This is a genomic window from Tsukamurella pseudospumae, assembly GCF_001575195.1.
Classification (GTDB): domain Bacteria; phylum Actinomycetota; class Actinomycetes; order Mycobacteriales; family Mycobacteriaceae; genus Tsukamurella; species Tsukamurella pseudospumae.
In genome coordinates this window covers 1-110819 of sequence record NZ_LSRF01000057.1, presented here as the reverse complement: position 1 = coordinate 110819, position 110819 = coordinate 1, and the positions used below count along the sequence as shown (strand labels likewise).

The 110819-nt window shown below is 70.6% G+C and carries 112 protein-coding genes (1 of these 112 running past the window's edge); 54 read left to right on the top strand and 58 right to left on the bottom strand.

Annotated elements, in window-relative coordinates:
• On the bottom strand, nt 1-848 hold the 5' portion of the coding sequence (locus AXK60_RS17520; RefSeq protein WP_068573112.1) for a carbohydrate ABC transporter permease. The gene continues 85 nt to the left of window position 1, outside the view; only the first 848 of its 933 coding nucleotides appear in the window; its start codon is at nt 846-848; the stop codon falls past the left edge of the window.
• Nucleotides 849-1040: 192 nt separating this feature from the next.
• On the opposite strand from AXK60_RS17520, the gene AXK60_RS17515 reads away from it, so the two are divergent.
• The 9 genes from AXK60_RS17515 (at nt 1041) to phoU (ending at nt 9209) form a co-directional block, all read left to right on the top strand.
• Nucleotides 1041-1319: a hypothetical protein gene (locus AXK60_RS17515; RefSeq protein ID WP_068573110.1), complete on the top strand. Its 279-nt coding sequence runs from the start codon at nt 1041-1043 to the stop codon at nt 1317-1319.
• A 47-nt stretch (nt 1320-1366) separates the two neighbouring features.
• A complete protein-coding gene (locus AXK60_RS17510) occupies nt 1367-2290 on the top strand; it encodes an ABC transporter ATP-binding protein (protein ID WP_068573432.1) in 924 nt (307 codons plus the stop codon).
• A complete protein-coding gene (locus tag AXK60_RS17505; protein WP_068573108.1) occupies nt 2287-3111 on the top strand; it encodes an ABC transporter permease in 825 nt (274 codons plus the stop codon). Before AXK60_RS17510 ends, AXK60_RS17505 begins: the two co-directional genes overlap by 4 nt.
• The gene (locus tag AXK60_RS17500; RefSeq protein ID WP_068573106.1) at nt 3108-4331 is read left to right on the top strand and encodes a sensor histidine kinase; all 1224 of its coding nucleotides are present in this window, start codon (nt 3108-3110) and stop codon (nt 4329-4331) included. Before AXK60_RS17505 ends, AXK60_RS17500 begins: the two co-directional genes overlap by 4 nt.
• Nucleotides 4328-4954 (top strand): response regulator transcription factor, encoded by a 627-nt coding sequence (locus AXK60_RS17495; RefSeq protein ID WP_068573104.1) that lies wholly within the window; start codon nt 4328-4330, stop codon nt 4952-4954. The genes AXK60_RS17500 and AXK60_RS17495 overlap by 4 nt, the downstream gene beginning before the upstream one ends.
• 116 nt (nt 4955-5070) lie before the next feature.
• Nucleotides 5071-6048 carry an acyl-ACP desaturase gene (locus AXK60_RS17490; RefSeq protein WP_068573102.1) on the top strand — a complete coding sequence of 326 codons (978 nt, stop codon included), beginning with the start codon at nt 5071-5073 and terminating at the stop codon, nt 6046-6048.
• Between the two features lie 123 nt (nt 6049-6171).
• Nucleotides 6172-7158, top strand: coding sequence for an acyl-ACP desaturase (locus AXK60_RS17485; RefSeq protein WP_082778091.1), 987 nt, complete (start codon nt 6172-6174; stop codon nt 7156-7158).
• 129 nt (nt 7159-7287) lie between these two features.
• Nucleotides 7288-8481 carry a tRNA dihydrouridine synthase DusB gene (gene dusB / locus AXK60_RS17480; protein ID WP_068573100.1) on the top strand — a complete coding sequence of 398 codons (1194 nt, stop codon included), beginning with the start codon at nt 7288-7290 and terminating at the stop codon, nt 8479-8481.
• Nucleotides 8482-8546: 65 nt separating this feature from the next.
• Nucleotides 8547-9209 carry a phosphate signaling complex protein PhoU gene (gene phoU / locus AXK60_RS17475; protein WP_068573098.1) on the top strand — a complete coding sequence of 221 codons (663 nt, stop codon included), beginning with the start codon at nt 8547-8549 and terminating at the stop codon, nt 9207-9209.
• A 3-nt stretch (nt 9210-9212) separates the two neighbouring features.
• On the opposite strand, the gene AXK60_RS17470 is transcribed toward phoU, so the two are convergent.
• The 7 genes from AXK60_RS17470 to AXK60_RS17440 form a co-directional block, all read right to left on the bottom strand.
• Nucleotides 9213-10364: an FHA domain-containing protein gene (locus AXK60_RS17470; RefSeq protein WP_068573096.1), complete on the bottom strand. Its 1152-nt coding sequence runs from the start codon at nt 10362-10364 to the stop codon at nt 9213-9215.
• Nucleotides 10365-10413: 49 nt separating this feature from the next.
• Nucleotides 10414-11190 carry a phosphate ABC transporter ATP-binding protein PstB gene (pstB, locus tag AXK60_RS17465; RefSeq protein ID WP_068573094.1) on the bottom strand — a complete coding sequence of 259 codons (777 nt, stop codon included), beginning with the start codon at nt 11188-11190 and terminating at the stop codon, nt 10414-10416.
• 13 nt (nt 11191-11203) lie between these two features.
• The gene (pstA, locus tag AXK60_RS17460; protein WP_068573092.1) at nt 11204-12130 is read right to left on the bottom strand and encodes a phosphate ABC transporter permease PstA; all 927 of its coding nucleotides are present in this window, start codon (nt 12128-12130) and stop codon (nt 11204-11206) included.
• Nucleotides 12127-13146 carry a phosphate ABC transporter permease subunit PstC gene (pstC, locus tag AXK60_RS17455; protein WP_068573090.1) on the bottom strand — a complete coding sequence of 340 codons (1020 nt, stop codon included), beginning with the start codon at nt 13144-13146 and terminating at the stop codon, nt 12127-12129. Before pstC ends, pstA begins: the two co-directional genes overlap by 4 nt.
• Nucleotides 13147-13254: 108 nt before the next feature.
• Nucleotides 13255-14373, bottom strand: coding sequence for a phosphate ABC transporter substrate-binding protein PstS (gene pstS / locus AXK60_RS17450; RefSeq protein ID WP_425315225.1), 1119 nt, complete (start codon nt 14371-14373; stop codon nt 13255-13257).
• A gap of 130 nt (nt 14374-14503) precedes the next feature.
• Nucleotides 14504-15460 (bottom strand): mycothiol synthase, encoded by a 957-nt coding sequence (gene mshD / locus AXK60_RS17445; RefSeq protein ID WP_068573088.1) that lies wholly within the window; start codon nt 15458-15460, stop codon nt 14504-14506.
• Entirely contained in the window at nt 15460-16206 is a 747-nt protein-coding gene (locus tag AXK60_RS17440; protein ID WP_068573087.1) for a winged helix-turn-helix domain-containing protein, read from the bottom strand. The genes mshD and AXK60_RS17440 overlap by 1 nt, the downstream gene beginning before the upstream one ends.
• A 107-nt stretch (nt 16207-16313) precedes the next feature.
• Between AXK60_RS17440 and AXK60_RS17435 the strand changes: the two genes are divergently transcribed.
• The 8 genes from AXK60_RS17435 (at nt 16314) to AXK60_RS17400 (ending at nt 22090) form a co-directional block, all read left to right on the top strand.
• Nucleotides 16314-17129 (top strand): LmeA family phospholipid-binding protein, encoded by an 816-nt coding sequence (locus AXK60_RS17435; RefSeq protein WP_068573085.1) that lies wholly within the window; start codon nt 16314-16316, stop codon nt 17127-17129.
• A 269-nt stretch (nt 17130-17398) separates the two neighbouring features.
• Nucleotides 17399-18226 (top strand): sulfurtransferase, encoded by an 828-nt coding sequence (locus AXK60_RS17430; protein ID WP_068573083.1) that lies wholly within the window; start codon nt 17399-17401, stop codon nt 18224-18226.
• 11 nt (nt 18227-18237) lie between these two features.
• Nucleotides 18238-18543: a DUF1416 domain-containing protein gene (locus AXK60_RS17425; protein WP_068573081.1), complete on the top strand. Its 306-nt coding sequence runs from the start codon at nt 18238-18240 to the stop codon at nt 18541-18543.
• Between the two features lie 151 nt (nt 18544-18694).
• Nucleotides 18695-19213 carry a methylated-DNA--[protein]-cysteine S-methyltransferase gene (locus AXK60_RS17420; protein WP_068573080.1) on the top strand — a complete coding sequence of 173 codons (519 nt, stop codon included), beginning with the start codon at nt 18695-18697 and terminating at the stop codon, nt 19211-19213.
• A complete protein-coding gene (locus tag AXK60_RS17415) occupies nt 19210-19680 on the top strand; it encodes an RNA polymerase sigma factor (protein ID WP_068573078.1) in 471 nt (156 codons plus the stop codon). The genes AXK60_RS17420 and AXK60_RS17415 overlap by 4 nt, the downstream gene beginning before the upstream one ends.
• On the top strand, nt 19677-20276 hold the full coding sequence (locus AXK60_RS17410; protein WP_068573076.1) for a methylated-DNA--[protein]-cysteine S-methyltransferase: 600 nt from the start codon (nt 19677-19679) through the stop codon (nt 20274-20276). The genes AXK60_RS17415 and AXK60_RS17410 overlap by 4 nt, the downstream gene beginning before the upstream one ends.
• Nucleotides 20273-20986, top strand: coding sequence for a 2OG-Fe(II) oxygenase (locus tag AXK60_RS17405; protein WP_068573074.1), 714 nt, complete (start codon nt 20273-20275; stop codon nt 20984-20986). Before AXK60_RS17410 ends, AXK60_RS17405 begins: the two co-directional genes overlap by 4 nt.
• Before the next feature lie 57 nt (nt 20987-21043).
• The gene (locus AXK60_RS17400; RefSeq protein ID WP_068573072.1) at nt 21044-22090 is read left to right on the top strand and encodes an alpha/beta fold hydrolase; all 1047 of its coding nucleotides are present in this window, start codon (nt 21044-21046) and stop codon (nt 22088-22090) included.
• Between the two features lie 7 nt (nt 22091-22097).
• On the opposite strand, the gene AXK60_RS17395 is transcribed toward AXK60_RS17400, so the two are convergent.
• Genes AXK60_RS17395 through AXK60_RS17375 form a run of 5 tightly spaced genes read right to left on the bottom strand, consistent with a single transcriptional unit; the run spans nt 22098 to nt 26269 of the window.
• Nucleotides 22098-22721, bottom strand: a complete 624-nt coding sequence (locus tag AXK60_RS17395) for a nucleoside/nucleotide kinase family protein (RefSeq protein WP_068573070.1) — start codon at nt 22719-22721, stop codon at nt 22098-22100.
• Nucleotides 22703-23533, bottom strand: coding sequence for a PfkB family carbohydrate kinase (locus AXK60_RS17390; RefSeq protein ID WP_068573068.1), 831 nt, complete (start codon nt 23531-23533; stop codon nt 22703-22705). Before AXK60_RS17390 ends, AXK60_RS17395 begins: the two co-directional genes overlap by 19 nt.
• Nucleotides 23523-24317 carry an ATP-binding cassette domain-containing protein gene (locus AXK60_RS17385; RefSeq protein WP_068573066.1) on the bottom strand — a complete coding sequence of 265 codons (795 nt, stop codon included), beginning with the start codon at nt 24315-24317 and terminating at the stop codon, nt 23523-23525. Before AXK60_RS17385 ends, AXK60_RS17390 begins: the two co-directional genes overlap by 11 nt.
• Nucleotides 24314-25267: an ABC transporter permease gene (locus tag AXK60_RS17380; protein ID WP_068573063.1), complete on the bottom strand. Its 954-nt coding sequence runs from the start codon at nt 25265-25267 to the stop codon at nt 24314-24316. Before AXK60_RS17380 ends, AXK60_RS17385 begins: the two co-directional genes overlap by 4 nt.
• Nucleotides 25268-25270: 3 nt before the next feature.
• Entirely contained in the window at nt 25271-26269 is a 999-nt protein-coding gene (locus AXK60_RS17375; RefSeq protein ID WP_068573061.1) for a substrate-binding domain-containing protein, read from the bottom strand.
• Nucleotides 26270-26402: 133 nt separating this feature from the next.
• Between AXK60_RS17375 and AXK60_RS17370 the strand changes: the two genes are divergently transcribed.
• The 5 genes from AXK60_RS17370 to AXK60_RS17350 all read left to right on the top strand — a co-directional run bounded on the left by AXK60_RS17370 (nt 26403) and on the right by AXK60_RS17350 (nt 30928).
• Entirely contained in the window at nt 26403-27422 is a 1020-nt protein-coding gene (locus AXK60_RS17370; RefSeq protein ID WP_068573059.1) for a LacI family DNA-binding transcriptional regulator, read from the top strand.
• Nucleotides 27423-27537: 115 nt separating this feature from the next.
• A complete protein-coding gene (locus AXK60_RS17365; protein WP_068573057.1) occupies nt 27538-28185 on the top strand; it encodes a heme-binding beta-barrel domain-containing protein in 648 nt (215 codons plus the stop codon).
• Between the two features lie 245 nt (nt 28186-28430).
• Nucleotides 28431-28709 (top strand): type II toxin-antitoxin system RelE/ParE family toxin, encoded by a 279-nt coding sequence (locus tag AXK60_RS17360; RefSeq protein WP_068573424.1) that lies wholly within the window; start codon nt 28431-28433, stop codon nt 28707-28709.
• Nucleotides 28710-28720: 11 nt separating this feature from the next.
• Nucleotides 28721-29011 (top strand): HigA family addiction module antitoxin, encoded by a 291-nt coding sequence (locus AXK60_RS17355; RefSeq protein ID WP_082778090.1) that lies wholly within the window; start codon nt 28721-28723, stop codon nt 29009-29011.
• Between the two features lie 237 nt (nt 29012-29248).
• Nucleotides 29249-30928 (top strand): hypothetical protein, encoded by a 1680-nt coding sequence (locus AXK60_RS17350; protein ID WP_139058021.1) that lies wholly within the window; start codon nt 29249-29251, stop codon nt 30926-30928.
• A gap of 214 nt (nt 30929-31142) precedes the next feature.
• Here the strand turns inward: AXK60_RS17350 and AXK60_RS17345 are convergent, their stop codons facing one another.
• Entirely contained in the window at nt 31143-31829 is a 687-nt protein-coding gene (locus AXK60_RS17345) for a DUF899 family protein (protein WP_068573054.1), read from the bottom strand.
• Between the two features lie 36 nt (nt 31830-31865).
• On the bottom strand, nt 31866-32399 hold the full coding sequence (locus tag AXK60_RS17340; RefSeq protein ID WP_068573052.1) for a pyridoxamine 5'-phosphate oxidase family protein: 534 nt from the start codon (nt 32397-32399) through the stop codon (nt 31866-31868).
• A gap of 54 nt (nt 32400-32453) precedes the next feature.
• On the opposite strand from AXK60_RS17340, the gene AXK60_RS17335 reads away from it, so the two are divergent.
• Nucleotides 32454-33053: a TetR/AcrR family transcriptional regulator gene (locus tag AXK60_RS17335; protein ID WP_231855503.1), complete on the top strand. Its 600-nt coding sequence runs from the start codon at nt 32454-32456 to the stop codon at nt 33051-33053.
• A 24-nt stretch (nt 33054-33077) separates the two neighbouring features.
• Nucleotides 33078-33905 carry an SDR family NAD(P)-dependent oxidoreductase gene (locus tag AXK60_RS17330; protein WP_068573048.1) on the top strand — a complete coding sequence of 276 codons (828 nt, stop codon included), beginning with the start codon at nt 33078-33080 and terminating at the stop codon, nt 33903-33905.
• Here AXK60_RS17330 and AXK60_RS17325 read toward each other — a convergent pair.
• The 6 genes from AXK60_RS17325 to AXK60_RS17300 all read right to left on the bottom strand — a co-directional run bounded on the left by AXK60_RS17325 (nt 33872) and on the right by AXK60_RS17300 (nt 42082).
• On the bottom strand, nt 33872-35449 hold the full coding sequence (locus AXK60_RS17325; RefSeq protein ID WP_068573046.1) for an amino acid ABC transporter ATP-binding/permease protein: 1578 nt from the start codon (nt 35447-35449) through the stop codon (nt 33872-33874). The two genes, AXK60_RS17330 and AXK60_RS17325, sit on opposite strands and share 34 nt — an antisense overlap.
• A complete protein-coding gene (gene cydD, locus AXK60_RS17320; protein ID WP_068573045.1) occupies nt 35442-37115 on the bottom strand; it encodes a thiol reductant ABC exporter subunit CydD in 1674 nt (557 codons plus the stop codon). Before cydD ends, AXK60_RS17325 begins: the two co-directional genes overlap by 8 nt.
• Nucleotides 37108-38142, bottom strand: a complete 1035-nt coding sequence (cydB, locus tag AXK60_RS17315) for a cytochrome d ubiquinol oxidase subunit II (RefSeq protein WP_068573044.1) — start codon at nt 38140-38142, stop codon at nt 37108-37110. Before cydB ends, cydD begins: the two co-directional genes overlap by 8 nt.
• Before the next feature lie 9 nt (nt 38143-38151).
• The gene (locus AXK60_RS17310; protein WP_068573042.1) at nt 38152-39666 is read right to left on the bottom strand and encodes a cytochrome ubiquinol oxidase subunit I; all 1515 of its coding nucleotides are present in this window, start codon (nt 39664-39666) and stop codon (nt 38152-38154) included.
• A 96-nt stretch (nt 39667-39762) separates the two neighbouring features.
• Nucleotides 39763-41160, bottom strand: a complete 1398-nt coding sequence (locus AXK60_RS17305; protein ID WP_068573040.1) for an amino acid permease — start codon at nt 41158-41160, stop codon at nt 39763-39765.
• Between the two features lie 58 nt (nt 41161-41218).
• Nucleotides 41219-42082 carry an aminodeoxychorismate lyase gene (locus tag AXK60_RS17300; protein WP_068573038.1) on the bottom strand — a complete coding sequence of 288 codons (864 nt, stop codon included), beginning with the start codon at nt 42080-42082 and terminating at the stop codon, nt 41219-41221.
• 93 nt (nt 42083-42175) lie between these two features.
• Here AXK60_RS17300 and ygfZ point away from each other — a divergent pair, with 93 nt between their 5' ends.
• The 3 genes from ygfZ (at nt 42176) to AXK60_RS17285 (ending at nt 44163) form a co-directional block, all read left to right on the top strand.
• The gene (gene ygfZ, locus AXK60_RS17295; protein ID WP_068573420.1) at nt 42176-43192 is read left to right on the top strand and encodes a CAF17-like 4Fe-4S cluster assembly/insertion protein YgfZ; all 1017 of its coding nucleotides are present in this window, start codon (nt 42176-42178) and stop codon (nt 43190-43192) included.
• Nucleotides 43189-43827: an MOSC domain-containing protein gene (locus AXK60_RS17290; RefSeq protein ID WP_068573036.1), complete on the top strand. Its 639-nt coding sequence runs from the start codon at nt 43189-43191 to the stop codon at nt 43825-43827. The genes ygfZ and AXK60_RS17290 overlap by 4 nt, the downstream gene beginning before the upstream one ends.
• A 135-nt stretch (nt 43828-43962) precedes the next feature.
• On the top strand, nt 43963-44163 hold the full coding sequence (locus AXK60_RS17285) for a DUF3073 domain-containing protein (RefSeq protein ID WP_068573033.1): 201 nt from the start codon (nt 43963-43965) through the stop codon (nt 44161-44163).
• A 77-nt stretch (nt 44164-44240) separates the two neighbouring features.
• Here AXK60_RS17285 and purM read toward each other — a convergent pair whose 3' ends face one another.
• Nucleotides 44241-45317, bottom strand: a complete 1077-nt coding sequence (gene purM, locus AXK60_RS17280) for a phosphoribosylformylglycinamidine cyclo-ligase (RefSeq protein ID WP_068573031.1) — start codon at nt 45315-45317, stop codon at nt 44241-44243.
• A 61-nt stretch (nt 45318-45378) separates the two neighbouring features.
• Nucleotides 45379-46944: an amidophosphoribosyltransferase gene (gene purF, locus AXK60_RS17275; protein ID WP_068573028.1), complete on the bottom strand. Its 1566-nt coding sequence runs from the start codon at nt 46942-46944 to the stop codon at nt 45379-45381.
• A 103-nt stretch (nt 46945-47047) separates the two neighbouring features.
• Between purF and AXK60_RS17270 the strand changes: the two genes are divergently transcribed.
• A complete protein-coding gene (locus AXK60_RS17270; RefSeq protein ID WP_068573026.1) occupies nt 47048-47428 on the top strand; it encodes a sterol carrier family protein in 381 nt (126 codons plus the stop codon).
• Nucleotides 47429-47437: 9 nt separating this feature from the next.
• Here the strand turns inward: AXK60_RS17270 and AXK60_RS17265 are convergent, their stop codons facing one another.
• On the bottom strand, nt 47438-48475 hold the full coding sequence (locus AXK60_RS17265) for a LacI family DNA-binding transcriptional regulator (protein ID WP_068573024.1): 1038 nt from the start codon (nt 48473-48475) through the stop codon (nt 47438-47440).
• A 126-nt stretch (nt 48476-48601) separates the two neighbouring features.
• On the opposite strand from AXK60_RS17265, the gene AXK60_RS17260 reads away from it, so the two are divergent.
• Both AXK60_RS17260 and AXK60_RS17255 read left to right on the top strand, forming a co-directional pair.
• The gene (locus tag AXK60_RS17260; protein WP_068573022.1) at nt 48602-50086 is read left to right on the top strand and encodes a purine-cytosine permease family protein; all 1485 of its coding nucleotides are present in this window, start codon (nt 48602-48604) and stop codon (nt 50084-50086) included.
• Complete coding sequence (locus AXK60_RS17255) at nt 50083-51690, top strand: amidohydrolase (RefSeq protein WP_068573020.1); 1608 nt, start codon at nt 50083-50085, stop codon at nt 51688-51690. The genes AXK60_RS17260 and AXK60_RS17255 overlap by 4 nt, the downstream gene beginning before the upstream one ends.
• 11 nt (nt 51691-51701) lie before the next feature.
• Here AXK60_RS17255 and AXK60_RS17250 read toward each other — a convergent pair whose 3' ends face one another.
• Both AXK60_RS17250 and AXK60_RS17245 read right to left on the bottom strand, forming a co-directional pair.
• Nucleotides 51702-52397, bottom strand: a complete 696-nt coding sequence (locus AXK60_RS17250) for a hypothetical protein (RefSeq protein ID WP_068573017.1) — start codon at nt 52395-52397, stop codon at nt 51702-51704.
• 77 nt (nt 52398-52474) lie between these two features.
• Complete coding sequence (locus AXK60_RS17245; protein ID WP_068573015.1) at nt 52475-53188, bottom strand: hypothetical protein; 714 nt, start codon at nt 53186-53188, stop codon at nt 52475-52477.
• A 141-nt stretch (nt 53189-53329) separates the two neighbouring features.
• On the opposite strand from AXK60_RS17245, the gene AXK60_RS17240 reads away from it, so the two are divergent.
• Complete coding sequence (locus AXK60_RS17240; RefSeq protein ID WP_068573013.1) at nt 53330-54838, top strand: glutamate-cysteine ligase family protein; 1509 nt, start codon at nt 53330-53332, stop codon at nt 54836-54838.
• 8 nt (nt 54839-54846) lie between these two features.
• Here AXK60_RS17240 and AXK60_RS17235 read toward each other — a convergent pair whose 3' ends face one another.
• Together AXK60_RS17235 and AXK60_RS17230 are read right to left on the bottom strand one after the other, a co-directional pair.
• Nucleotides 54847-56190, bottom strand: a complete 1344-nt coding sequence (locus tag AXK60_RS17235) for a TIGR01777 family oxidoreductase (RefSeq protein WP_068573011.1) — start codon at nt 56188-56190, stop codon at nt 54847-54849.
• A gap of 41 nt (nt 56191-56231) precedes the next feature.
• Nucleotides 56232-57068 carry an SAM-dependent methyltransferase gene (locus AXK60_RS17230; RefSeq protein ID WP_217491791.1) on the bottom strand — a complete coding sequence of 279 codons (837 nt, stop codon included), beginning with the start codon at nt 57066-57068 and terminating at the stop codon, nt 56232-56234.
• 63 nt (nt 57069-57131) lie between these two features.
• On the opposite strand from AXK60_RS17230, the gene AXK60_RS17225 reads away from it, so the two are divergent.
• Nucleotides 57132-58433: a sensor domain-containing diguanylate cyclase gene (locus tag AXK60_RS17225; RefSeq protein ID WP_068573007.1), complete on the top strand. Its 1302-nt coding sequence runs from the start codon at nt 57132-57134 to the stop codon at nt 58431-58433.
• Between the two features lie 118 nt (nt 58434-58551).
• Here AXK60_RS17225 and AXK60_RS17220 read toward each other — a convergent pair whose 3' ends face one another.
• Nucleotides 58552-60003, bottom strand: coding sequence for a carotenoid oxygenase family protein (locus tag AXK60_RS17220; protein WP_068573005.1), 1452 nt, complete (start codon nt 60001-60003; stop codon nt 58552-58554).
• Between the two features lie 54 nt (nt 60004-60057).
• Here AXK60_RS17220 and AXK60_RS17215 point away from each other — a divergent pair, with 54 nt between their 5' ends.
• Complete coding sequence (locus AXK60_RS17215) at nt 60058-60780, top strand: TetR/AcrR family transcriptional regulator (protein WP_068573003.1); 723 nt, start codon at nt 60058-60060, stop codon at nt 60778-60780.
• Here the strand turns inward: AXK60_RS17215 and AXK60_RS17210 are convergent.
• From AXK60_RS17210 to AXK60_RS17190, 5 genes are all read right to left on the bottom strand, one after another.
• Entirely contained in the window at nt 60777-62189 is a 1413-nt protein-coding gene (locus tag AXK60_RS17210) for an amino acid permease (protein WP_068573002.1), read from the bottom strand. The genes AXK60_RS17215 and AXK60_RS17210 overlap by 4 nt on opposite strands.
• Nucleotides 62189-64456, bottom strand: coding sequence for a phosphoribosylformylglycinamidine synthase subunit PurL (gene purL / locus AXK60_RS17205; RefSeq protein ID WP_175400058.1), 2268 nt, complete (start codon nt 64454-64456; stop codon nt 62189-62191). Before purL ends, AXK60_RS17210 begins: the two co-directional genes overlap by 1 nt.
• 22 nt (nt 64457-64478) lie before the next feature.
• Nucleotides 64479-66311 (bottom strand): adenylyl-sulfate kinase, encoded by a 1833-nt coding sequence (cysC, locus tag AXK60_RS17200; protein WP_068572998.1) that lies wholly within the window; start codon nt 66309-66311, stop codon nt 64479-64481.
• 61 nt (nt 66312-66372) lie between these two features.
• Nucleotides 66373-67329 carry a sulfate adenylyltransferase subunit CysD gene (gene cysD, locus AXK60_RS17195; RefSeq protein ID WP_082778088.1) on the bottom strand — a complete coding sequence of 319 codons (957 nt, stop codon included), beginning with the start codon at nt 67327-67329 and terminating at the stop codon, nt 66373-66375.
• A 384-nt stretch (nt 67330-67713) separates the two neighbouring features.
• A complete protein-coding gene (locus tag AXK60_RS17190) occupies nt 67714-68637 on the bottom strand; it encodes an IclR family transcriptional regulator (RefSeq protein WP_068572996.1) in 924 nt (307 codons plus the stop codon).
• Nucleotides 68638-68729: 92 nt separating this feature from the next.
• On the opposite strand from AXK60_RS17190, the gene AXK60_RS17185 reads away from it, so the two are divergent.
• From AXK60_RS17185 to AXK60_RS17170, 4 genes are read left to right on the top strand one after another with little or no spacing between them, the layout of a single operon-like run.
• On the top strand, nt 68730-69893 hold the full coding sequence (locus AXK60_RS17185; protein ID WP_068572995.1) for a DUF1214 domain-containing protein: 1164 nt from the start codon (nt 68730-68732) through the stop codon (nt 69891-69893).
• Entirely contained in the window at nt 69893-70678 is a 786-nt protein-coding gene (locus AXK60_RS17180) for an SDR family oxidoreductase (RefSeq protein WP_068572993.1), read from the top strand. The genes AXK60_RS17185 and AXK60_RS17180 overlap by 1 nt, the downstream gene beginning before the upstream one ends.
• A complete protein-coding gene (locus AXK60_RS17175; RefSeq protein ID WP_068572991.1) occupies nt 70671-71834 on the top strand; it encodes a sulfotransferase family protein in 1164 nt (387 codons plus the stop codon). The genes AXK60_RS17180 and AXK60_RS17175 overlap by 8 nt, the downstream gene beginning before the upstream one ends.
• A gap of 22 nt (nt 71835-71856) precedes the next feature.
• On the top strand, nt 71857-72372 hold the full coding sequence (locus AXK60_RS17170; protein WP_139058020.1) for a SecDF P1 head subdomain-containing protein: 516 nt from the start codon (nt 71857-71859) through the stop codon (nt 72370-72372).
• 83 nt (nt 72373-72455) lie between these two features.
• Here the strand turns inward: AXK60_RS17170 and AXK60_RS17165 are convergent, their stop codons facing one another.
• Nucleotides 72456-73817, bottom strand: coding sequence for a cation:dicarboxylate symporter family transporter (locus AXK60_RS17165; RefSeq protein ID WP_068572987.1), 1362 nt, complete (start codon nt 73815-73817; stop codon nt 72456-72458).
• A gap of 95 nt (nt 73818-73912) precedes the next feature.
• Here AXK60_RS17165 and AXK60_RS17160 point away from each other — a divergent pair, with 95 nt between their 5' ends.
• From AXK60_RS17160 to AXK60_RS17150, 3 genes are read left to right on the top strand one after another with little or no spacing between them, the layout of a single operon-like run.
• A complete protein-coding gene (locus tag AXK60_RS17160; protein ID WP_068572985.1) occupies nt 73913-75469 on the top strand; it encodes a sensor histidine kinase in 1557 nt (518 codons plus the stop codon).
• Nucleotides 75466-76152, top strand: coding sequence for a response regulator (locus tag AXK60_RS17155; protein ID WP_068572984.1), 687 nt, complete (start codon nt 75466-75468; stop codon nt 76150-76152). Before AXK60_RS17160 ends, AXK60_RS17155 begins: the two co-directional genes overlap by 4 nt.
• A gap of 50 nt (nt 76153-76202) precedes the next feature.
• Nucleotides 76203-76874: a GNAT family N-acetyltransferase gene (locus tag AXK60_RS17150; protein ID WP_068572981.1), complete on the top strand. Its 672-nt coding sequence runs from the start codon at nt 76203-76205 to the stop codon at nt 76872-76874.
• Here AXK60_RS17150 and AXK60_RS17145 read toward each other — a convergent pair.
• Together AXK60_RS17145 and AXK60_RS17140 are read right to left on the bottom strand one after the other, a co-directional pair.
• Nucleotides 76832-77671: an SDR family oxidoreductase gene (locus AXK60_RS17145; protein WP_068572980.1), complete on the bottom strand. Its 840-nt coding sequence runs from the start codon at nt 77669-77671 to the stop codon at nt 76832-76834. The genes AXK60_RS17150 and AXK60_RS17145 overlap by 43 nt on opposite strands.
• Nucleotides 77672-77741: 70 nt before the next feature.
• Nucleotides 77742-79619: an SDR family oxidoreductase gene (locus tag AXK60_RS17140; RefSeq protein ID WP_068572978.1), complete on the bottom strand. Its 1878-nt coding sequence runs from the start codon at nt 79617-79619 to the stop codon at nt 77742-77744.
• A gap of 106 nt (nt 79620-79725) precedes the next feature.
• On the opposite strand from AXK60_RS17140, the gene dinB reads away from it, so the two are divergent.
• Nucleotides 79726-80943: a DNA polymerase IV gene (gene dinB / locus AXK60_RS17135; protein ID WP_068572976.1), complete on the top strand. Its 1218-nt coding sequence runs from the start codon at nt 79726-79728 to the stop codon at nt 80941-80943.
• On the opposite strand, the gene AXK60_RS17130 is transcribed toward dinB, so the two are convergent.
• Together AXK60_RS17130 and AXK60_RS17125 are read right to left on the bottom strand one after the other, a co-directional pair.
• Entirely contained in the window at nt 80944-82416 is a 1473-nt protein-coding gene (locus tag AXK60_RS17130; protein ID WP_068572974.1) for an amino acid permease, read from the bottom strand.
• Between the two features lie 36 nt (nt 82417-82452).
• A complete protein-coding gene (locus AXK60_RS17125; RefSeq protein ID WP_068572972.1) occupies nt 82453-83355 on the bottom strand; it encodes an NAD(P)-dependent oxidoreductase in 903 nt (300 codons plus the stop codon).
• Nucleotides 83356-83411: 56 nt separating this feature from the next.
• On the opposite strand from AXK60_RS17125, the gene AXK60_RS17120 reads away from it, so the two are divergent.
• From AXK60_RS17120 to AXK60_RS17100, 5 genes are all read left to right on the top strand, one after another.
• Nucleotides 83412-84470 (top strand): D-2-hydroxyacid dehydrogenase, encoded by a 1059-nt coding sequence (locus AXK60_RS17120; RefSeq protein ID WP_068572970.1) that lies wholly within the window; start codon nt 83412-83414, stop codon nt 84468-84470.
• Nucleotides 84470-85261 carry an IclR family transcriptional regulator gene (locus AXK60_RS17115; RefSeq protein WP_068572968.1) on the top strand — a complete coding sequence of 264 codons (792 nt, stop codon included), beginning with the start codon at nt 84470-84472 and terminating at the stop codon, nt 85259-85261. The genes AXK60_RS17120 and AXK60_RS17115 overlap by 1 nt, the downstream gene beginning before the upstream one ends.
• A 106-nt stretch (nt 85262-85367) precedes the next feature.
• On the top strand, nt 85368-86816 hold the full coding sequence (locus AXK60_RS17110) for an MFS transporter (protein ID WP_244881126.1): 1449 nt from the start codon (nt 85368-85370) through the stop codon (nt 86814-86816).
• A 9-nt stretch (nt 86817-86825) separates the two neighbouring features.
• Complete coding sequence (locus AXK60_RS17105; protein ID WP_068572964.1) at nt 86826-87602, top strand: SDR family oxidoreductase; 777 nt, start codon at nt 86826-86828, stop codon at nt 87600-87602.
• Nucleotides 87603-87613: 11 nt separating this feature from the next.
• Nucleotides 87614-88651: a zinc-binding dehydrogenase gene (locus AXK60_RS17100; protein WP_068573416.1), complete on the top strand. Its 1038-nt coding sequence runs from the start codon at nt 87614-87616 to the stop codon at nt 88649-88651.
• Between the two features lie 137 nt (nt 88652-88788).
• Here AXK60_RS17100 and AXK60_RS17095 read toward each other — a convergent pair whose 3' ends face one another.
• Genes AXK60_RS17095 through purS form a run of 3 tightly spaced genes read right to left on the bottom strand, consistent with a single transcriptional unit; the run spans nt 88789 to nt 90979 of the window.
• Entirely contained in the window at nt 88789-90069 is a 1281-nt protein-coding gene (locus AXK60_RS17095) for a M18 family aminopeptidase (protein ID WP_068572962.1), read from the bottom strand.
• Entirely contained in the window at nt 90069-90743 is a 675-nt protein-coding gene (gene purQ / locus AXK60_RS17090; protein ID WP_068572960.1) for a phosphoribosylformylglycinamidine synthase subunit PurQ, read from the bottom strand. Before purQ ends, AXK60_RS17095 begins: the two co-directional genes overlap by 1 nt.
• Nucleotides 90740-90979, bottom strand: coding sequence for a phosphoribosylformylglycinamidine synthase subunit PurS (gene purS, locus AXK60_RS17085; RefSeq protein WP_068572958.1), 240 nt, complete (start codon nt 90977-90979; stop codon nt 90740-90742). Before purS ends, purQ begins: the two co-directional genes overlap by 4 nt.
• A 141-nt stretch (nt 90980-91120) precedes the next feature.
• Between purS and AXK60_RS17080 the strand changes: the two genes are divergently transcribed.
• Complete coding sequence (locus tag AXK60_RS17080; RefSeq protein WP_068572956.1) at nt 91121-91765, top strand: MBL fold metallo-hydrolase; 645 nt, start codon at nt 91121-91123, stop codon at nt 91763-91765.
• Here the strand turns inward: AXK60_RS17080 and AXK60_RS17075 are convergent.
• From AXK60_RS17075 to AXK60_RS17065, 3 genes are all read right to left on the bottom strand, one after another.
• Entirely contained in the window at nt 91762-92565 is an 804-nt protein-coding gene (locus AXK60_RS17075) for a class I SAM-dependent methyltransferase (protein WP_068572954.1), read from the bottom strand. The genes AXK60_RS17080 and AXK60_RS17075 overlap by 4 nt on opposite strands.
• Before the next feature lie 28 nt (nt 92566-92593).
• On the bottom strand, nt 92594-93292 hold the full coding sequence (locus tag AXK60_RS17070; protein ID WP_068572952.1) for a DUF2334 domain-containing protein: 699 nt from the start codon (nt 93290-93292) through the stop codon (nt 92594-92596).
• Nucleotides 93293-93384: 92 nt separating this feature from the next.
• Nucleotides 93385-93873 (bottom strand): glutathione peroxidase, encoded by a 489-nt coding sequence (locus AXK60_RS17065; protein WP_068572950.1) that lies wholly within the window; start codon nt 93871-93873, stop codon nt 93385-93387.
• An 81-nt stretch (nt 93874-93954) separates the two neighbouring features.
• Between AXK60_RS17065 and AXK60_RS17060 the strand changes: the two genes are divergently transcribed.
• A complete protein-coding gene (locus AXK60_RS17060) occupies nt 93955-94449 on the top strand; it encodes a MarR family winged helix-turn-helix transcriptional regulator (RefSeq protein ID WP_139058019.1) in 495 nt (164 codons plus the stop codon).
• Complete coding sequence (locus AXK60_RS17055) at nt 94446-96056, top strand: DHA2 family efflux MFS transporter permease subunit (protein ID WP_068572946.1); 1611 nt, start codon at nt 94446-94448, stop codon at nt 96054-96056. The genes AXK60_RS17060 and AXK60_RS17055 overlap by 4 nt, the downstream gene beginning before the upstream one ends.
• A gap of 88 nt (nt 96057-96144) precedes the next feature.
• Here the strand turns inward: AXK60_RS17055 and AXK60_RS17050 are convergent, their stop codons facing one another.
• The 5 genes from AXK60_RS17050 to purD all read right to left on the bottom strand — a co-directional run bounded on the left by AXK60_RS17050 (nt 96145) and on the right by purD (nt 102624).
• Nucleotides 96145-98244, bottom strand: coding sequence for a S9 family peptidase (locus tag AXK60_RS17050; RefSeq protein WP_068572945.1), 2100 nt, complete (start codon nt 98242-98244; stop codon nt 96145-96147).
• Complete coding sequence (locus AXK60_RS17045; protein WP_068572943.1) at nt 98241-99131, bottom strand: phosphoribosylaminoimidazolesuccinocarboxamide synthase; 891 nt, start codon at nt 99129-99131, stop codon at nt 98241-98243. Before AXK60_RS17045 ends, AXK60_RS17050 begins: the two co-directional genes overlap by 4 nt.
• 86 nt (nt 99132-99217) lie before the next feature.
• Nucleotides 99218-100645 carry an adenylosuccinate lyase gene (purB, locus tag AXK60_RS17040; protein ID WP_068572941.1) on the bottom strand — a complete coding sequence of 476 codons (1428 nt, stop codon included), beginning with the start codon at nt 100643-100645 and terminating at the stop codon, nt 99218-99220.
• A gap of 50 nt (nt 100646-100695) precedes the next feature.
• Entirely contained in the window at nt 100696-101298 is a 603-nt protein-coding gene (locus tag AXK60_RS17035) for a TetR/AcrR family transcriptional regulator (RefSeq protein ID WP_068573414.1), read from the bottom strand.
• Between the two features lie 87 nt (nt 101299-101385).
• Nucleotides 101386-102624, bottom strand: a complete 1239-nt coding sequence (gene purD, locus AXK60_RS17030) for a phosphoribosylamine--glycine ligase (RefSeq protein WP_175400066.1) — start codon at nt 102622-102624, stop codon at nt 101386-101388.
• A gap of 100 nt (nt 102625-102724) precedes the next feature.
• On the opposite strand from purD, the gene AXK60_RS17025 reads away from it, so the two are divergent.
• Together AXK60_RS17025 and AXK60_RS17020 are read left to right on the top strand one after the other, a co-directional pair.
• Nucleotides 102725-103204 (top strand): ArsR/SmtB family transcription factor, encoded by a 480-nt coding sequence (locus AXK60_RS17025; RefSeq protein ID WP_068572937.1) that lies wholly within the window; start codon nt 102725-102727, stop codon nt 103202-103204.
• Nucleotides 103205-103213: 9 nt separating this feature from the next.
• Nucleotides 103214-103615, top strand: coding sequence for an HIT family protein (locus tag AXK60_RS17020; protein WP_068572935.1), 402 nt, complete (start codon nt 103214-103216; stop codon nt 103613-103615).
• Nucleotides 103616-103618: 3 nt separating this feature from the next.
• Here the strand turns inward: AXK60_RS17020 and AXK60_RS17015 are convergent, their stop codons facing one another.
• The 4 genes from AXK60_RS17015 to AXK60_RS17000 all read right to left on the bottom strand — a co-directional run bounded on the left by AXK60_RS17015 (nt 103619) and on the right by AXK60_RS17000 (nt 107190).
• The gene (locus tag AXK60_RS17015) at nt 103619-105064 is read right to left on the bottom strand and encodes a sensor histidine kinase (protein ID WP_231855501.1); all 1446 of its coding nucleotides are present in this window, start codon (nt 105062-105064) and stop codon (nt 103619-103621) included.
• Nucleotides 105065-105071: 7 nt separating this feature from the next.
• Nucleotides 105072-105755 carry a response regulator transcription factor gene (locus tag AXK60_RS17010; RefSeq protein WP_068572933.1) on the bottom strand — a complete coding sequence of 228 codons (684 nt, stop codon included), beginning with the start codon at nt 105753-105755 and terminating at the stop codon, nt 105072-105074.
• A 107-nt stretch (nt 105756-105862) separates the two neighbouring features.
• A complete protein-coding gene (locus AXK60_RS17005) occupies nt 105863-106201 on the bottom strand; it encodes a GNAT family N-acetyltransferase (RefSeq protein ID WP_068572931.1) in 339 nt (112 codons plus the stop codon).
• Nucleotides 106198-107190: a pirin family protein gene (locus AXK60_RS17000; RefSeq protein ID WP_068572929.1), complete on the bottom strand. Its 993-nt coding sequence runs from the start codon at nt 107188-107190 to the stop codon at nt 106198-106200. Before AXK60_RS17000 ends, AXK60_RS17005 begins: the two co-directional genes overlap by 4 nt.
• A gap of 18 nt (nt 107191-107208) precedes the next feature.
• Between AXK60_RS17000 and AXK60_RS16995 the strand changes: the two genes are divergently transcribed.
• Nucleotides 107209-107673: a carboxymuconolactone decarboxylase family protein gene (locus AXK60_RS16995; protein ID WP_068572927.1), complete on the top strand. Its 465-nt coding sequence runs from the start codon at nt 107209-107211 to the stop codon at nt 107671-107673.
• A 144-nt stretch (nt 107674-107817) separates the two neighbouring features.
• Here the strand turns inward: AXK60_RS16995 and AXK60_RS16990 are convergent, their stop codons facing one another.
• From AXK60_RS16990 to AXK60_RS16985, 3 genes are all read right to left on the bottom strand, one after another.
• Complete coding sequence (locus AXK60_RS16990; RefSeq protein WP_068572925.1) at nt 107818-108177, bottom strand: hypothetical protein; 360 nt, start codon at nt 108175-108177, stop codon at nt 107818-107820.
• A 156-nt stretch (nt 108178-108333) separates the two neighbouring features.
• Nucleotides 108334-108507: a hypothetical protein gene (locus tag AXK60_RS27120; RefSeq protein WP_156485629.1), complete on the bottom strand. Its 174-nt coding sequence runs from the start codon at nt 108505-108507 to the stop codon at nt 108334-108336.
• Complete coding sequence (locus AXK60_RS16985) at nt 108504-108839, bottom strand: hypothetical protein (RefSeq protein ID WP_068572923.1); 336 nt, start codon at nt 108837-108839, stop codon at nt 108504-108506. Before AXK60_RS16985 ends, AXK60_RS27120 begins: the two co-directional genes overlap by 4 nt.
• Before the next feature lie 120 nt (nt 108840-108959).
• Between AXK60_RS16985 and AXK60_RS16980 the strand changes: the two genes are divergently transcribed.
• Complete coding sequence (locus AXK60_RS16980; protein ID WP_068572921.1) at nt 108960-109793, top strand: alpha/beta fold hydrolase; 834 nt, start codon at nt 108960-108962, stop codon at nt 109791-109793.
• A gap of 27 nt (nt 109794-109820) precedes the next feature.
• Here AXK60_RS16980 and AXK60_RS26565 read toward each other — a convergent pair whose 3' ends face one another.
• The gene (locus AXK60_RS26565) at nt 109821-110336 is read right to left on the bottom strand and encodes a hypothetical protein (RefSeq protein WP_139058018.1); all 516 of its coding nucleotides are present in this window, start codon (nt 110334-110336) and stop codon (nt 109821-109823) included.
• 133 nt (nt 110337-110469) lie between these two features.
• Between AXK60_RS26565 and AXK60_RS27425 the strand changes: the two genes are divergently transcribed.
• Nucleotides 110470-110778, top strand: a complete 309-nt coding sequence (locus tag AXK60_RS27425; protein WP_068570701.1) for a transposase — start codon at nt 110470-110472, stop codon at nt 110776-110778.
• The last annotated feature ends 41 nt before the right edge of the window (nt 110779-110819 follow it).

Genomic DNA, 110819 nt, shown 5'->3' with positions numbered 1-110819 from the left:
GCGCCGTAGCCGGCGCGCTGGTTGCGGAAGGTCTGCCAGTAGATGTCGAAGACCATGGTCGTGGTGCCGTTCTGCGGGCCACCCGCCGGGAACATGATGTTGATGATGTCGAACACCTGAAGGCTGTTGAGCAGCACCGTGATCGACAGGAAATAGGTGGCCGGCCGCAGCTGCGGCAGGGTGACCCGCCAGAACTTGCGCCAGGCCGGCGTCCCGTCGATCGCCGCGGCCTCGTCGAGGTCCTTGTTGAGCCCCTGCAGCGCGGCGAGGTAGATGACGAAGGTGTAGCCCAGGTTCTTCCAGATGTAGGTGAAGGTCACCAGGAACAGCGCCCAGCCGGGACTCTGGTAGAAGTCCGGGCTCTCGATGCCGAACCAGCCGAGGATCGACGCCACCGCGCCGAACTGCGGATTGAACACGAAGTAGAACGCCGCGCCGATCGCGGCGCCAGAGATCACGAAGGGCGCGAACACTGCGGAGCGGACGAGGTTGCGCCCCTTGAGATTCTGGTCGAGCAGCATCGCCAGAGCCAGGCCCAGCACCATGGAGAACACCACCGCGCTCACCGTGAAGATCAGCGTGACGGTGACGACCTGCCAGCTCTCCGCCTTGGTGAAGAACTCGCGGTAGTTGTCCAGCCCGATCCACTTCGCGGGGTCCGTACCGGCGAGCGACCACTCATGGAAGCTCAGCCGCACGTTGTCGATCAGCGGGCGATAGGTGAAGACGGCCAGCAGCACCAGGTTGGGCACCACGAACAACAGGAACAGCAGGTTGTCCTTGGGCACCAGGTCGGCGGCCAGCCCCTTCTTGGGTGATGGCTCCACCCGTTCGGTCGTGGCGGTCACTGCCGTAGCGTGCTGCACTTCCCCGTCCGGCGGACGAAAACCGAGAAAAGATTCGGTAACGAATTCATGATCGCACGGGGCCGGATGACATCGGCGGCATGACAGATGTCATCGGGAACCGGTGACAACCAGCGGAAATCCTCTGACTGCGCGCACTACTGCCGCGGCCCGAACCCCGCGAGGGTTGACCACATGAACGCCAACGACCTCCACACCGCCCACCGTCCGAACCACCGACCGGCACCGGAGAGCAACGCCCTGCACGACCTCTTCGTCGACTCGTGCCGGCTCGGCCCCGCTCCTACCCGCGCCCGGGAGGGGGCGGTGATCATCGCCACCGTCGTGCTCATCGCGCTCGTCGTGGTCCTGCTGCAGCCCCCGCTGCTGCTCGCCGCGATCGTCACCGGCGTCGTCGCCGTGCACCTCGCCGTGCGCTGGGTCCTCGGCACCCGGAAGTGGGGCCGCTCGTGACCGCGGGCGAGGCGAGCACCGCCACCGTCGACCCCGTCATCGCGGCCATGGGCCTGCGCCGGACCTACGGCTCCGGCGCGGACGCCTTCGAGGCCGTCCGCGGCATCGACCTCGACATCCGCACCGGCGAGGTCTTCGCCCTGCTCGGGACCAACGGCGCCGGCAAGACCTCCACCCTGGACCTGCTCGAGGGCCTCGCGGAGCCGAGCGGCGGCGAGCTCGCCGTCTTCGGACTCGACCCCCGCCGGGACCGGCGCCGCGTGCGGCCGCTCACCGGCATCATGCTGCAGTCCGGCGGCCTGCCCGGCGAGCTCACGGTCCGCGAAACGCTCGAGATGTGGCGCGGCACCTGCAGCAACCCGACCACCGCCGACGCCGTCCTCGAGCGCGTCCGCCTCACCGACCGCGCGGACGTGCGGGTGCGCGCGCTGTCGGGCGGCGAGCAGCGGCGCGTCGACCTCGCGTGCGCCCTCATCGGACAGCCGCGCCTGCTGTTCCTCGACGAGCCGACCACCGGACTCGATCCCGAGAGCCGCCGCGCCACCTGGCAGCTCCTCGCCGAGCTCAAGCGCGACGGCGTCACGATGGTCCTGACCACGCATTACCTCGACGAGGCCGAGGCGCTCGCCGACCGGATCGCGATCATGCACCGCGGCACCGTCGCGCGGCTCGGCACGCTCCGCGAGATCGTCGAGGGCCACCCCGCGGAGATCGTCCTCGACGATCCCGCCGTGCCCCTGCCCGCCCTCAGTGCCGCCTGGAACCAGGCGCCCGACGGTGCCGGCCGCGTCGCCCTACGCACCCACCGTCTCCAGGACGACCTGCACACCCTTCTCGACTGGGCCGCCGACCGCGGCCTCACGCTGTCCGGACTGCAGGCCCGTCACCCCTCCCTCGAGTCCGTCTTCCTCGCCATCGCGACCGAGGACGACGCGACCCACTCCCCCGAGCCGATCGGAGCACGAGCATGACCACGGCCACCGCCCAGACCCGCCCCGGAGTCGGCTACGGCAGGCACCCGCTGCGCGCCCTCGCGCACGCCGAGTACCTGCAGTTCCGCCGCAACAAGACCCTGCTGTTCATGGGGACCGTCTTCCCCGTCGGGACCCCCTTGTTGCTGTTCTTCGTCGCCCGCGGCGACCAGGCGCCCAAGCCGGTGGGCGTGGCGACCACGATCGAGATGTTCGCGGTGTTCGCGCTGCTGTTCGTGCAGTACTACTCGGTGCTGTCGATGGTCACCACGCGCCGCTCGGAGGGCGTGCTCAAGCGGCTGCGCACGGGCGAGTCCTCGGACCTGCAGATCCTCACCGCCCCCGGTATCCCGGGCATCGGCCTCACCCTGGTCGGCGCGGCGATCGTGTGCGCCGCCGTCTACGGCGCCGGCGGGCCACTCCCGGTGAACGCACTGCTCATGGTGTTCGCGCTCGCCGTCGGCCTGGTGATCTTCACCCTGCTGGCGCTGGCGACCAGCGCGGTCACCAAGAACGCCGAGGCCGCCCAGATCACCTCGATGCCGGTGATGATCGTGGCGATGGCGGGCATGGCGAACATCCGGCAGATCCTCCCGGAACGCCTGGCCCTGGTCGCCGACTGGACGCCCTTCGCCGCCGTCTCCGACCTCATCCGGCTCGGGCAGGCCGGCATCGCGCCCGGCATGTCCGACGATGCCGCGCCGCTCGGCTTCGCCGCCACCTTCGGCGAGACCGGCCGCCCACTTGCGACACTGGCGGTATGGACCGTGATCGCGCTCGTGATGGCCAAGCGCTGGTTCCGCTGGGACGATCGCGGGTGATCCCCGCCCGCTTCGGGAAGAGCCTCGACTGGTGGCACGCGAAGTCCAGCGCCGACAAGTTCCGGCTGTACACCCGCGCGGTGCTGCAGATCGTGATGATCACCTTCGTGGTCATGATGGCCACGTCGGGCACCACGCTCTGGCCGGTGATCGGCATCGTCGTCGCAGGTCTCGCGTCCATCGCGGGGATCGAGGCACAACCCGACCTGTCCATCCGCGCCACCGACCGCCAGCGTCGTATCGCGTGGCGGTTCGCGCTCGCCGGCCTCGGCGCGGTGTGGTCGGCCGGCGTCGTCGGCGCGCAGATCGCACCGCACATCGGCGCCGATCCCGCCGGCTCGCGGGTCATGTGCTCGGTCGCGTACGCGATGGCGACCTGCGCGGTGCTGCCCTTCGTCCGGCACCGATGGGCCCTCCTGCTGGTCGCCGCGGCGGCCACGGCCCTGCTCCTGCGCCCCACGAACGCTCCGGCCTTCTTCGCGCTGTTGCTCGCCATCGGCGTGCTGTTGATGTGGACCTCGCGCACCACGGTCTGGAGCCTGCAGATCCTCACCGAATTGGAGGAGGGCAAACGGGCGGCCGCGGAACTCGAGGTCGCCCAGGAGCGACTGCGCTTCTCCCGCGACCTGCACGACGTCGTCGGGCGGGCCTTCTCGGCGGTCGCGGTCAAGAGCGAGCTGGCCGCGACCCTCGCCCGCGCGGGGGCCGTCGACCGCGCGGTCGCCGAGATGGACGAGGTGAAGGCGCTGGCCGTCTCGTCGATGGAGGACACCCGCTCCCTGGTTCGCGGCTACCGCGGGATCGACCTCGGCACCGAGGTCGCGGGCGCGCGCTCGCTGCTGTCCGCCGCCGGCTGCGAGCTCCGGGTCATCGGCACCCCCGACGACGTCCCCACCGACCTCCACGAGGCCGCCGCGTGGGTCGTCCGCGAGGGCGTCACCAACATCGTCAAGCACTCCGCTGCGGGCCAGGCCGTGCTCACGCTGAGCCCGTCGGGCCTCGTCCTGCGCAACGACGGGGTGCTGCGTCCCGAACGGGACGAGGGCGCACGAGCCGCCTCGCGAACGGAGCCACTGGACGGGGCCCGCGCGGCACCAGGATCGGTGGAGGGCTCGGGCCTGGACGGCCTGCGGGGCAGGCTCCGGGCCGTGGGCGCGGGCCTCGACGGTGCCCGCGAGGGCGAGGAGTTCGTCCTGACCGCGACCTGGGAGGAAGCATGACGATCGAGGTGATGCTCGCCGACGACGAGCACCTGATCCGGACCGCGGTGGCCGCGCTGCTCGACCTGGAGCCCGACATCACCGTCGCGGCCGAGGCGGCGTCGGGCACCGAGCTGATCGCGCTGTGGGAGCGGCGCGCCGCGGAGGGCCTGCCGCCCGCCGTCGCGGTGATCGACCTGCAGATGCCCGGCCCCGACGGCATCGACACCGCCGCCGAACTGCTGCGCCGCACCCCGGGCGCCGCGACCCTCATCGTGACGAGCCACGGCCGGCCCGGCTACCTCAAGCGCGCGCTCGCGACGGGCGTGCGCGGCTTCCTCCCCAAGACCGCACCGGCCGCGACGCTGGCGCAGGTCATCCGCACCGTCCATGCCGGCGGACGGTACGTCGACCCCGAGTTGGCCGCCGACGCGATCAGCGCGGGCGACTCGCCGCTCACGCCCCGGGAGGCCGACGTGCTCGAGTTCGCCATCGACGGTGCCTCGGTCGACGAGATCGCGCGGCGCGCGCACCTGAGTCCGGGCACGACCCGCAACTACCTCTCCTCGGCGATGGCGAAGCTGGGCGTCGCGAACCGGTACGAGGCGGCCGTGCGGGCCCGGGAACTGGGCTGGATACTGTGACCGTCGTCGCAGTACCGACCCGTTCAGGCGTTATGTGCGCCACAGATCGGTGAATGCCGGACCCGACCTGGCGGTTCTGCGTAACGTCCTCGTGGTTCTCGGCGATGAAAGGGACCATGCAGCGCGAATTGACCCAGATCGAGCTCCTCCAGGAGCTCTCCGGGGTGGCTGAGCAGAACGTGAACCGCCACCTGTCCATGACCAGGGACTGGAACCCGCACGACTACGTGCCGTGGGACGAGGGCCGCAACTTCTCCGCCCTCGGCGGCGCGGACTGGGATCCGGCGCAGTCGCAGCTCTCGGACGTGGCACGCGCGGCGATGATCACCAACCTGCTCACCGAGGACAACCTCCCCAGCTACCACCGGGAGATCGCGGACAACTTCTCCATGGACCACGCCTGGGGCCACTGGGTGGGCCGCTGGACCGCCGAGGAGAACCGCCACGGCATCGCGATGCGCGACTACCTGCTGGTCACCCGCGCCGTCGATCCGGTCAAGCTCGAGGAGTTCCGGATGACCCACATGGGCAACGGCGCCACCTCCGAGGGGCACACCGGCGCGGAGCTCGGCGACCGCAGCATCCTGCACCTCGTCTCGTACGTGACCTTCCAGGAGCTGGCCACCCGCGTCAGCCACCGCAACACCGGCAAGGCCTGCAACGATCCGACCGCGGACAAGCTGCTCCAGCGCATCGCGGCGGACGAGAACCTGCACATGATCTTCTACCGCAACATCTGCGGCGCTGCCCTCGACCTGGCCCCCGACCAGGCCCTGCGCGCCATCGCCGACATCGTCACCGGCTTCCAGATGCCCGGCCTCGGCATGCCCGACTTCCGCCGCAACGGCGTGCTCATGGCCAAGCACGGCATCTACGACCTGCGCCAGCACCGCGACGAGGTCGTCATGCCCGTGCTGCGCAAGTGGAAGATCTTCGAGCGCGAGGACTTCGGCGCCGTGGGCGAGCAGGCCCGCGACGAGCTGGCGGTGTTCCTGGCCGACCTGGAGGTCCAGGCCGCGAAGTTCGAGGAGATGCGCGACCGCTCGCTGGCCCGCGAGGCCGCGCGTCGCGAGCGCACCGGGCTGGCCGTCTGAGCGCGGTCCGCCCCAAAACCGCTGGACGAAACCGTCACTTTCACACTGAGGACATTGAGTCCGCGGTCCGAAGTGCGTAGACTCCCGGGGTAATCTGGAATTGATCCAAACGTCGAAAGAGGAATGATGTCGACCCGCCAACTCACCCAGCTCGAGCTTCTGCAGGAGCTCTCTGGCGTCGCCGAGGACAACGTCAACCGCCATCTCTCGATGACGAAGGACTGGAGCCCCCACGAGTACATCCCGTGGTCGGACGGCAAGAACTACGCCGCGCTCGGTGGTCACGACTACGACCCCGAGGAGAGCCAGCTCGACGAGGTCGCCAAGGCCGCGATGATCACCAACCTCCTCACGGAGGACAACCTCCCCACGTACCACCGGGAGATCGCCGCGAACTTCTCCATGGACGACGCCTGGGGCCACTGGGTGGGCCGCTGGACCTCGGAGGAGAACCGGCACGGCATCGCGATGCGCGACTACCTCGTGGTGACCCGCGGTGTCGACCCGGTCAAGCTCGAGCAGGCCCGCATGATCCACATGACCAACGGGTGGGACCCGCAGGGCAAGGTGGCTCAGCACACCGAGCAGAAGATGACGATGCTGCACTCCGTGGCGTACGTGACCTTCCAGGAGCTCGCCACTCGCGTCAGCCACCGCAACACCGGCAAGGTCTGCAAGGACCCGATCGCCGACAAGATGCTCCAGCGCATCGCGGCCGACGAGAACCTGCACATGATCTTCTACCGCAACATCTCCGCGGCGGGCCTGAACCTGGTCCCGGACCAGGCGATCCGCTCGATCACCGACACCATCAAGCACTTCGAGATGCCCGGTGCCGGTATGCCCGACTTCCGCCGCAACGGCGTGCTCATGGCCAAGCACGGCATCTACGACCTGCGCCAGCACAAGGACGAGGTCGTCATGCCCGTCCTGCGCAAGTGGAAGATCTTCGAGCGCGAGGACTTCGGCCCCGAGGGTGAGCGCACCCGCGAGGAGCTCGCGGCGTTCCTCGACGAACTCGAGGCCGCGGCCGTGAAGTTCGAGGAGATGCGCGACCGCTCGCTGGCCCGCGAGGCCGCGCGTCGCGAGAAGCAGGGTCTGGCCGTCTAGCACCGACGCTTCGGAACCCGTCGCGCCTCCCCGAGGCACGGCGGGTTCTTCTCGTTCCACGGGCCCACGGTTTGCCGTACCCCTGCGGCGCCAGCGATCATGGAACGAGATGACCCGGGAGATTTTCTGATGACCACAGCCACCACCGCTCCGAAGCTGCGCATCGGCCGGTTCGAGCTCGACTCACCCGTCGTGCTCGCGCCGATGGCCGGTGTCACCAACGTGGCCTTCCGCAGCCTGTGCCGCGAGCTGGAGCGCGCGCGCACCGGCACCGTCGCCGGACTGTACGTGTGCGAGATGGTCACGGCCCGAGCGCTCGTCGAGCGGCATCCGGTCACGATGCACATGACCACCTTCGCGCCCGACGAGGACCCGCGCAGCCTGCAGCTCTACACCGTCGACGCGAAGTGGACCTACGAGGCGGCGCGGATGATCGCCGAGGAGGGCCTCGCCGACCACCTCGACATGAACTTCGGCTGCCCCGTCCCCAAGGTCACCCGCCGCGGCGGCGGCTCGGCCCTGCCGTACAAGCGGAACCTGTTCGCGAGCATCGTCGACGCGGCGGTCCGCGGGATCGCCGACGGCGGCCAGGGCGGCCACATCCCCGTCACGGTCAAGTTCCGCGTGGGTATCGACGACGAGCACCACACCCACCTCGACGCCGGCCGGATCGCCGCGGAGCAGGGCGCGGTCGCCGTCGCGCTGCACGCCCGCACCGCCGCGCAGCGCTATTCGGGCCAGGCCCGCTGGGACGAGATCACCCGGCTCAAGGAGCACGTGCACCACCACTTCGGCGACACCATCCCCGTGCTGGGCAACGGTGACATCTTCGCCGCCGAGGACGCGGTGACGATGATGGAGCGCACCGGCTGCGACGGCGTGGTCGTGGGCCGCGGCTGCCTCGGCCGGCCGTGGCTGTTCTCCGAGCTGTCCTCCGCGATCAACGGCACGCCGATGCCCGTGCCGCCGAACCTCGGCGAGGTCACCGCGATCATGTACCGGCACGGCGAGCTGCTCGCCGCGCACCACGGCGAGGACAAGGGCATGCGGGAGATCCGCAAGCACGTCGCCTGGTACCTGCGCGGCTTCCCCGCCGGGGGCGAGCTGCGCACGCGCCTGGCCACCGTCAAGACCCTGGCCGACCTGCGCGCGCTGCTCGACACCCTGGACCGGGACGTGCCCTTCCCCAAGGACGCCGAGGGCCCGCGCGGCCGGCAGGGCACGCCCGGCAAGGTGGTTCTCCCGGAGGGCTGGCTCGACGATCCGTGGGAGGCCGACGCGGCGGCGATGCCCGGCGCGGAGGCCGAGACCAGCGGCGGTTAATCGTCGTTCACCCGGCGTTCATCCAACGCTGAGGTCGCGTACGAACACGCCGATATACTGCACACATGCGTAACGCGTACATCCAGCAGATGGCTGCCTTCAACGACATCCTCGGCGACATCTGCGACAAGTCGGGCATCGCCATGGAGAAGGCCACCAACTCGCTCCTCCAGGCCGACCTGGCGCTCGCCGAAGAGGTCATCACCGAGCACGACGAGATCGTCCGGCTCAGCCGCCGCGCCGAGGAGGAGGCCTTCTCCCTCCTCGCGTTGCAGGCCCCCGTCGCCGGTGACCTGCGGATCGTCGTCTCCGGGTTCCAGATCGTCGCCGATGTCGACCGCATGGGCGCGCTCGCCCTGCACGTCGCGAAGGTCACCCGCCGCCGTTTCCCGAACAAGACCCTCCCCGAGGAGGTCAACGGCTACTTCGCAGAGATGGGCCGCCTCGCGGTCGAGCTGGCGAACTCCGCCCGCGAGGTGCTGCTCACGCAGGACCCGAAGCAGGCCGCGGAGATCGAGGAGCAGGACGATGCGATGGACGACCTGCACCGCCACCTCTTCACCGTGCTCATGGACCGCGAGTGGAAGCACGGCGTGGCCGCCGCCGTCGACGTGACGCTGCTCGGCCGCTACTACGAGCGCTTCGCCGACCACGCCGTCGAGATCGGCCGTCGCGTGATCTTCCAGGCCACCGGCAGCCCCGAGCCCACCGCCGACGTCGCGAAGTAGCCCTTACGCGCCGACGCCGTCCTGCAGCTGCAGAATCCGGCCGCCCAGGTGGATGTCCGACCCGACGGTGAGCGGCACGGGCTGCCCGGGCGGCAGCCGCAGCGGCTGCGGCGACGCGGGCGGGCGCACCCAGGTGCCGTTCGCCGAGCCCACGTCCACGGCGAGCAGCTGCCAGCCGTCGATCCGGATCTCGAGGTGCGCGCGGGAGAGTGCCCCCGTGCGGTCCTGGAGGACGATCGGCAGGAGCCGTCCGGCACCGTCGAACGACCGGCCCGCGCGCTGCGCGACATAGGCGGCCGGGTCGCGCCCGAGCACCATGTCGTCGTCCACGACGAAGGCGGTGCCGTCGTCCGCGACGAGTAGGCCGAGCGGCGGGCGCGGGCCCGTCTCGAGCGGCGCCCGGCGGTCGACGAGGGCCCCGCACCGCGTGCAGTACGCGGCGACCGGGGCGTTCAGATGCCCGAACGCGCAGCGCCGGCCCTCGATGATCGGCCCGGTGATCACGGGCTCGGCGGGGCCCTGGACCTCCACGTCGTACTCGGTGGCCGCGAACAGCGGGCTCACGCCGGTCGGCTCCTCGTTGGTGGGGGCGTCGGCGGGGAAGACATCGGTGGAGATGTCGCCCTCGCTGGTGGTCTCCAGCGACTCGTCGGACCACAGCACCGCGCCCGCGCCGGGAACCGCGCCGCGCAGCAGGTGCAGGGCCGTGGGGCCGCACACCGGTGCCGGCGGAGGCGGGGGCCCGACGGTGACCGTCACCACCGCGCCCGGAGCCACGGGCGCCACGCGCTCGACGAACTCGGCGCCGGCGTGCAGCACGTGCTCGGGGGTCGCCGCCGCGGCCGAGGCGAAGATCGCGACGGTCAGCGTCCGCTCCTCGGGCGCCCCGGCCGTACCGCGCAGCAGCGCGCGGACCGATCCCGCCGTGCTCTCCACGACGACGAACGAGGGGCCTCCGCGGTCCCGGAGGATCGCGGCGAGGTCACCGTCGACATCGAGGGCCGAAGCGAGGTCCGCGGCCTCGGGCGTCGCACCGAGCGCGGGCGCGTCGACCACGAGCACGGCACCGCGCACCCTGGCGACGACGCGATCGCCGGGGAGCACCGTGCTGTACTGCACGCCCGCGGCGGGCGCGTCCTGGGTCTGCGCTGTCACAAGGATAGGATACCGTCGATATCCCAGGCCGCGGCGGGTGTGTGACCCGTCAGCCGAAGCGTCCGGAGATGTAGTCCTCGGTGGCCGGCTGATCCGGGTTGGAGAACATCTTCTCGGTGGGGTTGATCTCGATGAGCTTGCCGGGCTTACCGGTGGCCTCGAGGTTGAAGAACGCGGTCTGATCGGACACGCGCGCGGCCTGCTGCATGTTGTGGGTGACGATCACGATCGTGTACTGCTGCTTGAGCTCGCCGATGAGGTCCTCGATCGCCAGCGTCGAGATCGGGTCGAGCGCCGAGCAGGGCTCGTCCATGAGCAGCACGTCGGGGCTCACGGCGATGGCGCGGGCGATGCACAGGCGCTGCTGCTGACCGCCGGACAGGCCGCCGCCGGGCTTGTTCAGCCGGTCCTTGACCTCGTCCCAGAGATTGGCGCCGCGCAGCGAGGACTCGGCGATCTCGTCGAGCTTGCCCTTGCTGCGCATGCCCTGCAGCTTGAGCCCGGCCACGACGTTGTCGCGGATCGACATGGTGGGGAACGGGTTCGGGCGCTGGAAGACCATGCCGATGGTCTTGCGGACGCCCACCGGGTCCACCCCCGTGCCGTAGATGTCGGCTCCGTCGAGAGTGATGTGCCCGTCGACGCGCGCGCCGGGGGTCACCTCGTGCATGCGGTTGATCGACCGCAGCACGGTCGACTTGCCGCAGCCGGACGGTCCGATGAAGGCGGTCACGGAGTTCGGCGGGACGGTGAGGGAGACGTCCTGCACCGCGTGGAACGCGCCGTAGTAGATGTTCAGGTCCTTGATGTCGAGACGCTTGGCCATGAGTCGACTCCCTTTACTTCGTCTTCGGCGCGAGCACGCGGGACATGAGTGCGGCGAGGCCGCTCGCGATGCCCACGAGGAGCACCAGCGTGAGTGCGGCGCCCCACGCGCGGTACTCACCCACCTCGCCGGGGTTGTTGCGGATCTGGTCGTAGATGAACAGCGGCAGCGAGGACATGTTGCCGTTGAAGACGTCGTAGTTGCGGCGGTCGCTGATGCCCACCAGGAGCAGCACCGGCGCGGTCTCGCCGACCACGCGGGCGATCGCCAGGAAGACGCCGGAGACCATGCCGGAAACAGCGGTCGGCACGACGATCCGCACGATCGTCTTCCACTTCGGTACGCCGAGCGCGTAGGACGCCTCGCGCAGCTCGTTCGGGACCAGCTTGAGCATCTCCTCCGTGGAACGCACCACGACGGGGACCATGAGCAGGATGAGCGCGAGGCTCACCGCGAACGCGGACTGCGGCATCCCGATCGTGGTGATCCAGACACCGAAGATGAACAGCGTGGCCACGATCGACGGGATGCCGGCGAGCACGTCCACCATGAAGGTGGTGACCTTGCCCAGGCGGGTCCCCTCGGCGTACTCGACGAGGTAGATACCCACCATGACGCCGATCGGGACGGAGAACACCGTCGCGATCCCGGCCTGGACGAGCGTGCCGTAGATGGCGTGGCTGATGCCGCCGGCGTACGAGTCCGGCGCCACGCGCACCATCGACTTGGTCCACCACTCGGGGTGGATGATCGCCGGGAAGCCGTTGACGATCACCATGTACAGCAGCGAGATCAGCGGCACGAGGGCGAGCAGGAAGCAGCCCCCGAAGATGATCGCCGCGGCGTTGTTCTTGAGCCTCCGGACCGTGGAGGTGCGGTGGAAGACGGTGCCGCTCTTGGCGATGCTGTCGAGCGCAGGGCTGCGGTCTTCGGTGGTCATCCGTTCACCCGTCCCCCGCCGATCCAGCGCGCGATCGCGTTCACCACGAAGGTGAGCACGAACAGCACGAGGCCGGCGGCGATGTAGGCGCCGCGCTGGTCGACGTTGTCGAACTCAGCGGCGGCGGAGGCGATCTTCGACGCGAAGGTGTAGCCGCTGTCGAAGAGCGACCAGATGGAGTTCTTGGTGGCGGCGAACAGGATGATGAGCACCGCGATGGTCTCGCCGAGCGCGCGGCCCAGAGCCAGCATGGAGCCGGCGACGATGCCGGACCGGCCGTACGGGAGCACCGTCAGCCGGATGACCTCCCACTTGGTGGCGCCCAGGGCCAGCGCGGCCTCCTGCTGCGCGACCGGGGTCTGCCGCAGCGACTCCCGCGTGATCGAGGTGATGATCGGCAGGATCATGATCGCCAGCACGATGCCGGCGGTGAACACCGTCGAGCCGAGCGAGAGCTCGACGTTGCCCGTCTTGAACAGGAAGAACCAGCCGAGGTTCTCGTTGAGCCACTCCTGCAGCGGCACCAGGAAGGGCGCGAGCACGAAGATGCCCCACAGGCCGTAGATGATCGACGGGACCGCGGCCAGCAGGTCGATGACCGCGCTGAGCGGCCGGGAGAGGCGCTGCGGCACGTACTGGACCAGGAAGGTCGCGATGCCCACCGCGACGGGCACGGCGATGATCAGCGCCATCACCGAGGAGAGCACCGTGATCTTCAGCAGCTCGAGGATGCCGAACCGCATGTTCGACGGGCTCGTCTGCCACTCGGAGCTGGTGAGGAAGTTGACGTGGTTCTTCGACAGTGCCGGGATCGCCTGCACCACGAGCTGCAGGAAGATCAGCGCGATGACCACGACGAGGAGCAGCCCGGACGCGTACGCGGCCCATTTGAAGGCGTTCTCCATCCGGCCACCGCTACCGGCGAAGGCCGTGGTCTCCGGCGCCTCGGCGCGCGCGGTGTCGGGCGTCGACGGTGCGCCGTCGTCACCCTTTCGCGATTCGTCCTCAGTCGCCATGTTTCCCCGATGTTCCGCCACGCGAGAGCTGTCCTTCCGGCTGGGCCGGGGGCCGTGCGCGGCTCCCGGTCGGGGAACCGCGCACGACCTCCGGTGTAGCAGGTGTCGTTACTGGATGGAGTCGATCGACTCGTTCAGTGTGGTGCGGAACGAGTCGGGGATCGGCGCGTATCCCTTGTCGGCGAGCTGATCCTGCGTGGACTTGCTCGCCGCGACCTTGAGGAAGGTCTTGAGGCCCTTGGCCAGCTCGGGATCCGAGTTCTTCGAGCACACGATCTCGTAGGTCGCCAGGACGATCGGGTAGGCGCCCGCGGTGGTCGGCTTGTAGAAGCCGGCGGTATCGAGGACGAGGTCCTTGCTGCCCGGGGTCTTGAACTTCGCGGCCGCGATGGTCTTACCCACCGACTCGGCACTGAGCGTGACGGCCTCGGGGCCGGCCGAGGTGATGATGTTGGCGATCTGCAGCTTCTGCGCCTTGGCGAAGCTCCACTCGGTGTAGGTGACGGTGCCGTCGGCCTTGTTGACTGTGGCAGCGACCTGCGAGTTGCCGCTGGCGCCCTGGCCCACGCCGCCCTTGAAGGCCTTGCCCGACTTGTCCGCTGCCCAGTCCTCGGGGGCCGCCGCGGCGAGGTACTTCTGGAAGTTCTCGGTGGTGCCCGACTCGTCGGACCGGAAGACGACGGTGATGTCCTTGTCCGGCAGGGCGGCGCCCTTGTTCTCGGCCGCGATCTCAGGGGCGTTCCACTTGGTGATCTTGCCGGTGAAGATCTTCGCCAGCGTCGGGGCCGACAGGTTCAGCGTGACACCGTCCAGCTTGTAGGCGACCGCGATCGGCCCGAAGACCAGCGGCAGGTTCAGCGCGGGCGAGCCGCACTTGTCCTCGGCCTTCTTCGCCTGGTCTGCGTTGAGGGGCGAGTCCGAGCCGGCGAAGTTGGTCAGGCCCGAGGTGAACTCGGTGATGCCCTGGCCCGAGCCGTTGCCGCTGTAGTCCACGTTGGAGCTGCTGCAGTCCTGGCCGAAGGCGTTCTTGAAGACGGTCATGGCGTTGGCCTGCGCCGTCGAGCCACTGCCCTTGAGCTGCAGCTTGCCGTCGCACTGGACACCCGCGCCGCCGGCGGAGGAGCTACCCCCGGCGCTGCTGGCCTCCTCGCTGCCGCACGCGCTCAGGGTCAGGGACAGGGCGGCCACGGCGGCAACGGCCGTAACGGATCCACGCTTGAAATTCACCGAGATTCCTCCGGGTCGGGTCAGGACTGAGCACACCGGGATGCGGGTGTCATCCAGCAACCTAGAGAGGCCAGGTGTCCGATCCGGGTGTCCCGGGTGAACGACGGGCAAACTCGCCTGGTCGAGTGGATTACCGTAGCGCGTACGCGGCGTGTCGTTCGTGTTCCGCGAAGCCCAGTGCGGCGTAGGTCCGCAGGGCCGCGGTGTTGTCGCCCTCCACGTACAGCTCGACCTCGGACAGCCCGCGGCCCGCCAGATACTGCAGCCCCACGGCCGTCAGCAGCCGCCCGAGGCCGCGCCCCTGCCCCTCCGGGGCCACCGCCACGATGTACACCTCCCCACGGGGGCTCCGCCCCCGTGAACCCCCGCTCTCCTCTCCCTCGCCCAGTCCGGCGGCCGGGTCCGCGACCTTGGTCCAGTGGAAACCGAGCAGCCGGTCCTGGTCGTCGACGGCGAGGAACAGCCCGGCAGGGTCGAACCACGCCGCCCCGGTCCGCTCGTCGATCTGCTGCTGCGTCCATCCACCTTGCTCGGGGTGCCAGGCGAAGGCCGCGTTGTTCACCGCGAGGATCGCGGCGTCGTCCTCGGAGCCGGCGTAGGTGCGCACGGTCACGCCCGGCGGGTTCGACGGTGCGGTGTCCGGTCCGGCATCATTCGGCCCGCTCGCTCCGCTCCCGGCGCCGTGCAGCCCCCTGCGGAGGTTGAGCAGGGTCCGCACGGCCGTCAGGCCGAGGTCGGCGGCCAGCGCGCGGGCGGCCGGCAGGTCGCCGTGGGCCCAGACGGTGCCGCCGTCGCCCACCAGCTCGAGCGTCCCGGTCACCAGGGCGCGGCCCAGGCCCCGTCGGCGCTGCGACGGTGCCACGACCACCTCCGCCGAGCCCGGCCCACCGGCGGGCGGGACGACGACGCCCGCGTAGCCGGCCACGGCCCCGTCGGGCCCTGCGGCCAGCAGGTGCGGGCCCGCGTCGGTGACGCCGAGCCGGAACTGCTCCGACAGGGCGCCGATCCCGTCGGATCGCTCCGCCTCCGCGGCGATCGCCAGTACTGCCGCCGCGTCGGCGACCGGTCCGCGCACCGTCTCGACCATCAGGCCCCCTCGAGATCCTCGTCCGTCGGTTCCATGTCCTCTGAATCGTCGAGGGCGGGGCGCTCCGTCTTACCTCGGACGGGCCGCACCGCCTTGTAGCCCACGTTACGGACGGTGCCGATCATGCCCTCGTGCTCGGCGCCGAGTTTGGCGCGCAGGCGCCGGACGTGCACGTCGACGGTGCGGGTGCCGCCGAAGAAGTCGTAGCCCCACACCTCCTGCAGCAGCTGGGCGCGCGTGAACACGCGACCGACGTTCTGCGCCAAGAACTTCAGGAGTTCGAACTCCTTGTAGGTGAGGTCGAGCGGCTTGCCGCGGAGCCGGGCGGTGTAGGTGCCCTCGTCGATGAGCAGCTCGCCCAGCGTGATCTTGTCGGCGACCTCGTCCTCGGCGTCCGCGCCGCGCCGCGCCACCACCAGCCGGAGCCGGGCGTCGATCTCGGCCGGGCCGATGCCGGGCAGCAGGAAGTCGTCGAGGCCCCAATCGGCACTGGCCGCCACGAGCCCGCCCTCGGTGAGCACCGCGACCACCGCGACCGCGCCGCCTCCGGTCGTGCCGAGCAGGCGGCAGAGCCCGCGTGCGGTGACCAGATCGGTCCGGGCGTCGACGAGTGCCACATCGGCGGAGCCGACCTCGAGGAGCGAGGAGACGTCCGCGGGCAGCGCCCGGACGGTGTGCGGCAGCAGAGACAGGGAGGGCAGCACCGTGTCCGGTTCCCGGTCGGACGTGAACAGGATGAGATCCACATGCCCTCCCCGGTGCGCGGCGGTCTGATTGGAATGAACGAATGTCACAATAGCGGTGGTCAGAGCGTCGTGCGTAGCGGCGCCGGTGCGAATGAGAGGGAGCGGGCGTGGCGCAGGGGCAGGGACGGGCGTGGATCCGGCGCATTCTGGTCGTCGGTGCGATGCTCCTCACACTCGCGTTCCTCGCCGAGGTCGGCACCGCCGCGACCGCCGAGTACCGGCTCTCCCGGGAGTTACGGGCCGCAGCCGGCCTGGCGGATGATCCGGAGGTCACCGTCGGCGGATTCCCGTATCTGACGTCGGGCGGGAGGCATTCCAAGCTCACCATCGCGGTCCCGGCGGAGATCGACGGACGCAATGCGCGCCTCGAGGCCGAGTTCGCGGACGTGACGATCCCCGGCGGCCTCCTGCCGACGTTCACGCCGGACACGCCGATCCGGGCCGGGCACGTGGAATCGCGGGTGCGACTCGACCAGAAGACGGTGGGCCGGTACATGGACATCGTCGACCTGCAGGTGCACACCCCCGCCCCGAAGCGGCCCGGAGCGGGCAGCCCCGCCGACGGCTACGTCAAGGCCTCGAAGGGAATCGTGCTCACCGGCACCGTGCCCCTGCCCACCTCTGCGGATCCGAAGCGGACGGTGCTGATCTCGGTGGCGGCGGACTTCTCCGCCATCGGCGACGCGATCGCGGTGCGGGCCACGGGGATCTACACGGGCCCCGAGGACCACGAGAAGGCCTCGCTGCTGCCCGGTGAGGAGCCGACGGTGCTCGCCCGTTTCACCCGCACCCTGCCCGCGATGGCCCTGCCCTTCGGCGTCCGGCCCACGGGCGCGCGGGGCGAGAACGCCGACGTGGTGCTGCTCGGCGAGGCCGACGGTGTCACCGTGACGCCCGGCGCCTTCCACCGATCCCTCCCGTAGACCCTCCCGTGACGCGCGGCCGCGGCTTCGGTATTCTGGGCCCCATGCGCAACCGCTGTGAGCTGCTGCTCACCCGCCGTCTGGCGGTCGACCTGTGCCGTATGGCCGGTTGTCGCTGTCTGGGCTAGGCCCGCTCTCTCCCCGGGCAGGGTGCTTTTCTCCGCGTATCGCGATGCATCCGTTCCGCCCTCCCAGCGCTTCCCGCGCACCCCTCGAAGTAGCGTTCGCGCCTTCATTCGCACGTCATGGACTCAACGAAAGGGATCCTCATGGCTCGCTCCGACGTCCTGGTCTCCGCAGACTGGGCTGAGCAGAATCTCGACACCCCGGGTGTCGTCTTCGTCGAGGTCGACGAGGACACGTCGATCTACGACGACAACCACATCAAGGGCGCCGTGCGCCTCGACTGGCGCAAGGACCTGCAGGATCCGATCCGCCGCGACTTCCTCGACCAGGAGGGCTTCTCCAAGCTCCTGTCCGAGCGCGGCGTCGGCAACGACGACACCGTCGTGCTGTACGGCGGTAACAACAACTGGTTCGCGGCCTACGCCTACTGGTACTTCAAGCTGTACGGCCACCAGGACGTCAAGCTGCTCGACGGCGGCCGCAAGAAGTGGGAGCTCGACGCCCGCCCGCTGTCGACCGACGCGGTGACCCGCCCGGCCACCACCTACGTCGCCAAGCCCGTCGACCTGTCGCTGCGCGCCTTCCGCGACGAGGTGATCGACTCGATCGGCAAGAAGAACCTCATCGACGTCCGCTCGCCCGACGAGTTCTCCGGCAAGATCTCCGCGCCGGCGCACCTGCCGCAGGAGCAGGCGCAGCAGCGCGGCCACGTCCCCGGCGCGATCAACATCCCGTGGTCGACCACCGCCAACGAGGACGGCACCTTCAAGTCCGACGACGATCTCGCCGCGCTGTACGCGGAGAAGGGCTTCGACGACGCCAAGGAGACCATCGCGTACTGCCGCATCGGCGAGCGCAGCTCGCACACGTGGTTCGTGCTGCAGGAGATCCTGGGCAAGAAGAACGTCAAGAACTACGACGGCTCGTGGGTCGAGTACGGCTCCCTCGTCGGCGCCCCGATCGAGAAGTAAGGAATCGCATCATGTGTGGAGCTCCCAAGCAGGGTCAGGTCCTTCCCGCCGGTGTCGACGTCGAGAAGGAGACCGTCCTGACCGGACAGGTCCTCGACGCGGCCGGTAACCCCGTCGCCGGCGCGTTCGTACGCCTGCTCGACGGCACGGGTGAGTTCACCGCCGAGGTCGTGGCCTCCGGTACCGGCGACTACCGCTTCTTCGCGGCGCCGGGCACCTGGACGCTGCGCGCGCTGTCCTCCGTGGGCAACGGCGACACCCAGGTCTCCCCCGAGGCCAACGGCGTCTACAACCAGGACATCACCGTCTCGAAGTAGCCGCCCCACCCCCTCAATTGAACACCGTTATGGAGAGCGAATCCGCAGGTCGGATTCTCCGTAACGGTGTTCAATTGCGTTCTGGGGAGTGCATCTCACGTTTCCGTCCGCCCCGGCGTCTACTGGGCAGGATCGAGACAGGAGAGATGACATGAACAGCAGGCACATCGTGGCGGACACCGCCCTCGGCGTACTGACCGTCGTGTCCGACGGTGCCGCGGTGACGGGCGTGTACTTCCCGCACCACATCCGCCGGCCCGAGGCGGCGACCTTCGGCGAGCGGGTCGCCGCGGATCCGCTGCTCGACGAGGCGGTGCGCCAGATCCGTGCGTACCTCGCGGGCGAGCGCCGCGACTTCGACCTGCCGCTCGCCTCGGGCGGCACCGAGGTCCAGGAGGCGGTGTGGGCGATGGTCCGGGAGATCCCGTTCGGGGAGACCACGAGCTACGGCGCGATCGCTGAGCGGCTCGGCGGGATCGTCTCGGCGTGGGGTGTCGGGCAGGCGGTGGGCGCGAACCCCCTGTGCGTCCTGGTGCCGTGCCACCGCGTCCTCGCCTCGACGGGAGCGCTCACCGGCTATGCGGGCGGGCTGGGACGCAAGCGCACGCTTCTCGACCTCGAGGCCGCCGCGGACGGCGAGCCCTGGCTGCCCGGCTTGGGGGCCGCATGAAGCCGCCCTTCGAGCGGCTCGTCGATGAGCACGGGGCGACGGTGCTCCGGGTCTGCCGCGCCGTCCTCGGCCCGCACGACGCCGAGGACGCCTGGTCGGAGACCTTCCTCTCCGCGCTGCGCGCCTACCCGGACCTGCCGGAGTCCGCGAACGTCGAGGCCTGGCTGGTGACGATCGCGCACCGCAAGGCCATCGACCAGATCCGCGCGACGCAGCGCCGCGCCGTCCCCGTGGACGCGCTCCCGGAGCGCCCCGTCACGTCCGCCGTTGCCGACGGTGACCTCTGGGTCGCCGTGGCGGCCCTGCCGGACAAGCAGCGGCAGGCGGTGGCCTACCGCTACGCCGCCGATCTGCCCTACGCCGAGATCGCCGGGATCCTCGGCGGCACCGTCGAAGCCGCGCGCCGCGCCGCCGCCGACGGCCTGAAGAAGCTGCGCACCACGCACTCGAGGGAGGACCTCGCATGAACGACATCACCGAATCCCTATCCGCTCCCGCCGATTCCGCCACCCTGGACCGGCTCCGCGCCCGACTCACGGCCCACGCCGCCGCCGACGGTCTGCTGGACATCGCCTACACCACCGTCGACTCCCCCGTCGGTGTCCTGCTGCTCGCGGCCACTGAGAAGGGCCTCGTACGGGTCGCGTACGCCCGCGAGGACCACGACGCGGTCCTGGAATCCCTGGCGCACAAGGTCAGCCCGCGGATCCTGCGCGCCCCGCGGCGGCTCGACCTCGCGGCCCGCGAGCTGGACGAGTACTTCGCCGGTCGGCGAACCGCGTTCGACCTTCAGCTCGATCATGCACTCTCGCACGGCTTCCGGCAGCTGGTCCAGAGCCGCCTGCCCGAGATCGGGTACGGCTCCACGCTGAGCTACAAGCAGGTGGCGGAGCTGGTCGGCAACCCCGCGGCGGTCCGCGCGGTGGGCACCGCGTGCGCCACGAACCCGCTGCCGGTCGTGGTGCCTTGCCACCGCGTGATCAAGACGGACGGCGGTATCGGGCAGTACGTGGGCGGGGTCGAGGCGAAAGCCGCTCTGCTGGAACTCGAGTCGGCGGCATGACCGCGATCGACGGCCCCGCGATCGACGACGCCGACTGGGACGTCGTGGCCGCGGAGTTGGACGCGGTCGGCGGTGCGCTGCTCCCCCGCCTGCTCACCGACGCACAGACCGTCGCGCTGCGCACGTCGTACGACCGGGACGAGCTGTTCCGCAGCACCGTCGACATGGAGCGGTACCGGTTCGGGGCGGGCGAGTACCGCTACTTCGACCGGCCGTACCCCGAACCGATCGACGAACTCAAGCACGCGCTGTACCCGCACCTGCTGCCGATCACGCGACGGTGGTGGGAACGCCTGGGCCGCACACCTCCCTGGCCGGACGACCTCGACGAGTGGCTCGCCATGTGCCACGACGCCGGCCAGCGCCGGTCGACGGCGATCCTGCTCGCATACGGCGCCGGCGACTGGAACGCACTGCACCGCGACCTCTACGGCGAGCTGGTCTTCCCGCTGCAGGTGGTGATCGCCTTGAACGAGCCTGGCGTCGATCACACGGGTGGCGAGTTCCTGCTCGTCGAGCAGCGGCCGCGGGCGCAGTCCCGCGGCACCTCGTTCACGCTGCCGCGCGGCCACGGCTTCGTCTTCACCACCCGCGACCGCCCGGTCCGCTCGGCGCGGGGCTGGTCGGCAGCGCCGGTGCGGCACGGGGTTTCGACGGTGCGCTCCGGCTCCCGGCACACGCTCGCTCTGGTCTTCCACGACGCGGAGTGAGCGGGTAGCGTCGACATCAGTACCGAATCGGTACTAATGCCGACCCGAGGAGTCCCCATGCCCGCTCCCACCGACGCCGAGTACTTCGACCTCGGAGACCTCACGCTCCAGTCCGGTCACACCCTGCGCGACGCGCGCCTGGCGTACAAGACCTTCGGCGCGCTCAACGCCGACAAGTCGAACGTGATCGTCTACCCCACCTGGTACTCGGGCTGGCACACCGACAACGAGTGGCTGGTCGGCACGGACAAGACGCTCAACCCCGACGAGTACTTCATCGTCATCCCCAACATGCTGGGCAACGGCCTGTCGACCTCGCCGTCGAACGCCGCCTCGCCGTACGACCACGCCCGCTTCCCGCTCGTCACCTTCTACGACCAGGTCGAGGCGCAGCACCGGTTGCTCACCGAGAAGTGGGGGATCTCGACGATCGCGCTGGTCACCGGCTGGTCGATGGGCGCGGGCCAGACCTATCAGTGGGCGGTGAGCCATCCCGAGATGGTCGAGCGGGCGGCGCCCTTCTGCGGGTCGAGCCGCACCGCCCCGCACAACCAGGTGTTCCTGGAGTCGCTGCGGGTGGCGCTGCAGGCCGACGCGGCCTGGGCCGACGGCGACTACGACCCCGCACGGCCGCCGATCAAGGGCCTGCGCGCCTTCGCCCGGATCTACTCGGGCTGGGGCTTCTCCCAAGCCTTCTACTGGCACGAGACGTGGCGCGAGCTCGGCTTCACCTCGCTCGACGATTTCCTCTACGGCTTCTGGGAGCAGTTCTTCCGAGACGGCCGCGACCCCAACAACCTGATCGCGATGATCGGCACGTGGCACGCCGGGAACGTCGGCACCACCCCCGGATTCGACGGTGACCACGAGGCCGCGCTCCGCTCGATCCGGTGCCCGCTGCTCGCGATGCCGGCCGAGAAGGACCTCTACTTCCCTCCGGAGGACGAGGCGTGGGCCTCGCAGTTCATCGAGCACGGCGAGGTCCGTGTGATCCCCGGCGTCTGGGGGCATTTCGCGGGCGGCGGCAAGAACCCCGTCGACACGGCGTTCATCGACGCGGGCCTGCGCGACCTGCTGGCCCGTCCCGGTCGCTCGCAGCTGTAGCCGCCGGTCACGCCCCGTCGACGATGCGGTCGGCGCGGACCGCCGTGGCCTCGATGAGGCGGGCGTTCGCCTCGTCGGAGCCGGCGGCGCGCTCGCGGGCCTCGACGGGCGTGCGCCCGAACCGCATGTGCCGCTCGATGAGTCGCTCGCGCCGCAGCACCGGGTCGATGCGCAGGAACCACACCTCGTCGAGGGCGGCCCGCGCGTGCGGCCACGCGCCGGTGTCGGCGAGCAGGTAGTTGCCCTCCGTCACCACGAGCGGCACGTCCGGCGCCACCTCGATCGCGCCGCCGACGGACGCCTCGAGACCGCGGTCGAACCGGGGCGCATAGACCGTGTCCCCACCGCTGCGCAGGCGCTGCAGCAGGTGCGCGAAGCCGGCACCGTCGAAGGTGTCGATGGCGCCCTTGCGTTCCCAGCTCCCGTGCCGGCGCAGCACGGCGTCGTCGAGGTGGAAGCCGTCCATGGGGACGAGCACCGCGTCGGCGCCGAGCGCCTCGACGAGGCGCTCCGCAAGCGTCGACTTCCCGGACGCGGGCGCGCCGGCGATGCCAAGCAACGCGCGGCCCGGGCGCGTGACGAGCTCCCGTGCGCGCGTGAGCAGTTCGTCCGTCACAGCGTCGCCAGCCATGCCCTCACCCCCGGGTGTCGACACTTCGCGGAGGCGTGCGCCGCCGCGAACCGCAGCGCACCCACCGGCGCATCGCCCCGCGCGATCGCGAAGGCGTACGCCCCGTGCAGCACGTCGCCCGCGCCGAGCGTATCGACCACGGGCACGGTCGGAACCTCTACGGTGCCCGTGGCGCCGTCGATCTCGTACCGGATCGGCCCGGCACCGTCGGACACCGCGACCACCGCCGGGCCGGTGACGGGGGCACCGTCGTGCGGACGGAAGTCCGCCGAGCAGACGGCGTGCCCCGCGTACATCAGGAGCTCGGCGAACACGGGGCGCCAGCGGCCGGCGTCGAGCACGATCGGCACGGACGCCTCGACGGCGCTCCGCATCGCCGCTCGAGCCGCGGCGGGGCCGTGCCCGTCGAGCAGCAGCACGTCGAATCCCTCGGCGTGGATCGGGGGCACGAGGTCGGGATAGCCGGTGCCGTCGAACGAGACGACCTGCCGGTCGCCCGTGGGGGCGTGCACCGTGACCGCGGAGACGGGCGGGCCGAAGCCCGGCGGCGCGAGGTCGATGAGCTCGACCCCGCACGCCGCCAGGTCCTCGTGCACGAGGTGGGCCAGCGCTCCGTCGCCGACGGGGGCCGCGAGCACCGCCCGCCCGCCGAGCGCGGCGAACACCGCGGCCGCGTTGAGCGCGGGGCCGCCACCGGAGACGTCCTGCCGGACCGCGGTGACCTTGCCGTTGCGCGGGGGCAGCTCCTCCACGCGGGAGATCACGTCGACGGTGGCCAGACCCACGAACAGGCCCGACGGCTTACGGTCCACCCGCGGCCTCCTCGTCGGTCGGCGCGAGCGCGCCGGTCATGAGCGCGACGACCTCGGACATGCTGCGCTGCTTCGGGTCGACGACGGCGGCGCGGCGGCCGAGCCGGTGCACGTGGATCCGGTCGGCGACCTCGAAGACGTGCGGCATGTCGTGGCTGATCAGGATCACGGGCGTGCCGCGATCGCGGATCTGCCGGATCAGATCGATGACCTGCCCCGATTCGCGGACGCCGAGGGCCGCCGTCGGCTCGTCCATGATGATCACCTTCTTGCCGAAGGCTGCCGCCCGCACCACCGCGACGCCCTGCCGCTGGCCGCCGGAGAGCGTTTCGACCGCTTGCGTCGGCGACTTGATGCCGATCTTGAGGTCCGCGAGGTGGCCCGCTGCCGCGTCGCGCATCGCCCTGCGGTCGAGCTGTCGGAACACCGAGCCGAGGATCCCCGGCTTGCGCAGCTCCCGCCCCAGGTAGACATTGGCCGCGATGTCCAGCGCGGGGATCACCGCGAGGTCCTGGTAGACGGTCTCGATCCCCGCGTTGCGGGCGTCGAGCGTGCTCTTGAAGTGGACCGGCGCACCGTCGAGCAGGATCTCGCCCTCGTTCGGGACCAGCGCCCCCGAGAGCGCCTTGATGAGGCTGGACTTGCCGGCTCCGTTGTCGCCGATCACGGCGAGCACCTCGCCGGCGCGGAGCTCGAAGTCGGCGCCCGCGATCGCCTGGACCTGCCCGTACTTCTTGACCAGGCCCTTCGCCTCGAGCACCGGCCTGGCATCCTGCGCGCTCATTGCAGCCTCCTGCGCGAGATCTGGTCCAGCGCAACGGCGGCGATCACGAGGACGCCCGTCGCGATGTTCTGGTAGAGGTTGTCGATCCCGACGAGAGTGAGCCCGTTGCGCAGCACGCCGACGATCAGCGCGCCGACGAGCGTGCCCAGCACCGAGCCGCGGCCGCCGAAGAGGCTGGTGCCGCCGATCACGACCGCGGTGATCGTGTCGAGGTTGGCGGTCTGGAAGGCGTTGGGGTCGGCCGTCGGGATGCGCCCGAGGGCCGCCCACGCCGCGATCGCCGCGATGACGCCCGACGCGAGGTACACGCCGAACACCGTCTTGGAGGTCTTGATGCCCGCCAGCGACGCCGAGACCGGATTGCCGCCCACCGCGTACACGTGCCGGCCGGTGGCCGTGCGGTTGAGCACGTACCAGGCCACCGCGTACACGATCAGCAGCACGAGCAGGCCCAGCGTGAGCGGGAACCCGAAGATCTTGAAGCCCGTACCGAGAGCCGTCAGCGGACCGTCGGCGACGCGGTAGGTCTGCGAGCCGGCGTAGAGCTGCGTGGCCGCCGCGACGATGGTGAACATGCCCAGGGTCACGATGAAGGGCGGCAGCTTGAGCACCGTCACCAGGGCACCGTTGATCGCGCCGATGAGCACGCACACGCCGAGCGCGACGACCATGGCGAGGACCGGGTCGGTGCCGGCCACCTTCGCCAGGACGACGGTGCCGAGCACGCACGTCGCGCCGATCGACAGGTCGATGCCGGCAGTGAGGATGATCAGCGATTGCGCGACCGCCAGGATCCCGATCACCATGGACTGCTGCAGGATCAGCGAGATGTTGTAGCCCGTCGCGAACTGCGGCGTGAGGATGAAGAACACGACGCACGCGACGACGAGCGCCGCGAGCGGTCCGGCGAGCGGCTCACGCAGGAGCCGTTGGAAGGTCGAAGCGGACACGTGTCAGCCCCAGCAGTTCTGCTCGCCCCACGCGGTGTCCTTCGACGGGACGCCGGCGACGGGCTTGTCGGTCACCAGCTGCGAGCCGGTGTTGGTGAATCCGGAAGGCTTGGTGCCGTTCTGGGCGAAGGCGACCACCGCGTCGACGCCCTGCTCGGCCATCTTCGCGGGGAACTGCAGCACCGTGGCGCCGATGATGCCCGCCTTGACGTTCCGGACGCCGGTGCAGCTGCCGTCGACGGAGCCGATCACCAGCTGGCCGGCCTTGCCCGCCTTCTTGGCCGCCTCGTAGCCGCCCGCCGCCGCGGGCTCGTTGATCGTGTACAGCGAGTTGGCGTCCGGGACGCGCTGGAGCAGGTTCTCCATGGCGGTCTGGGCCTTGGTCTGGTCGCCGTTGGTGTTCTCCTTGCCCGCCACCTCGGGGCTGTTCTCCGTGAGGCCGATGCCCTCCAGGAAGCCCTGGTGCCGGAAGGTGTCGACGGTGCCGCCCGGCGTCCCGTCGAGCATGAGGAGCTTGGGGGCCTTCCCCGCGAGCGCGCCCTTGACCCACGCGCCCTGCAGGCGTCCGGCCTCCTTGTTGTCGGTGGCGAAGGTCGCGTCGACGGCGTTCTCCGGATCGGTCGCCGTGTCCAGCGCGATGACGATGACGCCCGCGTCGCGCGCCTTCTTGATCGCCGCCAGGATGCCGCTCGACGAGTTGGGGGTGATGAGGATGCCCTTGACGCCCTGGCTGACCAGGTTCTCGATGGCGGCGACCTGGCCCTCGTTGTCCCCGTCGAACTTGCCCGCGAGCGCGACGAGATTCGCCCCCTTCGCCTCGGCCTCCTTCTTGGCGGCCTCGCGGATCTTCACGAAGAACGGGTTGGTGTCGGTCTTGGTGATGAGGCCGACCTTCACGCCGCCGGAGTCCCCGCCGTCGCGGTTGCAGGCGGCCACGGAGGTGAGGCCGACGGTGAGAGCGCAGCAGATCGCGGCGATGCGCACGGTGTTCCGACTGGTCATGGAAGGCTCCGATCGATTGTGTGATGGATCACATGGTTCCGGGTAGCCAGGACGCTATACCCGCAGTCAGGACCCGCGCAAGGGTTTGCGCAAACGCTTGCGCGTCGTGGAGCGGTGCGGGCATGATGGTGCGATGGGGAACATGGCCGACGTCGCCGCCGCAGCCGGCGTGTCGATCAGCACCGTCTCCCATGTGATCAACGAGACGCGGCGCGTGGATCCGCGCACCCGGGACGCGGTGCTCGAGGCGATCGTGGCCACGGGCTACCGCCGCAACGCGCTCGCCGCCGCGCTCGCCACCTCACGCTCCGGCGTTCTGGCACTGAGCATCTCGGCCTGGCAGAACCCCTACTTCGCGCCGCTCGTGCGCGCCATCGAGTCCCGCGCGGGCGAACTCGGCTACGCCCTGATGATGGGCGACTCGCATGACGATCCGACCATCGAGTCCTCGCTCGTGGGGTCGCTGCTCGATCGGCGCGCGGACGGCCTGATCCTCGCGCCCGCACCCCGCGCCGAGCGCACCACCATTCCGATGATCCGCAGCGCGGGCACCCCCCTGGTCCTCATCGACCGCCTGTCGTCGGCCCCCGTCGACCAGTTGGCCTCGGAGGGCTCCGAACCGGTGGCGCGCCTGACCTCCCACCTCATCGAGCTGGGCCACGAGCAGATCGGCGCGATCACGGGCCGGCGCGGCATCCAGTCCTCCGTCGAGCGCGCCGAGGCCTTCACCACGGCGATGGCCGCCGCGGGACTGCACGCCGCCCCGCGGCACATGCGCTGCGGCGATTCGAGCGTCGATGAGGCGTACACGCAGACTCTCGCGATGTTCCGCGGCCGCGGCCCGCGCCCCACGGCCCTGGTCGTGCTCAACAACGCCATGACGGTCGGTGTGATGCGCGCCCTGCGGGAGCTGGAGTTGCGAGTCCCGCAGGACGTCGCGCTGGTCTGCTACGACGATTTCGAGTGGTCGGACCTGTTCACGCCCGGGCTCACCGCCGTCGCCCAGGACGTCGAGTCGATGGGTCGGCGGGCCGTCGACCTGCTCGTCGAGCGGATCGACGGGTTCGACGGTCCGCGGCGCGTCGAGCGGCTGCCCACCACCTTCCACCACCGGGACTCGTGCGGTTGCGAGCGCGTGCGCGCCGGGGTCTAGTATCGACGGCATGGTCATCTTCTTCGAGATCCTCATGGCGGTGGCATCGGTCGCGATCTTCGCGTTCGCCGTGTTCGTGCTGTACCGCGTCCTCACCGACGGCCAGTAGGCGCCCGTGAGCGACGAGGCCACGCCCCCGTCCGACGCTGCGGCCGGTTCCGGCCAAGAGGCGCTGGACGCTGCGATCGAACGCTCCGAGACCACGTCGTCGCGCAACATCTCGAACCTCCCGGGTCTGCCCCTCGCCGACGACACGGCCAACCTGCGACAGGGCCCCGACCTGCACTCGGGCCTCCTCGGCCTGCTGCCGCTCGTCGGCGTCTGGCGCGGTGAGGGCGAGGGCCACGACGCGTCCGGCGACTACCACTTCGGCCAGCAGATCGTCGTCAGCCACGACGGCCAGAACTTCCTCTCCTGGGAGTCGCGGTCGTGGAAGCTCGACGATCAGGGCGAGTTCTCCGAGCCCGACCTGCGCGAGGCCGGCTTCTGGCGGATCGGCGAGGACGACGAGATCGAGTTCGTCGTCACCCACGCCAGCGGCATCGTCGAGCTGTACTACGGCAAGCCCGTCTCCCAGACCGCGTGGGAGCTCGAGGCCGACGTGGTCATCCGCTCCAAGACCTCCCCGCTGGCCGGCGCGTCCAAGCGCCTGTACGGCCTCGTCGACCAGGGCGGTTCCCTCGCCTACGTCGAGGAGCGCATCGATGCCGACGGTGCGCTCGTCCCCCGCTTGAGTGCCAAACTGAACCGCTACGCCGGCTGACTCCGCTTCCCCCTCCCGGCTGCGGGCAGAACGGGTGCGGGAAGCCATCCGCACCCCTTGCGCGCAGTCGCACCCGGCATGCCGGGTGCGCTCGGGTGAAACGGGGGCGGGAGCCCATCCGCACCCGAAATGACTCGACGCCGTGCCAGCTCTGCGCCTCGCCGCGACTTGTCAGTGCGATCACGTAGGTTGACTCCTAAGTCGTATTACGTTGCGCGATAGTATCGCGAGGCGATAGGATGTCGATGATTCGCACCTTCAACAACTCGGAGACCGAGGCGATCTGGGATCTCACCTTCACGAAACGAGTCGGCCCACAACTCGCTCAACGGGCGCGCGTCAAACTTCAGCTGTTGGACGCGGCCGGCAGTCTTGAAGACCTGCGGATCCCGCCGGGGAATCGGCTGGAAAAGCTGAGCGGCGATCGCGAAGGCCAGCACAGCATTCGCGTGAACTCCCAGTGGCGCATCTGCTTCCGCTGGGATGAAGGCGCGTTCGATGTCGAACTCGTCGACTACCACTGAAAGGAGCAGCCGTGACCGACTTCCTCCCCAGCCATCCTGGCGAGATTCTGATGGCAGAGTTCCTCGAGCCACTCGGAATCAGCCAGTACGCTCTGGCCAAGGCGGCCGGGGTACCACTGCCTCGGATCAACGCGATCGTCAACGCGAAGCGCTCGATCACTGCCGACACGGGCCTACGCATCTCCCGCGTGCTCGGACTCTCCGAGATGTACTGGATCACCTTGCAGGCGCGGTACGACGCAGATCTGGCGCGGGCACTGATCGCGGACGAACTGGCCGCGATCACACCGCTTGCAGGCTGACCCCGCTTCCACCCGTCCCGGCTGCGGGCAGAACGGGTGCGGGAACCCATCCGCACCCCTTGCGCGCAGTCGCACCCGGCATGCCGGGTGCGCTCGGGTGAAACGGGGGCGGGAGCCCATCCGCACCCGAAATGCCTCGACGCGCGGCCGTCCACTGCTCCGAAGCACGCTGCCCGACCGCGGAATTCATCCGATCGGACGACGCGCCGCGGGCAGCGCGCCGACTACCGTCGAACGATGCGACAACTTCTCGCGATGACGGCTGTCATCACCCTGGTCGCGGGGTGTTCCGCGACACCCGCGAAGCAGGCTGCCGCGCCGACTCCGCCGGCCTCGACCACGGCATCGACCGCCGCGCTCACGGACGCCAACAGCGCCACGGGCAAGGTCGACGGGGTCACCGTCAGGGCCTCCATGCCCGACGGTGCCGCTCCCTCCGGTGAGAAGCTCAGTGTCGCAGCCTCCTCCACGGAGATCCCTGCGGCGAAGGCTCAGGTGGATGGCGTCAAGACGGTGCGAGTCCGGCTCGGGGACTCGGGCGCGCAGCCGACCAAGCCGATCACCCTGACGTTCGATCTCTCCGGCAAGCCGGAACTCGCCGCGAAGTTCAGCGACACGGTGATCCCCGTCGTCGAGTCCGTGTCCGAAGACGGCGACGCGGCCGACCTGGTCCGCGCCACCTGGGATCCCGCCGGCCGCACCGTCACCGCGACGACCACCCACCTCAGCGACTTCCGTCTCGGCGCGATCGACCTCGGCAAGGTCGCGGACGGATTCGCCGCCGCGTACAGATACATCCGCGGCGACTCCACGTCGTCCTGCCGTGCGTCGAGCGAGGTGAAGATCAAGGACACCACGTACACCCTCACCGCTACGACGCCGGGACCCGTGGCGGGCTGCTTGACGAACGCGGGCGGCGCCGTCGCAGTCGACTTCACCAACGCCACACAGCAGTTCTACGCGGTGACATCCACACCCAAAGGCGCGTGGACCAGCACCGTGAGGCCGGACCTGTCCAATCTCGCGGCACGGCTGGCCAGCGCGCTCGGCAATGCGAAGATCTCCGACCTTCTGACCGGACGCGGAACCGGACGACTCACGTTCGGTCCCGGCACCACCCGGGCGACCATCAACCTCCGCGCCGACCCGGCCGCGCTCCAGGCGGCGACGATCATCACCGGCCTGGAGATGCTGACGGGTATGCGCGCGGTCGGCGGGGTGGTCAAGGCCGCTCCCGCGATCCTCGACTCGGGGACCGACCTCTCCACCGTGTCGACCTGCCTCGGTCAGGCGCTCGACTTCGCCGACGCCAAGCCCGGCCAGAAGGTCACCCTGGACGAATTCCGACGGGCCATGTCGACATCCTCCGGCTGCGCGAGCGCTGCGATCGAGGCGGGCGCGAAGAACTCGATCGTCAAGCAGGCGTACAGCACGCTCGGCACCGTCTTCGCGATCACCGGCGACCTGCCGAGCCAGTTGGCGGCGACCGTGACCGGCGCGATCGGCGAGGTGGTCGGCGACAACTCACTCGACTTCGCGCTCACCAGTTCGGCTCCGTCGACCTCCGTCAAGCCCTCAGCCGAGGGGCCGACGACGATCGACCGGGTCCAGGTCGACACCTGGGCCTACGACAAGGTCGGACCCGACACGTACACGATCCCGCGTGGCGGGCCGGCGACGGTGTACTTCCAGTGGAAGGCGTTCAGCGGCAGCGCGGAGACCCGCGGCGACTGCGAGTCGACCATCACCGTCACCGGCGGCGGCACGACGAAGACCAAGATCACGAGCAACTGCGGTTCCTACAACCCCGGAACGTACTTCGAGCTGAGGAACCGCGGCACGTACACCGCGACCATCACCATCGTCCAGAAGGGCGGCGGCACGACCACCGCGACCAAGACGGTCACCCTCCAGTAGGCCCCGGAACCGACGGAAGCCCCCTCCGGGCGTGAACATCACGCGCCGGAGGGGGCTCCGCTATTCCAGGTGGGCGACCGCCGTCAGGCGGCGGCCACCTCCTCAGTCCTGAAATTCACCATTTCTCGGACCACCTCCTTTCGATTGACGTCTTCGACGGTACGCCCGCGCGGCACCGTCGGCAACGGAATTACTCGGAGAGCGAAAGCGCAGGTCAGGAGGTTTTCTCGCCGTACCACTCGGCGAACTGCTTCGACGATGCCCAGCGCGAGTAGGTGGGGCCCTGGGGCCAGCCGTCGGGCACGTCCTGCCACTCCTCCTGGCGACCGTAGGGCAGCACGTCGAGGAGGCCGAAGGTGTAGGACACCTGCTCGGCGCCGCGGCTGAAGGTCTGCCAGAGGTGGTAGACGGTGTCGCCGTCGCGGACGAAGGTGTTGTAGGCGAAGCCGCCTCCGGGGCCGGCGCCCACCTCGGTCCCGAAGTCCGAGCCGTTGGTGGAGTACCAGGTCATGGTGTTCCCGACGCGCTTCTTGTAGGCGAGCACCTCGTCCATCGGGCCGTTGGTGATCACCACCATCCGCGCATCCCAGTTGTCGAGGAACTCCGTGCGCGCGTAATGCGCTGTGACACCGGTGCATCCGGGACACTGCCACTCGTTGCCGTCGGTCCACATGTGGTGGTAGGTGATGAGCTGGCTCTTACCGTCGAAGACCTCGGCGAGGCTCACCTCGGAGCCGTCCTCGGCGATCAGCCGGTACTCGGGCAGCCGCACGGCGGGCAGTCGCCGGCGCTGCGCGGCGATGGCATCGAGCTCGCGGGTGGCGGCCTTCTCACGGGCGCGCAACTCGTCGATCTGCTGCTGCCAGGTGTCGCGGTCGACGACGGGCGGGACGGCGGTCATGATGGATTCCTCTCCGGTGATGGATGATTCGCAGGTTCAGGGACGGAAGCGGGTCTGAGCGAACTCGTCGCCGCGGGCGAACGACAGGATCTTGACGGGGCGGACCCCGAAGACGGGCAGCGAGGCGGCGTCGGGGTTCGGGGCCTGCCCGTCGGTGCGATGCCGGAAGCCCGCGTCGTCCACGTCGTAGGGCCAGTCGAGCCGGGACTCCCACATCCGGGCGAGCGTTTCGAGTACGGCGCGATCGGTGCACCGTTCCGCGGAGCCCTCCACGGTCACGTCATGGCCACGCAGGTACTCGTTGCTCCCGGTGGTGAGCACGCAGCGCGGGTTCCGCGCCAGGTTCACCGCCTTCTGCTCCTCCCACCCGGTCACGAAGTACAGCGCACCGCCGAGCCACATGGCCGGCAGTGGACAGACGTGCGGGCTGCCGTCGGCTCGCACGGTGCTGAGCCAGAACATCTCGGCGTCGTCCAGGATCCGCTCGACGTCCGCCCACGGTGTTGCGACAGCACCCGGGGTACTGAAACCGGTGTGCAGAACCGGAACGGGTCCGATGCTCGTGGTCATGGCGACTCCTTACATGTTCACAGCGTCCACATCTGTTATGTTCACACCGTACACTTGAGCGACAGGGGACACAAGGGGATGGCGTACCACCACGGCGACCTCGCACAGGCACTCGTCGACGCGGGCCTGGAGGTCACGCGCGGCGGCGGACCGTCGGCGTTGACCATCCGCGAGGTCACCCGCCGCGTGGGCGTCAGCCCGAACGCCGCCTATCGTCATTTCCCTGACCGCCTCGCTCTGCTCCGCGCCGTGAGTACCGCGATCGAGCAGCGCATGGCCGACGCGATGCCCGTCCACCCGGACCAGGGCCCGAAGGACCGACTGCGCGCAGTGGGCCTCGGCTACATCGCCTTCGCGCTCGCCGAGCCCGGCTGGTTCTCGGTCTGCTTCTTCGGCGACGAGGCCCCGGATCCCGAGTCGCTGAGCGGCATTCCGCCGTACGTCGCGCTGTCCGAGTCACTCGACCTCATGGTGCACGCGGGCCTGTTGCGCCCCGAGTCCCGACGGTCCGCCACCTGGTCCTGCTGGTCGATGGTGCACGGCTTCGCCGAGATGGCGCTGCGCGGACCGCTGCACCACCTCCCCGGCGATCAGCAGTGGCCGCTGGCCGAGGCCGCCGTCGACACCGCGATCACCGGAATCCTGCGCGACTGAGCCCTCGGGGGCACGATGGGGGGCATGACGGATTCCCCCGTGTGGCTGGTGACCGGCGCGTCGAAGGGCATCGGGCTCGAGGTGGTGAAGGCCGCGATCGCGAGCGGCGCCCGGGTCGCGGCCACCACCCGTAGCCCCGAGAAGCTCTCCGCCGAACTGCGCGATCCGAACCTGCTGGCGCTCGCCGTCGATCTCACCGACGAGCACGACGTGCGCCGCGCCGTCGCCCAGGTGCAGACGGAGTTCGGGCACATCGACGTGCTCGTCAACAACGCCGGGTACTCGCTGCTCGGCGCGGTCGAGGAGGTCTCGCTCGCGGACGTGCGGGCCAACTTCGACATCAACGTCTTCGGCGTCCTGACGATGACCCGTGCCGTCCTGCCCGGTATGCGCGACCGAGGCAGCGGCCGGATCCTCAACCTCGCCTCGATCTCCGCGAGCGTCACCGGTCCGGCGCAGGGGATCTACAGCGCGACCAAGGCAGCGGTCCTCATGCTCACCGAGGCCCTCGACGCGGAGATCGCCCCGCTCGGCCTGCACGCCACGGCGATCTGCCCGGGCGGCGTGCGCACCGACTTCCTCGACGCCTCGTCCATGCGCCGCCCCGAGGTCACGATTCCGGGCTACGACGGGGTGGCCCGCACGCTCGCGGCCCTGGACCGGCTCAACCACAACCAGGGCGGCGACCCGGCGCGGCTGGCCGGCGCCCTGGTGCAGATCTCCGCCCTGCCCGATCCACCGTCCCGGATCTACCTGGGAACCGATGCGCTGCACGCGATCCTGCACAAGTCCGACGAGGTCCGCGCCGACGCGGAGCGCTACGCCGACGTGAGCCGCTCGATCACCAGCTGACGCACCCCGTCGGGCGGCGTCGCGTGCCCCGCCACCACGACGGTGCGACCGGGGAACAGCCCTGAAGGGTCGAGGATCTCGGTCAGCAGCCGCGCCGCGTCGGCCCGGTCCAGGTGCTCCGTCGGCTCGTCCAGCAGGACGACGGCGACGTCACTCACCAGGGCACGCGCCAGCAGTAGTCGCCGGCGCTGTCCGCCCGACAGGGAGTCCGCGCCGTGCTCGAGCGGGGTCCGCACGCCGTGGGGGAGGGAGTCCGTCCACTCCCCCAGTCCGACTCGCCGCAGCGCGGCGTCGACCTCCGCGTCGGTCGCGTCCCCGCGCGCCACCCGCACGTTCTCGGCCACCGTCGTCGCGAAGACGTGCGCCGCCTCACCGAAGAACCCCACCGCCGTAGGGAGATCCGCGAACCGGGACGCGGGAGAGCCGTCGACGAGCACCTCGCCGCCGCGCTCATCGAGGCCCGCGAGCGCGAGCAGCAGCGTCGTCTTGCCCGCGCCGGACTCGCCGCGCACGACGAGCCGGTCGCCCGGCGCCAGCTCCAGGCCGCCGAGCCGGAGCGCGGGATGCGCGGGTACCGAGGCGGTTCCGGAGGGCACCGCGGAGAGTGTCAGCAGCGGCGCGAGCCGACCGGCCGCATCGACGGAGCGGACGTACTGACGGGCCGCATCGGGCAGGGTCGACACCGCCTCGAAGGCGCTCAGCGGCAGCAGGATCAGGATGCCCAGCGTCGTGGCGTCGACGGGGCCGGCACGGGTACCGGCGACCAACAACGCCGCGATCACCGCCAGGCCCACGGCCAGCGGCACGGCCGCGTCCGCGAGCGCGCCGGTGCGGGCGGACCGGTCGACGGCGGACCGTCGGGCGTCCTCCGCGCGGGCGGCGCGGGCCCGCACCTCGTCGAGCCGTCCGGCGACGGCGAGCTCGCCCGCGTGGTCCAGGACCGCGGAGGCGGCGGCGCCGAAGGCCTCACTCCCGGCGGCCTCGGCGGCGGCCCGTGCGCGCGTCGCGCGCGCGACCGCCCAGGGCACGAGAACCCCCGCCAGCAGTAGGCATCCGGCCAGTATGAAACCTGCCCGCGGGTCGACGAATCCCAGCCAGCCCACCGCGGCGCCCGATACGACGACGGCGACCGCGACGGGGATCACGGTGCGCACCAGCGCATCCCCCACGGCGTCGACGTCTGCGCCGGTGCGGGCCAACAGCTCACCGTCGGAGAGCCGGACGGATTCGGAGGGCGCGGCGCGCGAGAGGCGCGTGTACAGCGCGACCCGCAGTTCCGTCAGCCCGGAGAGCGCGACCCGGTGCGCGGCGAGGCGCTCGACGTACCGCATCAGGCCCCGCGTGATGCCCAGCGCACGCACCGCGGTGACTGCGACGGAGAGCGTGAGCACCGGCGGCATGGTCCACGCCATCGTGATCAACCACGCCGACAACCCGGCGAGCGCCAGCGCGCTGCCCGCGGTGAGCACGCCCGCACCGATCGCACCGAGGACCGCGAGCGGGCGGGAGCGCAGGGCGCGCAGGCAGATCAGCAGGTCACGCACGGACGACCTCCAGCACGTCGTCGGCGGCGGCGAGCACCTGGGCGTCATGCGCGACGAGCACGACCACCGCCCCGGCGTCGGCCCGCGCGCGCAGCTCCGCCAGCACGCGCGCCGAGAGCTCCTCGTCGAGATGGGCGGTGGGCTCGTCGAACAGGAGCACGGAGCGACCCAGCGCGAGCGTGCGGGCCAGCGCGAGCCGCTGCCGCTGACCCGCCGAGAGCCCGGCCCCACCGACGCCCACCGCACGATCCCAACCCGCCTCGGCCACCACCTCGTCGAGCCCCGCGGCGGCCACGACCTCCGGAACGGTCCGCGGGTCGGGGGCGCCGAGCAGAGTGAAATTGTGTGCCAGCGTGCCCGGTTCGAGGTACGGGTGCTGCGGACACCACGCCACGTGCGCCCACCAGTCGGGGCCGCCGGCCAGCGGTGCACCCCCCTTCCCCGGGCCGTCGACCGCCCCGGTAGCGCCCGGGGCCTCTGTCACGGCATCGCTCACGACGGTGACCGTCCCCGCGTCCGGCACCGCCAACCCGGCGAGCACGGTGAGCAGCGTCGACTTGCCGGACCCGTTGGGCCCGGTCAGCGCGGTGAGCCGGCCCGGCCGGAAGGTCCCGTCGAAGCCCGACGGTGCCTCCCCGTCCCGCCCGGCCACGCTCACGCCCCGCGCGACGAGCATGCCGGGTCGCGTGCTGCCCTGCGACGGTGCGGGTTCCGGCGCGTCCAGCAGTGCGAACACCCGGGAGGTGGCCTCCACGCCCTGCTCGGCGGCGTGGAAGCTCGCACCCACCCGGCGCAACGGCTGATACACCTCGGGCGCCAGGATCAGGGCGAACACACCGGCGAACAAGGACATCTCACCGAACACGAGACGCAGGCCGATGCCCACCGCCACCAGCGCGACGCAGAGCGTGGCGAGCAGCTCCAGCGCCATCGAGGAGAGGAAGGCGATGCGCAGGGCGGACATCGTCTCGGCGGCGTTGCGCTCCCCCAGCTCCCGAACGGTGCGTTCCGGTCCACGCTGCCGTCCCAGTGCCCGCAGCGTCGGCAGGCCGGCGACCAGGTCGAGCAGGCGCGAGGACAGCCGCGCCATCGCCGCGAGGCGGCGGCGGGTGCGGTCACGAGTGAGCAGGCCGATCAGCACCATGAAGATCGGCAGCAGCGGCAGCGTACCGAGCGCGACGGCACCGGAGATCGGGTCGGCGACGAACATCGCGATCACCAGCGCCGGCGTCGCGATCACACTGAGCGCCAGCGCCGGGACGTAGCCCGTGAGGTACGGCGGCAGGTCGTCGAGGCCGCGGGTCAGCGCGGTCCGCAGCTCCTCCCGGTCCACCGGCCACCGGCCGGGCCCGACCGCACCCAGTGCGGCGGAGCGCAGTTCGGAGACCACGCGGTCGGCGGCGCGGCGCTCGATGCGCGACCGCACGAGCGTCACCACCACGCGCACCGCGACCGCGCCGGCCACGAGCGCGATCGGGCCGGGCAGGTCGTGCGGTCCCGTCACCAGCCGGGAGAGCACGATCGCGACGCCGTACGCCAGGGCGATGATCGCGGCGGTCTCGATGACACCGCACGCGATCACGACCGTCATCAGCCCGCGCGAGCTGCGCGCGTACCGGAGCAGCCGCGGGTCGATCGGCCCGGAGCGGCGCGCGGTGTCAGGCACGCGGGCTGAGCCCGATCGACGGCGGGATCTGCGCCGTGGAGATCCGCCTGCGGAACACGATGTAGCTCCACGCCTGGTAGATCATCACCAGTGGCAGCAACACGACGGTGCACCAGGACATCACGACGAGCGTGTAGTGCGAGGACGCCGCGGCCTCGATGCTGATCGACCGCGCCGGATCGGTCGCGTTCAGCACGTTCGGGAACAGCGCGCCGAAGAGCAGCACGCTCACGCCGATCACCGCGAGCGACGTGGACAGGAAGGCGGCCAGCTCACGGTCGGCGCTTATCGACAGCCCCGCCGCGATCAGGGCCGCCGCGGCCAGCGCCACCATCGCCCAGGTCCACCCCTTGCCGTGCGCGAGCTGCGTCCACACCACGAATGCCGCGCCGATCACGGTGACCGGCAACCAGATCCGCGCCGCGAACCGCCGGGCGTCCACCCGGACGTCACCGTCGGACTTGAGCGCGACGAAGACGGCTCCGTGCAGGAGGAACAGGCCCAGTAGGGCGACCCCGCCCAACAGCCCGTAGGGGTTCAGCAGGTCCCAGACGTCCGAGGTCATCCGGCCCCGTCCGTCGATGTGCACCCCGTGGACGATGTTCGCGAACACCAGTCCCCACGCGAAGGCGGGAATCCAGGAGCCGAGGCCGATGCCGACGTCGGCCCAGCCGCGCCAACGCGGGTCGTCGATCTTGCCGCGCCACTCGATCGCGCAGACCCGGACGATGAGCCCCACCAGGATCGCGAGCAGCACGAGGTAGAAGCCCGAGAACACCGTGGCGTACCAGACCGGGAACGCGGCGAACATCGCTGCGCCGGCGGTGATCAACCACACCTCGTTGCCGTCCCATACGGGACCGATCGTGTTGAGCAGCACGCGGCGACGCTGCTCGGCGTCGGGGTGGTTGCGCTTGCGCCCGAGGATCGGCATGAGCATGCCGACGCCGAAGTCGAAGCCGTCCAGCACGAAGTAGCCGGTGAACAGGAAACCGATCGCGAGGAACCAGTAGTCGGGAAGTGTCATGACCGCCTCCTAGTACGCGAACGAGAGTTGATCGGACGAGGACTTCTTCGCGCCGGTGCCGTCCGCACCGTCGGGACCGTCGCCGCCGGGCGGCGCACCGTCGTCGTGGTCGTCGTGCCCGTCGAGCGGGCTGTGCAGGTCCGGCCCCTGGATCACGTACCGGCGCAACAGCAGGAACCACAGGATGTACAGCACCCCGTAGACGGCGGCGAAGGTGATGATCGAGAAGGCCATCATCGCGGTCGAGTGGCCGGAGACGGCCTGCGAGACCATGAGCCGGATCGTCGGGTCGCCGTTCGGATTCGGCGCCACCACCCACGGCTGGCGGCCCATCTCGGTGAACACCCAGCCGCAGCTGTTGGCCAGGAAGGGGGTGGGCAGGGCGATCAGGCAGAGCCTGCTGAACCACTTCGACGACGGGACCCGCCCCTTGCGGGTGACCCACAGGCCGGCGAGCGCGAGCACACCGGAGCCGACGGACCAGCCCATCATGAACCGGAAGGCCCAGTACGAGACGAACAGGTTGGGCCGGTAGTCGCCGGGACCGAACTTCTCGACGTACTCCTGCTGCAGCTCGGTGACGCCCTTGAGCGTCGAGTTCGGGTCGCCGTTGGCGAGGAACGAGGTCAGGTACGGCACCTGGATGAGGTGCTGCACCGACTCGCAGTTGTTGTGCGTCCCCACGGTGAGGATCGAGAACGAGGCGGCGGTCTCGGTGTGACACAGCGATTCCGCCGACGCCATCTTCATCGGTTGCTGCTCGAACATGAGCTTCGCCTGCGCGTCGCCGGTGATGCCCAGCCCCACCGCGGAGACGATCATCACGCCCAGGCCGAACCGCGTGACGGGGCGGAAGGAGTGCGCCAATTCGATCGCGTCCGCGTCGCCGCGGCGCATGCCGCGCACCATCCACCAGCCGCCGATCGCGGCGACGAAGGTGCCCGCGGTGAGCCACGCACCGAACACCGTGTGCGGGAACGCCGCCAACGCGGTCGAGTTGGTGAGCACCGACCAGATGCTGGTGAGCTCCGCGCGGTTCTTCTCCGGATTGAAGGTGGCGCCCACGGGGTGCTGCATCCACGAGTTCGCGGCGATGATGAAGAACGCGGAGGCATTCACCCCCAACGCGACCATCCAGATGCAGCCCAGGTGGACGAGTCTGGGCAGCCGGGTCCAGCCGAAGATCCACAGGCCGATGAAGGTCGACTCCATGAAGAAGGCGACGAGGCCCTCCAGCGCGAGCGGCGCACCGAAGACATCGCCGACGAACTTGCTGTACTCGCTCCAGGCCATCCCGAACTGGAACTCCTGGACGAGGCCGGTGGCCACACCGAGGGCGAAGTTGATGAGGAAGAGCTTGCCGAAGAAGTTGGTGGCCTTGAGCCAGGCGTTCTTACCGGTGATCAGCCACGCCGTCTGCATCGCGGCCACCATCGGCGCGAGGCCGATGGTCAGCGGGACCAGGATGAAGTGCATGACCGTGGTCATGCCGAACTGCCAGCGGGCGATGTCGAGTGCGGTCATTCGCGCTCCCTGGGCCGAGGGATTATTACTACACGCCGTAGTGCTAACTGGGATAGTAGACGCCCACCCCCCGGAAGTCGAGGTACTTGTCCCAGGTCACACCCTAGAAGAGTCACCCCGCTTCGCACCGCGCTTCTCCACACGCTTCTGGTGCACGATGCTCGCGACCAGCACGATCGCCGCCAGGGCGGTCGACAGCCCGACGGAGCTGCGCTGGTCCGGGTCCAGGATCATCGCGACGATCACGAAGACGATGAACGCGATCACCGCGTAGGTCAGCCACGGGAACAGCCACATCCGGATCGGCGCCGGCTCCGTGGCGCGCCGCCGCAGCGCGATCTGACTGATGGCGATCACGAGGTACACGAACAGCGCCACCGCGCCCGTCGTCGCCAACAGGTAGCCGAACAGCTTGTCCGGCAGCACGTAGTTGCCGATCACCGCCAGGAATCCCAGCGCCATCGACGCGAGCACCGCGACGGCCGGTACCCCGCGCGCCGTCGTCCGGCCCGCCGCACGGGGAGCGTCCCCGCGCCGCGCCAGCGAGTACAGCATCCGGGACGCGGTGTAGAGCGCGCTGTTGAGGCAGGACGCGACCGCGACCAGGACCACCACGTCCATGATCCCGGCGGCGGCCGGGATGTTCATCGCCTTGAGCACGGCCTGGTACGAGCCCGTCGCACCGTCGACGGAGTTCCACGGGACGAGGGCGACCACCACGAAGATCGAGCCCAGGTAGAACAGGCAGATCCGCCAGACCACCGAGTTCACGGCCTTGGTGATCCCCTTCTCCGGGTTCGGCGACTCGGCGGCGGCGATGGTCACGATCTCGGAACCCATGAACGTGAACATCGTGGTGAGCATCGCCGCCAGCACCGCTTTCACGCCGTTCGGCATGAATCCACCGGTGTCCCAGAGATGACTCACGCCGGAGACGCTCGACCCCGGCAGCACCCCGAAGATCGCGAGCGCGCCCAGCACCAGGAAGGCGGCGATCGCTACCACCTTGATCAGCGCGAACCAGAACTCGAATTCGCCGTAGTTGCCGACCGAGAAGAGGTTCGTGGCGGTGAGCAGGACCACCACGACCAACGCCCACGACCACTGGGGCCCGCCCACCACCTTGGACAGGATCACCGCCGCGGCCGTGGCCTCGACCGGGATCACCAGCACCCAGAACAGCCAGTACAGCCAACCGATCGTCGAACCCGCCCAGCGGCCGAGGGCCCGCTCGGCGTACGTGGAGAAGGAGCCCGTGTCCGGCTGGGCCGTCGCCATCTCGCCCAGCATGCGCATCACGAGGATCACCATCAGCCCGGCGAGGGTGTACGAGATCAGCACCGCCGGGCCCGCCAGCTTGATCGCGTTCGCGGAGCCCACGAACAGGCCGGCCCCGATCACCCCGGCGATCGAGATCATCGTGATGTGCCTGGGCTTCAGGCTGGTTCCCAGCTGATCGCCGTCGACCTCGGTATCGGTACGCGTGCTCATCATCGGCACGCTAATCCGATCGGGCCGTCCGCACCGGCGGTGTCAGGATTGTCCGGAACGCCTACGGCGTGTTGTGGATCCCCGCGTCGATGAGGGAGCGCACGGTCTCGTCCATCGGTGCGTCGGGCAGCTTCCGCCCGTCCAGGGTGTGCACGCGGGCGCACAGCGTGATCGAGGAGACGAGCCACACCCCGTCGTTCATTACCAGGTCCGCCGGGAAGAGCGGCTCGATCGCGGTGGCGACGCCCTTGTCCTCCGCGGCGTCGAACAGTGCGCGCACGGTGGTTCCCGGCAGAATGCCCTGCTCCTCGGGCGGTGTCACGAGCGTGCGCCCGCGTGCGATCACGACGGTGGCCCGGGGCGCCTCGAGCACCCGGCCCTCACTGGAGGTGAAGATCACGTCGTCGGCGCCCTGCTCCGCGGCGTATCGCGCGGCGGCCATGTTCACCGCGTAGGACAGCGTCTTCGCGCCCAGCAGCAGCCACGGCGCGTCCGTGCCCAGCCCCGTCGAGTAGCCGCGGCTCAGCGTGATCGCGGAGACGCCCTCCGTGCGGGCCCGCACCGCCCGCTCGGGGAGCGGCGACACCGACACGTAGGCCGTGGGCGTACCCGGCACGGACTCCCGGCCCCGCGTGTAGACGAGCCGCAGCGCGCCCTCCGCGCCGCCGGATTCCTCGCCGTAGAGCATCGCGGCGCGCTGCATGGCCGCCCACCAGGCACCGTCGTTGATCGCGGGGAGCCCGAGCGCCGCGGCCGAGCGGGCCAGGCGGTCGAGGTGCGCACGCCCCTTGAGCGGCGCACCGTCGCGCACGAGCACGGTCTCGAAGCACCCGTCGCCCCGGACCGCCCCGAGATCGTCGGCGTAGAGCAGCGGCGAATCGGGAGCACGTACCGAACCGTCCAGAGTGACCACCACGGATGCCATGGCGGCAACACTATTCGACGCCCCGGAGCCCCGCTCGGGCAGCGCGCGTAGGCTGAAGAGGTGGCGATCGACGTTCATTCCGCGTCCGGCATCATGAATCCCGAGGACACCCCCGATGCCGGTGTGACCTGGCATTTCGGTGATCCGTTCGGAGAGCAGCGGGCCGCGGAGCGCGGCGCGGCGGTGATCGACCGCTCGCACCGCCGGGTGATCACACTGACCGGTACCGAGCGGCTGAGCTGGCTGCACTCCATCACCAGCCAGCACCTGACGCACCTGCCCGACCGCACCGCGACCCAGGACCTCAACCTGGACGGCAGCGGCCGCGTGCTCGACCACTTCCACCTCATCGACGTCGACGGCACCACCTACCTCGACACCGAGCCGGCGGCGCTCGCCCCCGCGGAGGCGCCGCTCAGCCCGGACCTCGCGACCTACCTGCAGCGCATGGTGTTCCGCTCCGACGTGCAGGTGCAGGCGCGGCCCGACCTCGCGGTGCTCACCGTGATCGGTCCGGACGCGGAGGCCGTGGCGGCGAAGGTCGACGGAGTCCGCCGCGCCGAACCCGGCGAGGTGAACCTCATCGTCCCGCGGGAGGAGCTCCGCGCCTCCTTCGACGCGCTCGTCGACGCCGGGGCGCGCCCGGCGGGCACCTGGGCCTACGAAGCCCGACGGGTCGCCGCCGCTCGTGCCCGGCAGGGCCTCGACACCGACGTCAAGACCATCCCGCACGAGACGGACTGGATCGCCACCGCCGTGCACCTCGACAAGGGCTGCTACCGCGGACAGGAAACGATCGCGCGGGTGCACAACCTGGGCCGGCCACCGCGCCGCCTGGTCCTGCTCCACCTCGACGGTTCCGCCGACGCGCGGCCCGCGACGGGCGACCCCGTGACGCTGGACGGACGCACCGTGGGGCGGCTCGGCACCGTCGTCGAGCACGCCGACTACGGGCCCATCGCCCTCGCCCTGATCAAACGGTCGATCCCCGACGACGCGAAACTCGACGCCGGCGGCGCCGCCGCGGCGATCGACACCGAGGTCACCCCGTCCGCGGACGCCGGCGAACAGGCCGGACGGTCCGCCGTCGACCGGCTGCGCGGCCGGTGACGCCGACCCGCGTCCTCGCGGTCTGCGTCGTCGATGAGGAACTCCGGCTCGACTCCCGCAAGCCGGACCAGCGCACCGCGATCGACAAGCGGCCCGCCGACGGCCCCGTCGAGGTCGGCCCGCTCGGCCTCGCCACCGACCACGTCTGCGACACCCGGCACCACGGCGGACACGAGCAAGCGGTGTACGCCTACTCGGATCACGAGGCGCGGCGCTGGGCGCAGGAGCTGGGCCGCGAGCTCCCGCTCGGCTGGTTCGGCGAGAACCTGCGCCTCGACGGCGACACCACCGACCTCGTCGTCGGCACCCGGCTCCGCGTCGGGAACACGCTCGAGCTCGAGGCGACCATCCCCCGCACCCCGTGCCGCACCTTCGCGCTGTGGTCCGGCGAGGACGGCTGGGTCAAGCGGTTCACCGAGCGCGGCGACAGCGGCGCCTACTTCCGCGTCCTCGCCCCCGGCCCCGTCGCGGCGGGTGACCCGGTCACCGTCGCCCACGTCCCGGACCACGGCGCGACGATCCGGGACCTGTTCACGGGGTCACGGCCCGAGCGGTTGCGCACCCTTCTCGATGCTGATGACCTGCCCCCGAAGGTCGAACGGGACGCCGCGCGGGCCCTCCAACGCGCCGACTGACACCCAGGCGGCAGCACCATCGGCACGAGCACGCTAAACTGGGCCCCAGGAAGAATTAGTAGACGGAGAAAGGGGCCGCCACCCGCCGGGCAATCCGGTAGCTGGCCGCCCCTTCATTGCGCAAGGGGGTCCCCCATGGGCCGCGGCCGGGCAAAGGCGAAGCAGACCAAGGTTGCACGCGAACTCAAGTACAGCTCGCCCAGCACTGACCTGAAAAGGCTGCAGGACGAGCTGGCAACGGGTGAGAACGAGGAGGCCGATGTGATCGCCTCGCACCCCGAGTGGAGCGACGTCGCGGGCGATCCCTACCGCGAGGACGAGTGGCGCCGCGCCTGACGCGCGCCGCACCCTCCTCGACGCACTCCTGCCTCTAGGCACCGTGACCACCGGTCACGGTGCCTATGGCGTTGTCTTCAGAACTTCGGATGCGAGCCGCTCAGCACGGCCCGCTCCCCCGCACCGTCGGACTTCTTGATCGTGCCCAGGACCCAGCTGTCGATGTGGCGTGCCGTGAGCACGGCCAGCGCGCGGTCCACGTCCTCGGGCGCCACGATCGCGACCATGCCGACGCCCATGTTGAAGGTCTTCTCCATCTCGGCCTGCTCCACGCGGCCGCGCTGGGCGATCAGGGCGAACACCGCCGACGGGCTCCACGTGTTGCGGTCCAGTTCGGCGACGAGACCCTCCGGGATCACGCGCCCCAGGTTCGCCTCGAGGCCGCCGCCGGTCACGTGGCAGAAGGTGCGCACCTGCGTCTCCTGCGTGAGCCGCAGGCAGTCCAGGGCGTAGATGGCGGTGGGCTCGAGCAACTCCTCGCCGAGCGTGCGGCCGAACTCCTCGACATAGCCGCCGAGGTCCATGTGGCCCCAGTCCAGCAACACCTTGCGGGCCAGGCTGTAGCCGTTGCTGTGCAGGCCCGAGCTCTTCATCGCGATGACGACGTCGCCCGCGCGCACGTTGTCCGGGCCCAGCACCTCGTCGGCCTCGACGACGCCGACGCCCGTCGCGGACAGGTCGTACTCCCCCTCGGCCATGAGTCCGGGGTGCTCGGCGGTCTCGCCGCCCAGGAGGGCGCAGCCTGCGCGGACGCAGCCCTCGGCGATGCCGCCGACGAGCTCGGCGACCGTCTCCGGGACGACCTTGCCCACAGCGATGTAGTCCTGCAGGAACAGCGGCTCGGCGCCGGTCACGACGAGGTCGTCGACGACCATCGCGACCAGGTCGATGCCCACGGTGTCGTGCTTGCCCATCGCCTGGGCCACGGCGATCTTGGTGCCGACGCCGTCGGTCGAGGCCGCGAGCACCGGCTCCCGGTACTTCTTGAGGGCGAACAAGCCGGCGAAGCCGCCCAGGCCGCCCAGGACCTCGGGCCGCGTGGCGCGCTTGGCGTGCGGCTTGAAGAGTTCGACGGCCCGGTCACCGGCCTCGATGTCGACTCCTGCTGCGGCGTACGAGGCGCCCTGCGGCGGCTGGGTGTTGGAATCCGTCACGGATGCATAGGCTACCGGACTGCGCCCGCCGAGGCCCCCGCCGGACTGCGCGGCAGCCCCGTCAGGGACGCCGGAGAGCCGATGCGTTGTCGTTGTCGGCCTGCAGCGGGTCGCCCTCCGCGGCGCCCGCCTTGAGCATGTTCTCCAGCACGGCCTTGCCCATCGACGTGGACTCGGGCAGCGGGATCGGGTAGACCCCGTCGAAGCAGGCGCGGCACATCGACTCGCCCTCGTGCTCCGTCGCGGCGGTCATCTCGTCCAAGGAGATGTAGCCCAGCGAGTCGGCGCCGATCGCGGCCCGCACGGACTCGACCATCGCCTCGAAGGAGTCTGCGCCGCCGCCGTTGGCGATGAGCTCCGCCGGGGAGGCGAAGTCGATGCCGTAGAAGCACGGCCACTTCACCGGCGAGGACGCGATGCGCACGTGGATCTCGGCCGCACCCGCCTCGCGGAGCATGCGGATCAGCGCACGCTGGGTGTTGCCGCGCACGATCGAGTCGTCGACGACGACGAGCCGCTTGCCGCGGATCACTTCCTTGAGCGGATTGAGCTTGAGCCGGATGCCCAGCTGGCGGATGGTCTGGCTGGGCTGGATGAAGGTGCGGCCCACGTAGGCGTTCTTCATCAATCCCTGGCCGTAGGGGATGCCGGACTCCTGCGCGTAGCCGACGGCCGCCGGGGTGCCGGACTCCGGCACGGGGATCACCAGGTCGCCGTTGGCGGGATGCTCCCGGGCCAGTCGGCGGCCGATGTCGACACGGGTCGAGTGCACGGACCGGCCCTGGATCACGGAGTCGGGCCGGGCCAGGTAGACGTACTCGAAGATGCAGGTCTTCGGCGTCGGCTGGGCGAAGCGGGTGGACCGCACGCCGTCCTCGTCGATGGCGAGCAGTTCGCCCGGCTCGATGTCGCGCACGAACGACGCGCCGACGATGTCGAACGCGGCGGTCTCGGAGGCCACGACCCAGCCGCGGTCCAGACGGCCGAGGGACAGCGGGCGGACGCCGTGCGGGTCGCGCGCCGCGTACAGCGTGTGCTCGTCCATGAAGGTCAGGCAGAAGGCGCCCTGCACCGTGGGCAGCAGCTCCATCGCGGCCTGCTCCAGCGTGCGGTCGGCCGCGGCGTGGGCCAGCAGTGCCGTCAGGATGTCCGAGTCGGAGGTGGCGGCGTTCCGACCGCCGGCCACGCCCAGTTCGGCGGCACGCGTCGCCAGTTCGGCGGTGTTGACCAGGTTGCCGTTGTGGCCGAGCGCCACGCCGTTGCCGGCGCTGGTGGTACGGAAGATCGGCTGGCTGTTCTCCCAGGTGGTGGAGCCGGTGGTCGAGTAGCGGCAGTGGCCGATCGCGACGTGTCCGGGCATCGAGCTCAGCGTCTGCTCGTCGAACACCTGGCTCACGAGACCCAGGTCCTTGAACACGAGCACCTGCTGGCCGTCACCGACTGCGATGCCCGCGGCCTCCTGGCCGCGGTGCTGCAGGGCGTACAGGCCGTAGTACGAGAGCTTCGCCACGTCCTCACCGGTGGCCCAGACGCCGAAGACGCCGCACTCCTCCCGGGGCTCGCGCTCCTGCCCGTCATCGAGGGGACCGGTGGTGGAATCGACGACGGTGAGCGGAAGCTGCTGCACGGCTACTCCTGGGGCTGGCTGGGGGCGGGCCTCATTCGATTGTAGGACCGATTCGGTAGTTGGAACGAATCGGTGAGTAGGTTTCTTCCGGAAGGACGGTGTGATGGCGAAGACGATCGACCCCGCGGAGATGCGCGCCGCGGTGCTGGCCGTACGGGACTGGCTGACCGACGACGAGGCACCCGAACCGCCCCGACGCACCGTCGCCGCGGCGGTCAGGTCGACCGCCCGCACGCTGGCGCAGGACGCCCCCGGCGGGTCGGTGGAGGTGCGGGTGCCGCCCTTCGTCGCGGTCCAGTGCGTCGACGGTCCGCGGCACACCCGCGGCACGCCCCCGAACGTCGTGGAGTGCGCGCCGCGCGTGTGGCTGCGGCTGGCGACGGGCCTGGTCACCGTCGACGAGGCGACGGAAGCCGCCGACCTGATGGCCAGCGGCTCCCGTGCGGGCGAGATCGCCCGGTACCTCCCCGTCCTGCGCCTGTAGCGGAGGAGGTCAGTACGCCGTCGATCCGCGGGGCACGAGCCGGCCGACGCCGGGCGGCAGGGCGGGCGGATCGGTCCCGCGCAACGTGGCGATCAGCGTCGTCACCGCTCGGCGCGCCAGTTCCTCGGGCTGCAGGTCGACGGCGGTGAGGTCGGCCGCGCGGGCCTCCTCGGCGTCGGAGCCGACCGCGATCCGAACGGCGCCGGGCACCTCGTGGCCGAGTTCCCGCAGCCGTGCGACCGCCCCGACCGCAGGCGCGGCGGCGAGGCAGAACAGGGCGTCGGGGGCACCGTCGACCCCCGGGACGGAACCGGGCGGAAACCATCGGTCCACGGCGTCCCGTCCGGCCTCGACGCCGATGGAGTCGACGTGCCGCACCACGCGAGCGGGCATCCCGCGGGCGGCACACCACCGGCGGTAGACCTCGACGGACCTCAGTGACCACTCGTCCCGCTCGTCCGCGGCCAGGAAGGCGATCTCGCGGGCGCCCGCGGCGACGAGGTGCTCGAGCACATCGACGGTGAGCCGCTCGGTCTCGATCCCGACGTGTCCGGGGGCGTCGTCGTCCCAGGTCCCGTCGTCGCGTGGGGGCAGTCCGACGGTGACGCAGGGCGTCCCGATCCGCTCGCACAGGTCGATCAGCGGGTCGTCGAGGGTCGGCTCGGTGAGCAGTATCCCCTCGGCCGCGAGGGCGGCGGACGGCGCGTCGTCGCGCGCGGGGTCGCCGACGAGCATGAGGCAGTACCCCGCGTCGAGCGCGGCCATCGCCGCCGCCCCGGCGAGCCGGAGGAAGTAGTCCACGCCGGTCAATTGATCCGGCGCGATCCGGTCCAGCGGACGCGCGACGAGGGCGAGCACGCTGAGCCGGTTGCGCCGCAGCCCCTGGGCGAGCACGTCGGGCCGGTAGCCGAGCTCGTGCGCCGCGGCCCGCACCCGCTCGCGCGTCTCGGCGGCGACCACGCCGTTACCGCTGAAGGTGTGCGAGACCGTCGTCACCGAGACGCCGGCGCGGCGCGCGACGTCGGCGATCCGAGGCCGGGTGCTCATGCGGTTCACGGTAGCCCCTCGAGAAAAATCCGCCACACTCTTGTCCAAATCGTTTTGGAAACTTAGCGTGATCCAGGCCACACCCCGTCGCCGCCTGCGGCGCTACCGATCCCCCGTGGAGGCCCGATGACGCCGACCCAGCCGACCCCGCACCCGGTCCCCGTCCCCGTCCCCGTCCCCGACGACGTGTCCGCCGCCCCCGGCGCGGCCCGCCCCCGGGTCGAGGCCCACGGCATCGACGTCATCCCCGACGCCGAGCGACACGGCCGCGCCCGCGACCTGTTCCTACTGTGGTGCGCCCCCAACATCAACTACCTCGGCTTCGTGGTGGGAGCGGCGCTGGTCCTCATGGGCCTCGAGCTGTGGCAGGCCGTTGCCGTCGCGGTTGCGGGCAACCTGTTCGCAGTGGTCACCGGCATCGTCGCGGTCCCGGGCCCGGCGTCCGGCACACCGAGCCAGGTGACCACCCGCGCGATGTACGGGGTGCGCGGCAACCGCGTCGCGATCGCGGTCAACGGCTGGTTCGTCTCGGTCTGCTACATCGCGATCAACTGGGCCGCGGCCGCAGCGGTCGGCTACACGCTGCTGCAGCACTTCGACCTTCCGGTGAACACCCCGGTCAAGCTGATCGTGATCGCCGCGATCGCCACGGCGACGGTGACCGTCGCGATCTTCGGGCAGGGCATGATCAGCCGCCTCTACCCGCTGCTGTCGCTGACCCTCGGCGTCGTCTTCCTGGTCATGTGCGGCTTCGTGTTCGCCCGCGCCGACCTCGGCTTCAGCCAGTCGACGCCGCTGCACGGCTTCGACCTCTGGATCGCCGTCTTCGGCGGGCTCACGCTGGTCGCGGCGTCCCCGCTGTCGTACACGATCAGCTCCGACTTCGCCCGGTACCTGCCCGCGTCCACCAGCCCCGTCTCCGTCGCGGCGGCGACGGCCCTCGGGAGCGCGATCCCCGGCGCCGTGCTGGTCTCCGTCGGCGCCCTGGCCGCGACCGCGGTGGACATGTCCGATCCTCAGGCGGGCCTCATCTCGCTGATCCCGTCGTGGTTCGTGCCGATCTTCCTCGTGGCGGTGATCGTCAGCACGGTGTGCAACAACGCTCTCACCTCGTACAGCGCCGGCCTGGCTCTACAGTCGGTGGGCGTGCGCCTGACGCGAGCGCGCGCGGTCGCCGCGAGCGGCCTCCTCGGCGCCGTGCTCACCCTGTACGCGCTGTTCGTGTCCGACTTCCTGGGTGCGGTCAGCAGCGCGCTGTCGATGCTGGTGGTGCTCGTCGGCCCGATCATGGCCGTGTACGTGACCGACATCCTGATCCGCCGCAACCGCTACGACGGGGTCGCCCTCAGCGACGAGTCCCACCGGTCCGCGTTCTGGTACACGGGCGGGGTGAACGTCGCCGGTGCGGTGTCCGTCCTGGCCGCTGCGGGCCTGGCGCTGCTGGCCTCGCACACCGTCGAGTTCCGGGGCCCGATCGCGACCGCCCTCGGCGGCATCGATCTCTCGCTGCCCGTCGGCGTGATCGTCGCCGCCGGCCTGTATCTACTGCTCACCCACCTCGTCTACGGCCTCCCCGGCCGCGGCGCCGCCCCGAAGGAGACCGACCGTTGATCCACTACCGGAACGGGCGGGTCGTCACCGTCGACCCCGAGAACCCGCACGCGCAGTCCCTCGTCGTCGACGGTCCGCGTCTGGCCTACGTCGGCTCGGACGACGGTGCCGCCGCATTCGCTCCGGACGCTGAGGTCCTCGACCTCGACGGCGCGCTCGTGCTCCCGGGCTTCGTCGACGCCCACACCCACCTCGTCGAGATGGGGACGGCGCTGAGCAGCCTCGACCTGCTCGACGTCCGCGACGCCGCCGATCTGCAGGACCGGCTGCGCACGTTCGCCGCCGAGCGCGGCGACGCCGAGCGGCTGATCGGCGGACGCTGGCTCCTCGGCCCGCTCGCGGGTCGCGCGCCGGACCGGCACCTGCTCGACGCGGCGGTCCCGGACCGGCCCGTCTACCTGCACTCCAACGACATGCATTCGATGTGGGTCAACACCGCCGCCCTGGCCGAGCTCGGCGTCGACGCGGAAACGCCCGACCCCGTCGGCGGGACCATCGTGCGCGACGATGCCGGGGCCGCGACCGGCCTGCTCCTGGAGATGGCGGCCCTGGGCCTGGCGAGCGACTTCCTCGCCGCCCGGGTGACCGACGGCGACCGCGACGCCGCGCTGCGCACCGCGATCGACGCCTACCTGCGCACCGGTGTGACCGGCGCCGTCGACATGGCGATGCGCGCCGAGGACCTCGCGGCGCTCGAGCGGACGGCCGCGGCGGGAACGCTCGGGATGCGGATCGCCGCCCACTGGCTGATCGTGCCCACCGGCGATACCGAGCAGGACCTGGCGCAGGTCCGGGAGGCGGTGGCGCAGGCGGAACGGCTGCAGGGCGGGCCGATCCGCATCGCCGGGATCAAGATCATGGTCGACGGGGTGATCGACAGCTGCACGGCCGCGATGCGCGCGCCCTTCGCCGACGGCACCCGGCCCGGCGCGATCTGGCCGCTCGCCGAACTCGAGCCGGTGGTCCGCGCCGCCGACGCGGCCGGCCTGCAGGTCGCGATGCACGCGATCGGCGACGCCGCTTCGGACATCGCGCTCACGGCCGTCGAGCGGGCGATCGCCGCGAACGGCCCGCGCGACCGACGGCACCGCCTCGAGCACCTCGAAGTGGTCGGCGAAGACAGCATCGCCCGCCTTGCCGCGCTCGGCGTGGTGGCCTCGATGCAGCCCGTACACGCCGATCCGGCTATCCAGGAGACCTGGCGCGCGAGCCTCGGCGATCATCGCTGCGAGCGCGGCTACCCGTGGCCCGAGATCACCGCGGCCGGGGCCCGGCTCGCGTTCGGCTCCGACGCGCCCACCGCGCCGCACCCGCCGCTGCCGAACCTGTTCATCGCGTCGACGCGGCACTCGGCGATCGATCCGTCGCTGCCGCCGAACCTGCCGCATTACGCGTTGCCGCTGGCGCAGGCCCTCGCCCATGCGACCGGCGACTCCGCGTACGCGTGTCGGTGGGAGGACGAGACGGGCGTACTGGCCGCGGGTCTCGCCGCCGACTTCGTCGTGCTGGACACGGACCCGTTCACGGAAGGCCCCGACTCGCTGCTCACGGCACAGGTGCGGCGCACCGTCGCAGGGGGCGTCACGCGCTGGTCGGCCGAGTAGCCCGGCCGGCGTCAGCGGGCCGTGCGCACCTTGTTCGTGGCGGCAGTCAGCGCCTGCGCGAACCCGGCACGGTCGACGGTGGCCGGCGCCTCGCCGCCCACGGCGGTTCCGACGAGCAGAACGCCGTAGCCGCGCACCTGCTGAGCACCGATGATCTGCTCCTGCTTGATCGGATGCACCGTGCCCTTGACGGTCACGGTGCCGGTCGAGCGTGCCAGCACCGTCTTCGCGCCCGACGGCGCCCCGGGCAGGCTGACGACACTGCTCCGGACGTCCATGACTGCGGACCCGTCTCGCACGGGGAACTCCATGTGCACCGTCTCGCAGCCCTTCGGGATGACGGTGGCGTTGTCGATCCGGTTGTGCGTCAACATCTCCGAGATGCCGGTCTGCTTCGCCTCGTTCAGGGCGACCACTATGGGCGTGCCGGCGGCCCGCTGGATCGCGCTGCGGGAGACCACCGGCATGCACTGCGCGGGCGTGACCTTGGCCGCGGTGAGGGCGTCGCCGACCTTCGAGGTGATATCGCCGAACTCGTTCGCGGAGACCTTCTCGACCCGGTAGCCCGCGGGGAACTCGCCCTGCGTCAGCAGGAGCTGCGCGGCCGGAGTGGCGGGCGTGCCCGGGTCAGCGGACGCGATGCCGGTGGGCACCGCGAGGGCGGCGACCGCGAGCGCCGTGACGGCGGAACGACGGAACGTGCGCATGAGAGATCCTCTGGTCGACGAACGATTCGGCGTCAAGAATAGTTCATCCCCCATGCGCACTGTCGAACTTCTGTTGCCTACTTCGCGGTACGCACCTTGTCGACCGCCTTGGTGAGGGTCTGCGCGAAGCCGGCCCGGTCGAGGCGGCCGCCCTGGGAGCCGGAGGCGGTCACGACGACGGTGTAGCCGCGGACCTGGTTGACGCCCTCGATCTGGTTGACGTTGACGGCGCGCTCCTTGCCGGGCTTGCCGTCCTTGCCGTTGATGGTCACGGTGCCGGTGCCCTGCGTCGCGATGACGGTGGTGCCGGCGGGGACGCCCGCCACGGAGACCTGCGAGATCTTGATGTTGATGAGCGCCTTGGCCGGGACCTGCTCGGACGGCTGCAGCTCGACCTTGACGTTGCTGCAGTTCTGCAGCGCGGCGGCGTTGACCGCGGCAGGCTTGGCGGAGAGCACCTCGACGAGGCCGGTCGTCGTGCGGTCGCTGAACGCGCTGACCATCGGGAGGTCGCTGGCGTGCTGCTGCAGTGCGGACACCTTGGGAGCGCACTCCGCCGGCGTCACTGTGACCTTGCTCTGGAACTGGTTCAGCGGCGCGATCATCTCGAGCCGGTCGGCGACCGAGAAGGGCATGACCTCGTAGCCGGCCGGGAACTCGCCGTCGGCGAGCAGGAGCTGGTCGACGGGGGTGGTCGGCGCGCCGGCGGGATCCGCCACGGCGACGGCCGCCGGGGCGACGAGGGCGACGACGGCCGTGCCGACGGCGAGCGTGTTCCGGAGAGTGCGCACGTGAACTCCTAGCGTGTTTGCAGTGTCGAAGGACACTGTCGGTGGTGACACTGTAGCGAAATGCGTTGCGATCGCGAAGTGCGGTTCCGGGATGCCCCGATTCCGCCCGCGCGCCGCGCGGGTTCTGCCAAGCTGCGAACCATGGGTGCCGATGTCGATGCCAGGGTGTTCACACGCGAGGACCGGATGCAGTTCCGCCGCCAGGTCCAGCGCGGGACGGACGCCATCGCCCGCATGCTCGCCGAGGGCCTGTTCATGGACGACGGTGCGCCGCCGGAACCGCTGCTCGGCATGGAGGTCGAGCTGAACCTCGTCGATGACGAGATGGAGCCGGCGATGGCCAACGCGGACGCGTTGGAGGCCATCGCCGACCCCGACTTCCAGACCGAGCTGGGTCAGTTCAACATCGAGATCAACGTGGCGCCGCGACCCTTCGTGGACCAGAACACGCTCAATCTCGAGGATTCGCTGCGGGATTCGCTCAACCGCGCCGACGAGCGCGCCCGGGCCGCCGGTTCGAACCTGGTGATGATCGGCATGCTCCCCACGCTGGAGGAGGAGCATTTCGGCAAGCAGTGGTTCTCGGCGAACCCGCGCTACGACCTGCTCAACGAGCAGGTCTTCGCGGCCCGCGGCGAGGACATCGAGATCGACATCGAGGGCGCGCCGCTCCCCGGCGCCGTCGTGGGCGAGCGGCTCGACATCACCTCCGACACGATCCTGCCGGAGGCGGCGTGCACGTCGCTGCAGCTGCACCTACGAGTGGCGCCGGAGGACTTCGCGGCGCACTGGAACGCCGCGCAGGCCATCGCGGGCGTGCAGGTGGCGATCGCCGCGAACTCGCCCTTCCTCGCCGGCAAGGCGCTGTGGCACGAGACGCGCATCCCCCTGTTCGAGCAGGCCACCGACACCCGCCCGATCGAGCTGCGCAACCAGGGAGTGCGGCCGCGCGTGTGGTTCGGCGAACGGTGGATCACGTCCACCTTCGACCTGTTCGAAGAGAACACCCGCTACTTCCCGGCCCTGCTACCCGTGTGCAGCGACGTCGACCCGCTGGAGGAGGTCGCGGCGGGCCGCTCCCCCGAGCTGCCGGAGCTCCGGATGCACAACGGCACCGTCTACCGCTGGAACCGCCCGGTGTACGACGTCGTCGACGGGCACGCCCACCTGCGTGTCGAGAACCGCGTGCTGCCCGCCGGCCCGACGGTGGTGGACACGATGGCGAACGCCGCCTTCTACTACGGCGTGGTCCGGGCACTCGTGGAGGCGGACCGTCCGATCTGGACGCAGATGAGCTTCGACGCCGCGACGGAGAACCTGCACTCGGGCGCGCGCGACGCCTTCGACGCCGGCCTGTACTGGCCGAACGTCGGTTGGATCCGGCCCGACGAGCTGGTCCTGCGCCGACTCCTCCCGCTCATGGACGCGGGCCTGAAGTCCTACGGCGTGGGCTCGCGCTCGCGGGAGCGGTACATGGAGGTCCTGCAGGGCCGCTGCATCACCCGCCAGGCCGGTTCGAGCTGGCAGCGCGCCGCCGTCGCCGCACGCGAGGAGGCCGGCGAGACCCGGCACCAGGCGCTGCGCGGCATGCTCACCGACTACGTCCAGCTCATGCACGAGGGCAAGCCGGTCCACACCTGGGAGGTCTGACCGGCGGCTCAGCCCAATAGGTGCCGCAGTGCGCCCTCGATCGTGGGATGCCGGAAGACGTGTCCCCGCTCCTCCAGCACCGCCGGCCGCACCCGCTGCGACGCGAAGGCCAGATCGTCGGCGCCCTCGCGTCCGAGGAGCAGCGCGGGCCCGAACGACGGGACGGGCAGCACCGTCGGCCGATGCAGGGCCCGCCCGAGGGCCCGGGTGTACTGCGCATTGCGGACCACGCCCGGCGCGACGGCGTTGACGGGGCCGGACAGGCCCGTGTCCCACAGTGCGCGGTGGTAAAGGTCGACGAGGTCGTCGATGCCCACCCACGGCTGCCACTGCCTGCCGTCGCCGAGGCGCCCACCGAGGCCCGCCCGGAACAGCGGAAGCAGCATCCCCAGAGTGCCGCCCCGCGGCGACTGGACGATGCCGGTCCGCACCGTGACCACGCGCAGGTCGCCCCCGGCGCCGTCGTGCGCCGCGTCCTCCCACTGCCGCACGACCTCGGAGAGGAAGTCCGGTTCCGTCGGCGTCGCCGATTCCTCGGTCAGTACCTCGTCGCCCCGGTCGCGCCCGTAGTACCCGACGGCCGACGCGCTCACGAACACCGGCACGCCCGCCTCGGCCGCGGCTCGGGCGAGCAGGCGCGTGGGCTCGACGCGGCTCCCGACGATCGTGTCCTTGTGCGCCTGCGTGAACCGGCCCGCGATGCTCGCGCCGGCCAGGTGGATCACGGCGTCCACGCCCTCCACCACCGCCGGGTCGGGCGCCGACGGGTCCCACCGGCGCTCGTCGGGCCCCGTCGGATCGTGCCGGACCAGCGAGATCACGCGGTGCCCGCCCGTGCTCAGGAACGCGGCGAGGTCGGTGCCGACGAGTCCGGACGTGCCCGTCACGGCCACCGTCGAGGGGGCCAGCCCGGCCTCTGAGGCCCGACGGTGCGCCGCCAGGTCACCCTCCAGCCTGCGGTACCGGAAGTCGATGGTGCTCGCGAGCAGTGCCTCGGGCACCGGAGTGGACACCTCGTCCGAGACGCGCGTGCGCCCCTCGTCGACCGGCTCGACGTCGTGCACGTGCCGCCACGGGAGGACGCCGGCCGGGAGCGAACGCACGCCGTCGGCCGTCACCTCGTCGACGAAGCGGCGACCGGGAACGTAGGCCTGCGGGTCGTGCCGCGCCAGCCACCGCAGGCCGCCCGGCAGGCCGAGCACCGTCGTGCCATCCGCGAGTGAATCCGCCTGGGAGACCGGTCGGATCGGCACCCAGGGCGCCATCAGCCTGCTGAACGCGCCCGGCCGCGAGAACCAGGCGAAGACCTCGTCGACGGGGAAGTCGATGATCGCCGAACGCCGAATGCCCATGGATCCACGCTAGCCCCGGATCCGCTCCACCGCACGGCTCGTCAGACGACCCGCGCGAGCCCCACGTAACCGAAGTCGCAGTGCAGCTGCGCCTCCGTCAGCGGGAACTCCGGTCGCCACCTGCCGTAGCGCACCAGGCCCGGATCCACCAGCTCCATCCCGTCGAACCACGAAGCGATCTCCGTGCGCGGACGCACGTACAGCGGGGACTGCGTCGACGCGTACCTGCGCCGCACCCAGTCCAGCTCGGCGGAGATCTCGGCGTGTGCGGAGTCGTCGGAGACCTGGGAGAGCGCGAGACAGCTGCCCGGCGCCAACGCCTCGCGACAGCGCAGCAGCAGTTCCGCCGGCCCGGCCTCGTCGGGGACGAACACGAAGCCCCCCACCACGAGGACACCGACGGGGCGGTCGAAATCGATGAGCCCCCGGGTGACCGGATGGTTCAGAACGGCGTCCGGGTCACCGATGTCGAGTTTGAGCACGGCGGCGTACGGATCGTCGCCGATCAGTTCGCGGCCGAGCTCGTAGGCGATCGGCTCCTGATGGATGTACACGGCGCGCGCATCCGGGTTCGCGAGGCGGGCCAACTCGTGGACGGAACCGCCACCCGCCCCGATGCCCGATCCCAGGTCGAGGAACTGGTCGACGCCGGCCGCGGCCATCGTCTGCACCGCGCGTCGCGCGAAGGTCCTGGCGAGACGGGCTCCGAGCGCCCAGTGCGGCGCGGCGCGGGCGATCTCCTCCCCGGCCTCCCGGTCCACGGGGAGGTAGCTGGTGCCGCCCAGGAAGTAGTCGTACAGGCGCGAGCCGTTCGCCCTGTCGACGTCGAGCAATTCCGGTACCGACGTGCCATTCGATCCTTGTTGAGATTCCATCATCGATGTAAGAATCTAGCCGATCGCACGTAGTATGGAACTGCTGTCGGTCGACGAGGAGGGGCAATGCCGGACTCGTCGTCGCCGCTGGGATTCCTCGCCCGCGGCGAGTCCGTCGTGACGCTGCTCGTGGACGAGTTCCTGATGGCGATCGCCGACGACGTCTACCTTCCGCTGCCCGTGTCGACGGTCCGCGCGGAACTGCTCACGGCCTTCCAGCGCATGATCGCCGCTCTCACCGCCGACGAATTCGACCCGGCCGTGGGCCGCGATGCCGGGAGGCTCCTGGTGTCGTTGCAGATCACCGTGCCCGAGGGCGCCGCGGCGGGCGGCCGAGCGATCGCCGCGCTCCCGGATGCGCTGTCGCGGGAACCGTCGGCGGAGGCGCGGCGACGCAGCGCCCTGATCCTCGCGGAGTACACCGCCGGCTACGCCGAAGCACTCACCCGGCGGATCATCGACGGGCAGGCCGTCGTGCACCGTGCGGCCGAGCGGGCCCGACGGTCCGCCGAGGAGGGCGAGCGCCAGGCCGAGGCGCGCCTGCGGATGATGTTCGAGCACGCGCGACTCGCGGTCTTCGTCGCCGACGAACAGGGCGTGGTGCTGTCCGCGAGTCCGATCATGCGCGATCTGATCGAGGCGAACCGCGCGCGGATGGGAGGCGCGGGCGACGACATCCTTCCGCTCCTGTCCGACGATCCGGACGAGGTCACGCGCGCATTGCGGACGCTGGCCCTCGTCGACGAGGAGAAGGCGACCGTGTTCCTCGAGGCGCACGGGGTGCTGATCGGGGACCGTCGGGGCGTGGTCCGCTGGGCGACCAGCCGCACTCCCGTGCGCGACGCCAGACCGGCGATGATCGTCGGGGTCGGCCACGACGTGACCGAACTGCACGCCCGGCAGATGACGCTCGATCACCTCGCCCATCACGATGCGCTCACCGGCCTACCGAACCGTCGCTCCCTCACCGCGGACCTGCAGTCGTTACCCGCACCCGCGGGGTTCTGCCTCATCGACCTCGACGGTTTCAAGCGGATCAACGACCTCCTCGGCCACTCGGGCGGCGACGCGCTGCTCGCCGCGGTCGCCCGCCGGATGGAGGATGCTCTGGGCGGAACCGGGCGGCTCTACCGCGTCGGCGGCGACGAGTTCGCCGTCCTCGTCGCTCCCCCGTTCCAGCCGCGCGACGCCGCGCAGTTGGTCCATCGGACGCTGCGCCGGCCGATCGAGGTGATCGACGGTCCGCCGATCACGATCGGCGCCAGTATCGGCACGACCGTAGCACCGGTGGGGACGAGCACCGTCGAGGAGCTGATCGCCGCCGCGGACACGGGTCTCTACCGGTCGAAGGAAGCCCGTCGGGCCTGAGGTCTCCACAAACACCGGCCTGACCGCTCCATAAATACCGGCCTGAAGTCTCCACAAACACCGGTCTGAACGATCCACGAACACCTCGCTGCGCGCGGCCCCTGCCCCGGAGCGGGGATCAGGTCGTGGGCAACCAGTTGCCGTGGAACCCGGCGGGCACCTGCTGGGGCAGGGCGATGGAGGCGATGTCCTCGAGGGTCTGCGCGTCGAGTACCGCGAGCCTGGTCGAAGCCTCCCGACGGTCGGTGACCAGGCCGAGGAGGGCACCGTCGGCCTGGGAGGCGGTGGTCGAGGAGGGAACGAACACGAACTCGCCCAGCGAGACATCGGCGCCGAACCGCCGGACCGTGGGCTCGCCGCCGGTGGCCGGGACGCGGCCGAGGAGGCCACCGAACAGCTCGGTGGTGTCACTGCCGACCACCCAGCCGTCGGTGTGCGCGGCGGTGAGGTAGCGCTCGTCGATCCGCGGGAACTCCACCGACGCGTCCCAGAGCATCTCCCGCTTACACACGCGCGCAGCGGGATCGAGTGTCCACCGCTCCAGGTGCTGCCCGCCCTCGGTGGGGCCGCGGCGGTCGTCGTCGAAGGTGCGGTCGTGCACGACGAGGTCGACGACGACCCTGCCGTCCACGTCGTGCGCGTTCATCGGGTGGTACACGTAGCAGGGGTCGACGTCGATCCAGACGACATCGGCGTCGCCACCGTCGCGCGGCATGATGCCCACGCGCGGCCGGTAGCCGGGGTCCCACCGATAGGGAAGCGGACCGGACCCGTTGCGCGGCAGCCGGTGTGCCATCGGACCGGGCATCGGGACGCGGCCGATGATCGCGCCCAGGGCGAGCGCGGCGAGCGGGCGCAGCGGCCCGGGCACGGCGCGGGACACCGCGGCCCGGGTGTCGAAGGTGACGGGCAGGTCGTACACGATCACGGAGCTGCGGGTGAGGGAGAGGGCGTGCATCATCGGGCTGCCGCCGACGGTGATGTCGACGGTGCGCCGCGCCCGCCCGTCGGTGCCGATCACCGAATACTGAACCGTGTCTCCGCGACCGAAGTTGTACGAGATCGCGTGCAGCTCACCGGTCTCCGGATCCTCGATGGGGTGGGCGGTGTAGCCGCCGCGGATCGTGCCGTCGAAGTCGCAGACGTCCAGGGTGTCGAGTTCCTCGGAGAGATCCGCGCAGGCGAGCCCCGCCTCGACGAGCGCCAACGTGCGGCCCTGCCAGCCGATCACGTTGGTGTTCGCGCCCGTTCCGTGCAGGAAACTGCGCCCCTCCTCCGACGGTGCGCGGCGCCCGAGCCGGCCGGCGACGGCGCCGGAATCGACCCAGCGGTTGCGGTACCAGAGGGCTTTGCCGCCGGCGAGGCGGATGCCGTGCACCATCCCGTCGCCGGTGAACCAGTTGTAGGTGTCCGGATCGACGTCGGCGATCGGGTTGGGGCCGTTGCGGAGGTAGCGGCCGTCCAGCCAGTCCGGCAGCGCGCCGCTGATCTCGAGGTCGTGCTCCGTCAGTTCGGACCGGACCGGCGCGTACTCGCCGGCGAGGTAGGGGTTGGTGGTCGTGGTGGTCATGGGAACCTCCGAGACTTGCCTATAACGGTGTTATAGAGAGACCATAACGCCGTTATGGACGACGTGCAACCCCCCGCCGACCGAGCGGACCTCCAGGAGAAGCTGCTCTCGATCGCTCACCGCATCGTCGACGAGGAGGGCGTGGACAAGCTGACGGTGCGCCGCCTCGCGGCCGAGGCCGGGGTGTCCACGATGGCCGTGTACACCCGCTTCGGCAGCGTCGGCGCGGTGGCGGCGGCGGTCCGGGAGCGCGGCTTCGGCGAGTTCGCCGATCTCATGGAGTCGGTGGGCGAGACCGAGGACCCCCTGTCCGACCTGTACCTGCAGTACCTGCTCTACCTGCGCTTCGCCGCCGGGCACCTGCACCTGTACAGCCTGATGTTCCAGTACACCTCACCCGAGTGGGCCGCCGGCCAGCGCGCGGAGCTGCTGCAGCACGCGGCGCCCGCCGAGACTCCCGAGGGCAGTCGCTCGTTCGGCGCCATGCTGCGCCGGGTGGAGCGCGCGTATCCCGACGCCGACGCCGCCACGACCGGGGTCCGGGCGGGCGAGGCGTGGGCGAGCGCCCACGGCGTCGCGATGCTGGGGATGGCAGGCCTCCTCGGTCCCGAGGCGCTGGACGCTGTCGCGGGCAGCATGGCCGTCGCCCTCGCCGTCGGTCACGGCGCGCGTCGCCTCGACGCGGCGGAGGCCTCGATGACCCGCGCTCGCCGGCGCCTGGCCGACGAGCACCCCGGCGGCGAGCGCACGGCCGACGACGAACGCCGCGCGGACTAGCGCCGACCGGGCGAGCCGACCCCGGCACCGTCGGGCGACGACCTGCGGGCGTGCAGCGTCCCGACGCCCCAGAGCACGAGCACCACGACGGCGGTCGAGAGGACCTGTTCCCGGACATCGTCGTTGAGCACGGCCAGCACGACGATGCCCAGCAGCACCACGAGCACTGCCCACGACAGGTACGGGTAGGCCCACATCTTCAGCGGCAGCCGGGTGCCGTCGCGCTCGGCGCGGCGGCGCAGCACGATCTGCGAGGCGATGGTCGCGAGCCAGGTGACGATGAGCGTGGACCCGACGACGGCCAGCAGGCGGTCCAGCACCTCGGAGCCCCAGATGTACGTCGCGGGCACCGCCAGGAAGCCGATCGCGGAACTCGCGAGCACCGCGAGGACGGGGACGCCCGAGGAGTTCGCCCGCCCCGCGGCGGCGGGTGCCATGCCGCGCTCGGCCAGGGAGTAGAGCATCCGCGAGCTGCCGTAGAGGTTCGCGTTGAGCGAGCTGAGCAGCGCGATCACGATGACCGCGCCGAGCGTCGTGCCCACGGCCGGCAGCCCCGCGACATCGAGCACGGCGACGAAGGGCTTCTCGGCGACTGCGGGATCGCTCCACGGCAGGGCCAGCAGGATGACGGCCACGCTGCCCACGTAGAAGATGAGGATCCGCCACACCGTGGCGCGGATCGCCCGCCCGACGGTGCGCTCCGGGTCCTGCGTCTCGGCCGCCGCGACGGCCACGATCTCGATGCCGCCGAAGGCGAAGGCGACCACGAGCAGGGCCGCGACGACCCCGCTGATGCCGTGCGGCGCGAAGTCCGACAGGTTGCTCAACCCGGGCGTCGGCGCCGAGGTCCAGCCCAGGAGGAACCCCACCCCGACGACGAGGAAGAGGCCCACGAACACGACCTTGATGAGCGAGAACCAGAACTCGAACTCGCCGAACCCGCGGACCCCGGCCAGATTCAGCCCGGTCAGCGCGACCATGAAGATCAACGCCCACAACCACACCGGCGGCCCGCCGGGCAGGAGCCCGTTCAGGATCGCCGCGGCGGCGACGGCCTCGGCGGCCACGACGAGGCAGAGCTGTACCCACCACAGCCAGCCGACCGCGAAGCCCGCCCCGGGGCCCAGCGCCCGCCCGGCGTAGTGCGAGAACGCTCCGGGATTCGGGTCCGCCGCGACCATCTCGCCGAGCATCCGCATCACGGCGATCACGACGAGGCCCGCCACCGCGTAGGCGATGAGCACCGCCGGCCCGGCGGCCGCGATGCCCTTGCCGGAGCCCACGAACAGCCCGGCGCCGATCGCGGAGCCGAGGCTCATCATGATCAGGTGCCGGGCGCGCAGGCCCGCGTGCAGGCCGGGACCGGCGGGCACGGCCGCTTCCGTGTTCTCGCCCGACGGTGCCGCCATCAGCCGAACAGTGCGGGCAGGGTGCCCTCGTGCGCGGCGCGCAGGTCGGCCAGCGTCACGGTGAACCGGCCCTGGACCTCAACCGAGTCGCTGCCCTGGTCGACCACGCCGATGCGGACGGCCGGCAGCTCCCGGGCGGTGCACATCGCGGCGAACCGGGTCTCCTCGGTGCGCGGCACGGCCACGAGCACGCGGCCCGCCGACTCCGAGAACAGCTGCACGAACGCGTCCGATCCCTCGGGCAGCAGCAGGCGGCAGCCGGTCTCGCCCGCGAGGGCGCCCTCGACCACGGCCTGCCACAGGCCGCCCTCGGAGAGGTCGTGCGCGGCGGAGACGAGGCCGTCTCGCGACGCGGCGGTGAGCACGTCCGCCAGCAGCTTCTCGCGCTGCAGGTCCACCTTCGGCGGCACGCCTCCGAGGTGGTCGTGCTCGACCTGCGCCCAGATCGAGCCGTCGAACTCGTCGCGGGTGTCGCCGAGCAGGTAGAGCGTCTCGCCGGGCTCCGTGCCGAGCCCCGTCGGGATGCGGCGCCGCACGTCGTCGATCACGCCGAGCACGCCGATGACGGGCGTGGGCAGGATCGCGGTGGAGCCGGTCTGGTTGTAGAAGCTGACATTGCCGCCGGTCACGGGGATGCCGAGCTCAACGCAGCCGTCGGCGATGCCGTGCACGGCCTGCTGGAACTGCCACATCACGCCCGGATCCTCCGGCGAGCCGAAGTTGAGGCAGTCGGTGACGGCCTTCGGCGTGGCGCCGGTGACGGCGACGTTGCGGTAGGCCTCGGCGAGCGCGAGCCGGCCGCCCTCGTACGGGTCGAGGTAGGTGTAGCGGCCCGACGCGTCGGTGGACAGCGCGATGCCGCGCTGCGTGCTCTCGTCGATGCGGATGACGCCGCCATCGGCGTGCTCGGCGAGCACGGTGTTGCCGCGCACGTAGCGGTCGTACTGCTCGGTGATGAATCGGCGGGAGCACAGCGCCGGCGAGGCGAGCAGCTTCAGCGCGGTGGCGCGCAGCTCGTCGTCGGAGGCGGGGCGGCGCAGGCCGGCGGTGGTGTCGGCGATGAGCGCGTCCATGAACGCGGGACGCTCGACGGGGCGCTCGTACACCGGACCGTCGTGGGCGATGGTGCGGGCGGGGGCGTCGACGACGGTCTCGCCGTTCCACGCGATGACGAGGTGCTCACCGTCGGTGACCTCGCCGATCACGGTGGCGAGCACGTCCCACTTGGCGCAGACGGCCATGAAGGCGTCGACGTTCTCCGGGGTCACCACGGCGCACATGCGCTCCTGCGACTCGGACGAGAGGATCTCCGCGGCGCTCATGCCCTGCGCGCGGCAGGCGACCTGGTCGAGGTCGATGAACATGCCGCCGTCGCCGGCCGCGGCCAGCTCGGAGGTGGCGCAGGACAGGCCCGCTCCGCCGAGGTCCTGGATGCCGACGACGAGCTTCTCGCGGTAGAGGTCCAGGCAGCACTCGATGAGCACCTTCTCCATGAACGGGTCGCCCACCTGCACCGACGGCAGTTTCTTGGGCTTCTCGTCCGCGTCGAAGCTCTCGGAGGCGAGGACGGAGACGCCGCCGATGCCGTCGAGGCCGGTACGGGCACCGAACAGGATGATCTTGTTGCCCTTGCCGGAGGCGAAGGCCAGGTGCAGGTCCTCGGTGCGCAGCACGCCGGCGCACAGTGCGTTGACCAGTGGGTTGCCGGCGTACGAGGCGTCGAAGACGGTCTCGCCGCCCACGTTGGGCAGGCCCAGGGAGTTGCCGTAGCCGCCGACGCCGCGCACCACCCCGTCGAGCACGCGACGGGTGTCCGGCGCGTCGGCCGGGCCGAAGCGCAGCTGATCCATGACGGCGATGGGGCGCGCGCCCATGGCCATGATGTCGCGGACGATGCCGCCGACGCCGGTCGCGGCGCCCTGGTAGGGCTCCACGTACGACGGGTGGTTGTGCGACTCGACCTTGAAGGTCACGGCCCAGCCGTCGCCGATGTCCACGACGCCCGCGTTCTCGCCGATGCCCGCGAGCATGGTCGAGCGCATCTCGTCGGTGGTGGTCTCGCCGAAGTAGCGCAGGTGCACCTTGGAGCTCTTGTAGGAGCAGTGCTCGGACCACATCACCGAGTACATGGCGAGCTCGGCGTCGGTGGGGCGGCGACCGAGGATCTCGCGGATCCGCTGGTACTCGTCGTCCTTGAGTCCGAGCTCGCGGTACGGCTGGTCGACATCGGGCGTGGAGGCGGCGTGGGTCACCGTGTCTACGTGCACCAGCCCAGTTTAGACGGGTGATTCACGGCCGGAGTTTCAGCCAGCGATCGAGCACCACCAGCGCCTGTTCCGCGGGCTCCCCGTCCTCCGGCCGCAGCACCAGTTCGGGCCGCTCCGGCGCCTCGTACGGCGCGCTCACGCCGGTGAAGTCGGCGATCTCACCCGCCCGTGCCTTCGCGTACATGCCCTTGGGGTCGCGTTCGGCGCAGAGGTCGATGGGCGTGTCCACGAAGACCTCCACGAAGGGCAGGCCCGCCTCCTCGTGCTGGGCACGGATCCGATCACGGTCCTCCCGGTAGGGGCTGATCAGCGACGCGATGGCGACGGTGCCCGCGTCCGCGAGCAGCTGCGCGACGGCGCCCACCCGGCGCACGTTCTCGGCGCGGTCCGCGGCGGAGAAGCCGAGGTCGGCGTTGAGGCCGTGCCGCAGGTTGTCGCCGTCGAGCCGGTAGGCGGGGATCCCCCGGGCCACGAGGAGCCGCTCGAGTTCGCACGCCACCGTCGACTTGCCCGACGCCGACAGCCCCGTCAGCCAGACGGTGCCGCCGCGGGTCGCGCGCTCCTCGCGCGTCACGGCCGCGCCGTGCCAGACCACGGCGCTGGCCTTGAGCGTCGGCCCCGAGATCATCCCCGCGGCCACGGTCTCGTTCGTCTGCGGGTGCACCAGCACGAAGCTGCCCATGGTGCGGCCCCGGCGGTAGGGGTCGAACAGCACGGGCCGGCGCGCGATCAGCTGCACGCGGCCGATGTCGTTGAGCCCGAGCTCGGCCGCGTCCTGGTCGCGGTGCAGCGTACTGGTGTCGAGCCGGTAGTCGAGCGCCTCCACCCGCACGAGGTCCGAGGAGTGCGCGTGCAGCATCCGGTACTCCGCGCCCGCGGTCAGTCGCGCGGTGTCGGAGAACCAGCAGATCGTGGTGTCGAGGTCGGTCGCCGTCTGGGGCCGGTTCGCGGGCCGGCACAGCACGTCCCCGCGGCCCACGTCGAGGTGGTCGGCCAGGCGCACGCACGCGGCCTCGCCCGCCTCGAGGCGGTCCGCGGCCGCGCCGCCGGGCCGGTAGAGCTCGGCCACCGTCGTGGTGAAGCCCGACGGGAGCGCCACCACCTCGTCGCCGACGGCGAACGCCCCGGAGGCGACGGTGCCGGCCACGCCCCGGAAGTCGCTGTCGCGGGGGCGGATCACGTACTGCACGGGCAGGCGCGCGTCGATGAGGTTGCGGTCGCTGACCACGTGCACGTTCTCCAGGTGGTAGAGCAGCGACGGCCCGTCGTACCAGGGGGTGTTCGGCGAACGCTCGGTCACGTTGTCGCCCAGGAGGGCCGAGACCGGGATGGCCTCCACGTCGTGCACCTCGAGCTTGGCGGCGAACTCGGCGAACTCGGCGCGGATCGCGTCGAACCGGCCGCGGTCCCAGTCGACGAGGTCCATCTTGTTCACGCACAGCACCACGTGCTCCACGCCCAGCAGCGAGGTGAGGAAGGTGTGCCGGCGGGACTGCCGGGTGAGCCCGTGCCGGGCGTCGACGAGGATCAGCGCCACGTCGGCGGTCGACGCGCCGGTCACCATGTTGCGCGTGTACTGCTCGTGTCCGGGGGTGTCGGCGAGGATGAACTTGCGTGCGGCCGTGGCGAAGTAGCGGTGGGCCACGTCGATCGTGATGCCCTGTTCCCGCTCCGCCCGCAGGCCGTCGGTGAGCAGCGCGAGGTCCACGCCCTCCTCGCCGCGGGCCCGCGTCGTCGCCTCGACGGCGCTGAGCTGGTCCTCCAGAACGGATTTCGATTCGTAGAGCAGGCGCCCGATGAGCGTGGACTTGCCGTCGTCCACACTGCCAGCCGTCGCGATGCGCAGGATCTCCATCAGAAGTACCCCTCTCCGGTCTCCGCGACCACGGAGCCAGTCACCAGAATTCGCGCATTCATCAGAAGTAGCCCTCCTTCTTGCGGTCTTCCATCCCGGCCTCGGAGATCCGGTCGTCGGCGCGGGTGGCGCCGCGCTCGGTGATCCGGGTCGCGGCCACCTCGGCGACGACGGCCCCGGGGGTGGCGGCGAGGGATTCGACGGCGCCGGTGCACGTCGCATCGCCGACGGTGCGGAACCGCACGGTCCGGACCTCTGGCGTCTCGCCGGGCAGAACCTCGACGAGCGGCCCCGTCGAGAGCAGCATCCCGTCGCGCTCGAGCACTTCACGCTCGTGCGCGTAGTACAGCGGGGGCAGGTCGATCGACTCGGCGGCGATGTACTGCCAGATGTCGAGCTCGGTCCAGTTCGAGAGCGGGAACACGCGGATGTGCTCCCCCTTGGCGTGCAGGCCGTTGAAGATGTTCCACAGTTCGGGCCGCTGGGCTCGGGGATCCCACTGCCCGAAGCGATCCCGGAAGCTGAAGATCCGTTCCTTCGCCCGCGCCTTGTCCTCGTCGCGGCGCGCGCCGCCGAACGCGGCGTCGAACCCGTGCTCGGCGATGCTGCGCAGCAGGGTCGCGGTCTGCAGCCGGTTGCGGGTGGCCCCGGGCCCCGTCGGCTCCACGACGGCACCGGAGTCGATGTCGTCCTGCACACTGCCGATCACGAGGCGCAGCCCCATCCGCTCGGCCATCACGTCCCGGAAGGCGAGCACCTCGTCGAAGTTGTGACCCGTGTCGATGTGCATGACCGGGAAGGGGATCGCGGCCGGCCAGAAGGCCTTCGCCGCGAGGTGCAGCATGACCACCGAGTCCTTGCCGCCCGAGAAGAGCAACACGGGATGCTCGAAGGTGGCGGCCACCTCGCGGAAGATGTGGACGGCCTCCGCCTCGAGACGTCGCAGGTGATCCACCGCCTCGGGCGGCACGTCGGTGTCTGCCGCGCCGCGGGCGGTCGTGGGCGTCGGTGACGACATCGCTCCTCCGGTTCATATTTGGACCAATTCGGTCCATTTGTGATACTCGGAGAGTAGAACGCGTTCTCGCGCCCTGTCAACGCCCCGGCTTGCGACCCCCGATTCGGATGCGCAGACGCTCCGGTCTTCACACCCGGAACGCCGACCGGCGGCGCTGTTCACACCCGATCTGATGCTCCGCGGGTTCCAACACACCAGTTCTGCGCGGGTACACCCGGCGTGCAGGGTGTACCCGCGCAATCCGGGTGTTGTCGGGCGCTCACACCCGGTTTGCCCGCCGCCAGGGCTGTTCACACCCGGATTGCCTGCGGCAGGGGTTCTTCACACCCGGATTGCCCAGCGCTCCGGTCTTCACACCCGTATCGCCCGGATCATCACCCCGACTCACCGCCCCGGCTTGCGACCCCCGATTCGGACCGTCACCCTGTCGGCGGCGGCGATCAGCGCCGAGGCGCGCTCGTCGATCGCGCGCCCGTCGAGCTCGTCGCTCACGTAGAGGCTCGCGACCATCGCCTGTGCGCCGTCGGCGTCGTAGACGGGCGCGGAGATCACGCTGACGTTCCGGGTCTCCCCCGGCGCATCCGCCTCGCCGCGCAGATGGACGCGGTCGCCGATGCCGGCGACCACCTCGCCGAGCAGGGCCCGCAGCTCCGCAGGGATGTCGCCCGGGACGCCGGCCATAAGGCGGTACAGCTGCTGGCCCGCAGGGGTAAGAAGTTCCACGAGGTAGCCGTCCGCCCGGCACGCCTCGATGACCCGCGCGAGCCGGTCACCGTCGGCCCGGATCCGATCCCGGGCGAGCCAGCGTTCGAGCCGACCCGTCCGGTCCCAGAGCACGTACATCAGCCCGATCGGCGGCGTGAACGGATAGCTGTCGCCGACCTTGACCATCGCCGGGCGCCCCGGGTCGACGGCCACGTCGAGCACCGTCACCCGGTCCCCGACGACGCCGGAGAGCGAGACCGGATGCCCGAACGCCTCCCAGAGGCCGGCCAGGATGTCGCCGCCCGCGGGGTCAGCGCGCAGCGAGGTGCGGGCCGCCCGGCCCAGCGGGATCAGCGCGGGCCCGAGCCGGTAGGTCTTGTCCCGCTCGTCGCGCAGCAGATAACCGGCCTCGACCAGGGTCGTCGCGATCCCGAGGCAGGTCGGCTTGCTCAGACCAACCCGCCGGGCCAGCTCGGAGAGACCGAAGCGCTCCTTCTCGTGCCGGGCCAGGAACTCCAGGACCGCGACCACGCGGCCCGCGGGCGGCGACGTGCGCCCGGCCGCGGGCGCGGCATCCTCCGGCGCCTGCTCCACATCCGTCATCCGCACTCCTTGACACTCGACGATCGGTCCGCCTACGGTCTGAAACAGGTTCTACCGCATTGGTCCATATTTGTACCACTATCGGAGGTGGGATGTACAGCGAACCGCTCACGGCGGCGATCACGGAGGCCGAGTCTCTCGTGGCCGCGGCCCCGCACATCGAGACGGAGGCGGACCTGCTCGAGGGGCTGCAGTACCTGGCGCAGGGCGTGGCCGCCTGCGTGCACGGGGCCATCCACTTCGACAAGGATCACCCGTTCCTGCTCAGCGGCACGGGGCCGTTCACCAAGATGGGCCTCGACAACCCGGACACGATGTACTTCGGCGCGCGCGTCGACGGTGCCCACGAGTACATGATCACGGGGCGCCGCGGCACCACCGCCGACATCAGCTTCCAGGTACTCGGCGGCGGCGAGTACACCGACGACAACGTGCCCGCGAGCACCGTCGCCTTCGACGACCGCGAGCTGACCGTCGACGCCGACGGGCGGTTCGAGGTCCGGTTCGGCCCGGGCGAACCGGGCCCCGACTACTACCGACTCCCTCCGGGAAAGGCGCAGTTGGTGATCCGCGAGGTGTTCGACGACTGGTCGGCGCAGCGCAGCACCTTCGCGATCGCCCGGACCGATACCGCGGGCACCGCCCCGGATCCGGTCACCGCCGAGCTCATGGCCAAGCGCTACGCCGCCGCCGGCAAGCAGCTGGTGAACCGCGTGAAGACGTGGCTGCAGTTCCCCAAGTGGTTCTACGACCCGCTGCCGGTGAACACGCTGACGGCCCCGCGGCTCACGCCCGGCGGCCTGGCCACCCAGTTCTCCTCGGTGGGCCACTACGACCTCGCCGACGACCAGGCGCTCGTCATCACCGTTCCGCGGGGCGACGCGCCGTACCTGGGCTTCCAGCTCGGCAGCCTCTGGTACATCTCGCTCGACTACATCCATCACCAGACCTCGCTCAACGGCAGCCAGGCGCAGGTCGATCCGGACGGCATGATCCGGATCGTGGTGTCCGAGAACGATCCCGGCGTCACCAACTGGATCGAGACGCTCGGGCACCGTCGGGGATACCTGCAGTTCCGGTGGCAGCGCACCGACGCACCGCTCGCGGCCACCGATGGTCCGACGGCGCAGGTGGTGTCCCTCGCCGAGGTCGCGCAGCACCTGCCCTTCCACGCCGACAACACGATCTCGCCGGACGCCTGGCGGGCCCGGATCGCCGACCGAGCGCGGCTCGTCGGAGAGAGGATGGTCGGCTGATGCCCGGGTTCGGATTGCAGGAGCGGGTCGTCGTCATCGCCGGCGCGGGACCGGCGCTGGGCGCCACCCTGGCCCGACGGTTCGCCGCCGAGGGATCGCGGGTCGTCGTGGTGGCCCGGAACGTCGAACGCCTCGAGGCCCTCGCCGCACAGGTCGACGGTGCCGTCCCCCTCGCCGCCGACATCACCGACGAGGCGTCCCTCGCCGCCCTGGCCGCGCAGGTCCGCGACCGCTTCGGGCGGGTCGACGCCGTGGTCAACAACGCCTTCACCTACCCCTCGATGCAGCGGCTCGCGAAGACCGATCCCGCGCACATCCTCGAGAGCGTGAACCTCATGGCGCTCGGCGCGCTGCGCACCACCCTCGCCTTCCGCGAGGACCTCGCCGCGGCCTCCGCGGACGGCGGCGGCGCCGTGGTCAACGTCAACTCCATGGTGATCCGCCACTCGGACCTGCGGTACGGCGGCTACAAGGCGGGCAAGACGGCGCAGCTCGCGCTCGCGCAGTCACTCGCCACGGAACTCGGCCCCGAGGGCGTTCGCATCAATTCCGTGGTGCCGGGCTGGATCTGGGGCGACACGCTCAAGGCCTACTTCGAGTACCGCGCGAGCACCAAGGGCGTCACCGTCGAGGAGGACTACGCCGACGCGGCGAAGAACTCCGACCTGCGACGCCTGCCCACCGAGGACGAGGTGGCCTCGGCCGTGCTGTTCCTCGCCTCCCCCACCGCGTCCGGCATCACCGGCCAGACGCTCGACGTCAACTGCGGAGAGTTCCATGTCTAGCGCCACCCGAAACCCCGGCGTCGGCACGGTCGACGACCTGCACGAGTCGGCGATGCGCCGCACCGGCCTCAGCGACTTCGGCGACCCGTCGGATGGGTACCGCGAGGCCCTGCAGGTCCTGCTCGACGCCTACCGCGACGAGGCCTCTCTCACCGAGTTCGGGTCGAAGATCTCGCGGGTGTTCCTGCGCGGTGCGCTCTCGGCGCGGCTGATCAGCGAGGCAGCGTTCGCCGCGAACCCGGAATCCGCCGAGACCCCGGTCGAGCGGCCGATCTTCGTCACCGGCCTGCCGCGGTCCGGCACCACGGCGCTGCACCGCCTGCTCGACGCCGACCCCGGCAACCAGGGGCTGCAGATGTGGCTGGCCGAGGTGCCGCAGCCGCGGCCGCCGCGGGAGACCTGGGCGGAGAACCCGATCTTTTCCATGCTCGACGAGCAGTACGCACAGCACCACGAGGAGCACCCCGAATTCATGGGGCTGCACTACATGTCGGCCGCCGAGGTCGAGGAGTGCTGGCAGCTGCTGCGCCAGTCGGTGCAGTCGGTGTCGTACGAGTGTCTCGCCCACGTGCCGTCCTACGCGGCCTGGCTGGCCGGGCACGACTGGACCGCCGCGTACCGTCGGCACCGCCGGAACCTGCAGCTGATCGGCATGAACGACCCCGAGAAGCGGTGGGTGCTCAAGAATCCCAGCCACCTGTTCGCGCTCGACGCCGTGCTCGAGGCGTATCCCGACGCGCTCATCGTGCAGTGCCACCGGCCCGCGGAGACGATCATCGCGTCGGTCTGCTCGCTCGCCGAGCACGCCACCGAGGGCTGGTCGACGGCCTTCACCGGTGCCACGATCGGCGCCGACCAGCTCGACACCTGGTCCCGTGGCCTCGCGGCCTTCGACGAGTCCCGCTCCCGGCACACCGCCGCCGGCCGCGGCGCCCAGTTCGTGGACGTGGACTACCGCGACCTCGTGGCCGATCCCCTCGGCACCGTCGGGACCATCTACGGGAGTTTCGGCCTGGAACTGACCGACGATGCGCGACAGGCGATGTCGGCGATGCACGATGCCAGCCGATCCGGTGCGCGCCGCCCGAACCACACGTATTCGTTGGCGGACTACGGCCTCACCGAGGACTCGGTCCGCGCCGCCTTCGGGTCTTGACGGGCGACGTACGCTCGGACCCATGGGAACAGGACGTGCTGGACTCGGGACCATCGCAATAGTCACCACGGCGATGGCGCTCTCGGCATGCCAGGGGACCGCGGCCGGCGATCCGGCGCCCGCGCCGCAGGTGCCGCAGATCCGGCTCGTCACGAACGCGACCCCGACCACTCCGAACCAGTGCCCCAGTGGCGTTCCCGACGGCGCGGTCGCGGCCCGGATGTGCAACAGCGCCGGCGACACCCTCTACGAGCTGCAGCCCTCCGTCACGCACTCGCCGGTCAAGCGCGCAAGTGCCGGCGTGCCACAGAATCAAGGACAGTGGGTAGTCAACGTCGAGCTCTCCGATGCCGACGCCAAGGCCTTCACCGAGCTCACCGCGCGCAATGTGGGCAAGCAGGTGGCGATCGCGCTCGGCGGCCGCGTCCTCTCCGCCCCTGCGATCAACAGTCCGATCACCGGCGGCCAGGTCCAGCTCAGCGGCGGCTTCGATGAGAACTCCGCGAAGGATCTGGCGCACCGGCTGCAGCCGTCCTAGCTCCCGCACCCGATTGAACACCGTTACTACCCGGCGAATCCGCAGGTGGCGGCGGGTAGCAACGGTGTTCGATCGGGGCAGGGTCAGTGGGCGGCCGCCGCCGGGGCGGGGTCCGACGGTGCGCCGTGGTCGTCGACCATCGTCGCCTCGTCGAAGGGGGCCTGCCGATCGAGCACACGGTGGGTCTGCGCGAGATCGACGGTGTGCGTCCACTTCCCGACGAGCAGGGTCGCGATCGCGTTGCCGGAGAAGTTGGTGAGCGCTCGGGCCTCGGACATGAACCGGTCGATGCCGACGATGACGCCGACGCCGCCGAGGAGGTCCGGGCGGTGGCTCTGCAGGCCGCCGGCGAGCGTCGCCAGCCCGGCGCCGGTGACGCCGGCCGCACCCTTGGACGCGATCATCATGAACAGCAGCAGCGAGAACTGCTCGGCGTAGTTCAACGGCGAGCCCATCGCGTCGGCGATGAACAGCGAGGCCATCGTGAGGTAGATGGCGGTGCCGTCGAGATTGAACGAGTAGCCGGTGGGCACGACGATGCCGACCGTGGTCTTCTCGACTCCGGCGTGCTCCATCTTCGCGATCAACCGGGGCAGCGCCGACTCGCTGGAGCTGGTCGCCACGATGAGCAGGTACTCGCGGCCGAGGTAGCGGGCGAGCTTGAACACCGACAGCCCGGTGACGAGGCGCAGCAGTGACCCCAGGATCACGAAAACGAAGAGCGCGCAGGTGATGTAGAAGGCCAGCATCAGCCAGCCGAGCTGGATCACCGCGTCGAAGCCCGTCGCGCCGACCACGGCCGCCATGGCGCCGAAGGCGCCCACGGGTGCCAGCCACAGCACCATCACGAGTACGCGGAAGACCAACTTCTGCAGCACGGCGATCGCACGCACCGCGGGCTCGCCCGCCGGCCCCATCGCCTGGAGCGCGAAACCCACGAGCAGCGCGACGAACAGGGCCTGCAGCACGCTGCCCGCGGTCAGGGCCGAGAACAGCGTCTCGGGGACGATCCCCTGGACGAAGCCCCAGGTGCCACCGGCCGCGTGCGCCTGATCGGCGTACTTGGCGCCGACCGCAGGATCGGGATGGATCCCGAGGCCCGTGCCGGGCTTGAGCAGGTTGCCCACCACAATGCCCACGCCGAGGGCCAGGGTCGACATCGCGATGAAGTAGCCGAGCGCGAGCCCGCCGATCTTCCCCACGCTCGCCGCCGCGCGCACCGAGCCGATGCCGAGCACGATGGTGCAGAAGATGACCGGGCTGATCATCATCTTGATCAGGCTGACGAAGATGTCGCCGAGCGGCTTGAGGTCCTTGCCGAGGCCGGGCGCCACCAGGCCCACGATCACGCCCGCGACCACCGCGACGATCACGGCGATGTAGAGCCAGTGGGTGCGGTCGCGTTTCGTCCGGGCGGCCGGCGCCGCCCCGTCGATTGCCGTCACGGTGGTCCTCCTGTTTGTCGTAGACCGAACGAGAGAAATCCTGCGAGAATTGTGACCTGCGGCACAGCTTGTGTTCATTGTGTAAACGTTCTGGTGTGAGGAACAGAGCCCGCAGCGTCGCCGCCCAGTCCTTCCTGGCCCAGGTGGCGATCCTGCTGACGATCGCCGCCGGGGCGTCCTGGCTGGTCATCGCCCAGGCGCGGGACGACGGTGACCGCACCGCGCGCGAGCAGACCCGTGCGGCCGCCGTTGCCCTCGCCGCGTCGCCGTCGACGGTGGCGGCCCTCGCCGCGCCCGACGGCCCGGCGACGATGCAGCCCGTCGCCCAGCAGATCGGTCGGCTCGGCAAGCTCGACTTCGTCGTCGTGATGCGCCCCGACCGCACGCGCCTGAGCCACGCCGACCCGGCGCAGATCGGCGGCGAGTACACGGGGACCATCGCCCCTGCGCTCGCCGGGGAGACCTTCACGGAGACCTACGCCGGCAGCCTCGGCCCGTCGATCCGCACGATCACGCCCGTGCACGATGCGTCCGGCACCGTCGTCGGGCTGGTCTCCGCCGGAGTGACCCGGGCGCGTCTCGGGGACCAGGTCCGCGCGGCGCTGCCCCGCATCCTCGCGGTGGTCGCCGCCGCACTGCTCCTGCTCGTGGCGCTGTCCGCCCTGGCCGAGCGACGACTGCGGCGGCAGACCCTGGGCCTGTCCGCCCACGACCTGCGCGGTCTGTACGAGCACCACGACGCCGTGCTGCACACCCTCTCGGAGGGGCTGATCGTCTTCGACGCGGACTCCCCCGGCGGTCCCGCGCAGGTGGTCAACGACGAGGCCCGGCGACTCCTGGCGCTCCCCGACGGCGACGTGCATCAGCGGGACCTGCCGCCCTCGCTACGCGGCGCCGACGACCTCACCGACGAGCTGCACGTGACCGGCAGCCGCGTCCTTCTGGTGAACCGCCGCCCCGTCACCGGGCCGACCGGTCCGCTGGGCACCGTCCTCACCGTGCGCGACCGCACCGAGCTGCAGACCGTGCTGGGCGAGCTCGACACCGCCCGCTCGCTGGCCGACGCACTCAGCGCGCAGGCGCACGAGCACGCCAACCGCCTGCACTCGGTGGTCACCATGATCGAATTGGGAGAGCAGGATTCGGCGGCGCAGCTCGCCATCGCCGACCGCAGTGCGTCCCAGGGCCTCGTCGATCGACTCGCGGGCGAGGCGGCCCCGTCCGCCGTCGCACTCCTCGTCGCGAAGACCGCCGCTGCCGGTGCCCTCGACGTCGAGCTCACCGTCGCCGAGGGAACGGACCTCTCCGCCGCGCCCCTGCCCGACGTCCAACTCCTCACGCTCCTGGGGAACCTCGTGGACAACGCCATCGACGCCGCGGGCCCGGGTGGCTGGGTGGAGCTGTCCGCGGCCACCGGCCGCGACGGATCGTGGGACCTGACCGTCGCCGACAGCGGCCCGGGCATGTCCGCCGATGAGTTCGGCCGTGCGCGGACGCGCGGGTACTCCACGAAGGACCGCGGCGAGCGCCTGCACGGCGGCGGACTCGGACTCGCACTGGTCGACCAGGTGGTGCGCCAGGCGGGTGGCAGGATCGAGTCGGGCCGGACACCGTCGACGGTGACGGTGCGGCTACCGGGAGGTGAGCGATGACGGTGCGCGTCCTCGTCGTGGACGACGAGCCGCAGATCGCCCGCGCGCACGCCGAATACGTACGGCGCGTCGCGGGATTCGAGGTCGTCGGGGTGGTCGGCACGGCCGTCGCCGCGCTGAGCGAGGTCCGACGGTCCGCCGTCGCCAGCCCGCCCGTCGACCTGGTGCTCGCCGACGTCGGTCTCCCCGATCGCAGCGGCCTCGAGCTGGCCGCCGACCTCGCGGGCCTCCGCCCGCGGCCGGACGTCATCGTGATCACCTCGGCGCGCGATATCGCGACGGTCCGCGGGGCCATGGCCAGCGGTGCGATCCTCTATCTGATCAAGCCCTTCACCTTCGCCGCGTTCGCGGACCGGCTGAACCGCTATCTGTCCTTCCGCGACGCCCTCAGCGGCGAGGACGTCGGGCAGCGCGAGGTCGACGCGGCCTTCGCGGCCCTGCGCGAGGCCCCCTCGGAGACGACGGCACCGAAGGGGCTGGCACCGTCGACCCTGGAGGCCGTGACCTCCGCCCTGCGACACGCCGATTCGCCGCTCGGCGCAGCCGACGTGGCGGCTCGCACCGGGATGTCGCGCGTGACCGCGTGGCGCTACCTGGAGCGTCTCGCCGACGACAGACTGTGCGAGCGGATCACCGAGTACGGCGGCCGCGGCCGGCCCGAGGTCCGCTACCGCTGGCTGTGACGGACGAAAACCACTGTCACCGGGTCCCGCACCATTGCTACCGTGCCGCCATGGATCTCGCCGATGTCTGGCCACCGTTCGGGCTGCGCCTTCGCACCCCGCGGCTGACGCTGCGCGTGGTCCGTGACGAGGACCTCCCGCACCTCGCTGCGGCGGTCGCCGACGGCATCCACGATCCGACGGTGATGCCCTTCCGGACCCCGTGGACCGATCGCGCTCCTGACGTGGCGCCGACGCTGCTCGCCCAGTACCACTGGTCGCTGCGCGCCCGGTTCGCGCCCGAGGACTGGGAGTTCGCCTTCGCCGTGCTGCACGACGGCGTCCCGATCGGCACCCAGCACGTCGCCGCCCAGCGGTTCGCGGAGCTGCGCTCCGTCGAGACCGGATCGTGGCTGAGCCGGCGGTTCCACGGACGCGGTATCGGCACCGAGATGCGGTCCGCCGTCCTGACTTTCGCGTTCGATCAGCTCGGAGCCGAGTGGGCCACCTCGGCGGCCGCGGAGTGGAACGCATCGTCGAACGGGGTGTCCCGCGCTCTCGGCTACCGCGAGAACGGCGTCGAACGCATCGTCACGCGGCCCGGCGTGGTCGAGAACATGGTCCGACTACGTATGCCGGCCCAGGATTTCGTGCGTTCGCCGTGGCGCCTGGAGACATCCGGTGTCGAGGCGGTGCGCGACTACCTCGGGCTGTCGGAGTCGCCGACGGCGCCCCGTTCGTAGTCCGCGCGCACGGCGCGGTCGGCGGAGCGCACCTGGTCCGGAACGAGGAAGCGGTCGAGCAGGTCCCGCACGGGTTGCGGCGAGAGGGTCTGCAGGCGGTGCAGTAGCCCGACCGTGCGCGGCACGTGCACCTCGAACCGCGGACTGGCGAGAGTGTCGGCGATGGCCGCGGCGATCCGCTCCGGAGTGAGCATCGCCGCGGCCCCTGTCGTGGTCCCGGCGGCGAGCGCAGTATCGACGACCGCGGGCATGACGACGCTCAGTTCCACACCGCTGCCCCGCAACTCGCGGCGCACGGCGCGGAGGTAGCCGTAGATCCCGTACTTGGTGGCGCTGTAGGTGGCCTCGCCGGCGGGGCTGAGCTTCGACGCCGCCGACGCCACGGTCACGATGTGCCCGCTGCGCCGCGGGAGCATCCGGCGTGCCGCCAACCGCGTACCGAGGATCGGACCGACCAGGTTCACCGCGACCTGCCGCTGGATCGACGCCGCGCCCTCGTCGACGAACGACCCCACCCACATCACGCCCGCGTTGTTCACGAGGGCGTCGAGCGGACCGTCGGCCTCAGCGGCGGCGAGGAACTCCTCGAACGACCCCTCGTCGGTCACATCGAGCCGCAGGGACTCGGCCCGCCCGCCGGCGGAGCGGATCGACTCGGCGACGGCCTGAGCGGCGGCCTCGTCGCGGTCGCCGATCCAGACCCGCGCCCCGCGCGCGGCGAGCAACCGGCACGTCGCCGCACCGATCCCCGAGCCGCCGCCCGTCACCGCGACCCTCCGCCCGTTCAGCTCCGCCATCGCCGCGCCCCTCTCGATTGAACACCGTTATGGAGAGAATAATCGCAGGTGGGAATCTCCATAACGGTGTTCAATTCGCGGTGGCGCCCTTCGCCGCCGCGGAGTCCGCGGAGGCCAGGTACTCCTGGTGCAACAGGCGACGGGTGGTCCGGGGCGTGAACGTCCGCCCCAGCGCCCCGAGCGCCCCGAGCGGGGTGTCGATCCGCGTGGGTCGGCGCACGATGGCGCGCACGATGATCCGGGCGGCGTGCTCCGGGCTGATGGCGCGCGCACCGTCGTAGGCCTCGGTCGGGGCGATCATGGCCGTCCGGACCAGCGGCATGTGGACGTTGGTGAACGTGACGTGGTCGGTGAGGGTTTCGGTCGCGGCGACGTCGGTGAAGGCGTCGAGCGCCGCCTTGCTCGCGACGTACGCCGAGAACCGCGGGCCGCGCGCGGAGACACCGATGCTCGAGACGTTGACCACGTGCCCGAACCCGCGCTCCCGCATGTGCGGGAGCAGCGCCAGCGTCATCCGAACGGCGCCGAAGTAGTTGACGTCCATTGTTCGCTCGTAGTCGTGGAACCGGTCGACAGAGGCCCGCACGGACCGCCGTATAGATCGTCCCGCGTTGTTGACGAGGTAGTCGACGTGGCCGTGCTCGTCGAGGATCCGCGCGACAGTGCGATCCACCGCGTCGCCGTCGGTCACGTCGCACACGTACGCGGCGGCTTCGCCGCCGGCGGCGACGATCTCATCGACCGCGGCCGTGAGCTCGACCTCGTTGCGGGCCAGCAGGATCACCCGCGCCCCGCGATCGGCCAGCGTGCGCGCCGCCTCGCGGCCGATGCCCGCCGAGGCGCCGGTGATCACCACGTGCCGCCCGGCGATCGGGTCGCGCCGCCGCAGGCGGGCGGGGTCGAGCTGCTCGCGCCAGTACGCGAACAGCCGGGGCCCGTAGTCCCGCAGCTCGGGCACGTCGATCCCGGTGCCCGCCAGTGCGTCCCGGGTAGCCTCGGAGGTGTAGCGGGCGGTGAAGCCGAGGTTCTCGAACGCGCGGGGCGGGATACCGCGCTGCTTGAGCACGGTGTCGCGCAGGACCCCGGTGCGCCCCGAGCCACTCAGCCTGATCGCCGAATCCACGGCGCGGCGCGGGATCCGGCCGACGGCGGGCGGTGCTCCCGCGGGCCGGGCGATCGCGCGGTACAGCTCCAGCACGCTCTGCGGCTCCGGGTTCACCAGGTGATAGACCCGGCCGGTCCCGTCGGCCCGGAGCATGAGCTCGACGAGCGCCTCCGCCACGTAGTCGACGGGCACCACGTTGGTGTCGCCGGTGTCGGGCAATACCATCGGGAACACCGACGGCACGTGCCGCAGCGTGTCGAAGATCGGGAAGAAGTAGTACGGACCGTCGATCTTGTCCATCTCGCCGGTCTGCGAGTCGCCCACCACGATCGCCGGCCGGTAGATGCGCCACCGCACGTCGTCCGCCTCGCGGACCAGCTTCTCGGACTCGAACTTGGTGCGGTGGTACGGCGACGGGAAGCCCTGTCCCAGATCGAAATCGTCCTCCCCGAAGGCGCCCCTGTGATCGCCGGCCACCGCGACGGACGAGACGTGATGCAGCTCCGCGCCGATGCTCCGCGCCAGCTCGATCACCGCGCGGGTCCCCTCGACGTTGACCCGCTCGTTGGCCTGCACGCTCGCGGACATGTCGTACACCGCACCGAGATGGAGCACGGCGTCGGCCGCAGGAGGCGCACCGTCGAGCCCGAGGCCCGGGGCGGCGAGGTCACCCAGCAGCGGCACGACGCGCTCGCCCCAGCGGGCCCTCCAGTCGTCGAGCTTCGACGCCGACGACGGCCGCACCAACAGGTGCACCACTGCATCGGGGTCGCGCTCCAGCAGCAGGGGAACGATGCGCCGGCCCAGGAAACCTGTGGCGCCGGTGATCAGGTAGGTATTCACAGCTGACTCCTTCACGAGTCGCTCGGCAACTGACTTGTCGGTAAGATTACTCCAGAGTCAGTTCGTCCACCAGAACCTGTCAGTGACATCACGGATACTCGTCCACATGTCCATCGACCAGGCACGACGCGCGGAGGCCACGATCCTCCACGCCGACCTGGACTCGTTCTACGCCTCTGTCGAGCAACGCGACCATCCGTGGCTCCGCGGCCGCCCCGTGCTGGTCGGGTCGGACGTCGTGCTGGCGGCCAGCTACGAGGCGAAGGCCAAGGGCGTGCGCTCGCCCATGCCGCACCGCGAGGCGCTGGCGCTCGCCCCGTTCGCCATCACCATGCCGCCGCGGTTCGACGCGTACATGGAGGCCAGCAAGCGGGTCTTCGAGGTGTTCCGGGACATCACGCCGCTGGTCGAGGGTCTCTCCGTGGACGAGGCCTTCCTCGACGTGGCCGGCCTCCACCGCATCGACGGCACGCCGGTCCAGATCGCCCAGCGCCTCCGCGAGCGGGTCAAGGCCGAGGTCGGCCTCCCCATCACCGTCGGGGTGGCGCGCAGCAAGTTCCTCGCCAAAGTGGCCAGCGCTGTCGGCAAGCCCGACGGTCTGCTCCACGTTCCGCCCGGCACGGAGCTGCAGTTCCTGCACCCGCTGCCGGTTCGGCGGCTGTGGGGCGTCGGCCCGAAGACCGAGGCGCGCCTGCTCGAGATGGGCATCGGCACCGTCGGGCAGATCGCGGAGCTGGGCGAGCCCCGCCTGGCCACGCTCCTCGGCCGGGGCACGGCGCGGCACCTCTACGCGCTGTCGATGGCGCACGATCCGCGCCGGATCGACACCGGTCGGCGCCGCAAGTCGATCGGCGCGCAACGCGCGCTCGGTCGCCGAATGAAGTCGGAGTCCGAGATCGAGGCCACCGCGCTCGCGATCGTCGACCGGCTCGGCGAGCGCCTGCGCGCCGCGGGGCGGGTCACGCGCACCGTCGAACTACGGCTCCGGTTCGACGATTTCGCGTCCGTCACCCGGTCCCGCTCGCTGCGCGAGCCCACCGATCAGACGGCCGTCGTGCTCGCCACCGCGCGCGGGCTGCTCGACGAGGCGATGCCGCTCGTCCGGGAGCGCGGCTGCACGCTCATCGGGCTCTCGCTGGCGAACCTGGAGAACCACGGCGCGGTGCAACTCGCGCTGCCCTTCGACGGTGGCGAGCACGACACCGACCTCGACCTCGCGCTCGACTCCCTGCGCACCCGTTACGGGCGCGACGCCGTCACACGGGGCAAACTCCTGCACCGGCCGCTGGGGCCCGATGCACCGATGCTCACCGAGCAGGACTGATCAGTGCTGCTCGGCCCGCCACTGCGCGGCCCGCACCTTCTCGTCCGCTCGGCGCTCTGCGAACGCCTCCCGTGCCCGACGGTGCTCCGGCGTCCGCCGGATCGCCAGGTACGCGACGCCGACGATGACGAACCAGATCGGCGTGACGAGCATCGCCTGCAGGGTGTCGGTCTCGCGGGTGAAGGCCCAGAGCAGGAACACGAAGAACGCGAACACGATCCACGGCATCACCGTGCCGAGCGGCATCGTGAAGGCGCTCTCGGCGTGCAACTGCGGGCGGCGCGCGCGATACACCAGATAACTGACGAGGATGATCGTCCAGACGAACATGAAGCACAGCGACGAGACCGTGGTGACCACGGTGAAGCCCGCGGACTTGTCGAGGCCGAAGGCCAGCAGCACCACCGAGGACAACAGCATCACCGCGGTGAGGAAGAGCGCGTTCGCGGGCACCTTGCGGCTGGACAGCTTCGCGAACATCTTCGGCGCGTCACCCTCGGTCGCGAGGCCGTAGACCATGCGCGAGGTGGAGTAGATGCCCGAGTTCGCCGACGACATCGCGGAGGTCAGCACGACCGCGTTCACGAGATGCGCGGCGGCGCCGAGTCCCGCGAGCGAGAAGAGCATGACGAACGGCGACTCGTCCTTGCTGAACCGGTCCCACGGCACCACGGACATGAGCACGATCAGCGAGCCCACGTAGAACAGCAGGATGCGGATGGGGATCGCGTTGATCGCACGCGGCAGGTTCTTCTCGGGGTTCTTGGTCTCGGCCGCGGCGGTGCCGACGAGTTCGATGCCCACGAAGGCGAAGACGGCGATCTGGAAGCCGGCGACGAAGCCCATGAAGCCCTGCGGGAACATCCCGCCGTGCTCCCACAGGTTGGTCAGCGAGGCGCGCGCGCCGTCGTGCTCGAACCCGGTGATGATGAGCACCGCGCCCGCGATGATCAGCGCGACGATCGCGACGATCTTGATCATGGCGAACCAGAACTCGGTCTCGCCGAAGGCGCGCACCGTCGGCAGGTTGAGGCCGATGAGCAGCACGATCACGACCACCGCGGGGATCCAGGGCGGAATGTCCTTGGCCCAGAAGGTGATGTACACCGAGGCGATCACCACCACGTCGGCGACCGCGGTCACCACCCAGCAGAACCAATAGGTCCACCCGGTGAAGTGCGCGGCCCACGGTCCGAGCAGGTCGCCCGCGAAATCGGAGAAGTTGCGGTAGCCGGTGCGGCTGAGCAGCAGCTCGCCCATCGCGCGCATGACGAAGTACAGCATGAAGCCGATCACCATGTACACGACGATCACCGACGGTCCGGCGACGGAGATCGTCTTGCCGGAGCCCATGAACAGGCCGGTGCCGATCGCACCGCCGATCGCGATGAGTTGGATGTGGCGGTTGCTCAGCGCGCGGGTGAGCTCCTCACCCTCTTCCGAGGTCGACGATGATTCGGGCGAAGTGGTCATGCTCTGGGACACTAACGGACCCGAGTGAGTCGCGGTTCACTCGGGAGTGATCGGTGCGCGCCCCCGCTCGGCGATGAATCTGCGGGTGACCGCCATGTCCCGCTCTCCCAGGCCCGTTTCGACGATCTCCTCGAACTCGGCGAGCAGCGCGGGCAGCAACATCGCCTCGGTGCCGGTGGCGCGCGCGACCTCGGTGGCGGAGCGGAGGTCCTTCGCGAGGTATTTCGCCATGCCCGACGGTGCGTCATCCCCCGTGACGAGCTTGTCCTTGCGGGTCGCCAGGAGGCGGGACGAGGCGTAGCCACCGCCCAGCAGATCCCACATCGCGGCGAGGTCGATGCCGGAGCGTTCCGCGAGCACCGTCGCCTCCCCCAGCGCGGCGATGGTCGCCGCGACGACCAGCTGGTTGCACGCCTTGGCGACCTCTCCGGCGCCCAAGGGACCCAACCGGACCGGAGTGCCGCAGGGCGCGAGGACTTCCGCGGCGCGGGCGCAGTCCTGTTCGGTGCCGCCCATCATGATCGACAGGGTCCCGGCGATCGCGCCGTCGTCGCCACCGGAGACCGGCGCGTCCACGACCCGGACCCGGCCGGCGGTCTCCCGGTCCAGACGGTCCGCGAGCGCTCGCACTCCCGGTGCCGAGGACGTGGAGCCGATCAGGAGGAGGAGTGGACGATCACCCACGAGGAGTCCGCGCTCGCCCGCAAGCACCTCCTCGATCTCCGGGAGATCGGGCAGCATCAACAGCACGACATCGGCCGCCGCGGCCACTCCCGCCGGGTCGTCGTGCTGGACGGCGCCGTCGGCCACCAGGTCCGGGCGGGGCCGCCGCGCGGCGATGTGGACGGCGCCGTGTGCACGGGCGAGGTGCCGAGCCATGGGCGCGCCCATGGCTCCGAGTCCGATGACGCCGACGGCGATGTGCGCAGCCTGTTCCATTCGTCCAGCCTAACGAATGCCGTTCGATATATTGGCCGATCTTCTACACTCGGCCCATGACCACCACATCGAAGCTCTTGCGCGTCGCCCTGGCCGTCGACCTGCCCGAATCCGACTGCCGGCTGATCGAGCGCCTCGAGCCCCGCGTCGAATTGCTCCGTGATCACACGCTGTACCGCCCGGCCCGGTGGGACGCGGATTGGGAGGGTGACCCGGCCTTCACCCGCACGCCCGCTCAGCAGGCCGCGTACGACTCGCTGCTCGCCGGCGCCGACGCGCTCTTCGGCATCCCCGACGTGCAGCCCGCACGGCTCGCCGCGACCGTCCGCGCCAACCCCGCGCTGCGCTGGGTGCACACTACCGCTGCGGGCGGCGGCGGGCAGGTCCGCGCCGCCGGGCTCGACGAAGCGGAGCTCACGCGGGTCGCGTTCACCACCAGCGCCGGGGTGCACGGCTCGACGCTGGCCGAGTTCGCGCTGTTCGGAATCCTCGCGGGAGCGAAGAACCTGCGCCGACTGGAGTCCGATCAGGCCGCCAAGCAGTGGCCCGCCCGGTGGGAGATGCGCCACCTCGACGAGATGACCGTCCTCATCGTGGGACTCGGCGGGATCGGCGCGGCGACCGCGGCCCGGTTCAAGGCCTGCGGGTCGACGGTGTGGGGCACCTCCCGCAGCGGCCGCCCCGTGGACAACGTCGACCGGATCGTCCCCCTCGACGACATCGTCGCGGCCGCGGGCGAGGTGGACGCGATCGTCGTGACCCTGCCGGGCACCGCGGCCACCGAGAAGCTGATCGGCGCGGACCTGTTCGCCGCCGTGCGGCCCGGCACTCTGCTCACCAACGTCGGCCGCGGCACCGTCATCGACGAGGACGCGCTGCTCACGGCCCTGAACGAGGGGCGGATCGGCTTCGCCGCGCTGGACGTCTTCGCCACCGAGCCGCTGCCGTCCGACAGTGCGCTGTGGCACCACCCGAACGTCCTGGCGAGCCCGCACACGGCCGCGCTGAGCCGTCAGGAATCGACGCGGATCGCCCGGCTGTTCGCGCGCAACGCCACGGCGCTGCTCGACGGGGCGCCGATGGCCAACACCGTCGACACCGTGGAGTTCTACTGATGACCGATCCCGAGGGCACGCGCGCACCGGCGCCCGCCGTCACCCGCGCACTGGGCATTCTCACGCTGCTCGCGGAATCCGACGCGCCGGCCATGAGCCTCAGCGAGCTCGCGCGCGGGCTGGGCATCGCGAAGTCCTCGTGCACCAACCTCTGCCAGGCTCTGGAGGACGGAGACATGATCCGGCGCGTGCCCGGCGGCTTCGCCCTGGGCCGGCGGACGGCGGAGATCGGCGGCGCCTACGCGCTGCAGTTCAACCAGGTCCGCGAGTTCTTCCCGGTGATCGCGGCGTCCCCCACGCTGCACCGCGAGCTGGTCCAGATCGCCATGCTCGACGGTGCCCATACCCTCTACCTCGCGCGTCACGAGGGCCGGGCGCCGTACCGGTTCGGCACGCCGCTGGGCTCGCGCCTGCCCGCCGTCTTCACGGCCACGGGACACGCCCTCCTGGCCGCGCTCCCCGACGAGGAGCTGGACGCGATCCTCGGCTCCGCCGTCCCCGCCCGGAGTGCCGCCGACGGCAGCGAGGTCACCGAGGCCGATGTCCGGGCCGAGCTGGAACAGGTGCGGACACGCGGATTCGCGGTCGACCGGGGGCACGGCACTCTCGGCGTCACCGGCATCGCGGTGGCGCTCCCCGCCTGGACGCCGGGCGATCCGCCGCTCGGGCTCGGAGCGGCCATGCCCGCCGATCAGGCCGAGGACCTGCGCATAGCCACCGTCGGGACCGCCCTGGTGGAGGCTGCGGCGCGGCTGAGCAACCCGTGGAGACAGCAGGGCTCGACGAACTGATCCTCACGAATATCGTTCAACCTGTTGTACGCCGTTCGACCAAGTGTTAGCTTTCAGTATCGGATGTGACGCCGGTCACGACCCGATGGTCCGAAGGAGAACCCCCGTGTCGACCACCACCACCTCACCGGAGCAGGATCCCGAGTACGCCGCGAACCTCAAGCGTGCGACCCTCGCCTCCAGCATCGGCAGCGCCCTCGAGTACTTCGATTTCGCGCTGTACGGCCTGTCCACGGCGTTGATCTTCAACGTCCTGTTCTTCCCCCAGGGCGACCCGGCGATGGCGACCGTGGCCGCGTTCGCCACCTTCGGCGTGGGCTTCGCGGCCCGCCCCTTCGGCGGCCTGTTCTTCGGCCGGCTCGGCGACAAGGTGGGCCGCAAGACGGTCCTCGTCATCACGATCATGCTGATGGGCGGCGCGTCCACCCTGATCGGCGTCCTGCCCACCTACGACTCGATCGGCATGTGGGCGCCGGTGCTGCTCGTGGCGCTGCGCCTGCTCCAGGGCTTCGGCGCGGGCGCGGAACAGGCCGGCTCGACGGTGCTCATGGCCGAGTACGCGCCCGTCGAGCGGCGCGGCTTCTTCTCCGCACTGCCCTTCATCGGCATCCAGGCGGGCACGCTCCTCGCCGCGCTGGTGTTCACGCTGATCAGCACACTGCCGGAGCAGGCGATGCTCAGCTGGGGCTGGCGGGTCCCGTTCCTCTCATCCTTCCTGCTCATCCTGCTCGCCGTCGCGATCCGGATGAAGCTGCAGGAAACGCCGACCTTCGTCGAGTTGGAGAAGCAGGAGCAGGTGGCCGACAAGCCGGTCCGCGAGCTGTTCAAGCACGGCTTCCCCGGCGTGCTCGTGGGCATCGGCCTGCGGATGGCGGAGAACGGCGGCTCGTACATGTTCCAAGCGCTTGCGCTGTCGTTCTTCGTCACCGTCACCGGCCCCGGCGCCGACAAGGGCGTGCTCACCTGGGGTGTCACCATCGGCTCGCTGATCGGCGTGTTCTCCGTACCGTTCACCGGGCACCTGTCCGACCGCTACGGCCGCCGCATCATCTACCGGATCGGCGCCCTCTTCCTGCTGGTCTACGCCCTGCCCGCCTGGTGGGCACTCACCCTGCACAACCACGGCATCGCGATCGCCGTCATCGCGATCGGCATCGGCGTGGGCGTGAACTCGATGCTCGGCCCGCAGTGCGCCATGATCCCCGAGATGTTCGGCGCACGGCACCGCTACCTCGGCGTGGCCATGGCCCGCGAGATCTCCGCGGTGCTCGCCGGCGGCGTGGCGGGCGTGCTGGGCGCCTACCTGATCAAGGTCACCGACGGGAACTGGCTCGTGCTCGGCCTTTACATGGTCACGCTGTGCACCATCACCGCGGCGAGCACCTTCCTCGTGCCGGAGACCGTGGGCCGCGACCTGACCCGCACCGACGACGCCGTGAAGGTCTCGGACGCCGAAGCGGGCTCCGACTACGCCCTGCCCGGCACCGCCGCTCTGAGCACTCTCGACTTCCCCTATCCTGCAGTCACTTCCGCGCCCGCACCGTCCGTTCCCTGAAAGGAAGTCATGCCCAGCGACACCTCCGTCTTCGACCTCACGGGGCGGAACGCACTCGTCACCGGCAGCACCCGCGGCATCGGCCGACGGCTCGCCGAAGGACTGTCAGCAGCAGGCGCCACCGTCGTCGTGCACGGCCGGGACCGGACCGCGGCGTCGACGGTGGCGGGCGAGATCGCCGCCGCGACCGGCAATCCCGTGCACGGCGAGGCCTTCGACGTGACCGACGAGGACGCCGTCGATGCGGGGCTGGCGCGGATCGAGGCACTGCTCGGCACCCCCGACATCCTGGTGAACAACGCGGGCATGCAGATCCGCCACCCGCTGACCGAGTTCCCCGTCAGCGACTGGAACACCCTGGTAGCGACCAATCTGACCAGCGCCTTTCTCCTGGCGAAGCGCGTCGCAGCGGGCATGATCACCCGCGGCAGCGGGCGCATCGTCAACATCGGCTCGGTGCAGTCGCAGCTGGCCCGCCCGAACATCACGCCCTACTCCGCGACCAAGGGCGGGATCGTCATGCTCACCAAGGGCCTGTGCGCGGAGCTGGCCCCGTACGGCGTGACGGCCAACGCGATCGCCCCCGGGTACTTCGCCACCGAGCTGACGCAGGCGCTCGTCGACGACGCCGAGTTCTCCGGGTGGGTCTCCGGCCGCACGCCGGCGGCGCGCTGGGGCGACGTGGCGGATCTGGTGGGGCCGTTGGTGTTCCTGGCCTCCGACGCCTCCTCATTCGTCAACGGCCAAATACTGTACGTCGACGGCGGCATGACGGCCGTGGTCTGAAAGGGGTTGTGATGACGGAGAATCTGGGTGTCGTCGCGCACGCCGCCGGCGATCTGCGGGTGCAGGCGCTGCCGGAGCCCGAGCCCACCGCCGATGAGGCGGTGATCGCGATCGCCTACGGCGGGGTCTGCGGCTCCGACTTGCACTACTGGCTTCACGGCGCCGCCGGGACGTCCATCCTGCGCGCACCCCTGCTTCTCGGCCACGAGGTGATCGGCACCGTCGAACGGGCGGCCGCCGACGGATCCGGGCCCGCGGTCGGCACCCCCGTCGCCGTGCACCCGGGCACGCCGCACGGGGTCGACGGTGTCCCGTACCCGGCGAAGAGCCCGAACCTCGCGCCCGCCGGCACCTACCTGGGCTCAGCGGCCCACTTCCCGCACTGCGAGGGCGCTTTCGCGCGCCGCGTCGCCCTCCCGACCCGGATGTTGCGGATCCTGCCCGCGAACATCGATCCGCGCGACGCCGCGCTGATCGAACCCGCGGCCGTGGCCTGGCACGGCGTGGCCCGCGCGGGCGATGTCGCGGGCAAGCGGGTGGCCGTCATCGGCGCGGGTCCGATCGGCCTGCTCGCCGTCGCGGTGGCGTTGCACCACGGGGCCGCCACGGTCGTGGCGACGGACATCGCGGCCGAGGCGCGCGAGCGTGCCCTGGCACTGGGCGCCGCCGCGGTTCTCGACGCCCGGGAGTCCGAGGAGATCGCGGCGCTCCACGCCGATGTCGTGATCGAATCCTCCGGCACGGTGCCCGGACTGCACGCCGCGGTCGATGCGGCCGGGAGGGGCGGCATCGTCGTGATGCTCGGCCTGCAGCGCGCGGGCGACATCGACTTCCCTGCCGCCCAAGCCATCACACGCGAACTGGATCTGCGCGGTGCCCTGCGGTTCAACGACGAGATCGACGAGGTCATCGCTGCCCTCGCCGACGGCTCGTTGAACGTGCGCGGCGTGGTCACCCACGTTCTGCCCGCCGCGGACGCCCTCGAGGCCTTCGAGATCGCCCGTGATTCCGCTGCGTCCGGGAAGGTGCTGCTGGACTTCCGGACGTGAGCCACGGCGTGGCCGCCGAACCGGGACAGCGCGGGCGCGGGCCGCGGGCAATTCGGGCGCGGGCGGGCGGAACGGGTGCGGGAAGCCATTCGCACCCATTCCGCCCGCACTGCCCGTCGCCGAGCGGGCGGCAGCGATCAGGCCGGAGCGAGGAAGGCGGCGAGCGCCGCGGAGTACATCGCGACGTCGGCGGAGCCCATGAGCTCGCGGGCGCTGTGCATCGCGAGCTGCGGCGCCCCCACGTCGACGGTGCTCAGGCCGGTGCGGGCGGCCGTGATCGGGCCGATCGTGGAGCCGCACGGCAGGTCGGCGCGGTGCACGTACCGCTGCAGCGGCACGCCCGCCTGCTCGGCGGCCACCGCGAAGATCGCCTCGCCCGTCGCGTCGGAGGCGTAGCGCAGGTTCTGGTTCACCTTGAGCACCGGCCCGCCGTTCACGGCGATGCGGTGCGCGGGCTCGTGCCGGTCGGGGTAGTTCGGGTGCGTGGCGTGCGCCATGTCGCCCGACGCGCACACCGAGCGGCTCATCACACGCAGGAAGTCCTCGCGGTCACCGCCCGCGGCGAGCACGATCCGCTCCAGAACCGTGAGCAGCAGGTCGGACGCCGCGCCGCGATCCGAGCCCGATCCGACCTCCTCGTGGTCGAACAGTGCGAGCACGGGCGTCACCCCGACGGTCGACGGTGCCGCGACCAGCGCCTCGACGCCCGCGTAGCAGGTCCCCTGGTTGTCCAGGCGCGGCGCGGAGAGCAGATCGCCGTCGGCGCCCACCACCCGGCTCGGCGCCAGATCGTGCGTCATCAGTTCCCAACCGAGCACCGTCTCGGGGTCGACCCCGGCGGCCTCGGCCAGCAGGTCCACGAAGGGCCCCTTCGCGCCCACACCGCGGATCGCGTTGACGTGCCGCTGCGGATCCAGCTCGACGCCCTTGCGGTTCTCGGACAGGTGGATGGCGAGCTGCGGCACCCGCAGCACCGGCTCGTCGATCCGGACGAGAGCCGTCCGCGCACCGTCGGGCCCGGCGAACGCGAGCCGGCCGGAGATCCCGAGATCCCGGTCGAGCCACGAATTGAGCCAGGCGCCGCCGTAGGGCTCGAGGCCCACCAGCGACAGGCCCGCCGCCTCGAGGTCCGGATGCTGCTTGACCCGCAGATTGGGACTGTCCGTGTGTCCGCCGACGATGCGGAAGGCGCCGTCGACCGCGAAGACGGATGCGTCGAAGGCGACGATCGACCCGCCCCGGACCACGTAGTGCTTGCCCGCCGCCGGCCAGCGGTCGCCCTCGGCGAGCTCGGAGTAGCCCGCCGTACGCAGCCGCGCAGCCGTCGTCTCCACGACGTGGAAGGGCGACGGTGAGGCGTCGACGAAGGCGCACAGACCCTCCGGGGACGCAGTGGTGGCTGCCGCCGGATCCGTCATCAGGCCGACAGCACCGCGTCCAGCGCGGAGTAGAACAGGCCCAGCCCGTCGTCCGACGGGCCGGTCAGCGCCTCGGTGGCGTGCTCCGGGTGGGGCATCAGGCCGACGACGCGGCCGTTGGCCGAGGCGACGCCCGCGATGTCGCGCTGCGAGCCGTTCGGGTTGCCGCCGACGTAGCGGAAGGCCACACGGCCCTCGCCCTCGAGCTCGTCGAGCACGGCCTCCGACGCCTGGTAGCGGCCCTCGGCGTTCTTGACGGGGACGAGGATCTCGGCGCCCGTCTCGTACCGGGAGGTCCACGCGGTGTTCGTGGCCTCGACCCGCAGCCACTGATCGCGGCAGACGAAGTGCAGGCCCTCGTTGCGGGTGAGCGCACCGGGGAGCAGGCCCGCCTCACAGAGGATCTGGAAGCCGTTGCAGATGCCCAGCACCGGCATGCCCTTGCCCGCGGCCGCCACGACCTCGGTCATCACCGGAGCGAGGGAGGCGATGGCGCCGGCGCGCAGGTAGTCGCCGTAGGAGAAGCCGCCGGGGACGACGACGGCGTCGACGCCCTTGAGATCGTGGTCCTTGTGCCAGAGGGAGACGGCCTCGCCGCCCGCGCGCTCCACGGCGCGGGACGCGTCCACATCGTCGAGGGTGCCGGGGAAGGTGATGACGCCGACGCGGGTCATGCGTTCACCCGGGTGATGGTGAAGTCCTCGATGACGGTGTTGGTCAGCACGTCGGCCGCGATCTTCTCGAGCTGCTCGTCGCTGAGGTCACCGTCGACCTCGAGCTCGAACCGCTTGCCCTGCCGCACATCCGCGACACCGGCGAAACCGAGGCGGTCGAGCGCACCCACGATCGCCTTGCCCTGCGGGTCCAGGATCTCGGCCTTCGGCATCACGTCCACCACAATCCGTGCCACGTTGCGGCTCCCTCTCGAATCGACCGCGCGCTCGGGTGTCGATCGCGCTTCACAAAAGAGTTTACGTCCGTGCCGAACGGCGCAGCGGAGCACGTCGCGACAACCGCCGTGGCCTCGCGGAAACTGAGCGATACTGGGCGCATGCGACTCACCCACTTCCGCCATTCCTGCGTCCTCGTGGAGATGTCCGACACGCGGGTGCTCTTCGATCCCGGCACGTTCTCCCAGGGCTTCGAGGGGCTGACCGGGCTCGACGCGATCGTCGTCACCCACCAGCACCCGGACCACATCGATCCCGTCCGCATCGGCGCGCTGGTCGACGCGAATCCCGACGCACAGCTCTTCGCCGACCCCACCACGGCCGCCGCCCGTGGCGACCGCTGGATCGCCGCCGTCCCCGGGCACGACTACGGCATCGGCAATCTCATCGCGCGGGCCGTCGGCGGCGTGCACGCCGTGATCCATCCGGACATGCCGACCATCGACAACACCTCGATCCTGCTCGGCGACGAGGAGCGGATCGGCCGCTTCTACCACCCGGGGGACGCGTTGTTCGTGCCCGACGTCCCCGTCGACGTGCTCGGTCTGCCGGTGAACGCGCCGTGGTGCCGGATCAGCGAGACGATCGACTTCTTCCGAGCGGTCTCCCCCACCGTCGCCGTACCGATCCACGACGAACTGCTCTCGCCGGAGGGCGCGGCGATCTACCTCGCCCGGCTCACGGACATGCGGCCCGACGGTGCCGATCTCCTCCGCTGGGAGGCCGAGGCCACGCAGGAGTTCTAGGCCGTGAACAGGTTCATCCGATAGCCCGAGACCATCGGCGTGAAGCCGATCGCGGCGAGGCCGAGGCGGTACTTCCACGGCCATGTGCCGGCGACCGCCTTCTGCGGGTGCGCGAAGGTGCGGCTCTCGAGCAGGCGCAGACCGATGGGCTCGAGGGTGCGGGGGTCGTCGCAGACCCACTGCATCCGCGCGGGGATGGAACGGAAGACCGGGTTCTGGTCCTGGTGGCCCATCATGAACCGGCCCCCCGTGTCGACCGCGAGACGGTTGCCGCCGAACCGTCGGGCCAGGCGCCCGAGGACGTCCTCGACCTCCTCCCGGGCGAAGTACAGCAGGACGGCCTCGGACAGCAGGAACACCGGCCCTCCGCGCTCCGCGACCGCCTCGTACCAGTCCTCGTCGAAGATCGAACCGTCGATCATCGTGTACCGCTCCGAGTCGGTGAAGAACCTGCGACGCAGAGCCATCGTGTCCGGTAGGTCGAGGTCGAACCACCGCACCGAGCCGTTGTCGAGCCGGTCGAACCGGGTGGACAGGCCGCAGCCCAGGTCGACGACGGTGCCGTCGGGATGGTCGGCGAGGAAGTCCCGCACGTACTGATCGAAGATCGACGCGCGGAGCACGGATCCCGGGAGCGATGGTCCCGTGAACCTCGTGAAGTCGTAGTCGATGGCATCGACCAACTCGATCGCCCGCGTGTCCGCGAGGACGCTGCGGTTCGCCGCGGCGTCGCGGGCCCGGCCGTACAGCGGGATGAGGAGTGTCTCCTGGACATCGCCGAGCTCTATCTTCGCCTTCATAAGGCTACCCTAACTCGGACGTCAAGAGTCAGGCGGCAGCGAGCATCCGCGTCCGGTGCTCGTACACGACCGGCGCCGCGCCGTGGTGCAGCGCGAGATCGACGGCGTCGAGCATCGTGCGGCTGACCGTCGAGGAGTCGAGCCGCCGGGCGTCGACGGCGAGGCGGAGGACGCCGCCCCGTCGAGCGATGCGGTTGGCCTGCGCGAGGAGCGCGCGGCACCACCAGGGCTCGCTCAGGAATCCGTCGCCGATGCCGAGCACCCGGGCCCTCTCCTCCTCGCCGGTGACGAGGTCGGTGATGGCGGTGTAGCCGAGGTTGAGCCGGAAGCCCGCGTCGGGCAGGGCGAGCACCGCGCCGGTCGAAGCGTTCCACCGCGGCGCTGCGAAGACACGGGTGCGCAGTCCCACCGTCTCGAGCACGCGGTCGGCCGCGGCCAGACGCAGCTTCGCCTCGTGCGCGCCGAGCGTCGAGAACTCGGCGCGGCGGCGCTTCGTCGCGGCCTGGTCGTAGCCGTTGAGGACGATCACGTCGCCCCCGGCGCGACGCTCCCGCAGGAAGGCCTGCGTCGACGGGTCGTCGACCAGCTTGTACTTGCCCTTCAGGCGGGGCGCCACGAGCAGCGAGACGGGCACACCGCGCTCGTCCATCTGCGCCGTGAAGCGTTCCGCGTGCCCGCGGGTGGCGTCGGAGAGGGCGGAGACCGAGACGTACAGCGGCGAGCTCATGTTCGTGAGTGTGCGCCGCGTTCCTTACCGATTCGGGGATGGAAGGTTACGTGTCGCCCAACTCGCTGCTCAGGCGGCCGACGGTACGCCGCTCAGGCGAGGACGGCCTCGATCGCACCGACCACCTCATCCGACTCGGGCTCGGTGCGGGGGCGGAAGCGCTGCACCGTGACGTGATCGGGCGCGACGAGGAACTTCTCGAAGTTCCACTGGATGTCGCCGGCCTCGCCCTCGGCGTCGGCGGTCTGCGTGAGCTCGACATAGAGCGGGTTGCGGTTCTCTCCGTTGACCTCGGTCTTCTCCAGCAGCGGGAAGGTCACGCCGTAGCTCGTCGAGCAGAAGGTCGCGATCTCCTCGGCGGTCCCCGGCTCCTGGCCGGCGAACTGGTTGCAGGGCACGCCGAGCACCGTCAACCCCCGGTCCGCGTACCGGGTCGCGAGGGCCTCCAGACCCGCGTACTGCGGCGTCAGGCCGCACTTGCTGGCGACGTTGACGACGAGCACGGCCCGCCCGGCGTAGTCGGCGAGGGAGGTGGCGGCACCGTCGAGCGTGGTGAGGGCGATGGAGTCGAGAGCAGTCATGGCTCCGAGCCTACGCGGGATGTAACGCAGGACACATCTATCTCGTTTGCGCAATGGTTGCGCCGGAGTTATCGTTTTTGGGTGCAAGCAACACCCGTCGACGTGACTCCCGACGCGCTCACCGAGGTCTTCGGCGAGTTCATGGGCCGTCTCATGTGCAATGTCACGCAGGAGAGCCTGGGCACGATGTTGTCGTCCGACATCACCGCGCATCAGTTCCACATTCTGCTGCAGCTCACCGCCAGCGAGGCCCCGCTCCCGATCAACCGGCTCGCCGATGATCTGGGGCTGTCCGTCGCCGCCACGGGACGGAACGTGGAGAAGCTTGTTCAGCTCGACATGGTGGATCGTCGCGAGGACTCCTCCGACCGGCGGATCAAGAACCTGACCATCACCGACCTCGGCCGTAAAACAGTTGCCTCCGCGGTCAGCGACAAGCATCGTGAAGTGCTGAGCTTCGCGGAACGGCTGCCCGCCGGGCTCCGCAACCGGCTGCACGACGTGATGGTCGAGATCCTCGACGAGGGCCTGATCCCTCCGAACCCCTTCTTCACCGCAATGAAAGAGAACGCATGAGTACCGAGAACACGCTCGACAAGAGCGAGATCCCGCACGCGGGTGAGGGCCTCGACCGGCGCGTCCTGATGGTGGCCGGTGTGGTCGTCCTCGGATCGATCATGGCCATCCTGGACATGACGATCGTGGCGGTCGCGCAGAACACCTTCCAGGCGCAGTGGGGCGCATCCCCCGCCACCGTCGCCTGGACGATGACCGGCTACACCCTGGCCCTGGCCGCGGTGATCCCCGTGACCGGCTGGGCCGCCGACCGATTCGGCACGAAGCGGCTGTACATGGCGGCCACCGCGATGTTCGTGGCGGGCTCCGCGCTCTGCGCCACGGCGACGTCGATCGACCTGCTGATCCTCTACCGGGTGCTGCAGGGCCTCGGCGGCGGCATGCTCATGCCGCTGGGCATGATGATCCTGACCCGGGCCGCAGGCCCGGAGCGCATCGGCCGCGTCATGGCCGTGCTCGGTATCCCGATGCTGCTGGGCCCCATCGGCGGCCCGATCCTCGGCGGCTGGCTGATCGAGTCCTTCTCGTGGCACTGGATCTTCCTGATCAACGTCCCGATCGGCGCCATTGCGATCACCTACGCCTGGTTCGTGCTGGACAAGGACGAGCCCGTCAAGGGACAGAAGTTCGACCTCGTCGGCTTCATCCTGCTCTCGCCCGGCCTCGCACTGTTCCTGTTCGGCATCTCCTCGATCCCCGAGGCGCAGTCGGATTCGTCGATGTACACCGGCCGGGTCATTCCCGCGACGGCCGTCGGCCTCGTGCTGATCATCGCTTTCGTCTTCTGGGCGCTGCGCGCCAAGCTGCCGCTGCTGGACCTGCGGCTGTTCAAGAACCGGAACATGACGGTGGCCATGATCACCTTCGCCATGTTCGCGATGGCCTTCTTCGGCAGCTCGATCCTGTACGCGCAGTACTTCATCGGCATCCGCGGCGAGTCCACCCTCATGGCCGGCCTGCTGCTCGCGCCGCAGGGCCTGGGCGCCATGCTGACGATGCCGATCGCCGGCGTGCTCACCGACAAGTTGGGCCCGGGCAAGTTCGTGATGACCGGCCTCGCGCTGATCACCGGCGGCATGATCGCCTTCACCCAGCTCTCGGCGGACACGCCGTACTGGATCCTGCTCGGCTCGCTGTTCATCCAGGGCCTCGGCATGGGTATGACGATGATGCCGACCATGTCCGCCGCGATCCGCACGCTGGCACCGGAATCCATCTCGCGCGGTTCCACGCTGACGAACATCGTCCAGCAGATCGCTGCGTCGATGGGCACCGCGATCTTCTCCGTGCTGTTCACCAACTGGCTCACAAACGCGGGCCCGGCGATGCAGACCCCGCAGGGCGAGAAGCACACCGGCGCGTTGGCCTTCGGACTCAACTCGAGCCCGGACGCTCGCGAGAGCGGTATCGCGATGTTCCAGGGCAGCGAGAGCGGCTTCGGCAAGTTCCTGCACGAGAACCTGCCGTTCGCGGCGGAGGCGTTCGGGAACACCTACTTCGTGGCCGCGATCCTGGTGGCGTGCTGCATCATCCCGGCGTTCTTCCTGCCCCGCACCCACGCGGCGGACACCGAGGCCGCCGAGCGGCAGATGGTCATGCCGCACTGATCATCACCTGATACGACGAGTGCCCGGTCCCCGATGGGGGCCGGGCACTTCTCGTCTGTTCGACGGTCCGCCGTCAGACCGCCGGCCGTCAGCCCCTGCCGAGCCGGCCCAGGACCCAGGCGTACTCGAAGGCGGTCTCGCGCCACTTCGCATACCGTCCGCTGACGCCGGCGTGCCCGGCGACCATCTCGGTCTTGAGCAGGATCTCGTTGCCGGACGTGGTGTGCGCCAAGAGCTCGGCCACCCACTTCGCGGGCTCGGTGGGGAGCACGCGGGTGTCGTTGAGCGAGGTGGTGGCGAGGATCGCCGGATAGGGCTTGTCGGCGACGTTCTCGTACGGCGAGTAGTCGCGCATGTAGCGGTACACCTCGGCACTCTCCAGCGGGTTACCCCACTCGTCCCACTCCCCCACCGTGAGCGGCAGGCTCGGGTCGAGGATCGAGGTGAGCGGGTCCACGAAGGGCACGTCGGCGACGATGCCCGAGAACAGCTCCGGTGCCAGGTTCGCGACCGCTCCCACGAGCAGGCCGCCGGCGCTTCCGCCCATGGCGACCAGCTGCTGCGGCGTCGTGCGGCCGGCGTCCACGAGATGCTGTGCGACGTCCACGAAGTCGGTGAAGGTGTTGGTCTTCTCCAGCTGCTTGCCGTGGTCGTACCAGGCACGCCCCATCTCGCCGCCGCCGCGCACGTGCGCGACCGCGAACACCACGCCGCGATCCATGAGTGACAGGCGCGCCACCGAGAACCACGGATCGAGGGTGGCCTCGTAGGAGCCGTAGCCGTACAGCAGAGTGGGGGCCGACCCCTCCCCGATGTCCTTGCGGCGCACCACCGAGACGGGCACCTGCGCACCGTCGCGGGCGGTGACCCACACCCGCTCAGCGGTGTAGAGGGCGGCGTCGTAGCCGGGCACGTCGGCGCGCTTGAGCACCGTCTGCTCACCCGTCTCCGGGTCGAGCTCGAGCGCGGTGCCGGGCGTGACGAAGGACTCGTAGGCCAATCGCAGCCGCGGGGCGTCCCATTCGGGGTTCGCGGCGGGCCCGAGGTTGACGAGCGCTTCACCCGGATCCCATTCCACGAACTCCGGTGCGGCGGTGGCCTCGGCCAGCGCGAGCCGAGGCAGGCCGCCCCGTCGGTACCCGAGGGCGAGACGTCGGGCGAAGGCGTCCACGTACTCGAGCCGCACGTCGTCGCGGTGGGGGACGAGGACCGTCCAGTCCTGTGGGGCGTCGACGGGGGCCGAGGCCAGCTCGAAATCGATGCCGGTGCGGTTGTGCAGGAAGAGGAACCGATCCTCCCCGTCCAGCACCGCGTGCTCCACGGAGTACTCGACGTCCTCCTCGCGGGGCCGCAGCACGCGGAACTCACCGGAGGGGTCAGTGGCGTCCAGCACCCAGGTCTCGGAGCTCAGGGTCGACGATGCCGCGATCATCAGGTACTTCTCGCTGCGCGTGAGCCCGACGCCCACCCCGAAGCGCTGGTCCTCCTCGTGGAAGATCCGCACGTCGGAAGTATCCGAACCGATCTCGTGCCGCCAGATGCTGTCGGCGCGCCAGGCGTCGTCGACGGTGGTGTAGAACAGGTACCGCTCCCCGGCGGACGTGATCGGCGCCCAGGTGGCGCCGTAGAAGACGTTCTCGACCACGTCGGGCAGCGGCTCGCCGGTCTCGATGTTCCTGACGCGCAGCGTGAACCGCTCGTCCCCGGAGGTGTCGAGGGAGTAGGCGAGCAGGGCACCGTCGGGCGATACCGAGGCCGCGCCGACGGCGATGTACTCGTGCCCCTCCGCCTCGACGTTGAGGTCGAGCAGGATCTGCTCGCCCGGTAGGGATCCCTCGGCGAGCACCGGCGGGGTCCAGTCGTCGGGCCCGGCGATCGGTGCGCGGCAGTGGATGCCGTACTGCTTCCCCTCGACGGTGCGGGCGAAGTACCAGAACCCGCCTCGGCGCTGCGGGACCGACATGTCGGTCTCCTTGGTGTGCGCCTTGATCTCGCCGAAGATCGCCTCGCGCAGCGGTTCCTGCGCTGCGGTGGCGGCCTCGGTGTAGGCGTTGTGCGCGCGCAGGTAGTCCAGGACCTCCCGGTCGTCCTTGTCGGCGAGCCAGGCGTAGTCGTCGATCACGGTGTCGCCGTGGAAGGTCCGCTCGGCGGGAACCTTCTTCGCGACGGGCTGGACCGGCCCCGTCATGCGGCTCCGCCCGGCCAGTCCGCGAAGCTCAGGCCCGAGATGCGCTCGTACGCCTCGATGTAGCGGGCGCGGGTGCGCTCCACCACGTCACCGGGAAGGGGCGGCGGCGGGGTTCCCGCATCGGTCGACCAACCGGACTCCTTGGTGAGCCAGTCACGGACGATCTGCTTGTCGAAGCTGGGCAACGCCTTCCCCGGTTCGTACAGCGCACCGTCCCAGTAGCGCGACGAATCGGGCGTGAGCACCTCGTCGGCGAGCAGGAGGTCACCGTCGGAGCTGCGACCGAACTCGAACTTGGTGTCCGCGAGGATGATCCCGCGATCGCGGGCGATATCGGCGCCACGGGCGTAGACGTCGAGGGTGAGCTCGCGCAGCTGCGTCGCCAACTCGAGCCCGACGTCCTGCGCCACCCGCTCGAAGGAGACGTTCTCATCGTGATCGCCCACAGCGGCCTTCGTGGCGGGCGTCAAGATCGGCGGATCGATGCGGCTGCCGTCGACCAGTCCGGCCGGCAGCGGCACGCCGCACACCTCGCCGTTCGCCCGGTACTCCTTGAGCCCGGAGCCCGTGAGGTAGCCGCGAGCCACGCATTCGACGGGCACCATGTCGAGGCGGCGGGTGATCAGAGCGCGGCCGAAAACCGCCTCGGGGATGCGGGGATCGTCGGCCGGGCCCGCGAGGTGGTTCGGCACGCCCAGCGCATCGAAGAAGAACACGGACATCGCCGTGAGCACGCGCCCCTTGTCGGGGATCGGCGTGTCCAGGATGTAGTCGTAGGCGCTGATCCGGTCGCTCGCGACGAGCAGCAGGTGCTCGTCGTCCACCGCGTACAGCTCGCGGACCTTGCCCGAGTAGATCGGCGTGTATTCGCTCAGTTCAGGACGCACCCCGCCACCCTATCGCCCTCCCAATTGAACACCGTTATGGAGAGGAAACCCGCAGGTCGGATTCTCCATAACGGTGTTCAATCGAGTTAGAGGATGGGGGCGGGGCTGTAGCCGGCGGCGGCCGGGTACTTCACGACGAGGGCCTCGACCTCGGCGACGACCTGCGCCACCTGGGCCTCCGCGGCACCGGTGAAGGCGGCGCGGTCGGCGAGGGCCTCGTCGAGTTGGACGCGCGAGAGCCCCAGGCGGGAGTCGCCCGCGAGGCGGTCGAGCAGATCCGGCTCGCGGCCCTCCTCGCGCATCGCCAGCGCCACCGCGACGGCGTGCTCCTTGATGACCTCGTGCGCCGTCTCGCGGCCGACGCCCGCCCGCACCGCGGCCATGAGCACCCGGGTGGTGGCGAGGAAGGGCAGGTACCGGTCGAGCTCGTTGGAGATCACCGCGGGGTAGGCGCCGAACTCCTCGAGCACCGTCAGGAAGGTCTCGAAGAGGCCGTCGATCGCGAAGAACGAATCCGGCAGCGCCACACGGCGGATCACGGAGCAGAAGACATCGCCCTCGTTCCACTGCGCGCCGGCCATCTCCGCCGCCATCGACCCGAAGCCGCGCAGGATCACCGCGAGGCCGTTGACGCGCTCGCAGGAGCGGGTGTTCATCTTGTGCGGCATCGCGGAGCTGCCCACCTGACCGGGCTGGAAGCCCTCGGTGACCAGCTCGTGCCCGGCCATGAGCCGGATCGTCGTCGCGAGGGACGACGGTGCCGCCGCCACCTGGACCAGTGCGCTCACCACGTCGTGGTCGAGCGACCGCGGGTAGACCTGGCCCACCGACACGAAGGACTGCGAGAAGCCGAGGTGCGCCGCGACCCGCTCCTCCAGTGACGCCAGCTTGGACGCGTCGCCGCCGAGCAGGTCGAGCATGTCCTGCGAGGTGCCCATCGGGCCCTTGATGCCGCGCAGCGGGTACCGGCCGATGAGGTCCTCGAGGCGGGCGATCGCCACAAGCAACTCGTTCGCGGCGGAGGCGAAACGCTTGCCGAGCGTGGTGGCCTGCGCCGCGACGTTGTGCGAGCGACCCGCCATCACGACCGAGGAGTACTGCGCGGCGCGCTCGGCGAGCCGGGCGGCGACGGCGACGGCGTGATCGCGCACGTACTCGAGCGATCGGAGCACCTGCAGCTGCTCGACGTTCTCCGTGAGGTCACGGCTGGTCATGCCCTTGTGGATCTGCTCGAAGCCGGCGAGGTCGCTGAACTCCTCGATCCGCGCCTTCACGTCATGCCGGGTGATCCGCTCGCGCTCGGCGATCGACGCGAGATCGACCTGGTCGACGACCTTCTCGTACGCCTCGACGGCACCTGCGGGTACGTCGATCCCGAGGTCGCGCTGCGCCTTGAGCACCGCGATCCACAGCTGGCGCTCCAGCACGATCTTGTACTCGGGCGACCACAGCTCGCGCATGCGCGGGCTGGCGTAGCGGTTGGCGAGGACGTCGGGGATGCGGGGAGTGCTCACCAGCCGATTGTCTCATGCACGACTCGCTCGGCCGTCCACGGAAGGAAGCCCTACGGCAGGACGGGCGCCAGATCGTCGACGACGGCAGCGAGGGCGTCCCGGATCGCGCGGTTGACGTCCGCGCCCGGCGTGGTGAAGGCCGCGAGGGCGGCACCGTCCTCGATGGCCATCAGTCGGTCCACGCAGGGCCTGTCGGCCCGCCGCCCGGACCTGTCGAGAACCTCGGCGTGCAGGTCCGCCAGCACGTTCCGTGTCTGGGCCTGCAGCCGGGTGAGCTCGGGGTCCCGCGTGCACAGCACCAACCGCTCGTACCGGGACACCAGCGCGCCGCGCTCGGCCTCCGTGTCCGACGCGAAGAACACCGCTGCCAACAGTTTCGCCAGCGCCGCGTCACCGCGGCGGCGCCTGCTCACCGCGTCGACCCGGCCGCGGATCGCGGCGGTGTCGAGCTCGCCCGCGTAGGCGACCGCGTTGGAGAGCAGGTCCCCCAGGGACTCGAAGTAGTAGGTGGTGGCCGCCAGGGGAATGTGCGCCCGGTGCGCCACCGCGCGGTGCCGGACCGACTCGAAGCCACCCTCGACGAGGAGTTCCCCGGCCGCCGCCACCAGGGCCGCGCGCCGGCGCTCACCCTTGGGCGTGGTCGCGGCTGTCATCTGAGACATGCTGCCAGCACGCCCCGCCCGGCCAGACCTTTTCGATCAAATCGTCCGACGTCATCGTCGGCGACGAGCACAAATGCGCTACTGCAACGCCTGGTATCCGATATCCGTCCGGAAATGACTGCCCGGCAGCTTGATCCGGTCGAGTTTCGCGTACGCGTCCGCGCGGGCCGCCCCGAGGTCGTCGCCGACGCCGACGACGTTGAGGACGCGGCCTCCGTTGGAGACCAGCCGGCCCTCGCCGTCGAGGGCCGTGCCCGCGTGATAGATCCCCGCGCCGTCGGCGCCGGTGATGACATCGCCCTTCCGGGGCGACGCCGGATAGTTCTCGGCGGCGAGCACCACGGTGATGGCGGCACCGTCGCGCCATCGGAGCGGGGGCAGTGCGCCCAGCGTGCCAGTGGCGGTCGCGTTGAGCGCCTCGCCCAGGGGCGACTCGAGGAGGCTCAACACGGCCTGCGTCTCGGGGTCGCCGAAGCGGCAGTTGAACTCGACGACGGCGGGCCCCTCGGACCCCATCGCGAGGCCGGCGTAGAGCAGGCCGGAGAAGGGCACGCCGCGCCGCACCATCTCGCGGGCGACGGGGCGCACGACGGTCTCGACGATCTCGTCGACGGCCCCCTCCGCGAGCCATGGGAGCGGGGCGTAGGCGCCCATGCCGCCGGTGTTGGGGCCGGTGTCGCCGTCACCGACGCGCTTGTGGTCCTGCGCGGGCAGCAGCGGCACCACGTCCTCGCCGTCGACGAGGCAGAACAGGGACACCTCGGGACCGTCCAGGAAGGACTCGAGAAGGGCGGGCCGGCCGGACTCGATGAGGTCGGCGGCGTGGGCGCGGGCGGCGGCGCGATCGGCGGTGACGACGACGCCCTTGCCCGCGGCGAGGCCGTCGTCCTTGACCACCCAGGTGGGCCCGAACCGGTCCAGGGCCGCGTCGATCGACGCCGGACTGTCGACGATCTCGCTGCGCGCGGTGCGGACGCCGGCGACCTCCATGACGTCCTTGGCGAAGGCCTTCGAGCCCTCGATCGCCGCGGCGGCGGCGGACGGGCCGAAGACCGCGATGCCGCGTGCGCGGACCGCGTCCGCGACGCCGAGGACGAGGGGAACCTCCGGCCCGATCACGACGAGGTCAGCGGCGAGGCGCTCGGCCAGGGCCGCCACCTCGTCGCCCGAGGAGGCCTCGACCTGGTGATTGGTCGCGATCGCTGCGGTGCCGGGATTCCCGGGGGCCGCATGCAGCTCGGTGACCTGCGGGTCACGAGCCAGCGCGTCGAGGAGGGCGTGTTCGCGGCCGCCGGTGCCGATGACGAGTACTCGCACGTCGACGACCTTACCGGCGACCACTCCGGACATGGCAACCGCGCAGCCCGGGAGCGCCTGGCCTGCGCACTCCGCGCCTGATGCCCCGTATTCTGACCCCATGACCACCGACGATCGCCTGGCCGGGCTCGAGGCGCGGGTGGCAGCGCTCGAGGCGGCCATCGGCGCACCGTCGGGCCCGGAGGACGCAGGACGGGCACCCGAAGCGGGCGGCGGCACCGTCGGGTACGCCGGCGACGTGCGCCTCGACGGCGAGGTGTGCTGGCGCATCGACTACTCCGCGGGCGCGCTCGCGGCGATGCCGCCGGAGCGCCTCGCCCCTGTACTGGCCGCGCTGGGCCACCCCGCGCGACTCGCGCTCGTGCAGGACCTGCTGGGCGGGCCGCGCACGGCGGCGGAGCTGATGGAGCGGGTGGACGGCGGGTCCAAGGGCCAGCTGTACCACCACCTGGGCACTCTCACGGCCGCGGGCGTCGTGGAGAAAGGGGCGCGCGGTCAGTACGCGGTCGCGCCGCAGCGCGTCGTGCCGATCCTCGTGGCGTTGTTGGCGTCCGCGGACATCGGTGGGCTGCTCCGATAGCCTGGCCCCATGGCAACCGTGTTCTCGAAGATCATCGCCGGCGAGCTCCCCGGGCGGTTCGTGTACCAGGACGATTCCGTGGTGGCGTTCCTGACCATCGCGCCGCTCACGCAGGGCCACGTGCTCGTGGTGCCCCGCGCGGAGGTGGACAACTGGGAGTCCATCGACGACGAGCTGTGGGCGCACCTGAACGGCGTCGCGCGCAAGCTGGGCCGGGCCGTCAAGCGCGCGTTCGACGCTCCGCGCGCGGGCCTGATCGTCGCCGGATTCGAGGTCCCGCACCTGCACCTGCATGTCTTTCCCGCGTACGGCCTCACCGATTTCGACTTCGGACAGGTCGATGCGAGCCCCACCGCGGAGTCGCTGGACGAGGCGCAGACCAAGATCGTCGAGGCGCTCGCCGCGGAGTAGGGATCAGCGCGGCAGGCGCACCGTGAAGGTCGCACCCTCCCCCGGGGCCGTCTCGACGGTGACGGTGCCCCCGTGCCGCTCGACGATGCTCTGCACGATCGACAGCCCCAGGCCGGCGCCGCCGCTGCCGCGACTGCGCGAGGAGTCAGTACGGTAGAACCGCTCGAAGACGCGCGCGGCCTCGCCGGGATCCATGCCCTCCCCCGTGTCGGCGACCGACAGCACCACCGCGCCGGGTGCAACGGCCACTCGGACACGCACCGAGGCGTCGTCGGGCGTGTGCCGCAACGCGTTCGAGACCAGGTTGGTGACCACCTGGTGCAGCCGATCGCGGTCGCCGGTGAGTTCGACGGTGCCCGGGTCCGAGGCGACCGCCGGGCCGGGAGCCGTTGCGTCCGCCGGGTCGGGTTCGACGACGAGCTCGATGTCGCGGCCCGGCTCGCGGGCCTGCGCGGCGTGGACCACGTCGTCGGCCACCGCCACGACGTCGACGGTGTCCTCGGCCAACGGCCGCCGCGCGTCGAGCCGGGCCAGCATCAACAGGTCCTCGACGAGCAGGCCCATCCGCTGCGCCTCGGACTCGATGCGAGACATGACGAACTCGGTGTCGTCGGTCGCGCCCTGCCGGTACAGCTCGGCGAAGCCGCGGATCGACGTGAGCGGCGTGCGCAGCTCGTGCGAGGCGTCGCCGACGAACCGGCGCATCCGCTCCTCGTCGGCGCGCGCGTGCTCCTCCGAGGCCGCGACGCGGTCGAACGAGTCCTGGACCTGGTGCAGCATCGTGTTGATCGACGTCGAGAGGCGACCCACCTCCGTGTGCGCGGGCGCCTCGGGCACGCGCCGGGTGAGGTCGCCCGCGGCGATCGCCTCCGCCGTCGCCTCGACCTCCTCCAGCGGCCGCAGCGATCGCCGCACCACGAGGTAGCCGAGCCCGCCCGCGACGATGAGCACGCCGCCGCCGATCAGCAGTTCGAGGGCCACCATCGCGCGCAGCGTCGATTCGACCTCCGAGAGGGTCACGGCGACGTAAGCGACGCCGTACTGGGAGCTCGACTGCACCACTCGCCACTGCGGACCCTTACCGCCCACCGACCGCACCGTCACGGCGTCGCCGTGCAGATCGTCGAGGCCCGACAGGTCGGGTCGCTCCGTGAAATCGGGATTGCTGATCTGCAGCTGCGTCCCGTCGGGGAGGAAGACGGCCTGGTAGAAGCGGGTGGGTGGCGGCTTCCCACCGCGGACAGGCTCGGGCAGGTTCGGCTTCGGCCGGGCCCAGGTGTCGGCGGCCTGCCGCAGCGTCTGGTCCTCGCGGGACAGCAGGCGGTCCTGCATCGCCGCGGTCAGCGCCGTGCCCGAAGCGAGCAGGCCGAGGAAGACGAGCCCCACCACCAGCGCGACGAGGGAGAAGCGCAGTGGGACCCGGGACACGACGCCGGTGCGTGAGCCCACCGCGCGCCTACCGGGGTTCGCGCAGCACGTAGCCCACGCCGCGCAGCGTGTGGATCAGGCGGGTCTCGCCGGTGTCGACCTTGCGGCGCAGGTACGAGACATAGGACTCGACGACGTTGACGTCACCGCCGAAGTCGTAGTGCCACACGTGATCCAGGATCCGTGGCTTCGACAGCACAACGCCGGCGTTGACCATGAAGTACCGCAGCAGGGTGAACTCCGTCGGTGAGAGAGAGACCAGCTCCCCCGCCTTCCACACCTCATGGGTCTCGTCGTCGAGCTCCAGATCGGCGAAGACCAGCCGCGCGGACGCCTCGCTCTCACCGAAGCCACTGCGGCGCAGCAGCACATTGATCCGCGCCACCACCTCCTCGAGGCTGAACGGCTTGGTGACGTAGTCGTCGCCGCCCAGGGTCAGTCCCGCGACCTTGTCCTCGATCGAGTCCCGTGCGGTGAGGAACAGCGCGGGCGCCTCGACGCCGTCCTGGCGCAGCCGCTTGAGCAACCCGAGCCCGTCCATCCCCGGCATCATGATGTCGAGCACCATGACGTCCGGACGGAAGGCCCGCACCTTGTCGAGCGCGGCCGGCCCGTCCGGGGCCACGGCCACCTCGAAGCCCTGGAACTTGAGGCTGACCTGCAGCAGCTCCCGGATGCTCTGCTCGTCGTCGACGACGAGGACGCGGGGCATGGGTTCGTCTTTCACGCTGGACACCACGCCATCGTGCACCGTGCGACGCCCAGGACTCTGACGACTCGCTGGCAGTTCCCTGTGAACGCGTCCGAGGACGGCGCCGGTCAGCGCAGTGCGGCGAGGATCTCCGGCGTGACCGGGTCGACGTCCGCGGCGTCCGGATGCTTGATCACGTACTTCTTGACCAGCGGACACACGGGGACGACGTGCTTGCCCGCCGCACGGGTGTCGGCGAGCGCGTCACGGATCAGGATGGAGCTGAGACCGCGGCCGCCGAACTGCTCGAACACCTCCGTGTGCGGGAAGATCCGCTGCTGCTCGCCGTGGTCGATGAACAGGGTGAATCCGGCGAGCTCGCCACCCACGGCGACCTCGTAGCGGCCCTCGGCGTCGTTCCGGGCGACGGTGACGGCGTCCTGGGTATCAGCGGTGTTGTCGGTCATCGTGTGCTCCTCGTGCGCGGTTTCAGGCGGGTGGTGGGCAACGGCGGCGCGGGCAGGTACTGATCGTCCCGCCAACCGCTCACTTCGCCGAAACGCACGGACCGCGCCTCCCATTCCTCGCGGAACCCGACGATCTCCTCGTGGCTGCGGCCGACGAAGTTCCACCACATCACGATGTCCTCCCCGAACGGGGCACCGCCCAGCAGGATCACGCGGGCGGGCCGATCGGTGGGGTTGTGCAGCCGGAGTCCGCCGAGGCCGGGCCCGGCGTATCCGAGATCGCCCCGGGTGAGGGCCACCCCGTCGAACAGGAGACGCTCCGTGTCGAGCAGAACGCCGTGCTCGAACTCCTCGTTCACCGCGATCGCGACGCGCGCACCGGGCGCGAGGTGGATCTCGGCGCCGAGTAGCGGCGTGGCGGTGGTGATCTCCGCGGAGCTGCCCGCGAGCTCGCCGATGAACACCTTCACGGTGCCGCCCGGACCGTCGGGGCGCACGTCGGGAAGTTCCACGACGGGCGGCACGTAGTGTTGGAATCCGTTGTGGGCGTTACGTACCCGGTCCGGTAGCGCGAGCCACAGCTGCACGCCGTGGAGCATCGTGGTCTCGGGCGTGGACACCTCGGAGTGGCTGATGCCGGAGCCGGCGGACATCAGGTTGAGCTCGCCGGGCAGGACGGGCGCCTCGACGCCCGCGCTGTCGCGGTGTTCGATCTCGCCCTCGAACAGCCAGCTCACGGTCTGCAGACCGGTGTGCGGGTGCGGCGGGACGTTCATCCCGCCGGAGCGATCCACCTCGTCGGGGCCGTAGTGGTCGGCGAAGCACCACGCACCGATCATCGAGCGCTCGTGCGTGGGAAGGGTGCGGCGCACCGTCATCGCCCGAGGGCCGCCGAGCGGCACCTCCCGGGCCTCGATCACCTCCACTCCGGCGCTCGGAGCCGTGGCCCCGCACTCGACCTCTTCGGGCGTCCGGTCGACGTTGCTCATAGCGGCTAGCCTAGTGCCATGCCAGCGCAGAGAGTGCGGATCGACAAGGCCTCACCCCGGATCTACAAGCAGCTCGTCGCGGTCTCGGCCGAGGTGGCCGCGGCCGCGGAGGCGGCCGGGATGAGCCGCGGGGTCATCGAATTGGTGAACCTGCGGTGCTCGCAGCTCAACGGCTGCGCGTTCTGCCTCAACCTGCACGCGCAGGCGGCGCGCGCCGCGGGCGTCAGCGATCAGCAACTCGACGTACTGCCCGCGTGGCGCGAGGCCCCGGGCCTGTTCGACGACCTGGAGCGCGCCGCGCTCGAGATCGCCGAGCTGGTGACCTCGCTGCCTCCGCATCACGCCGCGGACATCGCCTACGACCGCGCGACGGACGTCCTCGACGAGACTCAGACGTCCGTACTCATCTGGGCCGCGGTCACGATCAACGCGTTCAACCGCGTGTCCGTGGTCAGTGGGTACGAAGTGCGGCACCGGGGCTGATCCGCAGGGCGACGGTGCCACAGCGTCGCGAGAACGCCGACGATTCCCGCCGGACCCGGGACCAGCGTGGCCGATATGGTGTCACTCGTCCGTCCCCCGTCGCCTCCTTACCGATTGGACGCGCCGGGCGGCGGAACGGTTCCGTCAGATCGCGGGCTCGTACGAGATCTGGTAACCGTTCGGAGCGACGACGGCGAGGCCTCGACCCACGTCGAGGCGGTAGGTGTAGCCGTTGTTGACGGCGCTGTAGGACGAGCCGTTCGACCACACGACGGGCGCGGTCACCGCCAGGCCGTTGCCCTTGCCGAAGCCGCGGTACTCGGTGCGGCCGTCGCCCTTCCAGCGGCAGATCGACGCGCTGGAGCTGGGCGTCTCGATGTGGGCGACGACGGTCTGGTGGACGTCGCACGGGTTCGGCGACGCGTTCGCCGCTCCGGGTGCGACGAGGGCGAGGCCGGCTGCTGCGGCGACCGCTGCGGTGATGGTGACGGTCCTGGTGATCATGACGACTCCTCCGTCTTGCGGGTGTGCTGACCCCTCCACCGTGCGCCTCAACCCTTAAGCCTCGCTCAACATCCGCTGAATCGTCGCCGGACGACTCTCGCCAGCACGATGGCGGACGTGCTGAATCGGCCGGTGGAAGCTACTCCGCCTGACAGGTCACGCCGGGAGGCGGCCCTCCGCGACGTCGAGAACCCACTGCTCCGGCTCCTCGCCCCGGCGGCGAGCGACTTTGACCAGGATTTCCGCGCTGAGCTGTCGAGACCGTGGCGAATCGCCAGTGAGCTCGAACTTCGCGTTAGCTCGTGCTTTTGCGCTGTCGTAATCGCTCATGTCGCACCTCCTGAGCTGTCGTCGTCAGTGTTCATCATCGCGAGCCGCGCCGCCACTGCTGCGAGAATTGCCAGCTCACTGTCGGTTACCGGACTCTCGTCCGTCAGGGCACTCATCACTGCCTTTCCGAACTCCTGAGCACGGACGTTCTCCTGCTGATTCGCCTGCTCAGCGGCCCACTGATATCGACACCACCACTCTGTTCGCGCATCGTGACTGATCCGATGGGCGCGGTCCCTCGTCTCCGACCACGTGCGCTGCCCAAGGGTCGCGAGCACGCCGGCGACACCGGCCAGGCCGACCACCAACGTCACCAACGGTCCACTGAGCATCCCACCCTCCCCTCACGAATTCGTCCCCTACCCATTGGACGCGCCGGGACGCCGAACGGTTCCGCGCATCTCCGCCCCGGGGCGGATGCCGCGCACCGTCGAGCGTGGTTGGGTGAGTGCATGACGGAACGGATCACGGAGTTCACCAGGTCGGGACTGGTCTTCCCGGTCGTCGACAGCGGACCGATCGACGGGGAGATCGTCGTTCTGCTGCACGGCTTCCCGCAGACGCCCACGTCCTGGGCGGCCGTATCGGAGCACCTGCACGCGCGGGGGTACCGCACCGTCGTCCCGTGGCAGCGCGGGTACGCGCGCACGGCGACCCCGCCCCGGCGCTGGCAGTACCGCAGCTCCGAGCTGGCGGCGGACATCGCCGCGCTGCTGGAGCGCACCGGTCCGGCGCACCTGGTCGGGCACGACTGGGGCGCGTCGACGGCCTGGCTGACCGCGTCGTCGTACCCGCACCTCGTGCGCACGCTGACCGCTGTCTCGGTGCCGCACCCGCTCGCCTTCCTGCGGGCCTTCCTCCGCTCGGACCAGGCCCTGAAGTCGTACTACATGTACCTCTTCCAGGTCCCGTTCGTCCCGGAGTTCCTGGCCCGACGGTTCCCGTCCCGGTTCGAGGCCTTCCTCCGCGCGAGCGGGATGCCGGGCCCGGCGATCGGCACCGTCGTCGACGAGGTGCTGGCGCCCGGGCTCCTGGGCGGGGGCCTGAACTACTACCGCGGCATGCCCTTCACCGCGGTGAAGCCGGGCGAGGGCACACGGATCGGCTGCCCCGTGACCTATGTCTGGAGCACCGACGACATCGCCCTCAGCCGCGCCGGTGCGGAGCTCGCCGGAGAGTACGTGGACGGGCCGTACCGGTTCGTCGTGCTCGACGGGGTGAGTCACTGGATCCCCGACGAGCGGCCGGAGCAGCTCGCGGGGCTCATCGCTGACACCGCCACGTGAGCACGTCGTAGAACTCATCCAGAGTGCTCACTCTGAGTAGAAAGCCCCCGCGAATCCCCGACGTTCACCGACGAAATCACTCCAATCATCTGTCCTGTGAATCAAATTGGGGAGAATATTCACGATTGCGGCAAGGATGGAATTTTCCGCATTGTCCTCCAGGCCGAGAAAATATTTGAACAAGGGAATTACACATTCATTCCACACCCGCTCATGACTCTGCGGATCCGGACACGCCAACAGACCGCAAATTCTCACAACACGAAGCACTTCTTCCAACGAGACGGTTTCCTTCAGCACTCTCGTCAACAGCTTTCGGACCAGCGTCACTGTCAGCCACTCAATCCAACGCCCAGTGAGACCCTTCAACTCGCTAGCACCCTCCGGACTTACGTCGAATTCACTGTATCCAGTGTTGCGCAGTTTGACCGATTCCAACACCAGTTTGTCAAAGTCCCAGCCGGATTCCTCCAACACTGCGGACAGAACGGAATCCGTCGCCAGTTCGACCGCGTCCCCGACCTTGCGAATCGCCCAAGCCACTGACGCGATGAGGTCGCACCAAAAGTGAGAGGTTTCCTCATCCGCTCGCCGATTCGCCTGAAGGGACTGCCGCACTGATAGGTGACATCTGATCTGGCTTGCCCGGGAGGGTGGGCCTGGAAGGATGGCCATCGTGCCTAAGCCGTATCCGCAGGAGTTCCGTGACGACGTGGTCCGGGTTGCCCGTGACCGTGAACCGGGGGTGACGCTCGCGCAGGTCGCGAAGGACTTCGGGATCCACGAGATGACGCTGACGAAGTGGCTGCGCCGCGCCAACATCGACGACGGCAGCAAGCCCGGCATGACGAGTGGGCAGTCCGCGGAGTTGCGGGAGGCCAACAAGCGAATCCGGTTGTTGGAGCAGGAGAATGAAGTCCTGCGGCGGGCTGCTGCGTATTTGTCGCAGGCGAATTTGCCGGGAAAAGGTTCTACCCGCTCGTGAAGGAGCTTGCCGCGGACGGGATCCCCGTCACGGTGACGTGT

What these genes read in the sequence shown, in the direction of transcription:
- AXK60_RS17515 (WP_068573110.1), top strand. Translation starts at nt 1,041, where the DNA reads ATGAACGCCAACGACCTCCACACCGCCCACCGTCCGAACCACCGACCG.
- AXK60_RS17510 (WP_068573432.1), top strand. Translation starts at nt 1,367, where the DNA reads ATGGGCCTGCGCCGGACCTACGGCTCCGGCGCGGACGCCTTCGAGGCC.
- AXK60_RS17505 (WP_068573108.1), top strand. Translation starts at nt 2,287, where the DNA reads ATGACCACGGCCACCGCCCAGACCCGCCCCGGAGTCGGCTACGGCAGG.
- AXK60_RS17495 (WP_068573104.1), top strand. Translation starts at nt 4,328, where the DNA reads ATGACGATCGAGGTGATGCTCGCCGACGACGAGCACCTGATCCGGACC.
- AXK60_RS17490 (WP_068573102.1), top strand. Translation starts at nt 5,071, where the DNA reads ATGCAGCGCGAATTGACCCAGATCGAGCTCCTCCAGGAGCTCTCCGGG.
- AXK60_RS17485 (WP_082778091.1), top strand. Translation starts at nt 6,172, where the DNA reads ATGATGTCGACCCGCCAACTCACCCAGCTCGAGCTTCTGCAGGAGCTC.
- dusB (WP_068573100.1), top strand. Translation starts at nt 7,288, where the DNA reads ATGACCACAGCCACCACCGCTCCGAAGCTGCGCATCGGCCGGTTCGAG.
- phoU (WP_068573098.1), top strand. Translation starts at nt 8,547, where the DNA reads ATGCGTAACGCGTACATCCAGCAGATGGCTGCCTTCAACGACATCCTC.
- pstB (WP_068573094.1), bottom strand. Translation starts at nt 11,190, where the DNA reads ATGGCCAAGCGTCTCGACATCAAGGACCTGAACATCTACTACGGCGCG.
- pstA (WP_068573092.1), bottom strand. Translation starts at nt 12,130, where the DNA reads ATGACCACCGAAGACCGCAGCCCTGCGCTCGACAGCATCGCCAAGAGC.
- pstC (WP_068573090.1), bottom strand. Translation starts at nt 13,146, where the DNA reads ATGGCGACTGAGGACGAATCGCGAAAGGGTGACGACGGCGCACCGTCG.
- mshD (WP_068573088.1), bottom strand. Translation starts at nt 15,460, where the DNA reads ATGGTCGAGACGGTGCGCGGACCGGTCGCCGACGCGGCGGCAGTACTG.
- AXK60_RS17430 (WP_068573083.1), top strand. Translation starts at nt 17,399, where the DNA reads ATGGCTCGCTCCGACGTCCTGGTCTCCGCAGACTGGGCTGAGCAGAAT.
- AXK60_RS17425 (WP_068573081.1), top strand. Translation starts at nt 18,238, where the DNA reads ATGTGTGGAGCTCCCAAGCAGGGTCAGGTCCTTCCCGCCGGTGTCGAC.
- AXK60_RS17420 (WP_068573080.1), top strand. Translation starts at nt 18,695, where the DNA reads ATGAACAGCAGGCACATCGTGGCGGACACCGCCCTCGGCGTACTGACC.
- AXK60_RS17415 (WP_068573078.1), top strand. Translation starts at nt 19,210, where the DNA reads ATGAAGCCGCCCTTCGAGCGGCTCGTCGATGAGCACGGGGCGACGGTG.
- AXK60_RS17410 (WP_068573076.1), top strand. Translation starts at nt 19,677, where the DNA reads ATGAACGACATCACCGAATCCCTATCCGCTCCCGCCGATTCCGCCACC.
- AXK60_RS17405 (WP_068573074.1), top strand. Translation starts at nt 20,273, where the DNA reads ATGACCGCGATCGACGGCCCCGCGATCGACGACGCCGACTGGGACGTC.
- AXK60_RS17400 (WP_068573072.1), top strand. Translation starts at nt 21,044, where the DNA reads ATGCCCGCTCCCACCGACGCCGAGTACTTCGACCTCGGAGACCTCACG.
- AXK60_RS17395 (WP_068573070.1), bottom strand. Translation starts at nt 22,721, where the DNA reads ATGGCTGGCGACGCTGTGACGGACGAACTGCTCACGCGCGCACGGGAG.
- AXK60_RS17385 (WP_068573066.1), bottom strand. Translation starts at nt 24,317, where the DNA reads ATGAGCGCGCAGGATGCCAGGCCGGTGCTCGAGGCGAAGGGCCTGGTC.
- AXK60_RS17375 (WP_068573061.1), bottom strand. Translation starts at nt 26,269, where the DNA reads ATGACCAGTCGGAACACCGTGCGCATCGCCGCGATCTGCTGCGCTCTC.
- AXK60_RS17370 (WP_068573059.1), top strand. Translation starts at nt 26,403, where the DNA reads ATGGGGAACATGGCCGACGTCGCCGCCGCAGCCGGCGTGTCGATCAGC.
- AXK60_RS17360 (WP_068573424.1), top strand. Translation starts at nt 28,431, where the DNA reads ATGATTCGCACCTTCAACAACTCGGAGACCGAGGCGATCTGGGATCTC.
- AXK60_RS17350 (WP_139058021.1), top strand. Translation starts at nt 29,249, where the DNA reads ATGCGACAACTTCTCGCGATGACGGCTGTCATCACCCTGGTCGCGGGG.
- AXK60_RS17345 (WP_068573054.1), bottom strand. Translation starts at nt 31,829, where the DNA reads ATGACCGCCGTCCCGCCCGTCGTCGACCGCGACACCTGGCAGCAGCAG.
- AXK60_RS17340 (WP_068573052.1), bottom strand. Translation starts at nt 32,399, where the DNA reads ATGACCACGAGCATCGGACCCGTTCCGGTTCTGCACACCGGTTTCAGT.
- AXK60_RS17330 (WP_068573048.1), top strand. Translation starts at nt 33,078, where the DNA reads ATGACGGATTCCCCCGTGTGGCTGGTGACCGGCGCGTCGAAGGGCATC.
- cydB (WP_068573044.1), bottom strand. Translation starts at nt 38,142, where the DNA reads ATGACACTTCCCGACTACTGGTTCCTCGCGATCGGTTTCCTGTTCACC.
- AXK60_RS17310 (WP_068573042.1), bottom strand. Translation starts at nt 39,666, where the DNA reads ATGACCGCACTCGACATCGCCCGCTGGCAGTTCGGCATGACCACGGTC.
- AXK60_RS17305 (WP_068573040.1), bottom strand. Translation starts at nt 41,160, where the DNA reads ATGATGAGCACGCGTACCGATACCGAGGTCGACGGCGATCAGCTGGGA.
- AXK60_RS17300 (WP_068573038.1), bottom strand. Translation starts at nt 42,082, where the DNA reads ATGGCATCCGTGGTGGTCACTCTGGACGGTTCGGTACGTGCTCCCGAT.
- ygfZ (WP_068573420.1), top strand. Translation starts at nt 42,176, where the DNA reads ATGAATCCCGAGGACACCCCCGATGCCGGTGTGACCTGGCATTTCGGT.
- AXK60_RS17285 (WP_068573033.1), top strand. Translation starts at nt 43,963, where the DNA reads ATGGGCCGCGGCCGGGCAAAGGCGAAGCAGACCAAGGTTGCACGCGAA.
- AXK60_RS17270 (WP_068573026.1), top strand. Translation starts at nt 47,048, where the DNA reads ATGGCGAAGACGATCGACCCCGCGGAGATGCGCGCCGCGGTGCTGGCC.
- AXK60_RS17265 (WP_068573024.1), bottom strand. Translation starts at nt 48,475, where the DNA reads ATGAGCACCCGGCCTCGGATCGCCGACGTCGCGCGCCGCGCCGGCGTC.
- AXK60_RS17260 (WP_068573022.1), top strand. Translation starts at nt 48,602, where the DNA reads ATGACGCCGACCCAGCCGACCCCGCACCCGGTCCCCGTCCCCGTCCCC.
- AXK60_RS17250 (WP_068573017.1), bottom strand. Translation starts at nt 52,397, where the DNA reads ATGCGCACGTTCCGTCGTTCCGCCGTCACGGCGCTCGCGGTCGCCGCC.
- AXK60_RS17240 (WP_068573013.1), top strand. Translation starts at nt 53,330, where the DNA reads ATGGGTGCCGATGTCGATGCCAGGGTGTTCACACGCGAGGACCGGATG.
- AXK60_RS17235 (WP_068573011.1), bottom strand. Translation starts at nt 56,190, where the DNA reads ATGGGCATTCGGCGTTCGGCGATCATCGACTTCCCCGTCGACGAGGTC.
- AXK60_RS17230 (WP_217491791.1), bottom strand. Translation starts at nt 57,068, where the DNA reads ATGATGGAATCTCAACAAGGATCGAATGGCACGTCGGTACCGGAATTG.
- AXK60_RS17225 (WP_068573007.1), top strand. Translation starts at nt 57,132, where the DNA reads ATGCCGGACTCGTCGTCGCCGCTGGGATTCCTCGCCCGCGGCGAGTCC.
- AXK60_RS17220 (WP_068573005.1), bottom strand. Translation starts at nt 60,003, where the DNA reads ATGACCACCACGACCACCAACCCCTACCTCGCCGGCGAGTACGCGCCG.
- AXK60_RS17215 (WP_068573003.1), top strand. Translation starts at nt 60,058, where the DNA reads ATGGACGACGTGCAACCCCCCGCCGACCGAGCGGACCTCCAGGAGAAG.
- AXK60_RS17210 (WP_068573002.1), bottom strand. Translation starts at nt 62,189, where the DNA reads ATGGCGGCACCGTCGGGCGAGAACACGGAAGCGGCCGTGCCCGCCGGT.
- cysC (WP_068572998.1), bottom strand. Translation starts at nt 66,311, where the DNA reads ATGGAGATCCTGCGCATCGCGACGGCTGGCAGTGTGGACGACGGCAAG.
- cysD (WP_082778088.1), bottom strand. Translation starts at nt 67,329, where the DNA reads ATGTCGTCACCGACGCCCACGACCGCCCGCGGCGCGGCAGACACCGAC.
- AXK60_RS17190 (WP_068572996.1), bottom strand. Translation starts at nt 68,637, where the DNA reads ATGACGGATGTGGAGCAGGCGCCGGAGGATGCCGCGCCCGCGGCCGGG.
- AXK60_RS17185 (WP_068572995.1), top strand. Translation starts at nt 68,730, where the DNA reads ATGTACAGCGAACCGCTCACGGCGGCGATCACGGAGGCCGAGTCTCTC.
- AXK60_RS17180 (WP_068572993.1), top strand. Translation starts at nt 69,893, where the DNA reads ATGCCCGGGTTCGGATTGCAGGAGCGGGTCGTCGTCATCGCCGGCGCG.
- AXK60_RS17175 (WP_068572991.1), top strand. Translation starts at nt 70,671, where the DNA reads ATGTCTAGCGCCACCCGAAACCCCGGCGTCGGCACGGTCGACGACCTG.
- AXK60_RS17170 (WP_139058020.1), top strand. Translation starts at nt 71,857, where the DNA reads ATGGGAACAGGACGTGCTGGACTCGGGACCATCGCAATAGTCACCACG.
- AXK60_RS17155 (WP_068572984.1), top strand. Translation starts at nt 75,466, where the DNA reads ATGACGGTGCGCGTCCTCGTCGTGGACGACGAGCCGCAGATCGCCCGC.
- AXK60_RS17150 (WP_068572981.1), top strand. Translation starts at nt 76,203, where the DNA reads ATGGATCTCGCCGATGTCTGGCCACCGTTCGGGCTGCGCCTTCGCACC.
- AXK60_RS17145 (WP_068572980.1), bottom strand. Translation starts at nt 77,671, where the DNA reads ATGGCGGAGCTGAACGGGCGGAGGGTCGCGGTGACGGGCGGCGGCTCG.
- dinB (WP_068572976.1), top strand. Translation starts at nt 79,726, where the DNA reads ATGTCCATCGACCAGGCACGACGCGCGGAGGCCACGATCCTCCACGCC.
- AXK60_RS17130 (WP_068572974.1), bottom strand. Translation starts at nt 82,416, where the DNA reads ATGACCACTTCGCCCGAATCATCGTCGACCTCGGAAGAGGGTGAGGAG.
- AXK60_RS17125 (WP_068572972.1), bottom strand. Translation starts at nt 83,355, where the DNA reads ATGGAACAGGCTGCGCACATCGCCGTCGGCGTCATCGGACTCGGAGCC.
- AXK60_RS17120 (WP_068572970.1), top strand. Translation starts at nt 83,412, where the DNA reads ATGACCACCACATCGAAGCTCTTGCGCGTCGCCCTGGCCGTCGACCTG.
- AXK60_RS17115 (WP_068572968.1), top strand. Translation starts at nt 84,470, where the DNA reads ATGACCGATCCCGAGGGCACGCGCGCACCGGCGCCCGCCGTCACCCGC.
- AXK60_RS17105 (WP_068572964.1), top strand. Translation starts at nt 86,826, where the DNA reads ATGCCCAGCGACACCTCCGTCTTCGACCTCACGGGGCGGAACGCACTC.
- AXK60_RS17100 (WP_068573416.1), top strand. Translation starts at nt 87,614, where the DNA reads ATGACGGAGAATCTGGGTGTCGTCGCGCACGCCGCCGGCGATCTGCGG.
- AXK60_RS17095 (WP_068572962.1), bottom strand. Translation starts at nt 90,069, where the DNA reads ATGACGGATCCGGCGGCAGCCACCACTGCGTCCCCGGAGGGTCTGTGC.
- purQ (WP_068572960.1), bottom strand. Translation starts at nt 90,743, where the DNA reads ATGACCCGCGTCGGCGTCATCACCTTCCCCGGCACCCTCGACGATGTG.
- AXK60_RS17080 (WP_068572956.1), top strand. Translation starts at nt 91,121, where the DNA reads ATGCGACTCACCCACTTCCGCCATTCCTGCGTCCTCGTGGAGATGTCC.
- AXK60_RS17075 (WP_068572954.1), bottom strand. Translation starts at nt 92,565, where the DNA reads ATGAAGGCGAAGATAGAGCTCGGCGATGTCCAGGAGACACTCCTCATC.
- AXK60_RS17070 (WP_068572952.1), bottom strand. Translation starts at nt 93,292, where the DNA reads ATGAGCTCGCCGCTGTACGTCTCGGTCTCCGCCCTCTCCGACGCCACC.
- AXK60_RS17065 (WP_068572950.1), bottom strand. Translation starts at nt 93,873, where the DNA reads ATGACTGCTCTCGACTCCATCGCCCTCACCACGCTCGACGGTGCCGCC.
- AXK60_RS17055 (WP_068572946.1), top strand. Translation starts at nt 94,446, where the DNA reads ATGAGTACCGAGAACACGCTCGACAAGAGCGAGATCCCGCACGCGGGT.
- AXK60_RS17050 (WP_068572945.1), bottom strand. Translation starts at nt 98,244, where the DNA reads ATGACGGGGCCGGTCCAGCCCGTCGCGAAGAAGGTTCCCGCCGAGCGG.
- AXK60_RS17035 (WP_068573414.1), bottom strand. Translation starts at nt 101,298, where the DNA reads ATGACAGCCGCGACCACGCCCAAGGGTGAGCGCCGGCGCGCGGCCCTG.
- AXK60_RS17025 (WP_068572937.1), top strand. Translation starts at nt 102,725, where the DNA reads ATGACCACCGACGATCGCCTGGCCGGGCTCGAGGCGCGGGTGGCAGCG.
- AXK60_RS17020 (WP_068572935.1), top strand. Translation starts at nt 103,214, where the DNA reads ATGGCAACCGTGTTCTCGAAGATCATCGCCGGCGAGCTCCCCGGGCGG.
- AXK60_RS17010 (WP_068572933.1), bottom strand. Translation starts at nt 105,755, where the DNA reads ATGCCCCGCGTCCTCGTCGTCGACGACGAGCAGAGCATCCGGGAGCTG.
- AXK60_RS17005 (WP_068572931.1), bottom strand. Translation starts at nt 106,201, where the DNA reads ATGACCGACAACACCGCTGATACCCAGGACGCCGTCACCGTCGCCCGG.
- AXK60_RS17000 (WP_068572929.1), bottom strand. Translation starts at nt 107,190, where the DNA reads ATGAGCAACGTCGACCGGACGCCCGAAGAGGTCGAGTGCGGGGCCACG.
- AXK60_RS16995 (WP_068572927.1), top strand. Translation starts at nt 107,209, where the DNA reads ATGCCAGCGCAGAGAGTGCGGATCGACAAGGCCTCACCCCGGATCTAC.
- AXK60_RS16990 (WP_068572925.1), bottom strand. Translation starts at nt 108,177, where the DNA reads ATGATCACCAGGACCGTCACCATCACCGCAGCGGTCGCCGCAGCAGCC.
- AXK60_RS27120 (WP_156485629.1), bottom strand. Translation starts at nt 108,507, where the DNA reads ATGAGCGATTACGACAGCGCAAAAGCACGAGCTAACGCGAAGTTCGAG.
- AXK60_RS16985 (WP_068572923.1), bottom strand. Translation starts at nt 108,839, where the DNA reads ATGCTCAGTGGACCGTTGGTGACGTTGGTGGTCGGCCTGGCCGGTGTC.
- AXK60_RS16980 (WP_068572921.1), top strand. Translation starts at nt 108,960, where the DNA reads ATGACGGAACGGATCACGGAGTTCACCAGGTCGGGACTGGTCTTCCCG.